Annotated in this window: 114 protein-coding genes and 2 pseudogenes (2 of these 116 cut by a window edge); 24 read left to right on the top strand and 92 right to left on the bottom strand. The window is 68.5% G+C overall.

Features of this window, described 5'->3' with window-relative positions; genetic code table 11:
- Both EHO50_RS23735 and EHO50_RS23730 read right to left on the bottom strand, forming a co-directional pair.
- Window positions 1–734, bottom strand: the 5' portion of a protein-coding gene (locus EHO50_RS23735) for a polysaccharide deacetylase family protein (protein ID WP_246101362.1). It extends 148 nt beyond the left edge of the window; the window shows 734 of its 882 coding nt (coding positions 1–734); the start codon lies at window positions 732–734; its stop codon lies off the left edge, out of view.
- Complete coding sequence (locus tag EHO50_RS23730; RefSeq protein ID WP_128433180.1) at window positions 731–1,801, bottom strand: polysaccharide deacetylase family protein; 1,071 nt, start codon at window positions 1,799–1,801, stop codon at window positions 731–733. Before EHO50_RS23730 ends, EHO50_RS23735 begins: the two co-directional genes overlap by 4 nt.
- Window positions 1,802–1,982: 181 nt before the next feature.
- Between EHO50_RS23730 and EHO50_RS23725 the strand changes: the two genes are divergently transcribed.
- From EHO50_RS23725 to EHO50_RS23685, 8 genes and pseudogenes are all read left to right on the top strand, one after another.
- Window positions 1,983–3,152 carry a THUMP-like domain-containing protein gene (locus tag EHO50_RS23725; protein ID WP_246101414.1) on the top strand — a complete coding sequence of 390 codons (1,170 nt, stop codon included), beginning with the start codon at window positions 1,983–1,985 and terminating at the stop codon, window positions 3,150–3,152.
- A gap of 42 nt (window positions 3,153–3,194) precedes the next feature.
- Window positions 3,195–3,749: an IS5 family transposase gene (locus EHO50_RS23720; RefSeq protein ID WP_164904921.1), complete on the top strand. Its 555-nt coding sequence runs from the start codon at window positions 3,195–3,197 to the stop codon at window positions 3,747–3,749.
- 317 nt (window positions 3,750–4,066) lie between these two features.
- Window positions 4,067–5,494, top strand: a complete 1,428-nt coding sequence (locus tag EHO50_RS23715) for a non-reducing end alpha-L-arabinofuranosidase family hydrolase (RefSeq protein WP_128433177.1) — start codon at window positions 4,067–4,069, stop codon at window positions 5,492–5,494.
- Between the two features lie 777 nt (window positions 5,495–6,271).
- Window positions 6,272–6,823 carry a recombinase family protein gene (locus EHO50_RS23705; protein ID WP_246101360.1) on the top strand — a complete coding sequence of 184 codons (552 nt, stop codon included), beginning with the start codon at window positions 6,272–6,274 and terminating at the stop codon, window positions 6,821–6,823.
- Between the two features lie 440 nt (window positions 6,824–7,263).
- Entirely contained in the window at window positions 7,264–8,982 is a 1,719-nt protein-coding gene (locus tag EHO50_RS23700; protein WP_246101358.1) for a cellulose-binding protein, read from the top strand.
- Between the two features lie 92 nt (window positions 8,983–9,074).
- Window positions 9,075–9,230, top strand: a pseudogene (locus EHO50_RS23695) (YceI family protein); the annotation flags it as partial.
- A 711-nt stretch (window positions 9,231–9,941) separates the two neighbouring features.
- Window positions 9,942–11,384 (top strand): non-reducing end alpha-L-arabinofuranosidase family hydrolase, encoded by a 1,443-nt coding sequence (locus tag EHO50_RS23690; RefSeq protein ID WP_181449680.1) that lies wholly within the window; start codon window positions 9,942–9,944, stop codon window positions 11,382–11,384.
- A 432-nt stretch (window positions 11,385–11,816) separates the two neighbouring features.
- Window positions 11,817–13,448 (top strand): glycoside hydrolase family 43 protein, encoded by a 1,632-nt coding sequence (locus EHO50_RS23685; protein ID WP_128433176.1) that lies wholly within the window; start codon window positions 11,817–11,819, stop codon window positions 13,446–13,448.
- 21 nt (window positions 13,449–13,469) lie between these two features.
- Here the strand turns inward: EHO50_RS23685 and EHO50_RS46105 are convergent, their stop codons facing one another.
- On the bottom strand, window positions 13,470–13,709 hold the full coding sequence (locus EHO50_RS46105; protein WP_425472259.1) for a hypothetical protein: 240 nt from the start codon (window positions 13,707–13,709) through the stop codon (window positions 13,470–13,472).
- Between EHO50_RS46105 and EHO50_RS23680 the strand changes: the two genes are divergently transcribed.
- Window positions 13,648–13,794 carry an IS3 family transposase gene (locus EHO50_RS23680; protein WP_425472250.1) on the top strand — a complete coding sequence of 49 codons (147 nt, stop codon included), beginning with the start codon at window positions 13,648–13,650 and terminating at the stop codon, window positions 13,792–13,794. The genes EHO50_RS46105 and EHO50_RS23680 overlap by 62 nt on opposite strands.
- A 285-nt stretch (window positions 13,795–14,079) precedes the next feature.
- Here the strand turns inward: EHO50_RS23680 and EHO50_RS23675 are convergent, their stop codons facing one another.
- Window positions 14,080–14,982 (bottom strand): LysR family transcriptional regulator, encoded by a 903-nt coding sequence (locus EHO50_RS23675; protein WP_128433175.1) that lies wholly within the window; start codon window positions 14,980–14,982, stop codon window positions 14,080–14,082.
- A gap of 158 nt (window positions 14,983–15,140) precedes the next feature.
- On the opposite strand from EHO50_RS23675, the gene EHO50_RS23670 reads away from it, so the two are divergent.
- Entirely contained in the window at window positions 15,141–15,446 is a 306-nt protein-coding gene (locus EHO50_RS23670) for a DUF1330 domain-containing protein (protein ID WP_128433174.1), read from the top strand.
- Between the two features lie 651 nt (window positions 15,447–16,097).
- Here the strand turns inward: EHO50_RS23670 and EHO50_RS23665 are convergent.
- Genes EHO50_RS23665 through EHO50_RS23655 form a run of 3 tightly spaced genes read right to left on the bottom strand, consistent with a single transcriptional unit; the run spans window position 16,098 to window position 19,299 of the window.
- Window positions 16,098–17,366, bottom strand: a complete 1,269-nt coding sequence (locus EHO50_RS23665) for an RNA polymerase sigma factor (RefSeq protein WP_128433173.1) — start codon at window positions 17,364–17,366, stop codon at window positions 16,098–16,100.
- Window positions 17,367–17,410: 44 nt separating this feature from the next.
- Window positions 17,411–17,767, bottom strand: coding sequence for a YciI family protein (locus EHO50_RS23660; RefSeq protein WP_128433172.1), 357 nt, complete (start codon window positions 17,765–17,767; stop codon window positions 17,411–17,413).
- Window positions 17,768–17,814: 47 nt separating this feature from the next.
- On the bottom strand, window positions 17,815–19,299 hold the full coding sequence (locus EHO50_RS23655) for an MFS transporter (RefSeq protein WP_128433171.1): 1,485 nt from the start codon (window positions 19,297–19,299) through the stop codon (window positions 17,815–17,817).
- Window positions 19,300–19,385: 86 nt separating this feature from the next.
- Here EHO50_RS23655 and EHO50_RS23650 point away from each other — a divergent pair, with 86 nt between their 5' ends.
- Window positions 19,386–20,069, top strand: coding sequence for a TetR/AcrR family transcriptional regulator (locus tag EHO50_RS23650; protein ID WP_128433170.1), 684 nt, complete (start codon window positions 19,386–19,388; stop codon window positions 20,067–20,069).
- 46 nt (window positions 20,070–20,115) lie between these two features.
- On the opposite strand, the gene EHO50_RS23645 is transcribed toward EHO50_RS23650, so the two are convergent.
- The 3 genes from EHO50_RS23645 to EHO50_RS23635 form a co-directional block, all read right to left on the bottom strand.
- A complete protein-coding gene (locus EHO50_RS23645) occupies window positions 20,116–21,171 on the bottom strand; it encodes an LCP family protein (protein WP_128433169.1) in 1,056 nt (351 codons plus the stop codon).
- A gap of 74 nt (window positions 21,172–21,245) precedes the next feature.
- The gene (locus tag EHO50_RS23640; protein WP_181449679.1) at window positions 21,246–22,604 is read right to left on the bottom strand and encodes a glycoside hydrolase family 10 protein; all 1,359 of its coding nucleotides are present in this window, start codon (window positions 22,602–22,604) and stop codon (window positions 21,246–21,248) included.
- A 106-nt stretch (window positions 22,605–22,710) separates the two neighbouring features.
- The gene (locus EHO50_RS23635; protein WP_128433168.1) at window positions 22,711–23,817 is read right to left on the bottom strand and encodes a LacI family DNA-binding transcriptional regulator; all 1,107 of its coding nucleotides are present in this window, start codon (window positions 23,815–23,817) and stop codon (window positions 22,711–22,713) included.
- 155 nt (window positions 23,818–23,972) lie between these two features.
- Between EHO50_RS23635 and EHO50_RS23630 the strand changes: the two genes are divergently transcribed.
- Window positions 23,973–26,303: a beta-xylosidase/alpha-l-arabinosidase gene (locus EHO50_RS23630; protein WP_128433167.1), complete on the top strand. Its 2,331-nt coding sequence runs from the start codon at window positions 23,973–23,975 to the stop codon at window positions 26,301–26,303.
- 21 nt (window positions 26,304–26,324) lie between these two features.
- On the opposite strand, the gene EHO50_RS23625 is transcribed toward EHO50_RS23630, so the two are convergent.
- The 4 genes from EHO50_RS23625 to tsaB are packed head-to-tail and all read right to left on the bottom strand — an operon-like array spanning window position 26,325 to window position 28,909.
- On the bottom strand, window positions 26,325–26,597 hold the full coding sequence (locus EHO50_RS23625; RefSeq protein WP_128433166.1) for a hypothetical protein: 273 nt from the start codon (window positions 26,595–26,597) through the stop codon (window positions 26,325–26,327).
- On the bottom strand, window positions 26,594–27,706 hold the full coding sequence (gene tsaD, locus EHO50_RS23620) for a tRNA (adenosine(37)-N6)-threonylcarbamoyltransferase complex transferase subunit TsaD (RefSeq protein ID WP_128433165.1): 1,113 nt from the start codon (window positions 27,704–27,706) through the stop codon (window positions 26,594–26,596). The genes EHO50_RS23625 and tsaD overlap by 4 nt, the downstream gene beginning before the upstream one ends.
- The gene (gene rimI, locus EHO50_RS23615; protein WP_128433487.1) at window positions 27,699–28,196 is read right to left on the bottom strand and encodes a ribosomal protein S18-alanine N-acetyltransferase; all 498 of its coding nucleotides are present in this window, start codon (window positions 28,194–28,196) and stop codon (window positions 27,699–27,701) included. Before rimI ends, tsaD begins: the two co-directional genes overlap by 8 nt.
- 56 nt (window positions 28,197–28,252) lie before the next feature.
- Window positions 28,253–28,909 carry a tRNA (adenosine(37)-N6)-threonylcarbamoyltransferase complex dimerization subunit type 1 TsaB gene (gene tsaB, locus EHO50_RS23610; protein WP_128433164.1) on the bottom strand — a complete coding sequence of 219 codons (657 nt, stop codon included), beginning with the start codon at window positions 28,907–28,909 and terminating at the stop codon, window positions 28,253–28,255.
- A 115-nt stretch (window positions 28,910–29,024) separates the two neighbouring features.
- Here tsaB and EHO50_RS23605 point away from each other — a divergent pair, with 115 nt between their 5' ends.
- Window positions 29,025–29,579 (top strand): hypothetical protein, encoded by a 555-nt coding sequence (locus tag EHO50_RS23605; RefSeq protein ID WP_128433163.1) that lies wholly within the window; start codon window positions 29,025–29,027, stop codon window positions 29,577–29,579.
- A 204-nt stretch (window positions 29,580–29,783) separates the two neighbouring features.
- On the opposite strand, the gene EHO50_RS44105 is transcribed toward EHO50_RS23605, so the two are convergent.
- From EHO50_RS44105 to EHO50_RS23585, 5 genes are all read right to left on the bottom strand, one after another.
- Window positions 29,784–29,957, bottom strand: a complete 174-nt coding sequence (locus EHO50_RS44105) for a hypothetical protein (RefSeq protein ID WP_164904920.1) — start codon at window positions 29,955–29,957, stop codon at window positions 29,784–29,786.
- 134 nt (window positions 29,958–30,091) lie between these two features.
- Window positions 30,092–30,604, bottom strand: a complete 513-nt coding sequence (tsaE, locus tag EHO50_RS23600; protein ID WP_128433162.1) for a tRNA (adenosine(37)-N6)-threonylcarbamoyltransferase complex ATPase subunit type 1 TsaE — start codon at window positions 30,602–30,604, stop codon at window positions 30,092–30,094.
- Window positions 30,570–31,811: an alpha/beta fold hydrolase gene (locus EHO50_RS23595; protein WP_128433161.1), complete on the bottom strand. Its 1,242-nt coding sequence runs from the start codon at window positions 31,809–31,811 to the stop codon at window positions 30,570–30,572. Before EHO50_RS23595 ends, tsaE begins: the two co-directional genes overlap by 35 nt.
- Before the next feature lie 225 nt (window positions 31,812–32,036).
- Entirely contained in the window at window positions 32,037–33,200 is a 1,164-nt protein-coding gene (gene alr / locus EHO50_RS23590; protein WP_128433160.1) for an alanine racemase, read from the bottom strand.
- A 106-nt stretch (window positions 33,201–33,306) separates the two neighbouring features.
- Window positions 33,307–34,164, bottom strand: coding sequence for a L,D-transpeptidase family protein (locus EHO50_RS23585; protein ID WP_128433159.1), 858 nt, complete (start codon window positions 34,162–34,164; stop codon window positions 33,307–33,309).
- Window positions 34,165–34,298: 134 nt separating this feature from the next.
- On the opposite strand from EHO50_RS23585, the gene EHO50_RS23580 reads away from it, so the two are divergent.
- Window positions 34,299–34,670, top strand: a complete 372-nt coding sequence (locus EHO50_RS23580) for a holo-ACP synthase (protein ID WP_128433158.1) — start codon at window positions 34,299–34,301, stop codon at window positions 34,668–34,670.
- A 25-nt stretch (window positions 34,671–34,695) separates the two neighbouring features.
- On the opposite strand, the gene EHO50_RS23575 is transcribed toward EHO50_RS23580, so the two are convergent.
- Complete coding sequence (locus EHO50_RS23575) at window positions 34,696–35,841, bottom strand: hypothetical protein (RefSeq protein ID WP_128433486.1); 1,146 nt, start codon at window positions 35,839–35,841, stop codon at window positions 34,696–34,698.
- Window positions 35,842–36,132: 291 nt separating this feature from the next.
- Here EHO50_RS23575 and EHO50_RS23570 point away from each other — a divergent pair, with 291 nt between their 5' ends.
- Together EHO50_RS23570 and EHO50_RS23565 are read left to right on the top strand one after the other, a co-directional pair.
- On the top strand, window positions 36,133–37,569 hold the full coding sequence (locus EHO50_RS23570) for an NAD(P)H-hydrate dehydratase (protein ID WP_128433157.1): 1,437 nt from the start codon (window positions 36,133–36,135) through the stop codon (window positions 37,567–37,569).
- A 60-nt stretch (window positions 37,570–37,629) separates the two neighbouring features.
- Window positions 37,630–38,805, top strand: coding sequence for an FAD-dependent monooxygenase (locus tag EHO50_RS23565; RefSeq protein ID WP_128433156.1), 1,176 nt, complete (start codon window positions 37,630–37,632; stop codon window positions 38,803–38,805).
- 103 nt (window positions 38,806–38,908) lie between these two features.
- On the opposite strand, the gene EHO50_RS45190 is transcribed toward EHO50_RS23565, so the two are convergent.
- The 3 genes from EHO50_RS45190 to EHO50_RS23550 all read right to left on the bottom strand — a co-directional run bounded on the left by EHO50_RS45190 (window position 38,909) and on the right by EHO50_RS23550 (window position 40,674).
- The gene (locus EHO50_RS45190; RefSeq protein ID WP_246101354.1) at window positions 38,909–39,259 is read right to left on the bottom strand and encodes a hypothetical protein; all 351 of its coding nucleotides are present in this window, start codon (window positions 39,257–39,259) and stop codon (window positions 38,909–38,911) included.
- Between the two features lie 3 nt (window positions 39,260–39,262).
- Window positions 39,263–40,183 (bottom strand): hypothetical protein, encoded by a 921-nt coding sequence (locus tag EHO50_RS23555; RefSeq protein ID WP_164904919.1) that lies wholly within the window; start codon window positions 40,181–40,183, stop codon window positions 39,263–39,265.
- Between the two features lie 80 nt (window positions 40,184–40,263).
- Window positions 40,264–40,674, bottom strand: a complete 411-nt coding sequence (locus tag EHO50_RS23550; RefSeq protein WP_128433155.1) for an ATP-binding protein — start codon at window positions 40,672–40,674, stop codon at window positions 40,264–40,266.
- A gap of 205 nt (window positions 40,675–40,879) precedes the next feature.
- Between EHO50_RS23550 and EHO50_RS23545 the strand changes: the two genes are divergently transcribed.
- The 3 genes from EHO50_RS23545 to EHO50_RS23535 are packed head-to-tail and all read left to right on the top strand — an operon-like array spanning window position 40,880 to window position 42,174.
- Window positions 40,880–41,719 (top strand): helix-turn-helix domain-containing protein, encoded by an 840-nt coding sequence (locus EHO50_RS23545; RefSeq protein WP_128433154.1) that lies wholly within the window; start codon window positions 40,880–40,882, stop codon window positions 41,717–41,719.
- An 8-nt stretch (window positions 41,720–41,727) separates the two neighbouring features.
- Window positions 41,728–41,931 (top strand): DUF397 domain-containing protein, encoded by a 204-nt coding sequence (locus EHO50_RS23540; protein ID WP_128433153.1) that lies wholly within the window; start codon window positions 41,728–41,730, stop codon window positions 41,929–41,931.
- Window positions 41,932–41,952: 21 nt separating this feature from the next.
- Window positions 41,953–42,174, top strand: a complete 222-nt coding sequence (locus EHO50_RS23535; protein WP_128433152.1) for a DUF397 domain-containing protein — start codon at window positions 41,953–41,955, stop codon at window positions 42,172–42,174.
- Here the strand turns inward: EHO50_RS23535 and glmS are convergent.
- The 3 genes from glmS to EHO50_RS23520 all read right to left on the bottom strand — a co-directional run bounded on the left by glmS (window position 42,135) and on the right by EHO50_RS23520 (window position 46,012).
- Window positions 42,135–43,982, bottom strand: a complete 1,848-nt coding sequence (gene glmS, locus EHO50_RS23530; protein WP_128433151.1) for a glutamine--fructose-6-phosphate transaminase (isomerizing) — start codon at window positions 43,980–43,982, stop codon at window positions 42,135–42,137. The genes EHO50_RS23535 and glmS overlap by 40 nt on opposite strands.
- Before the next feature lie 192 nt (window positions 43,983–44,174).
- A complete protein-coding gene (locus tag EHO50_RS23525) occupies window positions 44,175–44,996 on the bottom strand; it encodes an ABC transporter permease (protein WP_128433150.1) in 822 nt (273 codons plus the stop codon).
- Entirely contained in the window at window positions 44,993–46,012 is a 1,020-nt protein-coding gene (locus tag EHO50_RS23520) for an ATP-binding cassette domain-containing protein (RefSeq protein ID WP_128433149.1), read from the bottom strand. The genes EHO50_RS23525 and EHO50_RS23520 overlap by 4 nt, the downstream gene beginning before the upstream one ends.
- Before the next feature lie 201 nt (window positions 46,013–46,213).
- Between EHO50_RS23520 and coaA the strand changes: the two genes are divergently transcribed.
- A complete protein-coding gene (coaA, locus tag EHO50_RS23515) occupies window positions 46,214–47,182 on the top strand; it encodes a type I pantothenate kinase (protein WP_164904918.1) in 969 nt (322 codons plus the stop codon).
- 47 nt (window positions 47,183–47,229) lie between these two features.
- Window positions 47,230–48,177 (top strand): DUF389 domain-containing protein, encoded by a 948-nt coding sequence (locus EHO50_RS23510; protein ID WP_128433147.1) that lies wholly within the window; start codon window positions 47,230–47,232, stop codon window positions 48,175–48,177.
- On the opposite strand, the gene EHO50_RS23505 is transcribed toward EHO50_RS23510, so the two are convergent.
- The 5 genes and pseudogenes from EHO50_RS23505 to EHO50_RS23485 all read right to left on the bottom strand — a co-directional run.
- Window positions 48,174–48,707, bottom strand: a complete 534-nt coding sequence (locus EHO50_RS23505; RefSeq protein ID WP_128433146.1) for a hypothetical protein — start codon at window positions 48,705–48,707, stop codon at window positions 48,174–48,176. The two genes, EHO50_RS23510 and EHO50_RS23505, sit on opposite strands and share 4 nt — an antisense overlap.
- 198 nt (window positions 48,708–48,905) lie before the next feature.
- Window positions 48,906–50,264: a phosphoglucosamine mutase gene (gene glmM / locus EHO50_RS23500; RefSeq protein WP_128433145.1), complete on the bottom strand. Its 1,359-nt coding sequence runs from the start codon at window positions 50,262–50,264 to the stop codon at window positions 48,906–48,908.
- A 196-nt stretch (window positions 50,265–50,460) separates the two neighbouring features.
- Window positions 50,461–50,973 carry a 30S ribosomal protein S9 gene (rpsI, locus tag EHO50_RS23495; protein WP_128433144.1) on the bottom strand — a complete coding sequence of 171 codons (513 nt, stop codon included), beginning with the start codon at window positions 50,971–50,973 and terminating at the stop codon, window positions 50,461–50,463.
- Between the two features lie 42 nt (window positions 50,974–51,015).
- Window positions 51,016–51,459, bottom strand: coding sequence for a 50S ribosomal protein L13 (gene rplM / locus EHO50_RS23490; protein WP_030046395.1), 444 nt, complete (start codon window positions 51,457–51,459; stop codon window positions 51,016–51,018).
- Window positions 51,460–52,379: 920 nt separating this feature from the next.
- A pseudogene (locus tag EHO50_RS23485) lies at window positions 52,380–53,570 on the bottom strand (glycosyltransferase 87 family protein); the annotation flags it as partial.
- Between the two features lie 109 nt (window positions 53,571–53,679).
- Here EHO50_RS23485 and EHO50_RS23480 point away from each other — a divergent pair.
- Window positions 53,680–54,567, top strand: coding sequence for a hypothetical protein (locus EHO50_RS23480; protein ID WP_128433143.1), 888 nt, complete (start codon window positions 53,680–53,682; stop codon window positions 54,565–54,567).
- Between the two features lie 69 nt (window positions 54,568–54,636).
- On the opposite strand, the gene EHO50_RS23475 is transcribed toward EHO50_RS23480, so the two are convergent.
- The 53 genes from EHO50_RS23475 to EHO50_RS23210 form a co-directional block, all read right to left on the bottom strand.
- Entirely contained in the window at window positions 54,637–55,419 is a 783-nt protein-coding gene (locus EHO50_RS23475; protein ID WP_128433142.1) for a polyprenol monophosphomannose synthase, read from the bottom strand.
- Window positions 55,420–55,448: 29 nt separating this feature from the next.
- A complete protein-coding gene (locus EHO50_RS23470; protein WP_128433141.1) occupies window positions 55,449–56,759 on the bottom strand; it encodes a UDP-glucose dehydrogenase family protein in 1,311 nt (436 codons plus the stop codon).
- A gap of 34 nt (window positions 56,760–56,793) precedes the next feature.
- Window positions 56,794–58,602: an ArnT family glycosyltransferase gene (locus tag EHO50_RS23465; RefSeq protein WP_128433140.1), complete on the bottom strand. Its 1,809-nt coding sequence runs from the start codon at window positions 58,600–58,602 to the stop codon at window positions 56,794–56,796.
- Window positions 58,602–59,624, bottom strand: coding sequence for a glycoside hydrolase family 26 protein (locus EHO50_RS23460; RefSeq protein ID WP_128433139.1), 1,023 nt, complete (start codon window positions 59,622–59,624; stop codon window positions 58,602–58,604). The genes EHO50_RS23465 and EHO50_RS23460 overlap by 1 nt, the downstream gene beginning before the upstream one ends.
- Window positions 59,624–61,042, bottom strand: coding sequence for a glycosyltransferase family 2 protein (locus EHO50_RS23455; RefSeq protein ID WP_128433483.1), 1,419 nt, complete (start codon window positions 61,040–61,042; stop codon window positions 59,624–59,626). Before EHO50_RS23455 ends, EHO50_RS23460 begins: the two co-directional genes overlap by 1 nt.
- A 419-nt stretch (window positions 61,043–61,461) precedes the next feature.
- Entirely contained in the window at window positions 61,462–62,328 is an 867-nt protein-coding gene (truA, locus tag EHO50_RS23450) for a tRNA pseudouridine(38-40) synthase TruA (RefSeq protein WP_128433138.1), read from the bottom strand.
- A 142-nt stretch (window positions 62,329–62,470) separates the two neighbouring features.
- Window positions 62,471–62,980 (bottom strand): 50S ribosomal protein L17, encoded by a 510-nt coding sequence (rplQ, locus tag EHO50_RS23445; protein ID WP_062702560.1) that lies wholly within the window; start codon window positions 62,978–62,980, stop codon window positions 62,471–62,473.
- A gap of 183 nt (window positions 62,981–63,163) precedes the next feature.
- On the bottom strand, window positions 63,164–64,186 hold the full coding sequence (locus EHO50_RS23440) for a DNA-directed RNA polymerase subunit alpha (RefSeq protein ID WP_003966937.1): 1,023 nt from the start codon (window positions 64,184–64,186) through the stop codon (window positions 63,164–63,166).
- 154 nt (window positions 64,187–64,340) lie between these two features.
- Window positions 64,341–64,745 (bottom strand): 30S ribosomal protein S11, encoded by a 405-nt coding sequence (rpsK, locus tag EHO50_RS23435; protein ID WP_003956432.1) that lies wholly within the window; start codon window positions 64,743–64,745, stop codon window positions 64,341–64,343.
- A 70-nt stretch (window positions 64,746–64,815) separates the two neighbouring features.
- Window positions 64,816–65,196, bottom strand: coding sequence for a 30S ribosomal protein S13 (gene rpsM / locus EHO50_RS23430; protein WP_128433137.1), 381 nt, complete (start codon window positions 65,194–65,196; stop codon window positions 64,816–64,818).
- A 232-nt stretch (window positions 65,197–65,428) separates the two neighbouring features.
- The gene (gene rpmJ / locus EHO50_RS23425) at window positions 65,429–65,542 is read right to left on the bottom strand and encodes a 50S ribosomal protein L36 (protein ID WP_003998809.1); all 114 of its coding nucleotides are present in this window, start codon (window positions 65,540–65,542) and stop codon (window positions 65,429–65,431) included.
- A 59-nt stretch (window positions 65,543–65,601) separates the two neighbouring features.
- A complete protein-coding gene (gene infA, locus EHO50_RS23420) occupies window positions 65,602–65,823 on the bottom strand; it encodes a translation initiation factor IF-1 (protein WP_003948620.1) in 222 nt (73 codons plus the stop codon).
- Between the two features lie 194 nt (window positions 65,824–66,017).
- Complete coding sequence (map, locus tag EHO50_RS23415; RefSeq protein WP_128433136.1) at window positions 66,018–66,854, bottom strand: type I methionyl aminopeptidase; 837 nt, start codon at window positions 66,852–66,854, stop codon at window positions 66,018–66,020.
- A gap of 140 nt (window positions 66,855–66,994) precedes the next feature.
- The gene (locus EHO50_RS23410) at window positions 66,995–67,657 is read right to left on the bottom strand and encodes an adenylate kinase (RefSeq protein ID WP_128433135.1); all 663 of its coding nucleotides are present in this window, start codon (window positions 67,655–67,657) and stop codon (window positions 66,995–66,997) included.
- The gene (gene secY / locus EHO50_RS23405; protein WP_128433134.1) at window positions 67,657–68,973 is read right to left on the bottom strand and encodes a preprotein translocase subunit SecY; all 1,317 of its coding nucleotides are present in this window, start codon (window positions 68,971–68,973) and stop codon (window positions 67,657–67,659) included. The genes EHO50_RS23410 and secY overlap by 1 nt, the downstream gene beginning before the upstream one ends.
- A gap of 244 nt (window positions 68,974–69,217) precedes the next feature.
- A complete protein-coding gene (rplO, locus tag EHO50_RS23400; RefSeq protein ID WP_003974249.1) occupies window positions 69,218–69,673 on the bottom strand; it encodes a 50S ribosomal protein L15 in 456 nt (151 codons plus the stop codon).
- Window positions 69,674–69,675: 2 nt separating this feature from the next.
- Window positions 69,676–69,858 (bottom strand): 50S ribosomal protein L30, encoded by a 183-nt coding sequence (gene rpmD, locus EHO50_RS23395; protein WP_003974250.1) that lies wholly within the window; start codon window positions 69,856–69,858, stop codon window positions 69,676–69,678.
- 2 nt (window positions 69,859–69,860) lie between these two features.
- Window positions 69,861–70,466 (bottom strand): 30S ribosomal protein S5, encoded by a 606-nt coding sequence (gene rpsE / locus EHO50_RS23390; protein WP_009190144.1) that lies wholly within the window; start codon window positions 70,464–70,466, stop codon window positions 69,861–69,863.
- Window positions 70,467–70,504: 38 nt separating this feature from the next.
- On the bottom strand, window positions 70,505–70,888 hold the full coding sequence (gene rplR / locus EHO50_RS23385; RefSeq protein ID WP_007494754.1) for a 50S ribosomal protein L18: 384 nt from the start codon (window positions 70,886–70,888) through the stop codon (window positions 70,505–70,507).
- 3 nt (window positions 70,889–70,891) lie between these two features.
- Entirely contained in the window at window positions 70,892–71,431 is a 540-nt protein-coding gene (gene rplF, locus EHO50_RS23380) for a 50S ribosomal protein L6 (RefSeq protein WP_128433133.1), read from the bottom strand.
- Window positions 71,432–71,455: 24 nt separating this feature from the next.
- On the bottom strand, window positions 71,456–71,854 hold the full coding sequence (rpsH, locus tag EHO50_RS23375) for a 30S ribosomal protein S8 (protein ID WP_015658459.1): 399 nt from the start codon (window positions 71,852–71,854) through the stop codon (window positions 71,456–71,458).
- Between the two features lie 211 nt (window positions 71,855–72,065).
- Window positions 72,066–72,251, bottom strand: coding sequence for a type Z 30S ribosomal protein S14 (locus tag EHO50_RS23365; protein ID WP_003948630.1), 186 nt, complete (start codon window positions 72,249–72,251; stop codon window positions 72,066–72,068).
- Between the two features lie 5 nt (window positions 72,252–72,256).
- The gene (gene rplE / locus EHO50_RS23360) at window positions 72,257–72,814 is read right to left on the bottom strand and encodes a 50S ribosomal protein L5 (RefSeq protein WP_020135807.1); all 558 of its coding nucleotides are present in this window, start codon (window positions 72,812–72,814) and stop codon (window positions 72,257–72,259) included.
- A complete protein-coding gene (rplX, locus tag EHO50_RS23355; RefSeq protein WP_030046380.1) occupies window positions 72,814–73,137 on the bottom strand; it encodes a 50S ribosomal protein L24 in 324 nt (107 codons plus the stop codon). Before rplX ends, rplE begins: the two co-directional genes overlap by 1 nt.
- Before the next feature lie 2 nt (window positions 73,138–73,139).
- Entirely contained in the window at window positions 73,140–73,508 is a 369-nt protein-coding gene (gene rplN / locus EHO50_RS23350; RefSeq protein WP_003998823.1) for a 50S ribosomal protein L14, read from the bottom strand.
- A 101-nt stretch (window positions 73,509–73,609) separates the two neighbouring features.
- Window positions 73,610–73,897 carry a 30S ribosomal protein S17 gene (gene rpsQ, locus EHO50_RS23345; protein ID WP_007384073.1) on the bottom strand — a complete coding sequence of 96 codons (288 nt, stop codon included), beginning with the start codon at window positions 73,895–73,897 and terminating at the stop codon, window positions 73,610–73,612.
- Window positions 73,897–74,121, bottom strand: a complete 225-nt coding sequence (rpmC, locus tag EHO50_RS23340) for a 50S ribosomal protein L29 (protein ID WP_003974259.1) — start codon at window positions 74,119–74,121, stop codon at window positions 73,897–73,899. The genes rpsQ and rpmC overlap by 1 nt, the downstream gene beginning before the upstream one ends.
- Window positions 74,121–74,540: a 50S ribosomal protein L16 gene (gene rplP / locus EHO50_RS23335; RefSeq protein WP_030967307.1), complete on the bottom strand. Its 420-nt coding sequence runs from the start codon at window positions 74,538–74,540 to the stop codon at window positions 74,121–74,123. The genes rpmC and rplP overlap by 1 nt, the downstream gene beginning before the upstream one ends.
- Window positions 74,541–74,545: 5 nt before the next feature.
- Window positions 74,546–75,367 carry a 30S ribosomal protein S3 gene (rpsC, locus tag EHO50_RS23330; RefSeq protein WP_003998826.1) on the bottom strand — a complete coding sequence of 274 codons (822 nt, stop codon included), beginning with the start codon at window positions 75,365–75,367 and terminating at the stop codon, window positions 74,546–74,548.
- Window positions 75,367–75,714 (bottom strand): 50S ribosomal protein L22, encoded by a 348-nt coding sequence (gene rplV / locus EHO50_RS23325; protein WP_062706767.1) that lies wholly within the window; start codon window positions 75,712–75,714, stop codon window positions 75,367–75,369. Before rplV ends, rpsC begins: the two co-directional genes overlap by 1 nt.
- A 44-nt stretch (window positions 75,715–75,758) precedes the next feature.
- On the bottom strand, window positions 75,759–76,040 hold the full coding sequence (gene rpsS / locus EHO50_RS23320; RefSeq protein WP_019753092.1) for a 30S ribosomal protein S19: 282 nt from the start codon (window positions 76,038–76,040) through the stop codon (window positions 75,759–75,761).
- A 12-nt stretch (window positions 76,041–76,052) separates the two neighbouring features.
- Entirely contained in the window at window positions 76,053–76,889 is an 837-nt protein-coding gene (gene rplB, locus EHO50_RS23315) for a 50S ribosomal protein L2 (protein WP_037887002.1), read from the bottom strand.
- 40 nt (window positions 76,890–76,929) lie between these two features.
- A complete protein-coding gene (gene rplW / locus EHO50_RS23310; RefSeq protein WP_128433132.1) occupies window positions 76,930–77,349 on the bottom strand; it encodes a 50S ribosomal protein L23 in 420 nt (139 codons plus the stop codon).
- Window positions 77,349–78,005, bottom strand: a complete 657-nt coding sequence (rplD, locus tag EHO50_RS23305; RefSeq protein WP_128433131.1) for a 50S ribosomal protein L4 — start codon at window positions 78,003–78,005, stop codon at window positions 77,349–77,351. Before rplD ends, rplW begins: the two co-directional genes overlap by 1 nt.
- A gap of 8 nt (window positions 78,006–78,013) precedes the next feature.
- Window positions 78,014–78,658, bottom strand: coding sequence for a 50S ribosomal protein L3 (gene rplC, locus EHO50_RS23300; RefSeq protein WP_062706771.1), 645 nt, complete (start codon window positions 78,656–78,658; stop codon window positions 78,014–78,016).
- Window positions 78,659–78,675: 17 nt separating this feature from the next.
- Window positions 78,676–78,984, bottom strand: coding sequence for a 30S ribosomal protein S10 (gene rpsJ, locus EHO50_RS23295; RefSeq protein ID WP_003948644.1), 309 nt, complete (start codon window positions 78,982–78,984; stop codon window positions 78,676–78,678).
- A gap of 405 nt (window positions 78,985–79,389) precedes the next feature.
- Complete coding sequence (gene pqqE, locus EHO50_RS23290) at window positions 79,390–80,508, bottom strand: pyrroloquinoline quinone biosynthesis protein PqqE (protein WP_128433130.1); 1,119 nt, start codon at window positions 80,506–80,508, stop codon at window positions 79,390–79,392.
- Entirely contained in the window at window positions 80,505–80,777 is a 273-nt protein-coding gene (gene pqqD / locus EHO50_RS23285; RefSeq protein WP_128433129.1) for a pyrroloquinoline quinone biosynthesis peptide chaperone PqqD, read from the bottom strand. Before pqqD ends, pqqE begins: the two co-directional genes overlap by 4 nt.
- On the bottom strand, window positions 80,774–81,496 hold the full coding sequence (gene pqqC, locus EHO50_RS23280) for a pyrroloquinoline-quinone synthase PqqC (protein ID WP_128433128.1): 723 nt from the start codon (window positions 81,494–81,496) through the stop codon (window positions 80,774–80,776). The genes pqqD and pqqC overlap by 4 nt, the downstream gene beginning before the upstream one ends.
- A gap of 8 nt (window positions 81,497–81,504) precedes the next feature.
- Window positions 81,505–82,404: a pyrroloquinoline quinone biosynthesis protein PqqB gene (gene pqqB, locus EHO50_RS23275; RefSeq protein WP_128433127.1), complete on the bottom strand. Its 900-nt coding sequence runs from the start codon at window positions 82,402–82,404 to the stop codon at window positions 81,505–81,507.
- Between the two features lie 8 nt (window positions 82,405–82,412).
- Window positions 82,413–82,544, bottom strand: a complete 132-nt coding sequence (locus EHO50_RS23270; RefSeq protein WP_128433126.1) for a pyrroloquinoline quinone precursor peptide PqqA — start codon at window positions 82,542–82,544, stop codon at window positions 82,413–82,415.
- Between the two features lie 28 nt (window positions 82,545–82,572).
- Complete coding sequence (locus tag EHO50_RS23265; protein ID WP_220096459.1) at window positions 82,573–83,700, bottom strand: PQQ-dependent sugar dehydrogenase; 1,128 nt, start codon at window positions 83,698–83,700, stop codon at window positions 82,573–82,575.
- Between the two features lie 180 nt (window positions 83,701–83,880).
- Entirely contained in the window at window positions 83,881–84,369 is a 489-nt protein-coding gene (locus EHO50_RS23260; protein ID WP_128433125.1) for an FAD synthase family protein, read from the bottom strand.
- Entirely contained in the window at window positions 84,366–85,859 is a 1,494-nt protein-coding gene (locus tag EHO50_RS23255; protein ID WP_246101352.1) for a PQQ-binding-like beta-propeller repeat protein, read from the bottom strand. Before EHO50_RS23255 ends, EHO50_RS23260 begins: the two co-directional genes overlap by 4 nt.
- A gap of 122 nt (window positions 85,860–85,981) precedes the next feature.
- Window positions 85,982–87,526 (bottom strand): oligosaccharide flippase family protein, encoded by a 1,545-nt coding sequence (locus EHO50_RS23250; RefSeq protein ID WP_128433123.1) that lies wholly within the window; start codon window positions 87,524–87,526, stop codon window positions 85,982–85,984.
- Window positions 87,523–89,181 (bottom strand): hypothetical protein, encoded by a 1,659-nt coding sequence (locus tag EHO50_RS23245; RefSeq protein ID WP_128433122.1) that lies wholly within the window; start codon window positions 89,179–89,181, stop codon window positions 87,523–87,525. Before EHO50_RS23245 ends, EHO50_RS23250 begins: the two co-directional genes overlap by 4 nt.
- Window positions 89,156–90,607 carry a hypothetical protein gene (locus EHO50_RS23240; RefSeq protein WP_128433121.1) on the bottom strand — a complete coding sequence of 484 codons (1,452 nt, stop codon included), beginning with the start codon at window positions 90,605–90,607 and terminating at the stop codon, window positions 89,156–89,158. Before EHO50_RS23240 ends, EHO50_RS23245 begins: the two co-directional genes overlap by 26 nt.
- A 56-nt stretch (window positions 90,608–90,663) precedes the next feature.
- Complete coding sequence (locus tag EHO50_RS23235) at window positions 90,664–91,395, bottom strand: class I SAM-dependent methyltransferase (RefSeq protein WP_220096458.1); 732 nt, start codon at window positions 91,393–91,395, stop codon at window positions 90,664–90,666.
- Window positions 91,396–91,453: 58 nt separating this feature from the next.
- Window positions 91,454–92,656, bottom strand: a complete 1,203-nt coding sequence (locus EHO50_RS23230; RefSeq protein WP_128433120.1) for a glycosyltransferase family 4 protein — start codon at window positions 92,654–92,656, stop codon at window positions 91,454–91,456.
- A gap of 41 nt (window positions 92,657–92,697) precedes the next feature.
- On the bottom strand, window positions 92,698–93,678 hold the full coding sequence (locus EHO50_RS23225; protein WP_128433119.1) for an NAD-dependent epimerase/dehydratase family protein: 981 nt from the start codon (window positions 93,676–93,678) through the stop codon (window positions 92,698–92,700).
- Between the two features lie 170 nt (window positions 93,679–93,848).
- Complete coding sequence (locus EHO50_RS23220; RefSeq protein ID WP_128433118.1) at window positions 93,849–94,961, bottom strand: glycosyltransferase; 1,113 nt, start codon at window positions 94,959–94,961, stop codon at window positions 93,849–93,851.
- Window positions 94,958–95,506: an LbetaH domain-containing protein gene (locus EHO50_RS23215; RefSeq protein ID WP_128433117.1), complete on the bottom strand. Its 549-nt coding sequence runs from the start codon at window positions 95,504–95,506 to the stop codon at window positions 94,958–94,960. Before EHO50_RS23215 ends, EHO50_RS23220 begins: the two co-directional genes overlap by 4 nt.
- A gap of 35 nt (window positions 95,507–95,541) precedes the next feature.
- Window positions 95,542–96,246, bottom strand: a complete 705-nt coding sequence (locus EHO50_RS23210) for a CDP-alcohol phosphatidyltransferase family protein (RefSeq protein WP_128433116.1) — start codon at window positions 96,244–96,246, stop codon at window positions 95,542–95,544.
- 221 nt (window positions 96,247–96,467) lie between these two features.
- Between EHO50_RS23210 and EHO50_RS23205 the strand changes: the two genes are divergently transcribed.
- Window positions 96,468–98,174 carry a hypothetical protein gene (locus tag EHO50_RS23205; RefSeq protein ID WP_128433115.1) on the top strand — a complete coding sequence of 569 codons (1,707 nt, stop codon included), beginning with the start codon at window positions 96,468–96,470 and terminating at the stop codon, window positions 98,172–98,174.
- 5 nt (window positions 98,175–98,179) lie between these two features.
- Here the strand turns inward: EHO50_RS23205 and EHO50_RS23200 are convergent, their stop codons facing one another.
- On the bottom strand, window positions 98,180–99,526 hold the full coding sequence (locus EHO50_RS23200; protein WP_128433480.1) for a sugar transferase: 1,347 nt from the start codon (window positions 99,524–99,526) through the stop codon (window positions 98,180–98,182).
- Between the two features lie 564 nt (window positions 99,527–100,090).
- On the opposite strand from EHO50_RS23200, the gene EHO50_RS23195 reads away from it, so the two are divergent.
- Window positions 100,091–100,603 carry a hypothetical protein gene (locus EHO50_RS23195; protein WP_128433114.1) on the top strand — a complete coding sequence of 171 codons (513 nt, stop codon included), beginning with the start codon at window positions 100,091–100,093 and terminating at the stop codon, window positions 100,601–100,603.
- A 102-nt stretch (window positions 100,604–100,705) separates the two neighbouring features.
- On the opposite strand, the gene tuf is transcribed toward EHO50_RS23195, so the two are convergent.
- From tuf to rpoB, 7 genes are all read right to left on the bottom strand, one after another.
- Window positions 100,706–101,899 carry an elongation factor Tu gene (tuf, locus tag EHO50_RS23190; RefSeq protein ID WP_030046358.1) on the bottom strand — a complete coding sequence of 398 codons (1,194 nt, stop codon included), beginning with the start codon at window positions 101,897–101,899 and terminating at the stop codon, window positions 100,706–100,708.
- Window positions 101,900–102,067: 168 nt separating this feature from the next.
- Window positions 102,068–104,194 (bottom strand): elongation factor G, encoded by a 2,127-nt coding sequence (gene fusA, locus EHO50_RS23185; RefSeq protein WP_128433113.1) that lies wholly within the window; start codon window positions 104,192–104,194, stop codon window positions 102,068–102,070.
- A 39-nt stretch (window positions 104,195–104,233) separates the two neighbouring features.
- Window positions 104,234–104,704 (bottom strand): 30S ribosomal protein S7, encoded by a 471-nt coding sequence (gene rpsG, locus EHO50_RS23180; protein ID WP_003992340.1) that lies wholly within the window; start codon window positions 104,702–104,704, stop codon window positions 104,234–104,236.
- Window positions 104,705–104,706: 2 nt separating this feature from the next.
- Window positions 104,707–105,078 carry a 30S ribosomal protein S12 gene (rpsL, locus tag EHO50_RS23175; RefSeq protein ID WP_128433112.1) on the bottom strand — a complete coding sequence of 124 codons (372 nt, stop codon included), beginning with the start codon at window positions 105,076–105,078 and terminating at the stop codon, window positions 104,707–104,709.
- Between the two features lie 356 nt (window positions 105,079–105,434).
- Entirely contained in the window at window positions 105,435–106,037 is a 603-nt protein-coding gene (locus tag EHO50_RS23170; protein WP_128433111.1) for a DUF1707 and DUF4190 domain-containing protein, read from the bottom strand.
- Between the two features lie 160 nt (window positions 106,038–106,197).
- A complete protein-coding gene (locus tag EHO50_RS23165; protein ID WP_128433110.1) occupies window positions 106,198–110,121 on the bottom strand; it encodes a DNA-directed RNA polymerase subunit beta' in 3,924 nt (1,307 codons plus the stop codon).
- Between the two features lie 98 nt (window positions 110,122–110,219).
- Window positions 110,220–112,320: the 3' portion of a DNA-directed RNA polymerase subunit beta gene (gene rpoB / locus EHO50_RS23160; protein WP_128433109.1), read on the bottom strand. 1,385 nt of this gene lie beyond the right edge of the window; the window shows 2,101 of its 3,486 coding nt (coding positions 1,386–3,486); its start codon lies beyond the right edge, outside the window; the stop codon is at window positions 110,220–110,222.

Here is a 112,320-nt window from a genome sequence, read left to right as displayed (position 1 = left end):
TTCGCGTACGTCAGTTCGCCGTCGCCCTCCATCGCCACCCGCCACAGCACCACCGCCGTCACGCCGCAGTCGGCCGCCGCGCGGAGCGTGGTGGTGTCGTACGTGCCGTAGGGCGGCCGGAAGAGCTGGGGCCGGATGCCGAAGCGGGCGCGGAGTTTGTTCTGCTGGCCGCAGATCTCGGCGCGCTGGCCGGCGTACGGCAGACCGCGCAGGGCGGCGTGGTCGAGGGTGTGGTTCTGCATCGACGCGCCCACCGACCGCAGGCGCGCGAAGTGGCCGTAGCCCGGGCCGACCACGCTGTCCGTGAGGAACATGCTGACGGGCAACCTCAGCTCACGGACCATGTCGACGAAGCGGGGATCCTTCTCGGCGCCGTCGTCATAGGTGAGGAACACGACCTGGTCGCGGGTGAGGATGCGGTCAACGACAGGCGGCAGATCGCCCCCGGACGGCCGATCACCCCCGGGTGACACCTGCCGCCGGGCGGGTGGGGACGGGGGCGCGGGCAACGGGGTGGTGAGGCCCCATCGGCGGTACGGCTGCGCGGTGGGCGTCGGGCTTTTCGCCGACCGTGCCCCTCGTGCCGCCTGTGCCGTCTGCGCCGCCTGCGCTGTCTGCTCGCCCGGTCGCCCTCCACCGGGGCCGACCGACTCGGTCGACGGGACGCAACCGGCAAGCAGGGCGGATGCCAGGGCCACGGTCGCCAGAGCCCGTAGCCCCGGCGCCGGCCTCACAGGTAGTCCTCCAGCCGGGCCACCGCATACCCTTCGGCCGTCACTTTGTTCAGGAATCGGCGGATCATGTCGGGCATTGTGCCCTTCCAGTCCTCCCTGCCCCGGAAGTGACTGAGGACGATGTCACCCGGGCGGATCTTCCGGTCCCACTCGCGGTAGTCCCAGTGGTCGACGAAGACCTCCTCGTTCCACAGGGGGACGTACTCGATGCCGCAGGACTTCGCGGCGCGCAGGGTGTTCCTGTTGTAGTTCCCGAAGGGTGGGCGGAAGAGCAGCGGGCGCTTGCCGTAGCGCCTCTCGATCACCTCCTGCATGCCGCAGATCTCATACCTCTGGCGGTAGTAGGAGAGGGCCGGGAGGTAGGGGTGGTGGAGGGTGTGGTTGTTCAGGACCACGCCGTCGCGCTGCATCCGCTTGAAGTAGCCGTAGTCCTCCTTGATCAGGTAGTCGCTGAGGAAGGCGGTGTACGGCACCTGCAGCTCGCTCATCATCCGCAGGAACGCCGGGTCCTTCTCGGCGCCGTCGTCGATGGTGAGGAAGACGACCCGCTGCTTGGTGGGGACGGTCGTGAAGACCGGTGGCAGGCCGAGTTCGTCGTGGCCGTCGACCTCGAAGCCGGCGCGGGTGGTGATCCTCGGCTTCCTGACGGGTGGCGGCGGGGGCGTGAGCGGGACTCGCGCCAGGCGCCAGTGCCTCGCGGCGGCGACACGGGCGGCGTGAGCGGCCTGGGCGGACCGGAACTTCTTGACCTGCGGGTCTTTGGCATGCGGCTCTTTGGGGTGGGGCGCCTTGGCGTGCGGGTCCCCGGCGTGGGGGTCTTTGGCATGCCGGTCCCTGGAATGGGGGTCTTTGGCATGCGCGTCCGGGACTTCGCCGGGGGGCGGTGCCTTGAGGGGCTGCCGACTCGGTGTGGGGCGTACGGCCTCATGCCCGGCCCCGCCACGGTGCCCACCTCCGCCACCCTGTGCACACCCCGAGGCGATGGCGGCGGCCGTGAGCGCGGCGATTCCGCCACGGATCCGTACCCCATTGCGGCGACTTTTGTCATTTTGTCGTACTACTCGCATGGGGCCGGATCCTCGCAGGCACCCGCCCCGCGGATCGGCCGACACCGCCGCCGGGAGACGGACCATCCACCGACTGGCCCACATGGAGAGCAGGGTCCGTCGACTGACCCACATGGAGCGCAGGGCCTACCGGCTGGCCGACTTGGAGCGCAGGGTCCACCGGCTGGCCGACAATGACCCGGTGAACGACCTCGCCTCCTTCTCCCGTCTCCTCACCCCCGAGGGCCGCGCCCTCCTCGACGCCGTACGCGACACCGACCCCGCCGACGAACTCGCCGTCGCCACCCGGCTGCGCCGCGAGCACCCCGCCGAGCTGGTGTCGGCCGCGCTCGGACAGGCACGGCTGCGGCAGCGGGCGGTGCCGAAGTTCGGGGCGGTGGACGCGGGGCGGATGTTCTTCACGCCGAACGGGGTCGAGCAGTCGACGCGGGCGAGTGTCGCCACGTATCGGGCCGGGCGGATGAAGGAGCTGGGGATCGGGTCGGTCGCCGACCTGTGCTGCGGGATCGGGGGCGACGCGATCGCGTTGGCGCGGGCCGGGATCCGGGTGCTGGCGGTGGATCGGGATCCGGTGACGGTGGCGGCGGCGCGGGCGAATGTGGAGGGCCTCGGTCTTGCCGACCTCATCGAGGTGCGGGAGGCCGACGTCACCGAGGTGGACACGAACGGGTACGACGCCGTGTTCGTCGACCCGGCGCGACGAGGTGGTCGCGGGAGGATCTTCGATCCGGAGGCCTACTCACCGCCGTTGTCGTGGGCCGTGGAGGCCGCTCGCAAGGCGCCGCGGGCCGCGCTGAAGATCGCGCCGGGCATTCCCCACGAGGCGATTCCCGATGACGCCGAGGCCGAGTGGATCTCGGACGGTGGGGACGTGAAGGAGGCGGTGCTGTGGTTCGGTACTGCGGCCGGGGCAGTGCGGGCCACGCTGTTGCCGGGGCTGCGGACTCTGCTCTCCTCGAAGCTGCCCGACCCTGAAGTCCGGTCCGTGGGACGGTACTTGTACGAACCCGACGGCGCCGTCATCCGGGCGCATCTGGTCGCGGACGTGGCGCATCAGCTGGACGGCGGACTCATCGACGCGACCATCGCGTACGTCACGGCGGACGAGCTGCGGCCGACGCCGTACGCCTCGGCGTACGAGATCACCGACCAACTGCCCTTCAACGTCAAGAAGTTGAAGGCCCTGCTGCGCGAGCGGGAGGTCGGCACGCTCACCGTCAAGAAGCGCGGGTCGGCGGTCGAGCCGGAGGAGCTGAGGAAGAAGGTCAAGCCGCAGGGGCCCAACTCGGCGACCGTGTTTCTGACTCGGGTGGCGGGGGCGCCGACGATGCTGGTGGGGCGGCCGGCCTAGGGCGTTCCGTTCAGATCATCGGATCGTTGGTCCGGTGTGTCGTTGCCTGATGCGCAGTGGGCGCGGATCGAGCCGTTGCTCCCGGGCCGGACGCCGAAGCTGGGTGGCCGCCGGCGGGATCACCGGGAGGTGATCGACGCGATCGCCTTCAAGTTCCAGACCGGAACGCAGTGGGTGCATCTGCCGGAGAAGTACGGCAACTGGCGAGGCGTCTACAACCGGCTGCGGATGTGGGCCGTCGACGGCACCTGGGAGCGGGTGTTCACTGCGCTGATGGCCCAGGCGGACGCGGACGAGGACCTCGACCGGGCGGTCTCGGTGGACTCCACGATCGTGCGAGCCCACCAGCACGCGGCCGGGGCCCGCAAAAGGGGGCCCCGGCCGACGAACCCGACGACCATGCCATCGGACGGTCCCGCGGCGGACCGACAACGAAGATCCACCTGGCTGCCGATGCCCGCTGCCGTCCTCTGGCTTTCGTCCTCACCGCCGGACAGGCAGGCGATGCACCGGTCTCAGCCACCATCTACCTGGCCGGAATCCACATCGCAGGCATCTTCCTCTGGTCCGCCCGATGATCCAAACGAAACCGCCTAGCCGAACCAGAGGCTCAGGTGAGCGACCTGGTCGGGGTCCGTAATGATCACCAAGCCCGCGCCCGCACCGCTACCTGACCCTCAGTCAAAGACCCGTACAACCACGGGACTTGAAGCCCGCTGGTTTCAGCCTGCGAACGTTTCTGCCCGCGAATTGTGCGAGAAGTATTGACGTCATTCATGGGATGTCTAGCATTCTCCCGATCGATACTTCGACCTTTGTTCGACATAACGAACACAGGGCTGCACCACACCGGCAGCCGGACAGCCCCTGACGGGCCAAACCGGAGTCGCTTGCTCAAGGATGACGAGGTCCTTATGCGCAGACGTAGTTTCAGCCTCAGACGCCCGTCCGCGGTGCTCGCCGCCGTGGTCGCGGCCCTGGCCGCGTTGGCGGCGCTGCTCGTCGCCGGCCCGGCTCAGGCGGCCACCACCAGCGACGTGCGCGGTGTTGATTCCGGCCGGTGTCTCGATGTGGAGGGCTTCAGCCAGACCGACGGCGCGAACGTGCACATCTGGGACTGCCACGGCGGAACCAACCAGCAGTGGACGTCGACGGACAGCAACCAGCTGACCGTGTACGGCAACAAGTGCCTGGATGCCCGGGGCGGCGCCACCACCTCCGGGACCCCGGTGCAGATCTGGACGTGCAACGGCAGTGACAACCAGCAGTGGCGGGTGAACCCCGACGGCACGATCGTCGGCGTGCGGTCCGGACTGTGCCTGGAAGTCTCGGGCTGGGGCAAGGCCAACGGCACGGCGGTGCAGCTCTGGTCATGCCACGGCGGCACCAACCAGAAGTGGACCGGCCTGTCCGGGACGAGCGACACGTGTGCTCTTCCGTCGACCTACCGCTGGACCTCGACCGGCCCCCTGGCGCAGCCGGCCAACGGGCAGCTCGCGCTGAAGGACTTCACCACCGTGAAGTACAACGGCAAGAACCTGGTCTACGCGACCACTTCCGACGGAACGAATTGGGGCGGTACGACGTTCAGTCCCTTCACGAACTGGTCGGACATGGGGGCGGCCACCCAGACCCAGATGAACGACGGCGCGGTGGCGCCCGAACTGTTCTACTTCGCGCCCAAGAACGTCTGGGTGATGGTGTCCCAGTGGGGTCAGTGGCCGCTCTACTACCGCACGTCCAGCGACCCCACCAACCCCAACGGCTGGTCCGCCAGGCAGCCGCTGTTCACCGGCAGCCTCCCCGAGGGCCCCGGGGACCAGAGGGACAAGCCGATCGACCCGACCATGATCGCCGACGACCAGAACATGTACCTGTTCTTCGCCGCTGACAACGGCAAGATCTACCGGGCGAGCATGCCGATCGGGAACTTCCCGGGCAACTTCGGCTCCTCGTACACGACGGTCATGAGCGACGCAAGGGACCTTCTGTTCGAGGCGCCGGAGGTCTACAAGGTCAAGGGCCAGAACCAGTACCTCATGATCGTTGAGGCGCAGGGTACGCACCGCTACTTCCGCTCGTTCACCGCCCCCAGCCTGGACGGTCCGTGGACCGTCCAGGCCGGCAGCGAGAGCAGCCCCTTCGCGGGCCAGGCCAACAGCGGTTCCACCTGGGCCCAGGGCGTCAGCCACGGTGACCTGGTCCGCGACAACCCCGACCAGACCATGACCATCGATCCCTGCAACCTGCAGTTCCTCTACCAGGGCCTCCCCAACAACACACAGGAACCCAACTACCTGAAACTGCCGTACCGGCCGGGCCTGCTCACCCTGCAGCGCTGACCCGCCTGGTCCACGGTGATCGCGATGTGGTGCGGTCCGCCGACGCGTGGACGAGCTGTCAACGGCGTGGGCGACTCCACCTGCTGACCGATACTCACCACCTTGAGGAACCCCGGTCGAGGGTCGTCCGGGGTTCCTCCCTCTCGTGGGTTTCCCTCGCGGGCGCATGGCGGCGTAACGGGCAAGCGTGCACTGATCCGTACCTGACATCCGCGCGCAGTCCGGCAGGATTCGACGACGATCCCGCATTCGAGGAAGTCGTGGCCGAACGCCGCTGGTGCCCGGCTGGTCGGCCTGGTGGATCAAGTCGATGACGTCGTCCACCATGCCCTGGCAATTTGGCCCAGAGACGGCCCAGCCCCACCAAAAGGCCCCCGCCCCGCGGGGAAAGCGCGGGGTGGGGGCTTACTGGCGTCCCGTTACTTCTTCTTGCCCTGGTCTGACGGGCCCGCTTTTTAGCCCTCGTCAAGGGGCTGGCTACCCCAACTGACCTGCGGTCGACCGGTCGTTAGTGGTCGTTGCCTGTCGTCGTTGGTCGTCCTCGGAGGTCCCAGAGAGGTTCCGGGACCAGCCCGGCCGACGGCCCTGTTCTCAATCCGTTTGAGCGGCCCGGTATACCTCGTACTGAGTCCAGGCACGTTCGAGCGTCTCGATAGCCGCGTCGATGGCGCCGCGCTCTTCGAGGTAGTCAGGCCGGCCCTGCCTTCCTTTGCGCGAGGGCCAGTCGGGGTCGGCGGAGACGTCCCGCGCGAGATCCCCAATGAGCTCGAGGAGGCGTTGAAGACCGCCCGGGAGATCAAGGCGCACGCCCCGCACTGCCGGGTCATCTTCACCGTGTTCGAGATGAAGAGGCTGGGGCGCGACGCGGCAGAACTCACCGCCCTCGCGGACCATCTGACCGAGCACGGCCTGGTGCTGGAAATGCTCGCCGGCCCGCTGCCCGGCATCTACGATCCCCCCGGCCCCGGCAAGCTGCTGTTCGGCTTCTTCGCCGCGATGGCCGAGACCGAGCGGGAGAACATCCGGGAGTCGACGCTGGAGGGACTCGATACCGCGGCCCGCAAGGGCAAGTACGGTGGCCGGCCCCCGGTCATGACCGACGACATGCTGCACACCGTGCTGCGGCGCAAGGCACTCGGCGAGTCCGTCGAGCAGTTCCAACCCGCCCTGATCAACCCCACCGGCAAGCGCAAGGGACAGAGCCCGTCCGTCGCCAGCGTCTACCGGGCCCTCGCCGAACACGAGAAGACCAAGGGGTACCCCGAGGCCGTCGAGACAGCACACGCCGACTTCGCCGCCCTTCAGCAGCGCGACCGCAGCCCCAAGTAGTTACTCAGCGCTACACACCACCTGGCGGTAGCTGTACGAGAACAGGGCCGTCGCGGTGGCGGCGGCCGCCGTCTGTCTTTTCCTGTGCTTCCTGTGCGGCTTCAGCCGCTCGGCCACCGCGGGGCGGTGTGCGGCCGGAAGCCTGTGATGGTTCGCGCCGTCGAGGTCGAAAGGGAGCCCGGGCGTGTCACCAGGGCACCGGATCACCGTCTCACCGGGTCCGGTGAGACGGTGCGACCGCGTCTCGGCGAAAAAAGTAATTGAGACGGCAACCTTTCCGCTCTGAGTGGCCACCTAGGGGTGTACCGACGAGGGCGAGCCGTGGTCAGCGGCGCTACGCCCTCTGTGTCAACACCCGATCGGAGCCCCACGTGTCACCAGACGACCCGAGATCCGCATGGCAGCCGATGCCTTGGGGTCGCACGCCCCGCCGTAGCCGGATGCGCCGGCGCTTTGTCGCGGGGGCGGTGGCGGTGCTCGCCGCCTCGGCCGGTGTCGGCGCCCTGGCGCCCAGCGCCGGCGCCGCGCCGACCGTCGGCATCCGTGTGGATGCCGGTACCTCCTTGGGCACGGTGCCCAGCAGTGGTGTCGGCCTCAACACGGGCTTCGGCGATGAGCACATGGGGACCGCCAAGGTGACATCGCTGATGAAGGCCGCGGGAGTTCGGCAGCTGCGCTATCCCGGCGGCTCCGGCGCGGACGACTACCACTGGAAGACCCACACCTACGGCGACGGCAGCGGCTGGATCCCCTCCAACACCGACTTCGACCACTTCATGGCCACCGCGAAGAAGGTCGGCGCCCAGCCGATCCTGACCGCGAACTACGGCTCCGGCACCCCCCAGGAGGCCGCCGACTGGGTCAAGTACGCCAACGTCGACAAAGGCTACGGCGTGAAGTACTGGGAGATCGGCAACGAGGTCTACGGCAACGGGCACTACGGCAACGGCAAGGGCTGGGAAACCGACAACCACGCCGACAAGAGCCCGAAGGAGTACGGGAAGAACCTCGTCGCCTACTCGAAGGCGATGAAGGCCGTGGACCCGAAGGTGAAGATCGGAGCGGTGCTCACCACCCCCGGCTTCTGGCCGGATGCGGAGAAGGCTCCCGGTGACACCGCCGACTGGAACAACACGGTGCTCTCCATCGCGGGAGGCTCGATCGACTTCGTCATCGTCCACTGGTATCCGGGCGGCAAAACCACGGCCGACCTGCTGAACACCCCCTCCCGGATCGCCGGTGTCAGGTCCTCGCTGCGCTCGCTGATCGCCAAGTACACGGGCTCGCGCGCCGCTTCGGTGGAGATCGCGGTCACCGAGAACGGCGCCGTCGGCTCGCCCGCCCAGACCAGCCAGGCCGCGGCCCTGTTCGCGCCGGACACCTACATGACCTGGTTCGAGCAAGGCGCCACCCACGTGGACTGGTGGAACCTGCACAACGGCACGGACCAAGCACCCACCACCGTCCACGGCCAGACCGACTACCAGGACGGGGGTGTGCTCTCCGCCGGCACCTGCGCCGGGGGGAAGTGCGAACCGACGCGCGACACGCCCTTCCCCACCTACTGGGGCATCCGCTCGCTGACCGCACTGGCGAAGCCTGGCGACACCATGGTCAAGTCGTCCTCGGGCAACTCGTCGGTCACTGTGCACGCGGTGCGGAACAGCACCGGCGGTCTCAACGTCATGCTGACCAACAAGAGCCCGAAGAACGCGGCGCAGGTGGCGCTCTCGTACGCCGGATTCACCCCGGCCGCAGGGGCGGTCACGACCGTTTCGTACGCCAAGGGAGACACTGCCCTGACGACGGCGAAGCGGGGCACGGCGGCCGCACAGACGCTGCCGCCGTACTCGATCACGACTCTTCAGCTGAAGCCCGCGCCGGGGACCGCCGGCGCTGACAAGCCGACGCCCGCCCCCACGCCGACCGCCGTCACGCCGGTTGCCTCGGCCCCCGGCACGACCGGCACCCGTGCGCAGGGGGAGGTCGGCGCGCCCGTCGGCCAGGCGACCCCGAGCAGCACGTCCGGCGACCTGGCTTCCACCGGGGCGAGCAGCGCTGTTGTCACGTACAGCGCCCTCGGTGGCCTGCTGGTCATCGCCGCCGGCGGCGTGCTGGTGCTTCGCGGACGTCGCCCCAGGGGTTTGCACGGGAAGTGAGACCGCGTGAGTGACTGACGGCCCGGCAGCAACGCCACCCACCCGTGGCGTACGCGCCGGACCGTCGGCCTCCGCGCCGGCGTCGGCGGTCGGCCGCGTTCCGGGCCACCGTGGAACTGCCGCGCGAGGACTTCGCGATGAACTACAACCAGGTCGTCCAGGTCGGCATGGCCGCCATCGGCACCACGCTCCGCGTCGGGATCGACCTCCAGGCCGTCCAGGGCGAACAGCTTCCGCCGCTCGCCTGACGGCGGAGACGGCTCGGCCCCGCCTCACTCGGGAAGGAGGGGGCCGAGTCGTCTGTGGCCTGTGCCTCCTGGTGGCTGAGCAGGATGTCGACACCGTCCTGGCTGCCGTACAGCGTGATATCGGGAGGAGTCCGGCGGCTGCGGCGGGCAGGTCGACGTCAAGCCGCGCGGCATCGCCTCCCGCGGTACCGGCGGCCGCGCCACCATTCGGAACTCCGGGCACGCAAGGCCTGGATGAACCAGTCGAGTACCGGTGCCAGGTTTTCCGGGGGCGACCAGCCGTTGATCACTGCGAGCAGCTGAACGTACTGCTCCCAGTCAGCGTTGTTCGCGGACCTCGCCGCCGGTCTCGCCGACCGGCGGCAAGGGCCACAGCGTCGACCTGCGCGGGCCCACCCGGCGGTTCGCCGGGCCGACAGTCGCGGGGTCTGTGTTCCCGCACGTCACAGCAACCTGACGGAGCCCTACCCGCTCGACTCACGAGCCTGGGCCTGGCCACACTCCCGGCCTGGCCTCTGCCTACCTGACCCTCAGCCAAAGACCCGTACAACCACGGGACTTGAAGCCGCCTGGTTTCAGCCTGCGAACGTTTCTGCCCACGAATCGTGCGAGAAGTATTGACGTCATTCATGGGATGTCTAGCATTCTCTCGATCGATACTTCGACCTTTGTTCGACATAACGAACGTAGGGCAAGGATGACGAGGTCCTTATGCGCAGACGTAGTTCCAGCCTCAGACGCCCGTCCGCGGTGCTCGCCGCCGTGGTCGCGGCCCTGGCCGCGTTGGCGGCGCTGCTCGTCGCCGGTCCGGCTCAGGCGGCCACCACCAGCGATGTGCGCGGTGTTGATTCCGGCCGGTGCCTCGATGTGGAGGGCTTCAGTCAGACCGACGGCGCGAACGTGCACATCTGGGACTGCCACGGCGGAACCAACCAGCAGTGGACGTCGACGGACAGCAACCAGCTGACCGTGTACGGCAACAAGTGCCTGGATGTCCGGGGCGGCGCCACCACGGCCGGGAGCCCGGTGCAGATCTGGACGTGCAACGGCAGTGACAACCAGCAGTGGCGGGTGAACCCCGACGGCACGATCGTCGGCGTGCGGTCCGGACTGTGCCTGGAGGTCGCGGGCTGGGGCAAGGCCAACGGCACGGCGGTGCGGCTCTGGTCGTGCCACGGTGGCGCCAACCAGAAGTGGACCGGCCTGTCCGGGACGAGCAACGCGTGTGCACTTCCGTCGACCTACCGGTGGACCTCGACCGGCCCGCTGGCGCAGCCGAAGGCGGGGTGGGCCTCGCTCAAGGACTTCACCAGCGTCGTCCACAACGGCAAGCACGTCGTCTATGCCACGACGCACGACACCGTCGCCGGTGAGGATGGGCGCTGGGGATTGACGACCTTCAGCCCCTTCACGAACTGGTCCGACATGGCCACCGCCACCCAGAACACGATTCCCTTCGATGGCATCGCGCCGACGCTGTTCTACTTCGCCCCGAAGAACCTCTGGGTGCTCGCCTACAACGGGGGTTGGCCATACAGCTTCTCCTACCGCACCTCGAGCGACCCCACCAACCCCAACGGCTGGTCCGCGCAGCAGGAGCTGTTCACGGGCACCCTCCCGAAGGGGGGCCCCCTCGACGTGACCCTCATCGGCGACGACACGAACATGTACATGTTCTTCGCCAACGACAAGGGCGACATCTACCGGTCCAGCATGCCCATCGGCAACTTCCCGGGCACCTTCGGTTCGGTCACGACGGTCATGAGCGACACCGAGGACAAGCTGTTCGAGGCGCCGGAGGTCTACAAGATCCAGGGTCAGAACCAGTATCTCATGATCGTCGAGGCCCAGAATTACACGGGGTATGGTCGCTACTTCCGCTCGTTCACGGCCACCAGCCTCGACGGCACGTGGACACCGCAGCCGCAGGCCGAGACCGTGACCAGCCCCTTCGCCGGCAGTGCCAACAGCGGCGCGACGGCCTGGACCAGGGACATCAGCCACGGCGATCTGGTTCGCACCAACCCCGACCAGACCAAGACCATTGACCCCTGCAACCTGCAGTTCCTCTACCAGGGGCGCGACCCCCGCACCGACGGCGGGGACTACGGCACCCTGCCGTACCGGCCGGGCGTGCTGACACTGCAGCGCTAGCCGGTGGCGTGACGCAGGTCCTGGTGTTCCTGACGCTCGCGGGCAACGACGTACGCCGAACCGGGTGAGCGTCACAGCGAGCGATCAGGAACGGGTGGAGTGTGAGCGGCGGGCTCGGTGCAAGGCCGAGCCCGCCCGTGCACGCGGAGAACCCGGATGGTGGCGGCCTCGTCCTGGTCAACCACGAGACGCGGAACGTGTCAGGCCTGGTGAGTCGGTCGGTTTCAGGGTTTGTCGAGTGAGCCGGGGTCGCCGGCGTCCGAGGATCACCGAACGATGACTGCTGCTGTGGGCGAGCCGCCAACCACCCGCTGATCGCCCGGTGTTGACACCCCTCCCACCCCCTCCTACATTCCCGTTCGACAGTCAGAACTTTGTCTGATATCTCGAACTTCGCTCTCGGTCCCCCACACGTGAGGAAGCTGATCTCGAATGTCCTGGCTCCAACACCCCCACAGCCGCCGGAAAGTCATGGCGGCCACGGTCGGCCTGGTTGCGGGCGCCACGCTGCCGGCGATGGGCGCGACGCGCGCGGCGGCGGCCACGACGGCCCAGCAGGAGCAGTTCACCAACCCGGTGATCTGGCAGGACTTCGCCGACCTCGAGGTCATCCGCGTCGGCGACACGTACTACTACACCGGCTCGACCATGCACTACTCGCCGGGCGCGCCCGTCCTGCGCTCCTACGACCTGGTCAACTGGGAGTTCATCGGCCACTCGGTGCCGGTCCTGGACTTCGGCGACGCGTACGACCTCAAGGGCGGACGGGCGTACGTCGGGGGCATCTGGGCGTCCTCGATGCGCTACCGCCCCAGCGACGAGACCTTCTACTGGCTGGGCCAGATCGGCTTCCAGCGGTCGTACGTATACAGCGCCACCGACGCGGCGGGCCCCTGGACCCGGCACGCCGAGATCGGCAGCATTTACTACGACGCGGGGCTGCTCTTCGACGACGACGGCACCCCGTACGTGGCGTACGGCGCGAACGAAATCCACGTCGCGCAGCTCTCCCCGGACATGCGCACCGAGGTCAGGTCCGAGCACGTGCTCACCAAGCCCGCCGAGTTCGGCCTGATGGAGGGCTCCCGCTTCTACAAGATCAACGGGAACTACTACATCTTCGTCACCCGCCCGGCCGACGGCACCGCCGGGCAGTACATCTGGAAGTCCACCTCAGGCCCCTTCGGCCCGTACGAGATGCGGGAAGTGCTGTGGGACCTGTCCCGCCCGATCCCCGGCGGCGGCGTGCCGCACCAGGGCGCGCTGGTCGACACCCCGAACGGCGACTGGTACTACATGGGCTTCATCGACGCCTATCCCGGCGGCCGCGTCCCCGCCCTGGCCCCGGTCACCTGGAACGCCGAGGGCTGGCCCGAGCTCCAGCTCGTCGACGGCGCGTGGGGCGAGACATACCCCTACCCGGTCACCCCGCACCCGCTCCCGCCGATGACCGGCGCCGACACCTTCCAGGGGACGGCGCTGGCGCCGTACTGGGAGTGGAACCACAACCCCGACACCGCCGCGTTCACCGTCGACAACGGGCTCACCCTCAGGACCGCCACCGTCACCGACGACCTCTACAACGCCCGTAACACCCTCACCCGCCGCATCCAGGGCCCCGCCTCCACCGCGACCGTCGTGCTCGACTTCTCCGGGATGGCGGACGGCGACCGGGCCGGGCTGGCGATGCTGCGGGACTCCTCCGCCTGGATCGGCGTCACGCGGCAGGACGGCGTCAGCAGGCTGGTGATGTTCGACGGCCTGACCATGGACGCCCGCTGGAACACCACCGGCACCGGCACCGAGCAGGCCCGCGCCGACCTCCCCGCGTCCGGCAGCCGCGTCTGGCTGCGCGCCGCCGCCGACATCAGCCCGGGGCCGGGCCGCCAGGCGACGTTCTCCTACAGCACCGACGGCACCACCTTCACCCCGCTCGGCCCGGCCTTCACCATGACCAACGCGTGGGAGTTCTTCTTGGGCTACCGCTTCGCCGTCTTCAACCACGCCACCCAGGCCCTCGGCGGCGAAGTGCTGGTGGAACGCTTCGAGGTGAGCACACCCTGACCATCCGATGCAGTCCGGCCCTCAGCCGAACAGCGCGATGCGCACGATGCGCTGCACGGCCATCGCGTCGCGCCGGGACTGCGCCTCGCGCAGCTCGTCCAGCGGCAGCCGCGCGGCGCACTCCTCCAGGGCCCGCAGGGTGGCGACGCTCTCGCGGACGGCGGCGGCCGGGTCGTTCTTCGCCACCATCAAACGGGAGTTGCTCGACACGAGCTCCTGGCCCAGTCGGGCTGCGGCCCGCACCGCGATCTTCGACTTCATCGAGGGCTGGTACCACTTGCACCGACTGCACAGCAGCCTCGGCTACCGCAGTCCCGCCGAGTACGAGACCGCACCTGCGGCCTGACCACCACACCGATGGTGTCCGTCAAAGCGGAACAAGCTCAACGGGGGCCCAGGCGCCCCCGCGCTGCGAGCCTCGCGCACCGTGCTCCCGCTCGCGTCAGGACGACCACACGAACGAGCGACAACAACGATCCCAACTCGCCGACACGGACATGTAGTCCATGAATCGTCGAAGTTCAGAGCCGGTATCCAAGACCACCGTCGTCGTCATCACGGCGAAGTCCGCCGGGCGCAGGGTCTTCGGCCTCGCCACCGCAGGCGTCCGTCTCGCTTGACCTCTTGCGCGTCAGTCCGGCAGCCAGTGCAGCTCGTGCGCCAGGGTTTTGGCGACGGCACGGATGCGGCGGTGTAGTGGCGACTGCTCGCGTGGGAGGACCAGGTGGATCGTCAGGCTGGGCGCGCCTCGCAGCGGTCGCCAGGTGAGACCGGCCGGTTGTGCCGTGGCCGCGGCTTCTCCGGCCGGGGCGAGGGTGACCCCGTCGCGCAGGTCGCGCTGAGACATGTCGAAAGAGACTGCGGGCGTGTGGAATCGGGGGTGTGGTCGGGTGTCTCGGAACAGTGCGGACAGCTGATCGTGGATCACGGGGTTGGCCGCACGGTCCGGGAGTCGCAGCGGATACGCGGCCGCGTCGGCGATCTCGATCTCCGGGTGTTCGGCCAGCGGATGGTGCTGCGCCAGCTGGACCCCGATGCGCGCACGCCGCAGCAGGAACCGGCGCACGCCACGGCCCGGCTGTTCACCGCGGGTGATCCCGGCATCGATGCGGCCGTCGGCGACCGCGGGGGAGATCTCCGGTGTCGCCATCGGGACCGCGCCGACCTCGAGTCCGCTGTTGCCGCGAATCAGCCTGTCCACCAGGGCTGGTGCCGTCTCGGCCCCGGTGCTGAGGCTGTATCCGATGCGCAGCGTGCCCAGTTCACCGGCCGCCGCGCTCCGGGCGGTGTCCCACGCCCGGTCCAGCGCCGCCAGCGCGGGCGGCGCGGACTCCGCCAAAGCCGCACCGGCCGTGGTCAATACGACGCTACGTGTGTTGCGGACCAGCAGGGCCGTACCGAGTTCCGCCTCCAATCGGCGCATCCGGGCGCTGAGTGCGGGCTGTGCGATACCGATCCGTGCGGCCGCGCGGGTGAAGTTCAACTCCTGCGCCAGCACCAGGAAGTACCGCAGGCTCACCGTATCCGGCGCCACGTGCCCTCCCTGCCGATTGATAACGATCCGTTCTGAGTCTATCCCGTACCGGTCTTTCCCTGGACCGCACATCAAGCCCTAACCTGCGCATGCCGGGATCGATCGATCTGAGTGTCAATTCGAAGTCGGACGTGTCCGGCCGAACACAGGAGGTTTCCATGGCCAAGGGCTACTGGGTCAGTGTCTACCCCGCCAGTTCCGACCCTGCGAGGCTGACTGCCTACGACAAGCTGGCCGGTCCGGCTGTCCAGGCTGGGGGCGGGCGCACCCTGTCCCGGATCCCGTCCCGTGGCGGGCGAGTCGTCGCCCACGAGGCCGGAATCACGCAACGCGTCGTTCTGATCGAGTTCGACAGCTTTGAACAGGCCGTCGCGGCATACGAGAGCGAGGCATACCAGAAGGCGCTGGTGGCCCTCCCTGACGGCGTCGAGCGCGACTTCCGCATCATCGAAGGCATCGACTGACCGGCGGGCCCAGCCATCGCTGAGCATCCGTCACCTGATACGCACACGGTGCTGAACGACGACTCACGAGACGAGTTCGAAGCCATGCCCCGCGTCCCAGTTCGTCGTCGACGTCCTCGACGGCCTGATCCTTGTCGGGCGGGCCGCGAAGCGGAGTTCGGGGCAGCCGACACATCATTGCCCGACAACCGACCTGCCTGATGAACGCCCGACCGTGTGCAGAAGAGCATCGGCGGGCCGTCCCGCCGCCCCGAGTGCTCTGATGAGCGTGCACAGTCTTGCCGGCGCCCGGGTCACCGACGACGACGATGCGCTGGTAGCGCTGGAGTGCGTCGATCGGGGCGTAGGTGTGGGACGAGGAGGTGGCCGTGTCGGCGGCCAGGGATTCCTTGCGGGTGCCGTCGCCAGCACGGCTGCGGTCCCGCTCGCCGAGTTCCTCCTCGCGCACGAAGCGGAGGGGCCGCGGTCCTCGCGCTCCCACTCGTGCTCCTTCAACCGCCTGCCGGAAGCCTCCTGGAGCTCGAAGCGTGTTGATGATCGGCGTGCCGGAACCCGCTGCGACGACCGCACTCAGCACCGAACCCCCGTGCCCCGTTTCCTGACCGCCAGTCGATTCTGGCAGCGGCCACTGACACAGGCGGCCCTTTCGCCCTACGAGGCCTCTGTCGCCCGGCGCAGCAGCATCTCCCGCTCCCGCTCGTTCCGCGTCAGCCCCGCCGCCCGCTCGAACTCCGCCCGTGCCTGCGCCGTACGGCCGAGGCGCAGCAGCAGGTCGCCGCGCACGCTCGGCAGCAAGTGGTAGTCCCGCAGGGCCGGTTCGGTGGCGATCGCGTCGACGATCTTCAGGGCGGGTTCCGGGCCGTCCGCCATCGACACGGCGACCGCGCGGTTGAGTTCGACGACGGGGGACGGGGCGCGGGCGGCGAGCAGGCCGTAGAGCGTGGCGATGGTCTTCCAGTCCGTCTCCTCGTAGGTGTACGCGTGCGCGTGGCAGGCGGCGATCGCGGCCTGGAGTGCGTACGGGCCGGGGGCGCCCGTGGCCGTCGCGTCCGCGCGGGACAACGCCGTGATGCCGCGGGCGATGAGCATGCGGTTCCAGCGGCGGCGGTTCTGGTCCTTGAGGAGGATCGGTTCGCCGGAGGGGCCGGTGCGGGCTGCCGCGCGGGACGTCTGGAATTCGAGGAGGGCGGTCAGGCCGTGCACCTCCGGCTCCTTCGGCATCAGTCCCGACAGCACGCGTGCCAGGCGCAGCGCGTCCTCGCACAGGGCGGGGCGCAGCCAGTCGTCGCCGGCCGTGGCGGCGTAGCCCTCGTTGAAGATGAGGTAGATGACGTCGAGGACCGAGCCGAGGCGGGCCTCGCGGTCGGGGCCGTACGGGACCTCGAAGGCGACGTTCTTCGTGGCGAGCGTGCGCTTGGCGCGGACGATGCGCTGGGCGATCGTCGGCTCCGGGACCAGGAACGCCCGGGCGATCTCCGGTGTCGTCAGGCCGCCGAGGAGGCGGAGCGTGAGGGCGATGCGGGCCTGTGGCGACAGCAGCGGGTGGCAAGCGGTGAAGACGAGCCTGAGCAGGTCGTCGTCGATGTCGTCAGGGTCATGGAGGGCAGACGGCTCCTCGGGGGGTGCCGTCGTCTCCAGGTCGCGGCCGATGTCCTGGAGTTTGCGGGCGTAGTTCTCGCGGCGGCGGATCAGGTCCACGGCGCGGTGCTTGGCCGTGGCCATCAGCCAGGCGCCGGGGTTGTCGGGCACGCCGTCCCGGGGCCACTGCTCCAGCGCGGCGACCAGCGCGTCCTGCGCGAGTTCCTCGGCGATGCCGACGTCGCGGACGGTGCGGGCCACGGCGGCGATGATGCGTGGGGACTCGATGCGGAAGACGGTTTCGACGGTACCGCGCGGGTCGGCGGTGGGCTGTGGTTCCACAACCCACCATCGAACACCCCACGCGGCCCCGCGCAAAGGAAGGCTCAGCCCTCCGCGATCTCCCGCACCTCGCAGGTGACCGTCCAGAACTCCTCGTGCACCTTCAGGAACCGCTTGGTCCACTCCAGCGCCTCGGCCTTGTCCTTGCACTGCATGATCGCGTAGCCGCCGACGACCTCCTTGGCCTCGGTGAAGGGCCCGTCGGTGACGGAGATACTGCCGCCCTCCCAGCGCACCCGGGTGCCCTGCGCGGAGGGGGTCAGCCCGGCGGTGTCTAGCATGACGCCGGCCTTGGTGACCTCCTCGATCAGCTCGCCCATGCGCTGCATCAGCTCGGGGCTGGGGCCCTCGGCGGGCATGGTGTTCTCGTCGATCTGCACGAGCGACAGGTAACGGGGCATGGTGACTCCTCGGATCGGATCGGATGGGCCGGGTCCTTTCCGGCCTCTCACTCGTGCGTCGAACGGGAGACCTCCGGATCGACACGCTCGCCGGAATTCCTTGGATTTTTTTCTCCGGCGGGCGTTTCCGCAGGCAGGGCCCCTTTCCCATGCAATGCGCCGGCGGCCAGGGCGGCTGCGGCGAGCAACCCCGCCGCCACCCAGTACGCCGCCGCGTACCCGTCGACGAGCCCCTCGGCCCCGTCCCCACCGGCGCCCGCCGCCACCGTCACCAGCACCCCGAGCCCGACAGCCCCGCCCACCTGCCGCGAACTGTTGAGCAGCCCGGCCGCCATCCCCGTCTCCGCCGGCGCGACCCCGTACGTGGCGGCCGTCCCCAACGGTACGAAGCACATGCCGATGCCGACCGAGGCGACCGCCGACGGTCCGAGGACGGAGAGCCAGAACCCGCCGTCCACCGCCACCGCCGCCGCGAACCAAGCGATGCCGGCCGCCCCGAGCAACCCACCCACCAGCAGCAACACCCCGGACCCGACCCGCCCGACCGTGCGCGCGGCGATCACCGATCCGACCACGACCCCGACGCAGAACGGCAGGAAGGCACTCCCGGCGGCGGTGGGACCGTACCCCAGCACCTGCTGCATGTAGAGGGAGGTGAAGTAGAAGGCGGCGAACTGGCCTGCCGACATCAGCAGCGCGAAGACGTTCGCCGCGAGCACCGGCCCCTGGGCCAGGATCCCGAGCCTCAGCAGCGGCTGCCGTACGCGCGTCTCGACCACGGCGAAGACCGCCAGCAGGACGACTCCCGCGCCCAGCACCCCGCCGGTCTGCCACGCCGTCCAGCCGTGGGTCTCGGTCCGCATCAGCCCGAGGACGAGCAGCGAGGTTCCGGCGGTGACGAGGAGCGCGCCGAGGGCGTCGAGCCGCGGCCCGCTCCCGCTCCCCCGCCGGTCATCGGCGGGTACACCGGGCCGTACGACGGCCAGTACGGCGACCACGACGGGCACGTTGACCAACATGACGGCCCGCCAGCCGAGCCAATCGGTGAGCAGCCCGCCGGCGAGCACCCCGACGGCCCCGCCGACCGCACCGGCGGCTCCCCACAGCCCCAGGGCGCGCGAACGTGCTGCTCCCGACGGGAAGTTGACGGTGATCAGGGCGAGCGCGACCGGTGACAGCAGGGCAGCGCCCATCCCCTGCACCGCCCGGGCAGCAATCAACTGCCCCGGCGCCTGGGCGAGTCCACCGACGAGGCTCGCGAGTCCGAAGACGACGAAGCCGGCCACGAGCACCCGCCGCCGTCCGGCGACATCGGCGAGCCGCCCGCCGAACATGAGCAGCCCGCCGAAGGTGAGCGCGTAGGCGTTGACGACCCAGGCCAACGACTCGGCCTCGAACCCGAGTCCGCCGCCGATGTCGGGCAGGGCGACGTTGACGACGGACATGTCGAGCGAGACGAGGAACTGCACGGCGAGCAGCACCGGCAGTAACCAACGGGCGCCCGGCTTCTGAGAGTTGACGGTATCCACCATGCGAAGCAGATTAATATACGCGTACATAAATTAACCAGGGCCGGCCGGCCCGCCGTCTTCCGATCGGCCGACACCGCCGCGAGACAATGCCTCCCGTGGCAACAGAGGCAGCGAACTCCCAGGGCCGTAAACGCGGCCGTCCGCCCCGCATCGCGGCGGAGCAGATAGTCGACGTGGCCCGGCGGATCATCCAGGAGGAGGGCGTCGAGGCGGTCAGCATGCGCCGGGTGGCGAAGGAGGTCGGCGCCACGCCGATGGCGCTCTACAACCACGTACGCGACAAGGACGAGCTGCTCCTGCTCACCCTGCGGGGCATGGCGGCGGCGTTCCCGCGCCCGCCGCTGCCCTCCGACCCCCGCGAACGCATCCTCACGACCGCCGTCCACATGCACGCGATCCTCAGCGAGATGGTCTGGGTCATCGACGTACTGAGCCTCGGCGACCTCACCGACAAGGACGCGCTGTGGATGCCCGAGGAGATCATCGACTCGGCCGTCTCCTGCGGCCTGACCCCCACCCAGGCCCTCCACGCCTACCGCACCATCTGGTACGTCGTCTACGGCGCCCTGGTCTTCCAGCGAGCCGATGCCCGTCGCGCCGCCGACCCCGAACGCCGGCCGTTCTTCCCGACCTTCCTCACGGAGGAGGACGCGGCGGCACTGCCGCGGATGACCGAGTTGGCGGCGAACTGGGAGGAGATCAAGGGGCGTTACGACATCGCCGAGCAGTTGGAGGCGGTAGTGGACGGGCTGCTGCGGAAGAGGCGTTGACCCGCCGCGCAGCCCATGAATCAAGTTGGGCAGTCATCCGGCCCTCCTAACGCAACGACTCCCACAACTCGCTCGCCTCCGGCTCGTCCGCCACCACCCGGTTCGCGTTCGAGGCCGCCGTGACCACCGGCATGGTCACCGTCTTCACCGTGTCGGAGGACAGGCCCCTCAGGCTCTCCCCCAGGCTCATCAGCTCGCTCAGCGAGTCCAGTCCCGTGTCCGTCGTCAGGCTGCCCGTCACCGCGTCGGCGACGCGGTAGAGCTTGGCCGGGTCGGTGAGGAGGTCGGTGGCGGCGATCTGTTCCAGCAGGGCCTTCACCAGCTTCTGCTGCAGGCCTATGCGGCCGAGGTCGCTGCCGCCGCCTATGCCGTGGCGGGTGCGCGCCAGGGCGAGGGCCGTCTTGCCGTCGAGGTGATGGGTGCCCGCCTCCAACGTCAGGTGGCTGTCCTCGTCGTCGATGTCCTCGTCCGTCGTGACCGTGACGCCGCCCAGCGCGTCCACCAGCTTCGCGAAGCCCGAGAAGTCGATCTCGATGAAGTGGTCCATGCGGACGTCGGTGATCGACTCGACCGTCTTGACCGCGCACACGGGGCCGCCGATCGCGTACGCGCTGTTGAACATGGCGTTGTACGCCACCTGCGTCGAACCGCCCGACGACAGTGGGCAGGACGGGCGGGTGACCAGGGTGTCGCGCGGGATGCTGACGACCGTCGCCTTCGTGCGGCCCCCGTCGATGTGCACCACCATCGCCGTGTCCGAGCGGGCTCCGGTGCTACTGCCGCCGCCCAGCTTCTTGTTCTCCTCGCCGCTGCGCGAGTCCGAGCCCAGGACCAGGATGTTCAGGGAGCCGGTGGGCAGCGGGGACGCCGAGGCGGAGGCCGACGGCGACGGTGTCGTGACCGCCTTCGCGGGGCGGTCGTCGCCGAGCGCGTTGTCGATGTCGACGCTCTTGATGTTGGCGTTCAGATGCCAGAAGGCCCAGCCTGCCGTGCCCGCGCCCAACACCAGGGCTCCCGCGAGGATGAGGCCGGCGGTCTTCAGCGCTCTCGACCGCCGGCCCACTCGTCTGCCGTCGTCCCCGTTCTCGTCTCGTCCAGTCATGGAGAGGAACGTAAGTCCGAATTATTACGTGCAGGAACGCCAGACCGGCTTTTCTTCGGAAAATCTCAGACTTCTCAGCCCAGCGTCACCGTCGGCACCGGATTGCTCCCGCTCCACGACCCGTTGAACCCGAAGGTCACCGAACCGCCGTCGGGAACCGTCCCGTTGTACGAGGCGTTGGAACAGGTGACCGTCGCCCCCGACTGAGTGCAGGTCGCGTTCCAGGCCTGCGTGAGCTGCTGCCCCGCCCCGTACGCCCAGCTGACCTTCCAGGACGACAGCGCCGCCCCCGAGCAGGAGATGCGGACCTGCCCGGTGAAGCCGGTGTTCCACTGGCTGGTGACGCTGTAGGTCGCCGTGCACGCGTCCGTGGGAGGCGGTGTCGTCGTGCCGCCGCCCAGCGACTCGGCGATCGCGGCGTAGGCCGGCTTCGGCGCATAGTTCTCGTCGTACGGCGTCGCCGCGCCCTGCCCCGGGAAGGTGCTCGGGATCCAGGAGTCGGAGTCGGTGAAACCCCACACGGTGACGCCGACGCACCGCGACACCGCGAGGCAGGCGTTCATGACCGCCTTGTAGTCGGCGGCCTGCTGCGTCAGCTTGGCGCTGTCCGAGGGCAGTTGCATACGAATGTCCAGCTCGGTGATGGCCACGTCGACGCCGAGGTCGGCGAAGCGCTGGATGTTCTGCTGCATGGTGGACGGGACCTGGCCGAGGATCAGGTGGGCCTGGAGGCCGACCCCGTCGATCGGTACGCCGCGCTCCTTCAGGGACCGCACCAGGTTGTACAGGGCCGTGCTCTTCGCGTTCACGCCCTCGACGTTGTAGTCGTTGATGTACAGCTTGGCGCTCGGGTCGGCGGCGCGGGCGGCGGTCAGGGCCTGGGCGATGTAGTCGGCGCCGAGGCCGTTGTACCAGAGGGTCTGCCGGTAGGCGCCGTCCTCGTTGAACGGCTCGTTCACCACGTCCCACGTCGCCAGCCGGCCCTTGTAGCGGCCGACTTCGGTGGCGATGTGGTCGTTCATCAGCCCGCTCAGCTCGGCCGGCGTCCAGCTGCCGTTCGTCAGCCAGCTCGGGTTCTGGCTGTGCCAGACCAGGGTGTGGCCGCGCACCTGCTGGCCGTGCGCCTCGGCGAAGGCGACGATCTGGTCGGCCTCGGCCCAGTTGAAGTTGCCGCGCGTGGGCTCGACGGAGCCCCACTTCATGGCGTTGCCCGGGGTCAGCGCGTTGAACTCGCGGCCCGCGATGTCGCCGTAGGCGCCGGTGAGCTTGGAGCCGGTGACGGCCGTGCCCATGACCTTGCCCTTGGCGGCGGCGAGGTCGCGCAGCGGCGTGTCAGCGGCCTGGGCCGGGGTGGCACCCAGCGTGAGCAGGAGGGCGGCGGCTGCGGTGAGGAGCGCGGCAAGACGTGCACGTGACGATCTGGAGGGTCTCATTGCGGGTGCCTCCGAAAGTTTCGGTCGTGCAACCGATTGACTTCGGAGGAGTGTGAAGGCGCCCGTCCCACCCGTCAATACGTCAACTTCCGGCCACCGGGGCCACTCAGGCCCCGTCGGGCGCCGCCGTACTGCTGCGCACCACCAGGCTGGTCGCCAGCTCCACCCGCGTCGCCGCCGGTGTCCCCTCCTCCCGCGCGAGGTCGAGGACCAGCTTCGCCGCCGCCTCCGCCATCTCCGTGAGCGGCTGCCGTACGGTCGTCAGCGGCGGCCCCACCCAGCGCGCGATCGGCAGATCGTCGAACCCGACCACGCTGAGGTCCTCCGGAATCCGCAGCCCCAGCTCACGCGCGGCCTCGTACAGCCCGAGCGCCTGGAGGTCGTTCCCGGCGAAGACGGCGGTCGGCCGGTCCGGGCGGCGCAGCAGCTCCAGGCCCTGCCGGTAGCCGGTCTCGTGGTGGAAGTCGCCGGGGCGGATCAGGTCCTGCTCGACCGGGAGGCCGGCCGTCTCCAGGGCGGCCCGGTAGCCGTCGATGCGGGCGCGGCTGCACATCATCCGGGACGGCCCGGTGATCGCGCCGATCCTGCGGTGCCCCAGCTCGACCAGGTGCCGGGTGGCGGCGAGTCCGCCCTGCCAGTTGGTCGCCCCGATGGACGGCACGTCGGCGCCCGGGTCGCCCGCCGGGTCCATCACCACGAACGGGATCGACCGGCTGGTCAGCAGGGCGCGCTGGGACTCGTCGAGGCCGGACAGCACGAGGATCACGCCGTGCGGGCGCCGGGCGGCGACCTGGTCGGCCCAGGTCCGGCCGGGGGTCAGCCGCCCCGCGCTCTCGCTCAGCACGACGCTCAGCCCGGCGTCCCGGGCGACGTTCTCCACGCCCCGGATGACCTCCATCGCCCAGGCGCTCTCCAGCTCGTGGAAGACCAGGTCGATCAGGGGCGACCGGCTGGCCTCGGCGCGGCGGCGCCGGTAGCCGTGGGCGCGCAGGAGTTCCTCGACCCGGGTGCGGGTGGCCGGGGCGACGTCGGCCCGTCCGTTGAGGACCTTCGAAACAGTCGGCGCGGACACACCGGCCTCGCGGGCGATCTCGGCGAGCGTCGCGGTCTGCGAGGACCGCCCGGCCGACGGTGATGTCGTCCGGGTTTCACGTGTTGTCGTCCGGGTTTCACGCGTTGTCGCCCTGGTTTCGGCGGGCTCCGAGGGTGTCATGGCGGCGATCGTATCCCTGCGCGACCTCTTGACGAACCCTTCTTACCGCGCCTAGGTTCCCGGAACATTCGAGGTGAAGAACGAAACATTCGCGAGAGGGCCTTCCCGTCACCGCCCCGACAGGAGTTTCCAGCCATCGCCCGGACAGGAGTTTCATGACCACCGCCCCCTGGCGCGACCCCGCCCTGCCCGCCGCCGACCGCGTCGACGACCTCCTCTCCCGGATGACCCTTCAGGAGAAGACCGCCCAGCTGTACGGCGTGTGGGTGGGCGCCGCCACGGACGGCGACGGGGTCGCCCCGCACCAGCACGACATGACCGCCGAGTCCGCCGACTCCGCCGCCGAATACGACGAGCTGATCACCCTCGGCCTCGGCCAGCTCACCCGCTCCTTCGGCACCGCCCCCGTGGACCCGGCGCTGGGCGCGCAGGCACTGGCCCGCGCCCAGCGCCGTATCACCGCCGCCGGCCGCTTCGGCATCCCCGCGGTGGCCCACGAGGAGTGCCTGGCGGGGTTCACGGCCTGGCAGGCCACGGCCTACCCGGTCCCGCTCGCGTGGGGGGCCACCTTCGACCCCCCGCTCGTCGAGGAGATGGCCCGGCGCATCGGCCGGGACCTGCGCTCGGCCGGCGTCCACCAGGGGCTGGCGCCGGTCCTTGACGTCGTACGCGATCCGCGCTGGGGCCGGGTCGAGGAGACCATCGGCGAGGACCCGTATCTGACCGGCACGATCGGCGCGGCGTACGTGCGGGGCCTGGAGTCGGCCGGGGTCGTCGCGACGCTCAAGCACTTCGCCGGGTACGCGTCCTCGGCGGGCGCCCGCAACCTGGCGCCCGTGCGGGCGGGCATCCGCGAGTTCGCCGATGTCACCCTCCCTCCCTTCGAGATGGCGCTGCGCGAGGGCGGGGCGCGCTCGGTGATGGCGGCGTACAACGAGACGGACGGCGTGCCGGCCTCCGCCGACCCGGCGCTGCTGACCGAACTCCTGCGCGAGCAGTGGGGTTTCACGGGCACGGTGGTCGCCGACTACTTCGGCATCGGATTCCTCGAGACCCTGCATCGCGTGGCGGGTTCACCGGCCGAGGCGGCGCACGCGGCGCTGGCGGCCGGCATCGACGTGGAGCTGCCGACCCTGAAGTGCTACGGGAAGCCACTGGTGGAGGCCGTCCGCGCGGGTGAGGTCCCGGAGGAGCTGGTGGATCGGGCGGCCCGCCGGGTCCTGCTCCAGAAGTGCGAGCTGGGCCTCCTGGACGAGGACTGGACCCCGGAGCCGGCGACGGCACACATCGACCTGGACTCCCCCGCGAACCGGGTGTTGGCCCGCCGGGTGGCCGAGGAGTCGGTGGTCCTGCTGGACAACCCCGACGGCGTCCTCCCCCTCCCCCCGGACGCCCGTGTCGCGGTCGTGGGCCCGCGCGCGGCGGACGCCCTGGCGATGCTGGGCTGCTACTCCTTCCCCTCTCACGTCCTCACGCACCACCCCGAGGTGCCGATGGGCATCGAGATCCCGACGGTCCTGGAGGCGCTGCGCGCCGAACTCCCCGACGCCAAGGTGACGTTCGCGCAGGGCTGCGGGGTGTCCGACCCGAACCTGGCGGGCTTCGAGGAGGCGGTGGCGCGGGCGTCCGAGGCGGATGTGTGCCTGGCGGTGCTGGGCGACCGGGCGGGGCTGTTCGGGCGGGGCACCTCGGGCGAGGGCTGTGATGTGACGGACCTTCAGCTGCCAGGCGTACAGGGCGATCTGCTGGACGCGCTCGTGGCCACGGGCGTCCCGGTGGTCCTGGTCCTGCTCACCGGCCGCCCGTATGCGCTGGGCCGCTGGCACGGGCGGCTGGCGGCGGTGGTCCAGGCGTTCTTCCCGGGCGAGGAGGGCGGCCCGGCGGTGGCGGGAGTGCTGTCGGGCCGGGTCGACCCGTCGGGACGGCTGCCGGTGAGCGTGCCGCGGGTGCCCGGGGGCCAGCCGTGGACGTATCTTCAGCCGCCGCTGGGGCTGGCGGGGGAGGTCAGCAACCTGGATCCGACGCCGCTGTACGCGTTCGGGCACGGACGCTCCTACACGTCGTTCGCGTGGGAGGACTGCACGGGCGGCGACGGGCCGGCGCAGATCGGCACGGACGGCTCGTACGACGTGTCGCTGACCGTCCGCAACACGGGCGACCGCGCGGGCGCGGAGGTGGTCCAGCTGTACCTGCACGACCCGGTGGCGTCGGTGACCCGGCCGGATGTGCGCCTGATCGGCTACCGGCGTGTGGAGCTGGCGCCGGGCGAGGCGAGCCGGGTGACCTTCCGCTTCCACGCGGATCTGTCGTCGTTCACCGACCGTTCGGGTCGAAGGGTGGTCGAACCGGGCACACTGGAACTGCGGCTGGCGGCCTCCAGCGCGGACGTACGACACACGGCCCGCCTGGAACTCACCGGCCCGGTCCGGGAGTTGGGACCGGGCCGGCGACTTCGGTGCGAGACGGAGGCGTCGGCGCCGGAGTGACACGAGGTGCGCGGGGAACCGTCACGCCTCTTGAGGCAACTCCGTCCCCACTGACTCGAACCGCCACCGATGCACCGCCCGAGTCGCCAACTCACCATCCGGTTCCGGCAGTTCGGGCAGCTCGGCGTCGAACTCGGCGTCCCACCAGGTGATGACGAGCACCCGGTCCTGCGGCGCCCGGAAGGTCTCCCGGCGCAGGGGCCGTACGGCCAACTCCTGTGCCCGCGCCCACGCCAGCAGCTCCTCCCCCCGTCCCGGAACCGCCCGCGCCTCCCACATCAACGCGACCGTCACGAGTACAGGTTCTCCTTGCTGACCTCGTGCACGTGGTCGTGGTCGTGGTCGTGGCTGTGCCCCGGCACATGAGGATCCGTCACCGGCAGCGAGGAGTCCGCCGACAGGTCCCAGCTGGACGCGGCCCGGCCCCGCGCAACCATCTCCGCGCCCAGCGCCGCCACCATCGCCCCGTTGTCCGTGCACAGCTTCGGCCGGGGTACCCGCAACCGGATCCCCGCCGCCTCGCAGCGCTCCTGGGCCAGCGCCCGCAGCCTGGAGTTGGCCGCCACACCGCCGCCGATCATCAGGTGGTCGACGCCCTCGTCCTTGCAGGCGCGAACGGCCTTGCGGGTCAGCACGTCCACGACCGCCTCCTGGAAGGAGGCGGAGACGTCCCGCACCGGAACCTCTTCGCCCGCAGCCCGCTTGGCCTCGATCCAGCGGGCGACCGCCGTCTTCAGACCGGAGAAGGAGAAGTCGTACGCCGGATCGCGCGGGCCGGTCAGACCGCGCGGGAAGGCGATCGCCTCCGGGTCGCCCTCGCGCGCGTACCGGTCGATGACCGGACCGCCCGGGAAGCCCAGGTTCAGCACCCGGGCGATCTTGTCGAAGGCCTCGCCCGCCGCGTCGTCGATGGTCGCGCCCATCGGGCGGACGTCGGAAGTGATGTCCGACGACAGCAGCAAAGAGCTGTGTCCGCCGCTCACCAGCAGCGCCATCGTCGGCTCCGGCAGCGGGCCGTGCTCCAGCTGGTCCACACAGATGTGGGAGGCGAGGTGGTTGACGCCGTAGAGCGGCTTGCCCAGCGCATAGGCGTACGCCTTCGCCGCCGATACGCCGACCAGCAGCGCGCCCGCGAGCCCGGGGCCGGCGGTGACGGCGATGCCGTCCAGATCCCTCGCGCTGACCCCCGCTTCCTTCAGCGCGCGGTCGATGGTCGGGACCATCGCCTCCAGGTGCGCCCGGGAGGCGACCTCCGGCACGACGCCGCCGAAGCGGGCGTGTTCGTCGACGCTGGAGGCGATGGCGTCGGCGAGCAGGGTGGTGCCGCGGACGATGCCGACGCCGGTCTCGTCGCAGGAGGTCTCGATGCCGAGTACGAGCGGCTCGTCGCGTGAGTCAGTCATTGATCTCGGTTCCTTGTACGGAAGTTGAACCCGCGGCGGAGCCGCTGTCGGATTTCGTGTCCAGTCGCATCACCAGGGCGTCCACGTTCCCCGGCTGGTAGTAGCCGCGCCGGAAGCCGATCGCCTCGAAGCCGTAGCGCTCGTAGAGCTTTTGCGCGCGGACGTTGTCCACGCGGCACTCCAGCATCACTTCGGCGCACTCGAAGACGGAGGCGGCCCGCAGCAGTTCGGTGAGGAGACGGCCACCGAGCCCCGTCCCCCAGTAGTCGCGGGCGACGGCGATGGTCTGGATGTCGGCCAGGTCCCCGGCGGACGCGAGTCCGGCGTATCCGACGAGCCGCTCGCCCTCCTCGGCGACGACGTAGCGCCGTGTCGCCTCGGGCCCGCGCGAGTGGGCCAGCTCGGACCAGAACATGCCCCGGGACCAGGCGTCCTCGGGGAAGAGCTCCTTCTCCAGGCCCAGCACGGCGTCGATGTCCCACCAGCGCATCTCGCGCAGCACAGGAGTCACGGGCGGCCCGGTCTCCGGTCCGGTCGTCTGTCCTGTCACTTGGGGGTGACCACCTTGTAGTTCTTGGGGACCTGGGCGTCGGGTCGGCGCAGGTACAGCGGCCGGGGCGCGGGAAGTTCCTCGCCCGCCGCCAGTTTCTCCGCGGCCAGCCCGGCGAGGGCCGCCGCCGACACGTGCTCGGGCTCGTGGGCGCCGGGGAAGGTGTCGGGGTACAGCAGCGCGCCCGCGCCGACGGCGGGCAGTCCGGCGACCTGGTCGGCGATGTCGGCGGGCCGGTCGACGGCCGGGTCGGTCAGACGCGTACGGGAGTCGGCGTACCGCGCCCAGTAGACCTCCTTGCGCCGGGCGTCGGTCGCCACGACGAACGGGCCCTTCTCGATGTCGGCGGCGTACGCGAGGCCGTCCAGCGTGCACACGCCGTGCACGGGGACGCCGAGGGCGAGCCCGAAGGTGTCGGCGGTCATCAGACCGACGCGCAGCCCGGTGTAGGGGCCGGGGCCGATGCCTACGACGATGCCGGTGACGGCGTCGAGTTTGAGGCCGGCCTCGGCGAGGACCCGGTCGACGGCCGGCAGCAGCAGCTCGCCGTGCCGGCGCGCGTCCACCTGGCTCGAGGAGGCGATGACGTCCGTACCGTTGTGCAGCGCGACGGTGACGGCGGGGGTGGCGGTATCCAGAGCGAGCAAGAGCACGCAAACAGCCTACGGCGCTCTCGCCCCAGGAAGCGCCGCCCCGGCGGCGCCCTTGACGGCTGCTACGGTCTGGCTTGATCACGACGTACGACGCGGACGACGGAGGTGGGCGACGGTGGCAAGCAGCAGCTCCGGATTCGTGGCGGGGCTCACCGCGGCCGCCCTCGCGACCGTCGGCTTCCTCACCTACCAGGCCCGGGCTAGCGTCCCGGCCGACCTGGGCAATCCCCGTGCGAGCAGCTCACCCGCGGCGAGTGCCGCCAAGGGGGCCCGCGACGGGAGGGACCCCGGCGCGCTGCCCGCCGGGTCCGGTACAGGTGTGCGGGTCGTGTACTCGCTGGACGACGACCGGGTGTGGCTGGTCGGCGAGGGCGACACGGTCAAGCGCACGTTCCGCGTCACCGCCGGATCGGTCGACCCGGCGCCGGGCGTCTACTCGGTCACCTCCCGCTCCAACGCGGTCACCGGCACCGACGGCACCGCCATCGAGCACGTCGTCCGCTTCAGCGAGGTGGAAGGCGTCACCATCGGCTTCAGCGCGGCCGTCGACGGCTCCACGCCCCTGCCCAACCCGCCCGTGAAGACGGGCGGCATCCGTGAATCCCGGGCGGACGGCACCGCGATGTGGGACTTCGCAACAATCGGCCGAACGGTCGCGGTCATCCGCTGAGCAGAGCGGGCAAGGGCGCGGCAGCGCCCTCAAGGGGCGCGAGGAACTGCGCGACCAGCCACCACGGAGCGGCAGACGAACGACGTGGCAAGGGCGCGGCAGCGCCCTCAAGGGGCGCGGGGAACTGCGCGACCAGCCACGACGGCGCGGCAGACGAACCACGAAACGAGCCCGGCACCCCCCACCGCGGCCCAACCAGCGGAGCTACGCCGCTTCGCGATGCCCGTGCCCCGCGGCCGGCCGGGGCGCCTGCGGCTCGGGAGCCCGCGGCGGGGTCGAGATCACGTTCGCGGCGGCGCCGGCCGCCAGCAGATCACGCATGGACACCCCGGCGACCACCCGCGGCCGCTGCTGGACCTTGTTCTCCGAAGCCGACATGAACGCCTCCTGGGGCCGGGAGGGGACGTAGTTAGGTAGACCTAACTACGGACTGGATACCATGTGACCACGCGCAAGACCGCAAATGCAATATCTTGCCGACGTCTTGTCGGAATGTTCACCCCGGGCCGGGCTCAGGCGGACAGCACGCTCAGATCCACCGCCGCCCAGCGCTCCCCGAGCCCGGTCACGGTCACATGCCGTACCTCGTCGGTCGTGTCACCGACGGCCCGGTGGATCACGACCTGCAGCCGCTCCTCGGTCAGTTCCTCGACCTTGCCCTCGCCCCACTCGACGACGATCACCGACTCGGGCAGCGAGACGTCGAGGTCGAGGTCCTCCATCTCGTCGAGGCCGCCGGACAGCCGGTAGGCGTCGACGTGGACGAGTGGCGGACCGTCGCCGAGGGAGGGGTGCACGCGGGCGATCACGAAGGTCGGGGACGTGACTGCTCCCCTGACGCCCATCCCTTCGCCGAGCCCCCGGGTCAGCGTCGTCTTGCCCGCGCCGAGCTCCCCGCTGAGCATCAGGAGGTCGCCCGCGCGCAGCAGCTTGGCGAGGCGGCGGCCCAGTTCCCGCATCTGCTCGGGAGAAGTGACGGTCAGCTCGAGGTCACCCGCGTTGTGCGGTGCTGCTGGTGCTTCCATAGCCACTTACGGTAGCCCCTGCGGGCACGGCACCCGAGCGGGTGAGCAGGTCGGCCAGGCGGTCGGTGACCACTTCCGGGTGCTCCAGCATCACCAGATGCCCGGCGTCCGGCACCAGGACCAGCTCGGCGTCCGGCAGCAGATCGGCGATCGCCTCGCTGTGCTCGCTGGGCGTGACGAGGTCACCCACACCGGCCAGGACGAGTACGGGCATCTCCGTGAAGAGGCCGAGCGCCTCGGTCTTGTCGTGGTCGGTGAAGGCCGGGTAGAACTCCGCGACCACGTCGATCGGCGTTCCCTCGATCATTCGCTCGGCGAACCGGGCGACGGCCGGATCGACGTCCCGCGACGAGAACGAGTACCGCTTGATGATCCCCGCGAACAGGTCCGCGGTGGCCCGGCGCCCCTTCTCCACCAGCTCGGCCCGCTGGCCCAGCGCCTTGAGCACGCCCGGCAACACTCGCCGTACCGCATTCACACCGGCGACGGGCAGCCCGAAGTTGACCTCGCCGAGCCGTCCGGACGACGTACCGACGAAGGCGGTGGCGACGACCCGGTCGCGGATCAGCTCCGGGTACTGGTCGGCCAGCGCCATCACCGTCATCCCGCCCATGGAGTGCCCGACCAGCACGATCGGCCCCTCGGGCACGGCCGCGTCGATGACGGCCTTCAGGTCACGCCCGAGTTGCTCGATGTCGACGTGCCTGCCGTCCTGCGTCTGGGCCACGCCCCGCCCGGAGCGGCCGTGGCTGCGCTGGTCCCAGTGCACGGTGCGCACGACGCCCCTGAGCGCGGCGCGCTGGAAGTGCCAGGAGTCCTGGCTGAGGCAGTAGCCGTGGCTGAAGACGACGGTGACGGGGGCGGGAGCCTTGCGTCCGAAGAGCCGGCGCCGGCGCGGGGTGAGGGCGGGGGCGGCCTCGGGGTCGATGTCGTCGACCTCGTAGTACAGCTCCGTGCCGTCGTCGGCGTACGCCTTGCCGGGCATGCCGCGCAGCGAGCCGTACGGTCCCGCCGAGTCCAGGGCGAGGCGGGCCTTCTGCCGCATGCCGCGGCCCACCGTCATCCGCTCTATGGCGACGCCGGCGGCCGCCCCCGCCGCGATCACACCTATCGCCGCACCGGCGATACCGGTCGCCCTGCGCCAGTTCGCGGCCGCCCCCGTGGCGGAGGCGACGGCCATGACGGCCTCCGCGCTGCTCTCGCTCACGTACCGCTCCTCTTCGCTGGGTCGGGTGGTGCTGGTGTGACGTAGGTGCTGGATGGTGCAGGTGTTGTTCGCAGGGCTGTTCCGCTACGGGTTACCCGTCTTGTTCCTCATTCACCTAGATGCATGCGGATGGACGCATCCCATGGAGGAATCCTTGGGGGAATCCTTGAGGGAATCCTTGAGGGAATCCTTGAGGGAATCCCACGGAGGAATCCCACGGGTGCATCACACCGACGCATTCCTATAGACGCGCGGAACGCGCGTTCCGATCCGGGTGACGATTTCATAGGAGATGGTGCCCGCGGCCTGGGCCCAGTCCATGGCAGTGGACTCGCCCCGGTCGCCGGGCCCGAACAGGACGGCCTCGCTGCCCGCCGGGGGCTCGTCGCCACCCAGGTCCAACACGAACATGTCCATGGCGACCCGGCCGGCGATCGTCCGCAACTTGCCGTCGACCAGCACCAGGCTGCTGCCCGAGGCCGGCCGCGGAATGCCGTCCGCGTAGCCGACCGGCATCAGGCCGAGGGTGGTCTCGCCCGGGGTGATGTAGTGATGGCCGTAGCTGACGCCGTGGCCGCCGGGGACGCGCTTGACGAGGGACAGCGAAGCACTGAGCGTCATCACCGGGCGCAGGCCGAAGTCCGCCGGGGTGCCCAGCTCCGCGCTGGCCGAGACGCCGTACATGGCGATGCCCACGCGGACCATGTCGAAGTGGCTCTCGGGCAGGGTGAGGGTGGCCGCCGAGTTGGCGATGTGCCGCACCTCGGGCCGTACGCCCTGCTGCTCGGCGTAGGCAGTCATCTCCCGGAACAGGGCGAGCTGGGCGGCGATGGACGGGTGCCCCGGCAGGTCGGCACACGCGAGGTGCGAGAACACGCCGACGATCCGGACCAACCCCTCGGCCTCCGCGCGCAGCGCCGCCGCGACGACTTCGGCCCAGTCCTCCCCGGGCTGGCAGCCGTTGCGGCCGAGCCCGGTGTCGGCCTTGAGGTGCACGCGCGCGGGGCGTCCCGCCGCCCGGGCGGCCTCGGCGACCTCCCGCACGTCCCACATGCTGCCGAGCGAGACGTCGATGTCGGCCTCGATCGCCTGCTGCCAGGGCGCGCCCGGCACCCACAGCCAGGCCAGGATGCGACCGGGAAGGCCGGCCGCGCGCAGCTCGAGGGCCTCCTCGACCGTGGTCGTGCCGAGCCAGGTCGCGCCCGCGGCGAGGGCCTCGCGGGCGCACGGCACCGCGCCGTGGCCGTACGCGTCGGACTTGACGACGGCCATCACGGCGGCACCCTGGGCCCGCGCGCGCAGGGCCTGCACATTGGCGCGCAGGGCGCCCAGATCGATCTCGGCGCGTGCGCGCACTGCAGCGGTCGGCACAGCAGCTGTCTCACTCATCGCGTCCCCTAATCTCTCAGAGGTCGCTAGTCTCTCAGAGGCCGCCGACAGCCCCCGGGCACTGCCCCCTCACGGGCCCTCGGCCCCTCGAGGCCCTCGGGCGCGCTCAGGCACCGGGCCGCCGCCCCCACACATAGACCTTGTCGTTGTTCTTCAGCACCCGCCACAGCTTGCGGGCGTCCTCCAGGGGCAGATTGACGCATCCCATCGAGCCGACGGGGGTGTAGATGTTGCCGTAGACGCCGTGGAACGCCTGGCCGCCGCTGAAGAACTGGGAGTAGGGCATGGGGCTCTTGTACAGCGTCGACACGTGGTTCTTGTGCCGCCAGTACACCGCGTGCCACCCGGTCCGCGTCTCGTACCCCTCCCGTCCGCTGCGGATGGACACGGGACCGTAGACGACGTCCTTGCCGTCCTGTACCCAGATCAGCTGCCGGTCGAGGTCGACACAGGCGACCCGGTACGCCCGCACCGGGCACTTCTTGTCGGCGTTCGGGTTCTTCCCGGCGTCGAGGAGCTGCATGGTGGCCCAGGTGACAGGCCCGGCGAACCCGATGGCGGGCTTGATCCCGTGCTTCTTCTGAAAGGCGCGGATGGCCCGGCAGTCGGCGGCCGACTGCTCCCCGTCCACCGGCAGCTTCAGCCACTCCTCGACCTGCCGCTGCCGCGGGCCCGTCTCCTCGCTGCACTTCACGCCCCCGAGGGCGTCGATGGGATCGACGTACTCCACGCGGTCGTCGGCCTCCTCCGGCGCGTCCTGCGGCTCGACGGCGTCCTCCTCGGCGCTGGGCGTGTACACCTCCGGCGCCAGCGCCTGGTCGGGCGTGTCCGTCTGCCAGAGCGGGAGCAAGGTGAGGGGGACTCCGGGCACGAGCTCGGTCTGCGATCCGGAATCGGGATCCGGGGGGACGGGGTCGGCCGAGGCGCTGCCCACGGGCAGCAGGGTGGCCGCGGCGAGCACCATTGCGATGCTCCGACATGCGATACGTCCGCTGATCATGCGCTCAGAGAAGCGTGAGGGCCTGCCGTGCGGGAGGTGCCGCGCGGCTGGGTCACTCTTTTGAGGAGCCGACTTGCGGGCCCCATAGGGTTCTCGGCATGAGCATCATCGGGGTCGGTATCGACGTGGCCGAGATCGACAGGTTCGAGGCGGCGCTGCAACGCACGCCCGCGCTGGCCGAACGGCTGTTCCTGCAGAGCGAGTTGCTGCTGCCCAGCGGCGAACGCCGGGGCATCGCCTCGCTCGCCGCCCGCTTCGCCGCGAAGGAGGCCCTCGCGAAGTCACTGGGCGCGCCCTCGGGCCTGCTCTGGACGGACGCCGAGGTCTTCGTCGAGGACAGCGGCCGGCCACGGCTGCGGGTGACGGGGACGGTGGCGGCACGGGCGGCCGAACTGGGCGTACGGTCCTGGCACGTGTCGCTGAGCCATGACGCCGGAGTGGCGTCGGCGGTGGTGGTGGCGGAGGGCTGAGCCTCCGCCACCGCGCACCGGGCGGTCAGCAGATCGACTGACTGGTGTTCACGCGGGTGATGTTCCGGAAGGTCGTGTTCTCACCGCAGGGGCTCTCCCTGATCGCCGAGTTGGTCACGGTCAGGTTCTGGACGGTGATGTCCCGGTTGTTCGGGAACTCGGACCGCGCCGCCAGCCGAAGCTCGCCGCCGCCCGTGATCGTGCCGCTCTGGGCGGCGAGGCTGACGTTGTAGCAGTTCTCGATCAGGACCGAGTTGTTGCCGGTGTTGGAGAGGGTCACCCGGTCGATGACGGCCCCGCCGCTCTCGGACACACAGAACACCCCGCGCCCGCCGCCGCGCGCGACGACCTCGCCCACCCGGATGTTGGTCGGGTACGAACTGCCCACCCGTCCGTTCCGGTTGGCCATGCGGAAGGCGGCGTACCCGGTGCCCGTCCCCGCGTTCTCGGCGTCGACCTTGGTGACGGTGGCGTTGATGGTCTGGTTGAGCAACAGACCCGACTCGCCCACGTTCCGCGCGGTCACCGTGCCGATGGTGATGCCGTCGACGCCGTATGTCTCCACGGCGTGGCTGGAGGCCCCGGAGACGTACACGTTGTCGATCCGGACGTTGCGCGTCCACTGGCTGGTGTCCCCGCGGTTGTCGATCCGCACGCCCAGCCCCGCGGACAGCCGCATGTCGATCTGCCCGAGCACAACATTCTGAACATTCCGCATGAAGACGCCGTACAGCGGGCTGCCGGTGAGGTTCAGGTGCTGGACCTCGACGTCCCGGGTGCCGCGCGAGTAGACGGGCGCCTGGTCGCCGGAACCGCTGCCGGTGACGTTGATGGTGCCGCAGACGTCGAGCACGGTGTAGCTCGGCAGGGAGATCCGGGACCCGGCGGACATGGCTCCCGAACCCCGCACCACCACCCGCTCCTTGGCGGTGCGCCCGGAGGTGAGGCTGTTGACGGCGGCCTGCACGGCGGCCCGCATGTCACCGCCCGTATAGACGGTGCTGCTGCCGCGCCGCGCGGTCCAGGTGCTGCCACTGAGCACGGCTTCGGCCTGGTAGGAGCCTTCACCGCAGGCGGCGGCCGCGGCGGGGGTGGGGGCGGTGAGGGTGCCGAGGGTGGTGAGGAGGGCGGTGGCACCGGCGGAGGCGAGGAGGGCGGCTCTGCGTCCCATGAATGCGGCTCTGCGTCCCATGAGGGGCTTCCTCTCGTCGAACCGATCGCATCGAACGGATCTCGTCGCACGGATCTCGTCGCAGGGATCTCGTCGCACGGATCTCGTCGCACGGATCTCGTCGCACGGATCTCGTCGCACGGATCTCGTCGCAGGGATCTCGTCGCAGGGATCTCGTCGAATCCATTCGACTGAATCGATTCATCCTGTGGGGGCCGGTGAGTTTGGCAAAGGCACGGCAAAGCGTCAATGGATGCGACGAGTTCCGCCGGGTACGGGAGACTCGGTCGCATGCGGACTGCGTACGGCGTGGAGACGGTAAGGGCGGCCGAACGGGAGCTGATGGCACGGCTGCCGGACGGGGCACTGATGCAACGGGCGGCGGCCGGACTCGCCGCCGCCTGCGCGGATCTGCTGGGCCGGGTGTACGGCAGCCGGATCGTCCTGCTGGTCGGCAGCGGCGACAACGGCGGCGACGCCCTGTACGCCGGCGCGCGACTGGCCAGGCGCGGGGCGGGAGTTACGGCGATCCTGCTGAACCCCGAGCGGGCGCATGCCGCAGGGCTGACGGCGCTGCGCCGGGCGGGCGGCCGGGCGGCCGGGGTCGATACGGCCGAGGAGTTGATCGAGCGCGCGCATCTGGTCGTCGACGGGATTGTCGGGATCGGCGGCAAGGGCGGGCTCCGCCCGGAGGCGGCACCGCTGGCCGCCGCGGCCGAGCGGTCGCGGGCCGCCGTGGTCGCCGTGGACCTGCCGAGCGGCGTGGACGTGGAGACGGGCGAGGTACGCGGGGCTGCGCTGCGGGCCGACCTCACCGTCACCTTCGGCACGCACAAGCCGGGGCTGCTGATCGATCCGGCGCGGGAGTACGCCGGGGTGGTGCGCCTGGTGGACATCGGTCTGGCGCTGCCGAACGGCGCGGTGGAGCTGGAGGCGCTGCAACACGCGGACGTGGCACTGCTGTTGCCGTTGCCGGCGGCGGAGTCGGACAAGTACCGCCGGGGGGTCGTCGGCATCGCGGCAGGCTCGGCTCGCTATCCGGGCGCGGCCGTGCTCGCGGTGGCGGGGGCGTTGCGGGGCGGGGCGGGGGCCGTTCGGTACGTCGGTCCGGCCGGGGACGCGGTGATCGCGCGGTTCCCCGAGACGCTGGTGTCGGACCGGGGACCGAAGAAGGCGGGGCGCGTGCAGGCGTGGGTCGTCGGCCCCGGCGCGGGGGACGACGCGGCGACGGTGGCGGAGGTGCTGGCGGCGGACGTCCCGGTACTGATCGACGCGGACGGGCTGCGGCTGGCGGACCCGGAGGCGGTACGCGGCCGTACGGCACCGACCCTGATGACCCCGCACGCCGGGGAGGCGGCGGCACTGCTCGGGGTGGCACGGGAGGAGGTCGAGGGGGCTCGGCTGGCTTCGGTAAGGGAGTTGGCGGCGCGGTATTCGGCGACCGTGCTGTTGAAGGGGTCGACGACGCTGGTGGCGGAGGCGGGCGGCACCGGGCCGGTCCGGGTGAACCCGACGGGAACCGGCTGGCTGGCCACGGCAGGCAGCGGTGACGTGCTGTCCGGTTTGGCGGGATCGTTGCTGGCGGCGGGGCTCACGACGGTGGACGCTGCGAGCGTGGCCGCGTATCTCCATGGCCTCTCGGCGAGGTTCGCGGCGGACGGGGCGCCGGTGGGGGCGCATGACGTGGCCGAGGGGATTCCGGGGGCTTGGCGGGATGTACGGGGCTGACGAGAGGGAGTTACGGCGGCGGTCTGCCTCACGGGGCCGGTGTCCCGTCGGGGGCGTCGCATGAGGGCGATCGTGGTCGGAGCCGGCATCGGAGGACTGGCCGCGACACTGAGCCTGCGCCGCGCCGGCGTCGACGTGACGCTGGTCGAGCAGACGGCGCGCTTCACGGAGGTGGGCGCCGGAATCCAGCTCGCCCCCAACGCCACGCGGGAGTTACGCCGACTCGACGTGCTGGACGCGGTCGCCGCCCGGGCCGCCCGCCCTGCCCACGTCAGCTTCCACACCTGGTCGGACGGGGCGGAGATCTGCCGCTACGCGCTGGGCCGCGAGGCGGAGGAGGAGTTCGGGGCGCCGTATCTGGTGGTGCACCGGGCGGACCTGCACGGCGCCTTGGCCGCCGCGGTGCCACGGGAGGCGGTACGCCTGAACACGACGGTCGTCGCGATCGGCCAGGACGACGACTACGCCCAGGTGATGACGGCGACGGGCGAGCGCCTGACCGCGGACCTCGTGGTGGCGGCGGACGGCATCCGATCCGCCGCTCGCCAGTGGCTCTTCGGCAAGGACGAGGCCGTCTTCTCGGGAACGGCGGCATACCGGGCCCTGTTGCCGGCCGAGGAAGTGGCCGACCTGGGCCTCCCTCCACTCGCCGTCTGGCTCGGCCCGGACCGCCACTTCGTCCACTACTGGGTGCGGCGCGGCGAACTGCTCAACGTCGTGGCCGTGTTCAGCACGGGGGAGTTGACCCAGGAGTCATGGACCGCTCGGGCTGAACCCGGCGAGCAACTGCGCGAGTTCGCCGGCTGGGACCCCCGAGTACTGAGCGTCCTCGAACGCGCGGGCCAGGTGTACCGCTACGGCATCCACACCCGCACCCCGCTCCCCCGCTGGAACGTCGGCCGGGTGACCCTCCTCGGCGACAGTGCCCACGCGATGGTGCCGTTCCAGGCGCAGGGGGCAGCGCAGGCGATCCTGGATGCGGCGGTGCTGGGCGATGTCCTGGCGGGAGTGACGCCGGCCGGGGTACCCGACGCGCTGGACCGCTATGTCCGCCGACGGCTGGCGGGGGCCACGGGCATGCAGGCCCGCTCCGCGCGGGCGGGCGGGGAGTTCCATTTGCCGGACGGGCCGGAGGCAGAGGAGCGCAACGCCCGCATGGCGGCGTACGCGGCCGAGCACAGGTTCATGCCTCAGGCGAGGGCGTGGAGGGTAGACCTACTGGCTCCCCCGCCGTGACGGAACCGGCACCCGGAAGGTTCGGGTCCTCGGCGTACAGGTCCTCGGCCCGCTCGACCGTACGGGAACGCTCCAGCCAGGCATCTATGCGATCGAGGTCGGTTCAGCTCGTGATGCGCTCACGCACACTGTCCGGTACGGGGATGCCACGCACCTTCAGCACGAGCAGGATTCCCTTGGCCTTGCCTTCGGCCAGGCCTTTGGCGTACCCGGAGGCCCACTCCTCGGCGTATCCCGGCGGCCACTTCTCGATCTTGCCGCGCAGGTACGCGATCTCCCAAGGAGACAAGGTCTCCCGTTTGAGGATCTCCTTGTACCTTCCGTGGAGTTCGGCCACGCTCTTCTCGGGTGCGAGCCCCAAGGCCATGGCCGCCACGAGCGACGTGGCAATGCCTGAGATTTCCTCTTGCAGCTCCGGGTTCAGGCTCTGCTGATTGTCTTGCAGGTCTGTCAACGCTCACGCCTCTTCAGGACTGGCGCCCGGAACCTGCGGGTCCTCGGCGAACAGGTCCTCGGCCACTGTGGCAGTCAGAGAACGGTCGAACCAGAGAGTGAGCGTGTCGAGGTCAGTGCACGAGGTGATGCGCTCCCGGGTGTCCTCGGGTACCGCGATGCCGCGCTTCTCCAGCGCGCGCAGGATCATCAGGGCGCGGTCTTCGACCTTGCCCTCCAGGTAGGCCGTCTCACGAACCGTCCCCCGACCGGGGAAGTAGCTGACGAACGTCGACATGATTGCCTTCCATTTCTCTCCGGCTGGAGTCTTACCCAGGGCGACTTCGAGGAAGTCGAAGAAGTACTTGGCGGTGGCGGGATCGGTATCCAGGAGTTCCTGAAGGGCTGTGCTGATGGCCTCCAGTCTGGCGTCGCAGTCGCGGCCACGGGCGTGTGCCAAGGCGGAGAGCACTGCCAGTGGGAGGTTCTTCGCCGCGGTCCGCGCGTCGGTGATCACCGGCAGGTTGTCCGGCCCGGCGACCAGCGGATACGTCCGCAGAGCCGTCCACCCGCGCGTGCCGCAGTCGAAGGGACCGGCCGCCCACTTGGCCGTGGCTCTGTCCTGGCAGACGACGAGAAGCAGTACGGGTAGCCCGTACTTCGCCTGGAGGTAGCCGATGTAGTACGCCCAACTCCACTCCTTGCCCGCAACCTTGCCCGACTGCGCCTCGACGGCGAGCAGAAAGTCCTCTCCATCGGATGGCCCGATGCGCAGCACGGTGTCCACGCGACGTTCCAGCGGCCGCGCCTCCGTCACGTCCGTGGTGACGGCGTCCACGGTCGCCTTCGCGGATAAGGGGACGCCCAGCACCCCGAACACGGGAGCCAGGATCTCGGGCCGCTCCTGAAAGATGCGGTGCATGCCCTCGTGAGCTGATGTGACCATGTGTGCAACCTTGATGGCGTGATGGGTTGAAGATCCAGACGATCGGGATACGTCCACTCTTTCGAGTGGCGAGCAAACGTTCACGCCGCCGAAGTCAGCTCGCACCACACGTACTTGCCGCGATTCCCGTCCCTGGTCAGCGGCTGCCACCCCCACAGATCCGAACCGGCCCGGACCAGAGCCAACCCTCGCCCCTCCTCGGCCTCCCCGAGCTTCTCCAACTCCCGCGGCGGCTCAGGCGGTTCGGGATCCGCGTCCCACGCCCCGATCCGCAGCACACCGGCCGACCAGCGCACGCGCAGGGCGGCGGGCCCTTTGGTATGGCGTACGGCGTTGGCGACCAGCTCGGTGGCGAGGAGTTCGGCGGTGTCGGCGAGGTTGATGAGGCCGTGCATGGTGAGGATCAGCCGGAGGGTGCGGCGGGAGACGGTGACGGCTCGGACGTCGTTCGGGATGTAGAGCGTGTACTCCCAGGGTTCGGTTTCGGGCATGCGTGAACTCCGTTCGGGTGGCAGGGGGGTAGTTCAGGTTGCGGTGACAGTGCCGCAGCCGTCACGGCAGGACGGAGCGGTGCGCTTCCGCTACGTATGCGCTACGTCACTGACGGTAGGGGATAATCTTTCGGTCGAGCAAGCCAATCGCGTAATCTGACCCCCGAACGAGTCGCTTCAAGCGTGTTGCACCGAGGAGCAGTTCATGACGACCAGGCGCGAACCAACAGCGCGTCAGATGCGCCTGGCGATCGAGTTGCGCAGACTTCGCGACGCGGCAGACCTCAGCGCCCGCCAAGCGGCGGCACTGCTCGGTGTGAACGCCGTACAGATCAGCCACATCGAGTCCGGCCTGTCGGGCGTGAGTGAGGAACGACTGCGCCGACTCACCTCTCACTACGCCTGCACGGACGAGGAGTTCATCGACGCCTTGGTCGCGATGGCCACCGATCGGACACGTGGCTGGTGGGAGGAGTACCGGGGCCTGCTGCCCACATCGTTCCTGGACCTGTCCGAACTGGATCACCATGCTCGATCTCTGCGCAACGTAGCCACCCTCTACGTGCCGGGCTTGTTGCAGACAGAGGACTACGCCCGTGCCGTCTTCTCCGACAGAATTCCCGAACTCACCGAAGGTGAGATCGAGTTGCGTGTCCGCCACCGAATGAAACGCCAGCAGATCGCCACCTTCCCCTACGAGGCGGTGATCCACGAAGCGGCCCTGCGCATCAGGGTCAGCGACCGTGCGACGTCACGCGCCCAGCTCACCCGCATCCTGGAACGCTCCGATGCGGATCGGATCACGGTGCGCGTGATCCCCTTCGACCTGGATGGCTTCGGCCTGGCCGCGAGCACGATGACCTACGTGAGCGGCCCCGTCCCCAAGCTGGACACAGTGGTCCGTGATGCTCCCCATGGCACAGTCTTTGTCGATTCCGAAGCCCAACTCAGCTCCTTTCGAAGGCTCTTCCATAGAGTGAAGGCAATGTCACTCGAACCCGAGCGCTCGCGTGACTTCATCTACAGACTGGCGAAGGAGCTGTGAGGTTTCCCATGATCACCCCCGAGAACTGGCGGAAGTCGTCCTACTCCGGCGGTGGCGACGGCAACGACTGTGTGGAGATCGCGAACTCCCCCACTCATGTCGCCGTACGCGACACGAAAGCCCCGGCCAGGGCAACCCTCACCTTCCCGGCCGGAGCCTTCTCAGCCTTCCTCGACGCCCTCAAGTCTGCTCGCACCCGAACGGTCGCCTGACGAAGGAGCTGTGAGGCGCCCATGACCATCTCCGACAACTGGCGGAAGTCGTCCTACTCGGGCGAGGGCGACGGCAACGAGTGCGTGGAGATCGCAACCTCCCCCACCCACACCGCCGTCCGCGACTCAAAGACCCCGGCCAGGGCAACCCTCACCTTCCCAGCCGGAGTCTTCACCGCCTTCCTCGAAGACCTAAAGTCGGCTCACTCCACCGTCACCGACTTCGCCAAGTTCCGAGGCTGATCCACCTCGTTCCCCCGAGCCGTAGCCAACTCACACGCGAACACCTGCAACGGCACCGTCGCCACAAGCGGCTGAAGCAAGGTCGGCGTAGCCGGAATCCGGATCAGGTGATCCGCATACGGCACCACCGCCTCGTCCCCCTCCTCCGCGATCACGATCGTCCGCGCACCCCGAGCCCGAATCTCCTGGATGTTGGAGACGATCTTGTCGTGCAGGACGGACCGCCCCCGAGGCGAGGGCACCACCACGACCACCGGCAGGTCGTCCTCGATCAAGGCGATCGGCCCGTGCTTCAACTCCCCCGCCGCAAACCCCTCGGCGTGCATATAGGCGAGTTCCTTCAGCTTGAGCGCGCCCTCCAGCGCCACCGGATACCCCACGTGCCGTCCCAGGAACAGCACCGTGTTCTTGTGGGCGAGCGACCGCGCCAGCTCCCGCACCGGCTCCATGGTCTCCAGCACCCGCTCGACCTCACCACCGATCTTCGCCAGGTCCCGCACCACCGCGTGGATCTCGTCCCCCCACTTGGTGCCCCGCACCTGCCCCAGATACAGCGCGACGAGATAGCAGGCCACCAACTGCGTCAGGAACGCCTTGGTGGACGCAACCGCGACCTCAGGCCCGGCATGCGTGTACAGCACCGCATCCGACTCGCGCGGAATGGTCGACCCGTTGGTGTTGCAGATCGCCAGTACCCGCGCCCCCTGCTCACGGGCGTGCCGGAGCGCCATGAGCGTGTCCATGGTCTCGCCGGACTGGGAGATGGCGACGACGAGCGTCTGCTGATCGAGGATCGGATCCCGGTACCGGAACTCACTCGCCAGCTCCACCTCACACGGAATCCGCGTCCAGTGCTCGATGGCGTACTTGGCGATCAACCCGGCGTGAAAGGCCGTGCCGCAGGCGACGATGACGACCTTGTCGACTTCCCGCAGCTCGGAGGCGCTGATCCGGACCTCGTCCAGTGTCAGTGAGCCGACGGCGTCGATGCGCCCCAGCAACGTATCGGCGACCGCCTTGGGCTGCTCGGCGATCTCCTTGAGCATGAAGTAGTCATAGCCCCCCTTTTCCGCGGCGGCGGCATCCCAGTCGATGCGATACGACCGCACATCCGCCGGCCGCCCGTCGAACCCGGTGACGGTCACCCCGTCCCGCCGCAGCTCCACCACCTGATCCTGCCCCAGCTCGATCGCCGACCGCGTGTGGGCGATGAACGCGGCGACGTCCGAGGCGAGAAAGGCCTCACCCTCCCCAACGCCCACCACCAGCGGCGAGTTCCGCCGCGCCCCCACCACCACATCGGGCTCGTCCGCATGCACGGCGACCAGCGTGAACGCCCCCTCCAGCCGCCGGCACACCAGCCGCATGGCCTCGGCGAGGTCGGCACAGGCCGAGAACTCCTCGGCGAGCAGATGAGCCACGACCTCGGTGTCCGTCTCGGACCCCAGCTCGTGCCCCCGCTCCTCCAACTCGGCGCGCAGACATGCGAAGTTCTCGATGATCCCGTTGTGCACGACGGCCACGCGCCCGGCGTTGTCGAGGTGCGGATGCGCGTTGGCATCCGTCGGTCCACCGTGCGTGGCCCACCGCGTGTGCCCGATGCCCGTAGTCCCGGTCGGCAGCGGCCGCTCCGTCAGCTCCTTCTCCAGATTGACGAACTTGCCCGCCTTCTTCGCGGCCGCCAGCCCCCCGTCCGCCAGCACGGCGACGCCCGCCGAGTCGTATCCCCGGTACTCCAGCCGCTTCAGCCCGGCCATCACGATCTCGAGCGCCGACTGCGACCCCACGTATCCCACGATTCCGCACATGCGCGGCAGCCTACGACCGAACTCCGCTCAGAAACGGCCGCAGCGTGCCCGATTTCGGAAATTATCACCTCACTCGGGTACGACGGATGCCGCATACGCCGCGAAGTCCGCGGCGAGATCGCACAGGTCCCCGTCGTCGGCGGCGCCGGCCCCCGGCGGCCGACGACGCGCCGTCCTCGTTGCCCAGCCTCCTCACGTCTTGGCCCGATAAGCCCTCATGGCCAACGGGCAGAACACCAGCGCGATCCCCGCAGCCCACACCAGCGACCACAACACCGGCTCCGCCACCGCCCCGCCCAGCAGCAGCCCCCGGAAGGCGTCGGACAGATGGGTCACCGGATTGACGTCGCTCCACGCCTGCAGCCACCCCGGCATGGTGTCCACCATGACGAACGCGCTGCTGGTGAAGGTGATCGGGAAGATGATCGTGAAGGCGAACGCCTGCACCTTCTCCGCATCCCCCGCCAGCATCCCGATCAGCACCGCACTCCAGGACACGGCCGCGGCGAACACCACCACCAGCAGGGTGCCGAGCAGGAACCCGCCGAGCCCGCCGGTGATCCGGAAGCCGAGCAGCAGACCGAGGCCGATCATCAACAGCAGCGCCCACACATGCTTGGCGAGATCCGCGGTGATCCGGCCGATGAGCGGGGCGGAGCGGGCTATCGGCAGGCTGCGCAGCCGGTCGAAGACGCCCTTCGTGAGGTCGGTGTTGAGCGCCATCGCCGTGTACATCGTCATGAACAGGGTGTTCTGCACGATGATCCCGGGCAGCGCGTACTTCAGATACGCCTCGGGCGATCCGGCCATCTGCCCGCCCAGCACATACGTGAAGAGAAACACGAACATGATGGGCGTAATGCTGTAGTCGACCAGCTCCAGCGGGTTGTGCTTGACCGCGACCAGGCTCCGCCAGGCCATGGTGAAGGTCTGCCGCAGCCCGTCGAGCGGCCGCACCCGCCCCGACTTCGTGACCGGGGCGGTGATGGTCGTGCTCGCGGTGGTGGCGGTCATGGCCGACTCACCGCCTTCTGAAGCTGGGCGTGCTCGGCGCCCTCGCCCCGGACCGCCGCGCCGCCGTTGCCCTCGGGCGCACCCGGCTCGGCGCGGTGGCCGGTCAGGGCGAGGAAGACCTCGTCGAGGGAGGAACGCCGCAGGGCGAGCTCACCGACCGCGATCCCCTCGCGGTCGAGCGTGCGCACGACGGCCGGCATCAGCTCGGGGTCCTTCACCGGGGCGGTGATCGTCTCGCCCTCGATCCGCGCCTCAGGTCCGGCGGCCCCGGCCACCAGCACATGCGCCCGCGCGAGGTCCTGCCCCAGCACCGGCCGCAGCTCCAGCACCTGCCCCCCGACCTGGGACTTCAACTGATCCGGGGTGCCCTCGGCGATCACCCGGCCCTTGTCGATCACCACGATGTCGTCGGCGAGCACATCGGCCTCGTTCAGATACTGCGTGGTCAGCAGGGCGGTCGCACCGTCCGCGACCAGGCCCCTCAGCAGGTCCCACAGCTCACCCCGGCTGTGCGGGTCCAGGCCGGTGGTCGGCTCGTCGAGGAAGAGGATGCTGGGCCGGCCCACCAGGCTGGCCGCGAGGTCCAGGCGCCTGCGCATACCCCCCGAGAAGGTCTTCACGGCCCGCCCGGCCGCGTCCGTGAGCTGAAAACGCTCCAGCAGCTCACCCGCCCGCGCCCTGGCCTGCCGCCTCGGCAGACCGAGCAGCCGGCCGATGAGCAGCAGGTTCTCCGTGCCGGTCAGGTTCTCGTCCACCGCCGCGTACTGCCCGGTGAGCCCCACCATGGCGCGTACGATCCCGGCCTCCCGGACCACGTCGTGCCCGGCCACCTGTGCCCTGCCCCCATCGGGCCGCAGCAGCGTGGCGAAGATCCGCACCGCCGTCGTCTTCCCCGCCCCGTTGGGACCCAGCAGCCCGAGCACCGAGCCCTTGCGGGCCCCGAGATCGACACCGGCCAGCGCCTCGGTCTCCTTGAACCTCTTGACCAGACCTTCCGCCTCTATCGCATACGTCATGGGTCACCCCTCGGGGGTTCGGTTCAGCGGGCCCCGGCCCGGACCCACCTCTCCCACAACCGTGACGCACGCCACTGACATTCCCCTCTTTGTCCCATTTCCCCCCGAAAATGACCGAGACAAGGACCCGCGTGACGGATCCCACCTCACCGCCTGTTCGTACTCCCGTAACAATGGACTGTGATCTCTCCGGTCTCCTCGATGCCCCGGAGCGCCCACCGGCAGCGGCCGGAGGCGACTCCCTACGTCGACCTCACCCGCGCCGAGTGGAGCGCGCTGCGCGACAAGACCCCGCTGCCGCTGACGGCCGAGGAGGTCGAGAAGCTGCGCGGCCTCGGCGACGTCATCGACCTCGACGAGGTCCGTGACATCTACCTCCCGCTCTCCCGCCTCCTCAACCTCTACGTGGGCGCCACCGACGGCCTGCGCGGCGCGCTGAACACCTTCCTCGGTGAACAGGGCTCCCAGTCCGGCACCCCGTTCGTCATAGGAGTCGCCGGCTCGGTCGCCGTAGGAAAGTCCACGGTGGCCCGCCTCCTGCAGGCCCTGCTCTCCCGCTGGCCCGAGCACCCGCGCGTCGAGCTGGTGACGACGGACGGCTTCCTGCTTCCCACCAAGGAGCTCCAGGCCCGCGGCCTGATGTCGCGGAAGGGTTTCCCCGAGTCCTTCGACCGCCGCGCGCTCACCCGTTTCGTCGCCGACATCAAGGCGGGCAAGGACGAGGTCACCGCCCCCGTCTACTCCCACCTGATCTACGACATCGTCCCGGACAAGAAGCTCACGGTCCGCCGCCCCGACATCCTGATCGTCGAGGGCCTGAACGTCCTCCAGCCCGCCCTCCCCGGCAAGGACGGCCGCACCCGGGTCGGCCTCGCGGACTACTTCGACTTCAGCGTGTACGTCGACGCCCGCACCGAGGACATCGAGCACTGGTACCTCAACCGCTTCAAGCGGCTGCGCGAGACCGCCTTCCAGAACCCCTCCTCGTACTTCCGCAAGTACACCCAGGTGTCCGAGGAGGAGGCCCTGGACTACGCCCGCACGATGTGGCGCACCATCAACAAGCCCAACCTGGTGGAGAACATCGCCCCCACCCGAGGCCGCGCCACCCTCGTCGTCCGCAAGGGCCCGGACCACAAGGTCCAGCGCCTGAGCCTGCGCAAGCTGTAGGACCATCGGGGCGTGAGCCCGTAACGCGGGCCTGTTAAAAAGGCGTCATGCTGCATCTGCGCCTGATCACCCCGGCCGACAAGACCGACGCCGCGGTCCGCCTCATCGAGAAGACGGTCGGGACGACCCACCTCGCCGTCCTGCCGGGCGCCGCCCGCAACCCCGTCGGGGACCTGATCCTGTGCGACGTCGCCCGCGAGGCGGGTGACGAACTCCTCTACGGGCTGCAGGAGTTGGGCATCGAGGAGCACGGCTCCATCGCCGTCGAGAACATCGATCTGTCGCTGTCCAAGCGCGCCGACAAGGCCGAGGCGGAGGCCCCCGGCGAGGGCGCGGACGCGGTGCTGTGGGAGCACCTGACCGACGCGACGCACGAGGAGTCGACGCTCTCCATCACCTACCTCGCCTTCATCACGCTCGCCACGATGATCGCGGCCTGCGGTGTGGTCCTCGACAACGCGATCCTGATCGTGGGCGCGATGGCGGTCGGCCCGGAGTTCGGACCACTGGCGGGCTTCAGCACCGCGGTCGTCCAGCGGCACCCGCGCCTGGCGCTGCGCTCGCTGATCGCGCTGATCGTGGGCTTCGCGGTGGCGATGGCGGTGACGGTCGGATTCAGCCTCTTCATGGACGCGATCGACCTGTTCCACGAGTCCGACCTGGCCGGCGAGCGTCCCAACACCGCCTTCGTCTACGCCCCGGACGCCTTCTCCTTCGTGGTGGCGGTCCTGGCGGGCATCGCGGGCACCCTCTCGCTGACCTCGTCCAAGTCCGGCGCCCTGGTGGGCGTGGCCATCTCGGTGACGACGGTCCCGGCGGCGGCCAACGCGGCGGTGGCCCTGAGCTACGGAGACACGAGCCAGACGATCGGCTCCACCAACCAGCTCCTGCTGAACCTGCTGGGCATCGTCCTCGCCGGAACGCTCACGTTGCTGGCCCAGAAGTGGCTGTGGTCCACCCAGCGCGAGCGTCCGGCGAAGACGGGCAGCGTCTAGAAGCGCGATTCGCAGTTGGCGGCGATGATGTCACCGACGTCACGTTGGACGATGTCGGAGCCGGCGCCACAGGACACCACCGTGTCGTTGCCGGCCACCCCGTCCTTCACGCCGATCGTGTCGTTGCCCCTACCGGTCTCCACGGTGTCCTTTCCCGCCCCGGCATCGACGACGGTGCGGACCGCAAATGTCTCAGGGCTCTCCGGCTTGAAGCTGTCGTCCAGATCACCCAGCCCGATCGAGAGCCGGACGACATTGGCGAGGGAGCCGCACTGGACCTCGGTGGGGGACACCTGAATGCAACCCGGCCCCGCCGTGACACCTGAGGTGTCCGTAAGCCTGAGACGGCCGTCGACGATCCTGGCCGTCACGTTGTTCACCGCACCGGCACGCGCGCTGAGGATGACGTTTCCGAAAATATGGAACGCAGTGGAGCCGGGAGTCTGCGCCGCGGCCGGGGTGGCGAACGCGCTCACGACGAGACCGGCGGCCAAGGCCGGAACGGCCGCGCGTTTCAGGGTGCTGCTCACTGTCTTCATGCTGCGTTTCTCACTTCCGTCGAGGGGCACGCCACGCAAGGGCGGCCTCGACGCCAGTGAAACAATCAGTGATCAACCCGGCACTCTTTGTTACGGCCATGGGGTGACGCACGTCGCGTCGCAGCAGTGGTAGCGGCATGGGCCGTCCGGGACAGAGAGGGGACCTGCCCCGGACGACGTTCCGCGGAACTAACCCAGCGCCGACTTCACCGCATCGGCCAGCCGCCCGGCGACCGACCGTGCCTGGTCGATGTCGGCGGCCTCGACCATCACGCGCACCAACGGCTCGGTCCCCGAAGGCCGAAGCAGCACCCGCCCGGTCTCCCCCAGCTCCCGCTCCGCCTCGGCGACAGCGGCGGCAAGGTCGGCCGACGTCTTCACCCGCGCCTTGTCCACATCCGGCACATTGATCAGCACCTGCGGCAGCCGCTCCATCACCGACGCGAGATCCCGCAGCGTACGCCCGGTCTCCGCGACCCGCGCGGCCAGCATCAGCCCGGTCAGTGTGCCGTCTCCGGTGGTGGCGTGATCCAGCACGATCACATGCCCGGACTGCTCGCCACCCAGCGCGAAGTCCTTCTGCTTCATCTCCTCCAGCACATACCGGTCACCGACCGCGGTCTGCACGAGCTGGATCCCCTCGCGCTCCATCGCCAGCTTGAAGCCGAGGTTGGACATGACGGTCGCCACCACGGTGTCGGACCGCAGCGCGGACCGCTCCCGCATCGCCAGCGCGAGTACGGCAAGGATCTGGTCGCCGTCGACCTCCTCGCCCGTGTGGTCCACGGCGAGGCAACGGTCGGCGTCACCGTCGTGCGCGATACCGAGCGCGGCACCCTGCTCGACGACGGCGGCCTTCAGCTTGTCCAGATGCGTGGACCCGCAACCGTCGTTGATGTTGAGCCCGTCCGGCTCGGCACCGATGGTGACGACCTCGGCCCCGGCCCGCGTGAACACCTCCGGCGAGACGTGCGCCGCGGCGCCGTGCGCCTCGTCGAGGACGACCTTCAGCCCGTCCAGCCGGTTGGGCAGGACGCCGAGGAGGTGGGCGACGTACTCCTCGAACCCCTCGTCGTACGACCGCACGCGTCCGACCGCCGCACCCGTCGGCCGCTCCCACGGCTCACCGTGCCGGTGCTCGTCGTAGACGGTCTCGATACGGTCCTCCAGCTCATCGGCGAGCTTGTGGCCACCGCGCGCGAAGAACTTGATGCCGTTGTCGGGCATGGCGTTGTGGCTGGCGGAGAGCATGACACCGAGGTCGGCGCCGAGGGATCCCGTCAGAAAGGCCACCGCCGGCGTCGGCAGCACACCGACCCGCAGCACATCGACACCCGCACTCGCCAGACCGGCCACCACGGCGGCCTCCAGGAACTCCCCGGACGCACGCGGGTCCCGTCCGACCACCGCCTTCGGCCGGTGGCCCTCGAAGGTGCCCGCCTCGGCCAGTACGTGCGCCGCCGCCACGGACAGACCGAGCGCCATCTCGGCCGTCAGATCCGCGTTGGCGACGCCGCGCACGCCGTCCGTGCCGAAGAGTCGTCCCACTTGTCCTCCTGAGGAAGCATCAGTTTCCGGAGATCGTCCGATCATCCCATCGCCCGATCACACGAGCCCACAGGCACACGAGCACATCAGCCTTTGAACACCTTGTGCCGTTATACGCCCAAGCCTGTGAGAAAACGAACGCCCCGACGGCACTGTGGCGTGCCGCCGGGGCGTTCGGACGTACAGGCAGCGAGGCTTAGCGCTTGCTGTACTGCGGAGCCTTGCGGGCCTTCTTCAGACCGGCCTTCTTGCGCTCGACCGCACGGTCGTCGCGCTTGAGGAAGCCGGCCTTCTTCAGCGGGCCGCGGTTGTTGTCGACGTCGGCCTCGTTCAGCGCACGGGCGACACCGAGACGCAGCGCACCGGCCTGGCCGGAGACACCGCCACCGGCGATGCGGGCGACGACGTCGTAGCGACCCTCGAGCTCAAGAACCTTGAACGGCTCGTTGACCTCCTGCTGGTGCACCTTGTTCGGGAAGTAGTCCTCGAGCGTACGCCCGTTGATCTTCCACTTGCCGCTACCCGGCACAATGCGCACCCGGGCAATGGCGTTCTTACGACGACCCAGGCCGGCGGCGGGCTGGGGCTCACCGAAGCGCGAGGCGAGGGACTCGGAGGTGTACTCACCCTCCACCGGAACCTCGGACTCGGTGGTGTAGCTGTCGATGTCAAGCTCTTCGAGCGGCTGCTCGGCAGTGGTCTCGGCCACGATTCTCCTCAGATTCTCTTCAGTCTTAGGGGGTGGCCGGACTTACTGCGCGACCTGGGTGATCTCGTACGGCTGCGGCTGCTGCGCGCCGTGCGGGTGCTGGTCACCCTTGTAGACCTTCAGCTTCGAGAGCATCTGACGGCCCAGCGTGTTCTTGGGGAGCATGCCCTTGACGGCCTTCTCGATGGCCTTCTCGGGGTTCTTGTCGAGGAGCTCGTCGTAACGGACGGAGCGCAGACCACCCGGGTAGCCGGAGTGGCGGTACGCCATCTTCTGGGTCCGCTTGTTGCCGGAGAGGTGCACCTTGTCGGCGTTGATGATGATGACGAAGTCACCGGTGTCGACGTGGGGCGCGTAGATCGGCTTGTGCTTGCCCCGCAGAATGGAGGCGGCGGTGCTGGCGAGACGACCCAGGACGACGTCCTGAGCGTCAATGACGTGCCACTGGCGCGTCACATCGCCGGGCTTGGGGCTGTACGTACGCACGGTTCGTAGCCTTCGCTTCGAGTGAATGGTCCTGAACAGGTCACCGAAACGATCACGACAGCCTGGACCGCACTGCGGCGACGCATACCGCGTACGTGGGGTCGCTGGTCATCGGCCCGGTGGACCGGTGTAAGGGCCCGTCCCGTGAGAATGAGCAAGCCAATACACAACGAACATGCAGGATACCTGCGGCGCCCGGGCCGGGTCAAAATGGCTCGGCTAAGGCAGTCCTCGCTGTCCGACACCCAGAATAGCCGCCCCCCATGGGTACCCCACCGGCCGAACTGGTCCACACGGACCGACACCCAGCCCCGGACCCCCTGACCTGGCCCCCGGCAAGCACCGCCCAGCGAACCGGCGAAGCCCTGGGCCCAAGACGTCCGCGAGCAGGCAACACGACCGCTCCCGACGCCGGAGAGCGACCGCCATCGCCGGGAAGTGACGACTAACACCCCGAACCGGCGAAGGCCTGCCCACCCCGGGGCACGGCACCCGTGCGAGAAGCGGCCCACGAGCACCACGAGGCGCCCCCACCCCAAGCACCAGAGGCCCCCGCCGCTCAGTTCCCTGCCCAGGCACTCCGACCGCCGCTCAGTTCCCTGCCCAGGCAACCCGACACCACCGCCGCTCGCTCATCACCCCCTTCCCGAGGCTGAAGATCCCGCAGCAAGCGCCCCACACCAGTCACCCCCGGATGCTCAATGCACCCGATGCCCCGCACCCCCACTCCGGGCACCCCGACAACCCGCCTCCACCCCAGGCACCTCGCCCCCCGTCCCTCACTCCCCCACCCCGGCCGCCCCCGACGCCCCCGACCCCCGCCTCTTGGCCGAGCGAGTCGGGTGGGTGGGTGGGCAACCCCCCGGGGGTCTGGGGGCGGAGCCCCCAGCGGGGTCCAGGGGCGGAGCCCCTGGCGGGGACGAAGGGGCAGCGCCCCTGGAGGACGGGACGGGTAGGGGCGGCGGGGGCGAGAAAACCCGACCGCCCCCAAGACACCGACCAGCCACCGTCACCGCCAAACCACACAACGTCACCGCATCCCGGAACGCCCGCCGCTGCACCGCCTCCAGATAAGGCCAGGTCACACCAGGAACCTGCGGCACCAACGCGACCCAGAACCAGACCCCCCGGGCAACAGCCCCCTCACACGGCAGCCCCGCCAACAGCACAGGCACAACAACGAGCAGATAGTGGTCGTACGACGGCCTGGACACCAGAAACGCCGAGAGCATCAACATCGCCGCGGTCTCCGCAAGACACACCGCACCGTTCGAACCACTCAGACCACTCCGACCACTCCCCCCACCTCCCCGACACCACCGCCGATACGCACCCCAAATCCCCACCCCCGCCGCCCCCATCCCGATCCCCCCGGCCACCACCCCCGGCACCCCCACCCTCGGCAACACCGCACCCGGCGAAGCCTCATACAGCCGTACAAAACCGTCGTCCCCCCGCAACAGAAACGGCAACGTACGAGTGAGGAACCCCGCAGGATCCGGCAACAGCAGCGCCGCTCCCACGGACGCCACCACCGGCACCCCGACCAACACCACCAGCCCCCGCCACCGCCCCGCGAACACGAACAACAACCCCACCGGCGCCAGCAACGGCTTCAACGCGACCGCACCACCGATCACCACCCCCGCGGCCACCCACCGCCCCCGCCCCGCGAGCAACAACCCCAACGGAAGGGCAAGCACCGCCGTAGCCGTCCAGTTCCCCAGCAGCACAAGGTGCCCGAACGGCGCGAACCCGACCGCGAGCCCGATCAGCCCGAGCACGGCGAATCGGCTGCGCAAGCCGACGCCGTACAGCCGCAGCGCGCACCCCCACCCACCCACCAGGCACCCGGTCACCACCACCGGCACCACCACGGACAGCACACTCCGCGGAACCAGCGCCTGAGGAGCCGCCGCCAACACCGCGCTCGGCAAATAGAGGAAGTGGGGGTCGTCATACGGCGAACCCCCGCCCAGCCAGACCCGAGCCGCCCGCACGACGATGGCGTTGTCCATCCCTCCGTCCGAGGTCACACGCGCCGTACGCACCACAAGCGCACCCAGCACGGCCCCGAGCACCACCCACAGATGCCAGGTCGCCCGCCGCACCAACCACCCAGAGATGTCGCTTTTGTACTCGCTCACCGTGTGAACGCTAGGTGCGCATGGGCCCCTTGAGGCAGACCGGCACGCCCTCGGCCCGTCTAAGATGCGCCCCATGAGCTTTGGGCAGCAGGGGGGACCCCAGTCCCAGTGGGATCCCTGGACACCGCATTCCCAGCAGCCGTGGAACAGCGGCGCCGACGAGACCCCGGACTGGGCCGCACTCGCCGAGGCGTCCGAGACCCGCAACAAGCGGCGCCGGCTGCTGTTCATCGGCGGCGGCGCACTCGCCACCGTGGCGATCGGTGCCGCCGTCGCCGTGGCCGTGGTGTCGGCGAACGACAGCAACTCGGCCTCGAACGACCCGGCTTCCGGGATCCCCGCATCCGGGAACGTGCCGGGCCAAACCACTGGCCCGGCCCCGTCGTTCGAGTCGACCAGCGCTCCACCGCCGCTGGATCCGAAGGACTTCATCTCCAGCAAGAGCAAGGACACCGCCCCGCTCGGTGCTCAGATCCTCTTCCCGGGCACGCAGCTGACCGTGGGCGAGACGGTGTACAAGAAAGGCGCGACGGACGACACGAAGAGCTGCTCCGCGGCCACCAAGGGCGGGCTCCCGAAGATTCTCACGGCCAACGACTGCACCCGCTTCCTGCGCGTCGCGTACGTCAAGGACGGCATCGCGGCGACGATCGGCGTGGCCGTTTTCGACACCGAGGCGCAGGCCATCAAGGTGGCGGGCACGGTCAACACCAAGACGGACATCATCAGGTCGCTGTCCGGCCAGGGCGTCAAGGATCACTGCACCGCCGCCGTCTGCCTCTCGACCGTCAACGCCTACGGCCGTTACGCCTACTTCACCATCAACGGCTTCACCAACGGCAAGGACGTGACGAAGAAGGACACGAACGTCTTCCAGGTCAGCGAGAACCTGAAGTCCTTCACACGGGATCAGATCTACAAGCGAGGCGCGGTGCAGGCGTCCGCGGCGGCCAACGAGTAGCCCCGCACGACGAACAGCTGCGCCCGACGAACAGCGGCGGCCGACGATCAGCCGGCCGCCGCCGCAGGCTCACCTGTGCTTCAGGCGCAGCCGGATCGGTACGACCGCCGACTCCAGCTGCGTCCTCAGCGTCATCTTCGACACACCTTCCGTCCGCTCCTCGAAGCGGATCGGGATCTCCACGGCGCTGTGCCCGGCCCGCACGGCCTTGTACTTCAGCTCGACCTGGAAGCTGTAGCCCGCGCTGTCCAGGGTGGCCAGGTCGATGTCCCGCAGGGTCGCCGCCGACCACAGGTTGAAGCCGGCCGTGATGTCCCGGATCTTCGTGCCGAGCACGGCTCGGGCGTAGCGGTTGGCGAACCGGGACAGCAGGACGCGGTGCATGCCCCAGTCCTCGTCGAGCGAACCGCCCTCGACATACCGGCTGCCGACGACCAGCCCCACGCCCGAGGCCACCGCGGTCCCCAGCATCCGCGGCACCGCCTCCGCCGGGTGGCTGCCGTCGGCGTCCATCTGGACGACGTAGGCGGCACCCTCCTCCAGCGCGGCGCTCATGCCCGCGACGTACGCCCGCCCCAGACCGTCCTTCTCGGTGCGGTGCAGCACGCTCATCCGGCGCCGCCCGACCGGCTGGTCGGCGTTGTACTTCTCGGCGAGCTCCTCGGCGATCCGCCCGGTCCCGTCCGGGCTGGAGTCGTCGACGATCTTCAGGTGCAGCCCGTCGACCGGCAGCCCGAGCACCAGCTCGGCCATCCGCGGCAGGTTCGCGGCCTCGTTGTACGTCGGCATCACCACGGTGACCGGTACGCCCGGGTATCTGTCGTGGCCGTCACGTCCGTCACGTCCCGTCATGGCTTTCTCTTTCCCTCCCCTAGGAGCCTCTACCGAGGCCCCTCCCCAACGGGCGCGGGCCTTCCCAGCGCCCGGAACCGCCAGCCCGCCGCGGTCCAGCGGTCCGCGTCGAGCACCCCCCGCCCGTCCACGATCCGCGGACGGGAGACCAGTGACCGGGCCCGCGCCGGGTCGATCTCCCGGAACTGCTGCCACTCGGTCAGATGCAGTACGAGATCGGCACGTTGCAGCGCCTCCTCGGCCGACAGCGCGTAGCCGAGGAGCGGGAACGCCTTGCGGGCGTTGTCCATCGCCTCGGGGTCATAGACCGTGACATCGGCACCGTCGAGGCGCAGCCGCGCGGCGACATTGAGCGCCGGCGAGTCACGGATGTCGTCGGAGTCGGGCTTGAAGGCGGCGCCGAGTACGGCGACACGGGCGCCCAGCACCGTCCCGCCGCACAGCTCTCTCGCCAGCTCGACAACCTTGTCGCGGCGCCGCATGTTGATCACGTCGACCTCGCGCAGGAAGGCCAGCGAGACGCCGAGTTCGTCGGCACGGTGCGCGAAGGCGCGGATGTCCTTGGGCAGACAGCCCCCGCCGAAGCCGACGCCGGCCCGCAGGAACTTGCGGCCGATCCGGTCGTCGTACCCGATCGCCTCGGCGAGCACGCCGACGTCGCCGCCGGAGGTCTCGCACAGCTCCGCCATCGCGTTGATGAAGGAGATCTTGGTGGCGAGGAAGGCGTTGGCGGCCGTCTTGACCAGTTCGGCGGTCGGGAAGTCGGCGGTGACGAGGGGGGTCCCGGCGGCGAGGACGGGGGCGTACACATTCCGCAGAATCGTTTCGGCCCGCTCCGACCGCACCCCGAACACCAACCGGTCCGGCCGCAGCGTGTCCTCGACGGCGAAGCCCTCGCGCAGGAACTCCGGGTTCCACGCCACCTCGACCCCGGCATGCGTGTCCGCGAGCCGCCCCGCCGTCCCCACCGGCACCGTCGACTTGCCGACCAGCAGCGCGTCCGGCGCGGCGTGCCCGGCGATCGCCGCGAAGGCCGAGTCGACGTACGTCAGATCGGCGCCCTCGGACCCCTTGAGCTGAGGCGTCCCGACACACACGAAGTGCACGTCGCCGAAGGCGCCGGCCTCCGCGTAGTCGCTCGTGAACCTCAGCCGCCCGCTCGCCGTGTGCTTCGCGATCAGCTCGGGCAGCCCGGGCTCGTGGAACGGCACCCGCCCGGCCTGCAGCGCGGCGACCTTCTCGGGGTCCACGTCGACACCGAGCACCTCGTGGCCGAGCTCCGCCATGCAGGCGGCGTGGGTGGCACCGAGGTAGCCGGTGCCGATGACGGTGAGCCGCATGGGTACGGCCTTTCTTGCTTCAGCGCGGATGCGCTCAGGAGGTCTTGATCCAGATGCGGTACTCGCTCGTGCCGTTCGCGTTGCGGAACGGGATCTCGGCCAGCAGCCGGTAGTGCGAGTTGCCCTTGGTCGCGGCGGCGACGATGTCGTCCACCCTCGGGTTGGTGAGCCCGTCGAGGACGATCAGGTCGAACTTGCCGGCCTTCACCGCCGCCTTGTACGCCTCGTCGCCGCCGTAGTACTTGCCCTTCGCGTCCTTGTACTCCATGCCGAAGAGGCTGTGCCACTGACGGTGGCTGGACTTGTCGTACAGGTAGTAGACGGGCACCTCGGGCGTCGAGGCGAGGTATTCGCCCTTGGAGTCCACATGGGGCTCGATGGCATTGATCATCTTCGTGGAGTTCGGCCAGATGTCGAAGCGCCAGTCCGCCTGCTGAATGCCCAGGCACAGCACGGCGGTCCAGAGCATGACGCCGAGCTGCGGATAGCGGAAGTGCGCACCCACCAGGCGGGTCACTCCCACGCCGGCCATCGGCGCGGCGAAGAGCAGACCGAAGCCGACGTGCTTGAACAGCGAGACCACGGTCCCCAGATGGATCTGGTACGCCGGTGCCAGTACGGCCGTGCCGCACAGCACCAGCCCGAGCAGGGCCCGCCAGCGCCACCCGGGGCCGCTGAGCCGCAGGGCCAGCGGCGACTCGTTCATACGGCTGCGCCGGACGTACGAGACGGCGCCGCCGACTGCGGCGAGGAACATCAGCCCGCCCCACTTGGCGGTCTGCTCCAGCAGGAACTCGACGGAGTCGGTGCCATGGGGACGGTCGGTGGTGGTCTGCCGCACACCGGCCATGAGGTCGGTGGTGTACATCCCCGCCGCCATCAGGCCGCCGATGCCGAGGGCGAGCACCACCATCCGCACGAAGGCCTTGCCGCCCTTGTGCGGCCACGCGGTGAGCAGCGCGAGCACGACGATGGTCGGCAGGTACAGCGCGGACGCGTACTTCACCCCGACCGCCAGCACCCCGACGGGCGCGGCCAGCAGCACGGCGATCACGGGCGCCCGGTCGGTGCGTACGACGATCCAGGTGGTCAGGGCCAGCAGGAACACCGCGGCCGCGTCATAGGTGGCGAAGTAGCCCATGACGACGGTCGACTGGAGCACCGCGAACAGGGCGGCGGCGGCCAGCGCGGCCCGCTCGTTGAACAGGCGCCGGGTGAACGAATACAGCAGCCCGGTCGTGCAGAGCATGAAGAACAGGCTCAGCGTCCGCGCCCCGGCGAGTCCGAACTTCGCGTCCACGAGCGCGGCGAGCAGCGGGTAGAGCTGCGGTGAGCCGGAGAAGTACGCGGCGTAGTCCCGAGGCAGCTCGGTGCCGTTGAGCATGTGGTCCAGCTGGGCATGGCCGGCCGCCAGGTACAGCGCCTCGTCCTGGAACGCCGTGTTCGACAGACGCAGCGACAGTGCCGCCTGGATGGCCATGATGCACAGCAGCACGGCCCGGCTGACCCAGGCCCGCCGCCTGCTCGCCGCCATCTCCCAGCCGGCTTCCGGCGTTTCGGGGATGTGGTACTCGGGCTCGTCGTCCGGCACCTGCTGGTACTGGACCGTGCGCAGCGCGTACGTCGGCTGGTCCTCGTGCTGCCCCTGCGGTTGTTGCGGGACGGCGCCGGCGTACTGCTCGTACTGCTCGTACTGCTGGTAGCCGTAGTTCTGGTCGTCGTACCCGTACCGGTACCCCTGCCGCGCCTGCGGTGCCTGGCCGTCGGAGTTGAACCAGGTCGAGTCGTCCTCGGCATACGGATCGTAGGGCTGAGGCGTGTAGTGATCGCGTCGGGAGGTCATCACGGCTTCCGTACGTCGAAGCCGAAGCTGTCGTCGGCGGCCAGGCGCTTGAACTCCTTCAGCGCCAGCGGGCTCGCCTCCAGTCGCCAGTCGGCACGCTTTTTGTGGTTGAACCAGACGAAGCCGAGCATGTCGTCGTCCGCCGCGACGCCCGCGAACAGATTGCGGATGTCGGCACGGCGCCGCTCACCCGCCATCGCGGCGGTCTCCAGCAGGATCATCGGCTTCTTGGTGAAGGTGCGGACCTGGTCCCGGGTCGGCCCGAAGACGCTGTCGAAGGCGTTGTCCTCGGCGATCGTCCAGTAACCGATCAGCCCGACCCAGTCGACATAGGCGTCGCCCGGGTAGTACGGCTTGAGCTTCACGCTCTTGACCGGGTTGACGATGTTGGGCGACCAGGACCAGATGACGTTCGAGGCGCCGACGTCGATGAAGGTCTCGTGGATGTGCCGCCAGGCGGCCACGTAGTCCTTGGGGGTCACGTTCTTCGTGCCCCACTTCTCCCAGTGGCCGTTGAACTCGTCGGCGAAGGAAATCACGACGGGCAGGTTCAGCTTGCGGACCGCCGTCGCGTACTCCTTGATGTACGCGTCCGACTTGCCCGCCGCGATGTCCGCGATCGGGGTGTCGAAGGGCTCCCACGACATCAGCGTCATGGCACCCTCACCCCAGGCGTTGCGCACACCGGTGGCGTCGAAGCCGTCGCCCCAGGCGGCGTAGTACTCGATGAGGTTCGGCTGCTTGCCGACCATCTTCGTGTACGTGTCGACGCCCTTCATGGAGATCGGCGCACCGTCGACAGCGGCGCCGAAGTACTTCTTGCCCGGCTTCAGAAGCGGTACGACGTCGTAGGGCACGTCGGCCTCGGAGCCGGCCCCGGCATCGGCGCCGGTCTCGTCCCGCTGCCCGGTCTGCGAGGGACCGTCCGACTCCTCGCCGAGGATCGAGCAACCGGTGAGGGCGAGCGCGCCGGCGAGCAGACAGGCCGCCAAAGCCGTACGGATACGAGTGAACGACCGCATCAGGCAGTCACCGCCTTCTCGCGGGGCTGGACCAGGACACGGCCCACGACGAGGGCGTAGAAGAGTCCGGAGGACAGGATCAGGGCGAAGTCCGGGGCGTCCATGGTGAACGTCCGGTAGACCGCTCCCACGACCCAGATCAGCGCGGTACCGCCGCTCCACACCCACATGCCGATCCAGAAGCGCCGGGTCTTGTTCTTCTTGGCGCCGGAGGAGCCGGTGGGCTGCCAGCCCATGCGGTTCTTGCGGAGGATGTCCCAGATGGCGAAGACGTGCGCCCAGCCGTACATCATGCGGGCCGCCCAGGCCTCCAGGCGGTAGGGCGCCTTGTGCCACATCGGGAAGATGATCGTGGTGTAGAGGATGCTGGGCAGCACCAGGATCAGATGCTCGACCTGGAGCTTCTCCGGCATCATCAGCAGCAGCACGATCGGGATGACCGGGGCGGCGAAGGTGAACAGCGCCGTGTGGATGTAGTAGAAGAACCCGGACATGTAGCACAGGCGGCTGGAGAGCTTGATCTTGCGCTGCCAGAACTTCCTGCTGCCGAGCAGGCTCATCGAGCCGGAGCACCAGCGGTACTGCTGGTTGAAGAAGGCGCCCGCGGTGTCCGGGCACACCCCGGTCGACACCGCGACCGGCACGTACCGCAGATCCCAGCCGAGCCCGCGCAGGTCGAAGCCGGTGTGCACGTCCTCGGAGTGCTCGATCAGCGTCGTACCGCCGTTGGTCTCCAGAGCCGCCCGCCGGTACACCGCGCAACTGCCCACACAGATCGCACCGTCGCTGCCCTGCCGCGACACCTGCACGGACCGGTAGAACAGCTCCTGCACCGCACCCGCGCCGCGCTCGATCCAGTTCTGCGAGTCCAGCACCCGGAAGTACTGCGGCGACTGGACGATCCCGATGCGCGGGTCCGCCTCCATGTACGGCAGCAGCTCCTGGAGCAGGTCGGCGCGCGGGGTGAAGTCGGCGTCCAGGATCAGGATGTACTGGCCGTCGGACTGCCCGAACCCGAAGTGCAGGTTGCCGGCCTTCTTGAACCAGCCACGGTTCTCCCGGGTGCCGTAGCGGAACCCGAAGTCCCGGGCCATGGCGGCGAGTTCAGGACTGGCACCGTCGTCGAGCACGAACGGAACACACACCCCCGGATACCGGTCGGCCATCTCCCGCACATGCCGCCAGGTGTTGTGCAGCACCTCGATGGGCTCACCGCACACCGGAAGAAAGACATCGACCGTCGGATAGACCTCCGGCCGCCAGTTGTGCACCAGCCGCTTGTGATGCGCGATGTCGAAGTCCCGGGTGAAGCCGTTCACCCGCAGCGACACCAGGTAGTACAGCACCGTGAAGACCAGCAGCGGCGTGTAGATCCACAGCACCGGCGTCGACTGGGCCAGCTTGAACTGGCTCACCACCAGGCAGCAGAAGCTGATCAGCGAACTGATCGTCAGGATCCACAGATGCCGACGCGCATAGGAGTACTTCTCCTTGTCCGTCGGCGGTAGCGGCAGCAGCCCCAACGGGGCACCCACACCCCGCCCCGCCTTGCGCCGTCCACCGGCACTGTTCTGACGCGCGGTTCGGCGCCCCCCAGTCCGCGCAGGACCAACTGAACTCATGCAAAACCCACCCCCGGGCCCGGATACGGCCCGCTGACCCCCACCCCTACTCGGCCCTCCCCATGTCGATTTCTCGAACAACGGCCGAGCGGCCCGAACTAACGATCGAGCCTCGAAAGGCTATACGAGAGGTATGAAGGTCGTAAGGGGGAACAAGGGGACTTACGCCCAGTAAGTCCCGACATGAGCGCTATCCGACCCCAAATGTCGGGTAACTAACAGGTTTCGCATCCGGACGTCCCGGGCAGAGACCGCCGGTTCCGCGCTTCCTTGCTCCGCGCCGCGAGCAACTCGTCGGCGGGATACCCGACCTCTTCGAGGGTCAGCCCATGGGGCCGTACGACATGCACGGCGGAGTCCCGTACGCCGGCGGCGAGCACCTTGCCGGGCCAGTCGGCGGGCCGGTGCCCGTCCCCCACGAACAGCAGCGCCCCGATGAGCGACCGCACCATGTTGTGGCAGAAGGCATCGGCCCGAACCGTCGCGGTGATGATCCCGTCGTCCCCCCGCACCAGGCTCAGCTCCTGCAACGTGCGGATCGTGGTGGCCCCCTCCCGCTTCTTGCAGTAGGCAGCGAAGTCATGCTCCCCGAGCAGCCGCCGCGCCGCCTCGTTCATGGCGTCGACGTCGAGGGGCCAGTCGTGCCAGAGGACGTGACTGCGCAGCAGCGGATCGACACCGCCGGGATTGTCGGTGACGCGATACGCGTACCGCCGCCAGACCGCCGAGAACCGCGCATTGAACCCACTGGGCGCCTCCCTCAGGGCCCACACCCGCACATCCTTGGGCAACCGCCCGGCGAGCCGCTTGAGCAGCTTCTCGTGGTGCTCACGCCAGACCGACTCCGGCAGATCGACATGTGCCACCTGCCCCCGCGCATGCACCCCGGCATCGGTACGCCCCGCCACGGTCAGCTCATACGTCGTGCCCCCCGACCGCGTGACGGTCCGCAGCGCATCCTCGATCTCCCCCTGCACAGTCCGCCGCCCACCGGCCTGCTTGGCCCACCCGTGAAACTCGGCGCCGTCATAGGACAGATCAAGACGGAGACGGACGTAACCGGCTGCTACTTCATCACTCACACACAGATCCTCTCAGGTACACAAAAGCGGGCCCGCTCCTCGAAAGGAACGGGCCCGCAGTCGCCCCTTCAGGGGCGCGGGGAACTGCGCGAACAACCACGACGAAGCCGCAGCCGCAATATGGCAGCCACCCGGCAGACGCTTAGGCGTCCTTCGACTCCTCGGCGGGAGCCTCAGCAGCCTCGTCGGCCTTGGTCGTGTCGACCTTGGCCTCGGCAACCTCGGCAACCTCGGCGTCCTTGGCGGCACGCTTGGTCGCCGCCTCGGCCTCGCCCGTGGCCTCCTGCGCAACCGTCAGCGCCTCGACCAGCTCGATGACAGCCATGGGCGCGTTGTCGCCACGGCGGTTACCGATCTTGGTGATACGGGTGTAGCCACCCGGACGGTTCTCGTACCGCGGGCCGATCTCGGTGAAGAGCGTGTGGACGACGCTCTTGTCCGTGATGACCTGGAGCACCTGACGGCGGTTGTGAAGGTCGCCCTTCTTCGCCTTGGTGACCAGACGCTCGGCGTACGGCCGCAGACGGCGGGCCTTCGCCTCGGTGGTGGTGATACGGCCGTGCTCGAACAGCGCCTTCGCGAGGTTCGCGAGAAGCAGCTTCTCGTGCGCGGCACTGCCGCCCAGACGGGCACCCTTGGCGGGCTTCGGCATGGTGTTTCTCCTCAGTGTCTGCCCCGGCCGTATCAGGTACCGGGGTCAGTATCCGAGCGGGCGGTCGCCCGTCGGAGATCCGGACGACAGCCCCGAAGGGGCGCCGTCCGGAAGGGGCGCGGGGAACTGCGCGACAAGCCACAGCGCGCCCGCACCCAAGAACCGGCAGTCGGTCCCGAGCTCTTAGTACTGCTCGGTCTCGACGAACCCGGCGTCTGCATCGTCGTCCGCGCCGAAGGCATCCGCCGCGGCGGTCGGGTCGAATCCGGGCGGGCTGTCCTTCAGGGCCAGGCCCATGCCGGCCAGCTTCGCCTTGACCTCGTCGATCGACTTCGCACCGAAGTTACGGATGTCGAGCAGGTCGGCCTCAGAACGAGCGACGAGCTCACCCACGGAGTGGATGCCCTCACGCTTGAGGCAGTTGTACGACCGAACCGTGAGCTCGAGCTCCTCGATCGGCAGCGCCAGGTCGGCGGCGAGGGCAGCGTCCGTGGGGGACGGGCCCATGTCGATGCCCTCGGCGTCGATGTTCAGCTCACGGGCCAGACCGAACAGCTCGACCAGCGTCTTACCGGCCGACGCCATGGCGTCACGCGGACGCATCGCCTGCTTGGTCTCGACATCGACGATCAGCTTGTCGAAGTCGGTGCGCTGCTCGACACGCGTGGCCTCGACCTTGTACGTGACCTTCAGCACCGGGCTGTAGATGGAGTCGACCGGGATACGGCCGATCTCCTGGCCCACCTGCTTGTTCTGCACGGCGGAGACGTAACCGCGGCCACGCTCGACCGTGAGCTCCATCTCCAGCTTGCCCTTGCCGTTGAGCGTGGCGAGGACGAGGTCGGGGTTGTGCACCTCGACACCGGCCGGCGGCGCGATGTCGGCGGCGGTGACCAGACCCGGGCCCTGCTTGCGCAGGTACATCACCACAGGCTCGTCGTGCTCCGAGGAGACGACCAGCTGCTTGATGTTGAGGATCAGGTCGGTGACGTCCTCCTTGACGCCCGGCACGGTGGTGAACTCGTGCAGCACGCCGTCGATACGGATGGACGTGACCGCCGCACCCGGGATCGAGGACAGGAGGGTCCGGCGCAGGGAGTTGCCGAGGGTGTAGCCGAAGCCCGGCTCCAGCGGCTCGATCACGAACCGTGAGCGGAACTCGTCGACGACCTCTTCGGTCAACGAGGGACGCTGAGCGATCAGCATGTGTGGATCAGATCCTTCTTTCGTGGACGCCCGCTATTTGACGCCCGACGGAACCGTCCCCGGCAAAAGGGACGGGTACTGCAAGGGTACGGGCGATACGCCCCCTACAGAGCCGTACCGCCCGAAACCAAGCCTGCTGCGAAGCAGCCGTACGTCAGACGCGACGACGCTTCGGCGGACGGCAGCCGTTGTGCGGGGTCGGGGTGACGTCCTGGATGGAGCCGACCTCGAGACCGGTCGCCTGAAGCGAACGGATCGCGGTCTCACGACCCGAACCCGGACCCTTCACGAACACGTCGACCTTGCGCATGCCGTGCTCCTGAGCGCGGCGGGCAGCCGACTCGGCAGCCATCTGCGCGGCGAACGGCGTGGACTTCCGGGAGCCCTTGAAGCCGACGTGGCCGGCGGAGGCCCAGGAGATCACGTTGCCGGACGGGTCCGTGATGGAGACGATCGTGTTGTTGAACGTGCTCTTGATGTGCGCGTGGCCGTGAGCGACGTTCTTCTTTTCCTTGCGGCGCACCTTCTTGGCAGCGCCCTGACGACCCTTGGGGGGCATCTAGTAACTCCTACGGGGAGGTGGTCGGTCCTACAGCGAAGACCGCTGATGAAGCGTTGTCCGCTGAGGACTACTTCTTGCCCGGCTTCTTCTTGCCGGCGATGGCGCGACGCGGGCCCTTGCGGGTACGAGCGTTCGTGCTGGTGCGCTGACCGCGGACGGGCAGACCGCGACGGTGACGGAGACCCTGGTAGCAGCCGATCTCGACCTTGCGGCGGATGTCGGCCTGGATCTCGCGACGGAGGTCACCCTCGGTCTTGATGTTGTTGTCCACGTACTCGCGAATCGCGACGAGCTGCTCCTCGGAGAGGTCGCGAACGCGGGTGTTCGGGTTGACGCCGGTCGCTGCCAGCGTCTCCTGCGAGAGGGTCCGGCCGATGCCGAACACGTAGGTGAGGGCGACCTCCACGCGCTTGTCGCGCGGGATGTCAACACCGGAAACGCGTGCCATTCAATGGCTCCTGGTGATCTTCGGAGGTCTTCCGCAGAACCGACTCCCAGCCGCCGGCCTCTTCACGCTGTTCAAAAGATGCAGCCAAAGATTAGGTACGAACTGGGTCCCCGGCCTCCGAACCGGGGGTGTCAGGCACGATCGCTCGGCCTGGATTCTGCGTATGAACATATTCAGCTCGCGTCGCGCGAATCTCTGCGATATCGATGCAGAGGGAGTGGACGATCGTGCGTCAGCCCTGGCGCTGCTTGTGGCGCGGGTTCTCGCAGATGACCATGACCCGGCCGTGACGGCGGATCACCCTGCACTTGTCGCAGATCTTCTTGACGCTCGGCTTGACCTTCATTGGGTGAGGTTCTCCGGGTCAGTGCCATCGCCTCGGGAGGCCCGGGGCGGGGGCAAGATCTACTTGTACCGGTAGACGATCCGGCCACGCGTCAGGTCGTACGGAGACAGCTCCACCACGACCCGGTCGTCAGGGAGGATGCGGATGTAGTGCATACGCATCTTGCCGCTGATGTGTGCCAGGACCTGGTGGCCGTTCTGGAGCTCGACCTTGAACATGGCGTTCGGCAGAGACTCGACGACAGTGCCCTCGATCTCGATGGCACCTTGCTTCTTGGCCACGCTTTGCCCTTCGGAATCGACTACCTTGATCGACTCCCCTGCGTCCCTTACGGGCGCATGCAGACATGCGGGTGCACGAGAGCCGACGAGTCAGTCTACGTCAGCGCTCCCGGAAACACGAATCGAGAGATCCTGCCCCAGAGGACAGATCGTTAAGCGCCCCGAAGGGGCGCGGGGAACTGCGCAAGGCGTACTCAGACCAAGGGATCCGGCGCAGCGACAATCCCGTGCTCCGCCAGCTTCGCCTTGCCCCCGTCGGGAGCGGTCAGCACCAGCGGCCCCTCCTCGGTCAGCGCAACCGAGTGCTCCCAGTGGGACGACCACGTACCGTCGGTCGTGATGACGGTCCAGTCGTCCGAGAGGACCTTCGTCTTCGGGGTGCCCAGGGAGACCATCGGCTCGATGGCGAGGCAGAAGCCAGGGACCAGCTTCGGCCCCTTCCCCCGCCGCTTCTCGACATAGTTCAGCAGGTGCGGGTCCATGTGCATCTCGGTGCCGATGCCGTGACCGCCGTAGTCCTCGATGATCCCGTACTTGCCGCCACCGGGCTTCGGCTGCCGGCGGATGTACGTCTCGATGGCACGGGAGACGTCGACGAGGCGGTTGCCCTGCTTCATAGCCGCGATGCCGGCCCACATCGACTCCTCGGTCACCCGGGAGAGCTCGATCAGCTCCGGGGCGTGACCGGACCCGACGAACGCCGTGTACGCGGCGTCGCCGTGCCAGCCGTCGATGATCGCGCCGCAGTCGATGGAGATGATGTCGCCGTCCTTGAGGACGACGTCCTCGGACGGGATACCGTGGACGACGACGTCGTTCACGGAGGTGCAGATCGTCGCGGGGAAGCCGCCGTAGCCGAGGAAGTTCGACTTGGCCCCGTGCTCCGCGAGCACCTTGCGGGCCACCTCGTCCAGATCCTTGGTGCTGGCCCCGGGCACCGCGGCCTCACGCGTGGCCGCGTGAATGGCGGCGACGACCAGCCCCGCCTCACGCATCTTGGCGATCTGCTCGGGGCTCTTGATCTGCACCATGGGGACGGGGGCCTTTCTTGGGCTGGATAGAGGGGACTGCTTCAACCATAAGGGCGGAGCCGGAGCGCCCCACCCCACGCAGCAGCCGCGGCCCCCGAGAGGGAACCGCGGCCTGAGCTACGTACGAGCCAAGAGCGCTCTTACTTGCCGTCCTCGTCGCGCTGAAGCGCCTCCATCGCGCGGGCCGTGACCTCTTCGACCTTGCCCAGCGCGGAGATGGTGACGACCAGCCCCTGCGCCTTGTAGTAGTCGATGATCGGCTCGGTCTGCGTGTGGTAGACCTCCAGCCGCGTGCGGACGGTCTCCTCGGAGTCGTCGTCCCGCTGGTACAGCTCGCCGCCGCAGGCGTCGCAGACGCCTTCCTTCTTCGGCTGGCTGTACGTGACGTGGAAGACGTGGCTGGAGTCCTTGCGGCAGATCCGCCGCCCGGCGATCCGCTTGACGACCTCTTCCTCGGGGACCTCGAGGTCCAGCACCGCGTCCAGCTTCATGCTCTCGGACTGGAGCATCTCGTCGAGCGCCTCAGCCTGGGAGACATTGCGCGGGAAGCCGTCCAGCAGGAAGCCACCCTCGGCGTCCGGCTGCTCCATGCGGTCCTTGGCCATCCCGATGGTGACCTCGTCCGGCACCAGGTTGCCCGCGTCCATGTAGGACTTCGCGAGCTTCCCGAGCTCCGTCTGCTGGCTGATGTTGGCGCGGAACAGGTCGCCCGTGGAGATGTGCGGGATCGACAGGTTCTTGGCGAGGAACGCGGCCTGCGTTCCCTTACCGGCACCCGGCGGCCCGACGAGGACGATACGCATCAGCGGAGGAACCCTTCGTAATTGCGCTGCTGGAGCTGGCTCTCGATCTGCTTCACCGTTTCGAGACCGACACCCACAATGATCAGGATGCTGGTACCACCGAACGGGAAGTTCTGGTTTGCCCCGAAACCAGCCAACGCCATCGTCGGCACGAGAGCGATCAGACCCAAGTACAGCGAGCCCGGCCAGGTGATCCGGTTGAGCACATACGAAAGGTACTCAGCGGTCGGTCGGCCAGCCCGGATGCCCGGGATGAAGCCACCATACTTCTTCATGTTGTCCGCGACTTCCTCGGGGTTGAACGAGATGGCCACGTAGAAGAACGCGAAGAACACAATCAGGAAGAAGTACAAAGTGACGTGCACGGGCGCCGCCGTGTTGGCGAGGTTCGCTGTGATCCAGCTCGCCCATCCCGATGATTGGGAGCCGGCGAACTGCACGATCAGCGCCGGGATGTAGAGCAGCGACGACGCGAAGATGACCGGAATCACACCCGCCTGGTTCACCTTGAGCGGGATGTAGGTGGAAGTACCGCCATAGGAACGGCGGCCGATCATGCGCTTCGCGTACTGCACCGGAATTCGGCGCTGAGCCTGCTCGACGAAGACCACCAGGCCGACCATGAACAGACCGACGGCGATGACCGTGCCGAATTCGATCCAGCCGCCCGCCAGGTCGCCCTGCTGCTTGATGGACCACAGCGCGGCCGGGAAGGTCGCGGCGATCGAGATGAACATCAGGATAGACATGCCGTTGCCGATGCCGCGGTCGGTGATGAGTTCACCGAGCCACATGACGGTGGCCGTACCGGCGGTCATGGTGATGACCATCACGATGGTGGTGAAGATCGAGCGGTCCGGCACGATCTGGCCGGCCACCTGGCAGTTCGGGAACAGCGAACCGCTGCGGGCGGTGGCCACCAGGCCGGTGCCCTGCAGGATGGCGAGCGCCACGGTCAGATAGCGGGTGTACTGCGTGATCTTGGCCGTGCCTGCCTGGCCCTCTTTCTTGAGGGCTTCCAGGCGCGGGATCACGACGGTCAGCAGCTGCAGGATGATGCTCGCCGTGATGTACGGCATGATGCCGAGCGCGAAGATCGTGATCTGCAGCAGCGCGCCACCACTGAACATGTTGACCAGACCGAACAGGCCCTGGTTGGTGCTCGCCTGGTCGATGCAGACCTGAACGGCCCTGTAGTCGACGCCGGGGATCGGAATGTGTGTTCCGATCCGGTAGATCACGATGATGCCGAGCGTGAAGAGCAGCTTCTTGCGCAGGTCGGGCGTCTTGAACGCCCGGGCGAACGCGGTGAGCACGGTGCCTCCTGCGACCCCCGCGCTACTGCGTCAAGGGTGACGGTCTTGAGGTTCGACTAATAGGACGACTTAGCTAACGGTCAACTGCCGCTCAGAGTGCCCCACAAGAAGCACTCCGTAAAAGTGGGCAGTGCAGGCCACCTTACCGGCGAGACCGCCCCCCTTGGAACGACCAACCGGGGATACCCCATTTGTGGGGTATCCCCGGTCGGGATCGCTCAAGTCATCGAGACGCCTGATGGATTCAGACGAGCTCGGTGACGGTACCGCCGGCGGCGGTGATCTTCTCCTTGGCGGAGCCGGAGACGGCGTCGACCGTCACCTGCAGCGCCACGGAGATCTCGCCCTGGCCGAGGACCTTGACGAGGCTGTTCTTGCGAACGGCACCCTTGGCCACGAGGCCCTCGACGGTGACTTCGCCACCCTCGGGGTACAGCGCGGCCAGCTTGTCGAGGTTCACGACCTGGAACTCGGTCTTGAACGGGTTCTTGAAGCCCTTCAGCTTCGGAAGACGCATGTGGAGGGGCATCTGGCCACCCTCGAAGCGCTCCGGAACCTGGTAACGGGCCTTCGTACCCTTCGTACCACGACCGGCCGTCTTACCCTTCGACGCCTCACCACGACCAACACGGGTCTTGGCGGTCTTGGCGCCCGGGGCGGGACGGAGGTTGTGGATCTTGAGCGGGTTGTTCTCCGCCATGATCAGTCGACCTCCTCGACCGTCACGAGGTGGCGGACGGTGTGCACCATGCCGCGGAACTCGGGGCGGTCCTCCTTGACGACCTGCGTGTTGATGCCCTTGAGACCAAGGGAGCGCAGGGTGTCACGGTGGTTCTGCTTGCTACCGATGTAGGACTTGACCTGCGTAATCTTGAGCTGCGCCATGATTACGCACCCGCCCCGGCACGCGCACGGAGAAGAGCCGCGGGAGCGACGTCCTCGAGCGGCAGACCACGGCGAGCCGCGATCTCCTCGGGACGCTGCAGACCCTTCAGGGCCTCCACGGTCGCGTGCACGATGTTGATCGCGTTGTCGGAGCCGAGCGACTTCGACAGCACGTCGTGGATACCGGCGCACTCGAGCACGGCACGCACCGGGCCACCGGCGATAACACCGGTACCGGGGGACGCGGGCTTGAGCAGGACGACGCCGGCAGCCTTCTCACCCTGGATGGGGTGCGGGATGGTGCCCTGGATACGGGGGACCTTGAAGAAGTGCTTCTTGGCCTCCTCAACGCCCTTGGCGATGGCGGCCGGCACCTCCTTGGCCTTGCCGTAACCGACACCCACGGTGCCGTCACCGTCGCCCACCACGACCAGCGCGGTGAAGCTGAAGCGACGACCACCCTTCACAACCTTGGCGACGCGGTTGATCGCGACAACGCGCTCAACGTACGCGGTCTTCTCGGCGGCAGCTGCGCCGCCGTCACGGCCCTTCCGGTCCCGCCGCTCGCCGCCACCGGCACCGCCACCGCGGCGCTGGGGTCCAGCCATTGGATTTACCTCTCTCTTTTCCGCTAGCTACGAACGGCTCAGAACTTCAAGCCGGCTTCGCGGGCGGCGTCCGCCAGGGCGGCAATGCGCCCGGCGTACTGGTTGCCACCACGGTCGAATACGACGGCCTCGACACCGGCAGCCTTGGCACGCTCGGCGACCAGGGCGCCGACCTGCTTGGCCTGCGCGGACTTGTCGCCCTCGCCACCGCGGATCGAGGTGTCCAGGGTGGACGCCGACGCAAGGGTGTGACCCTTGATGTCGTCGATCACCTGGGCCACGATGTGGCGGTTCGAGCGGGTAACGACCAGACGCGGACGCTCCGCCGTACCGTTGATGTGCTTACGGATCCGGATGTGGCGGCGCTTGATCGCGGCGCGCTTGTAGGCGTCGCCCTTAAGGATCTTCTGTCCGTATGCCATGGCTTACTTACCCGCCTTTCCGACCTTGCGGCGGATGACTTCGCCCTCGTACTTGACGCCCTTGGCCTTGTACGGGTCGGGCTTGCGCAGCTTGCGGATGTTGGCCGCGACCTCGCCGACCTTCTGCTTGTCGATGCCCTCGACCGAGAAACGCGTGGGCGCCTCGACCTTGAAGGTGATGCCCTCGGGGGCCTCGACCAGAATCGGGTGGCTGTAGCCGAGCGCGAACTCGAGGTTCGAGCCCTTGGCGGTCACGCGGTAACCGACACCGCTGATCTCGAGCTTCTTCACGTAACCCTGGGTCACGCCGGTGATCATGTTCGCCACCAGCGTGCGGGACAGGCCGTGCAGGGCCTTGTTCTGACGCTCGTCGTTCGGGCGGGTGACGTTCAGAACGCCGTCCTCAGCCCTGACGATCTCGATCGGCGCGGCAACGGTGTGGGTCAGTTCGCCCTTGGGGCCCTTGACCGAGACCGTACGGCCGTCGATGGTGACGTCCACGCCGGCGGGAACCGTGATGGGGAGCTTGCCAATACGCGACATAGCTGTTTCCTCCGTTCCCTTCCGCTACCAGACGTAGGCGAGGACTTCCCCACCCACGCCCTTCTTGCCGGCCTGCTTGTCGGTGAGGAGCCCGTGGGACGTGGAGATGATCGCCACGCCGAGGCCGCCGAGCACCTTCGGCAGGTTGGTGGACTTCGCGTAAACCCGGAGACCGGGCTTGGAGATCCGCTTGATGCCCGCGATGGAGCGCTCACGGTTGGGGCCGAACTTCAGCTCCAGGACGAGGTTCTTGCCGACCTCGGCGTCCTCGACCTTCCAGCCCGTGATGAAGCCCTCCTGCTGGAGGATCTCCGCGATGTGCGACTTGATCTTCGAGTGCGGCATCGCCACGGTGTCGTGGTACGCCGAGTTCGCGTTCCGCAGACGCGTAAGCATGTCTGCGATCGGATCAGTCATGGTCATGAATTGGCCTTCGGCCTCTCTCGCCGGGGTTTCCTGGTGCGCCATCCCTCTCCCCGATCCGAGACGGGACGGGTGCGGCGCGGTGGACCTACGGCGTAGTAAGTCGTACGGGCGTGACAGGCGCCCAACCCCACAAGCCTAAGCCATGCGGGGGCGGGCCCCTGTCCACCCAGATGCTTACCGAGAGCCTCTGGAATCCCTAAATAGGGGATTACCAGGAGCTCTTGGTCACGCCCGGCAGCTCGCCACGGTGAGCCATCTCACGAAGGCACACGCGGCACAGGCCGAACTTGCGGTACACGGAGTGCGGACGACCGCAGCGCTGGCAGCGGGTGTAGCCACGCACACCGAACTTGGGCTTGCGAGCAGCCTTGGCAATCAGAGCCTTCTTCGCCATCTCGCTCACGCCTCCTTGAACGGGAAGCCGAGGTGACGAAGGAGCGCGCGGCCCTCAGCGTCGTTGGTCGCCGTGGTGACCACGGTGATGTCCATACCCCGGGTACGGTCGATCTTGTCCTGGTCGATCTCGTGGAACATGACCTGCTCCGTGAGACCGAAGGTGTAGTTGCCACGGCCGTCGAACTGCTTGGGGGACAGACCACGGAAGTCGCGGATGCGCGGCAGCGCGAGCGACAGGGTGCGGTCCAGGAACTCCCACATGCGGTCGCCACGGAGCGTGACGTGGGCACCGATCGGCTGGCCCTCACGCAGCTTGAACTGCGCGATGGACTTGCGGGCCTTGGTGACGGCCGGCTTCTGACCGGTGATCGTGGTGAGGTCGCGGATGGCGCCCTCGATCAGCTTGGAGTCGCGGGCGGCGTCGCCCACACCCATGTTGACCACGATCTTGACGAGGCCGGGGATCTGCATGACGTTCTCGTACTTGAACTCGTCACGCAGCTTGCCCGCGATCTCCTCGCGGTACTTCGTCTTCAGACGCGGAGTGGTGGTGGTAGCCATCAGATGTCCTCACCCGTCCGCTTGGCAACGCGGATCTTGTTGCCTTCGTCGTCGAAGCGGTAGCCGACACGCGTGACGACCTTGTTGCCGTCCTTCTCAACGACCAGCTGGACGTTGGAGACGTGGATCGGCGCCTCGGTCGTGACGATGCCACCGGCCTGCGAACCCTTGGCGGTCGGGCCGGCCTTGGTGTGCTTCTTGACCCGGTTGACACCCTCGACCAGGACACGCTCGTCGCGCGGGTAAGCGGCAATGACCTTGCCCTGCTTGCCCTTGTCCTTGCCGGTGATGACCTGGACCAGGTCGCCCTTCTTGATCTTCATGCTTACAGCACCTCCGGAGCCAGCGAGATGATCTTCATGAACTTCTTCTCGCGCAGCTCACGCCCGACCGGGCCGAAGATGCGGGTGCCGCGAGGGTCGCCGTCGTTCTTCAGAATGACGGCGGCGTTCTCGTCGAAGCGGATGTACGAGCCGTCCGGACGGCGGCGCTCCTTGACGGTGCGAACGATGACCGCCTTGACGACGTCACCCTTCTTCACGTTGCCACCGGGGATCGCGTCCTTGACGGTGGCGACGATGACGTCACCGATGCCCGCGTAGCGGCGACCGGAGCCACCGAGCACACGGATGCAAAGGATTTCCTTCGCACCAGTGTTGTCGGCGACACGCAGTCGCGACTCCTGCTGGATCACGTCTATCTCCTGTTTGTCTGCCGGTTCCCCGGGCGGGTGTGCAAGTTACACACCCACCCGGAGCCTGGCGGAACTGACCTGCGGATTTGCCCCGCAGGAAATTACTTGGCCTTCTCGAGGATCTCGACGACGCGCCAGCGCTTCGTCGCGGACAGCGGCCGGGTCTCCGCGAGGAGGACACGGTCGCCGACGCCCGCAGCGTTCTGCTCGTCGTGCGCCTTGAGCTTGTTGGTACGGCGGATGACCTTGCCGTACAGCGCGTGCTTGACGCGGTCCTCGACGGCGACGACGACGGTCTTGTCCATCTTGTCGCTGACGACGAGACCCTCACGGGTCTTGCGGAAGCCGCGGGCCTCTGCAGTCTGCTCAGTCACGTTGCTCTCACTCATCAGGCGCTCTCCACCGTCTCGATGCCCAGCTCGCGCTCACGCATCAGGGTGTAGATCCGCGCGATGTCCTTACGGACGGCCTTGAGCCGACCGTGGTTCTCGAGCTGACCGGTCGCCGCCTGGAAGCGGAGGTTGAACAGCTCTTCCTTGGCCTCGCGGAGCTTCGCCAGAAGCTCCTCGTTGCCCAGCTCGCGCAGCTCGGACGCCTTGGTACCGGCCGACATCACGCTTCACCTGCCTCGCGCTTGACGATCCGGCACTTCATCGGCAGCTTGTGGGCCGCACGGGTCAGCGCCTCACGGGCGATCTTCTCGTTGGGGTACGACAGCTCGAACATCACGCGTCCGGGCTTGACGTTGGCGATCCACCACTCCGGCGAACCCTTACCGGAACCCATGCGGGTCTCGGCAGGCTTCTTGGTGAGGGGACGGTCCGGGTAGATGTTGATCCAGACCTTGCCACCACGCTTGATGTGACGCGTCATGGCGATACGAGCGGCCTCGATCTGACGGTTCGTCACGTACGCCGGGGTGAGCGCCTGGATGCCGTACTCGCCGAACGCAACCGTCGTGCCACCCTTGGCAGCGCCGGAGCGCTTCGGGTGGTGCTGCTTGCGGTGCTTGACCCTACGGGGGATCAGCATTTCGGTCAGGCCTCCGTTCCGGTGCTCTCAGCCGGAGCGGACGCGGGAGCCTCGGCCTTGGGGGCCTCGGCGCCGGCAGCCTGCTGCGGCTTGCGACCGCGCCGCTCGCCACCGCGGCCACCACGGGCCGGGCGGTCGGCACCACCACGGGCCGGGCGGTTACCCGCACGGGCCGCAGCGTTCTCGGCGCGGACCTCGGCGATGTTCTTGACGTCGCCCTTGTAGATCCAGACCTTCACACCGATGCGGCCGAAGGTCGTCTTGGCCTCGAAGAAGCCGTAGTCCACGTTCGCGCGGAGCGTGTGCAGGGGCACACGGCCCTCGCGGTAGAACTCCGAGCGGGACATCTCGGCGCCACCGAGGCGGCCACCGCACTGGATCTTGATGCCCTTGGCGCCGGCCTTCATGGCGGACTGCATGCTCTTGCGCATGGCCCGACGGAAGGAGACGCGGGAGGAGAGCTGCTCGGCAACGGCCTGAGCAACCAGCTGAGCGTCGGTCTCGGGGTTCTTGACCTCGAGGATGTTCAGCTGGACCTGCTTGCCCGTGAGCTTCTCGAGGTCACCGCGGATGCGGTCGGCCTCGGCGCCACGGCGGCCGATGACGATGCCCGGACGAGCGGTGTGGATGTCCACCCGCACACGGTCACGGGTGCGCTCGATCTCAACCTTCGAGATACCGGCGCGCTCCATGCCGGACGTCATCATCCGACGGATGGCGACGTCTTCCTTGACGTAGTCCTTGTACAGCTTGTCGGCGTACCACCGGGACTTGAAGTCCGTGGTGACACCGAGCCGGAACCCATGCGGGTTAACCTTCTGGCCCATTACCGGGTTCCTTCCTTGCTGGCGACGACCACGGTGATGTGGCTGGTCCGCTTGCGGATCCGGTAGGCACGGCCCTGGGCACGCGGACGGAACCGCTTCAGGGTCGGGCCCTCGTCGACGTACGCCTCGCTGATGAACAGCGAGGTGGCGTCCGGGTGGTCGTAGTTGTGCGCGGCGTTGGCGATGGCGCTGTCGAGCACCTTGCCGACGGGCACGGAGGCTGCCTGCGGAGCGAATCGCAGAACAGCCTGAGCCTCCGTGGCATCCATGCCACGGATAAGGTCCACCACGCGGCGGGCCTTCATGGGCGTAACGCGGATGTACCGCGCCTGGGCCCTGGCTTCCATGGTTGTCCCTCTCAGTTACTTACGTGTCTGAATGCGATCCGCTACTAGCGGCGCTTCGACTTCCGGTCGTCCTTGACGTGGCCCCGGAAGGTGCGCGTCGGCGAGAACTCGCCGAGCTTGTGGCCGACCATCGACTCGGTGACGAACACCGGGATGTGGGTCTTGCCGTTGTGCACCGCGAGCGTGTGGCCGAGCATGGCCGGCACGATCATGGAGCGACGGGACCAGGTCTTGATGACGTTCTTGGTGCCGGCTTCGTTCTGGGCTTCCACCTTCTTGATCAGGTGGTCGTCGACGAAGGGCCCCTTCTTGAGACTGCGCGGCATCTAAACCCGCTCCTAGCGCTTCTTGTTCGTCTTGCGGCGGCGGACGATGTACTTGTTGCTCGCCTTCTTGGGAGCACGAGTACGACCCTCCTTCTGACCCCACGGGGAGACCGGGTGGCGACCACCGGAGGTCTTGCCCTCACCACCACCGTGCGGGTGGTCAACCGGGTTCATCGCCACACCGCGAACGGTCGGGCGAACGCCCAGCCAGCGCTTACGGCCGGCCTTACCCCAGTTGATGTTGCTCTGCTCGGCGTTGCCGACCTCGCCGACGGTGGCGCGGCAGCGCACGTCGACCAGGCGGATCTCACCGGAGGGCATGCGCAGGTGGGCCATCTGGCCCTCCTTCGCGAGCAGCTGCACGGAGGCACCGGCGGAGCGGGCGAACTTGGCGCCGCCACCGGGACGGAGCTCGATCGCGTGGATCGTGGTACCGACCGGGATGTTGCGCAGCGCCAGGTTGTTGCCCGGCTTGATGTCGGCCCCGGGACCGTTCTCGACGCGGTCACCCTGCTGCAGGTTGCGCGGGGCGAGGATGTAGCGCTTCTCGCCGTCGGCGTAGTGCAGCAGCGCGATGCGCGCGGTGCGGTTGGGGTCGTACTCGATGTGCGCGACCTTCGCCGGCACGCCGTCCTTGTCGTGACGACGGAAGTCGATCACGCGGTAGGCGCGCTTGTGGCCACCGCCCTGGTGGCGGACGGTCACACGACCGGAGTTGTTACGGCCACCCTTGCTGTGCAGGGGGCGGACCAACGACTTCTCCGGCGTGGACCGCGTGACCTCGACGAAGTCGGCGACGCTGGAGCCACGACGGCCCGGCGTAGTCGGCTTGTACTTGCGGATTCCCATTTCTCAGTCCTCGTCCGATATCGGACGATCCGGACCGCCCTTAGGCGGTCGGACCGCCGAAGATGTCGATACGGTCGCCCTCAGCGAGGGTCACGATCGCGCGCTTGGTGGACGCGCGCTGGCCGAAGCCCGTGCGGGTCCGCTTGCGCTTGCCCTGGCGGTTGATCGTGTTGACCCCGGTGACCTTGACCTCGAAGACCGTCTCGACGGCCTGCTTGATCTGGGTCTTGTTGCTGCCCGGGGCGACGACGAACGTGTACTTGTTCTCGTCGAGGAGCGCGTAGCTCTTCTCGGACACGACCGGCTTGATCAGGATGTCACGGAGGTCCGTGAACGCCTTGCTCGCCGGCGTGACGACGGTGTTCTTGCCCTCGGCGGCGTGGCGACGCGCCTTGGCGACGCGAGCGGCCTTGGCCTTCTTCGCGGCCTTCGAGGCAATGGCGGGGTGACGGATAGCCATCAGGCCTCGCTCCCTTCGGTGTCATTGGCCTTCGGGCCCGACACGAAGGACTCGAGCGCGGCCTGGGTGAAGACCACGTCGTCCGAGACGAGAACGTCGTACGTGTTCAGCTGGCCCGGCTCCAGGATGTGGACCTGGGGCAGGTTGCGGGCGGACAGCCACGCGGCCTCATCGGCGCGCTCGACGACCAGGAGCAGGTTCTTGCGCTCCGAGATCTTGCCGAACAGGCTCTTGGCGGCCTTCGTGGACGGGTTCTCGCCCTCGATCACGCCGGAGACGACGTGGATGCGGTTGTTGCGGGCCCGGTCGGTGAGGGCGTGGCGCAGGGCCGCGGCCTTCATCTTCTTCGGGGTCCGCTGCGAGTAGTCACGCGGCACGGGACCGTGCACGACGCCACCACCGGCGAACTGCGGCGCGCGGGTCGAACCCTGACGGGCGCGACCGGTGCCCTTCTGGCGGTAAGGCTTCTTGCCACCACCACGGACCTCGCCACGCGTCTTGGTCTTGTGCGTGCCCTGGCGGGCAGCGGCCAGCTGCGCGACGACGACCTGGTGAAGCAGCGGGACGCTGATCTTCTCTACGTCGAAGATCTCCGCGGGGAGCTCGACGGTACCGGCCTTGTCGCCCGCCGGCGAAAGGATGTCAACAGTGCTCATCGGTTACCTCAGGCCCCCTTGGCCGCGGTGCGGACCAGGACGAGGCCGCCGTTCGGACCGGGAACCGCGCCCTTGATGAGCAGCAGACCCTTCTCCGCGTCAACGGCGTGGACGGTCAGGTTCTGGGTGGTGACCCGCTCGTTGCCCATGCGACCCGCCATGCGGAGGCCCTTGAACACACGGCCCGGGGTGGCGCAGCCACCGATGGAACCGGGAGAGCGGTGCTTGCGCTGGGTGCCGTGACCGGCGCCGAGGCCCTTGAAGTTGTGACGCTTCATGACACCGGCGAAGCCCTTGCCCTTGCTCTTGCCGGTGACGTCGACCTTCACGCCGGCCTCGAAGACCTCGGCCGTGACTTCCTGGCCGAGCGTGTACTCGGAGGCGTCAGCGGTGCGGATCTCGACGAGGTGGCGACGGGGGGTGACGTCGGCCTTGGCGAAGTGGCCCTTGAGGGGCTTGTTCACCTTGCGCGGGTCGATCTCGCCGAAGGCGATCTGGACCGACTCGTAGCCGTCGACGTCGTTGGTACGAACCTGGGTCACGACGTTGGGGCCGGCCTTGACGACGGTGACCGGAACAACACGGTTGTTCTCGTCCCACACCTGCGTCATGCCGAGCTTCTCGCCCAGGATGCCCTTGATCTGCTTAGCCATTCTCAGATCACCAGCCCTCAGAGCTTGATCTCGATGTCGACACCGGCCGGGAGGTCGAGTCGCATCAGAGAGTCAACGGTCTTGGGGGTCGGGTCGAGGATGTCGATCAGGCGCTTGTGCGTGCGCATCTCGAAGTGCTCGCGCGAGTCCTTGTACTTGTGCGGCGACTTGATGACGCAGTACACGTTCTTCTCAGTGGGCAGCGGCACCGGGCCCGCGACCGACGCACCAGTGCGCGTCACCGTCTCGACGATCTTCTTCGCCGAGGAGTCGATGACCTCGTGGTCGTAGGCCTTGAGCCGGATGCGGATCTTCTGTCCCGCCATGGCTACTCAGTAGTCCTGTCTCTCTAACGCTCTGGAACCCGGTGTTCCCGTCCCTCTTCTCCGACCCACGCGGTCGGGCGTGTCGCGCTCTCGCTGACACAGATGTCCCTTGTTCGAACATCCCTTGCCGGGGAGCACGGCCCTTCCGGAACCGCAAGCCGGGGGCGAGGAGGCCCACCGGATGCCTGGCCGGCGCCGCACTGACACTTCCCGAAAGATTCCCGTACGTCCGCCCCAGCGCTGCCTTACGGCAGTTAGGGCGACGAGTACTGTGGGACTCGCTTCCGGTCCTCCCGGCGGGAGGCGCGCAGCATCAACACTCGACCGAGCAACTCGGACAGTCTGCCATATGGGGCAGGGGGCTGGCCAATCGAGCCGGAGAGAATACCCCGAGGGTGACGAAGGTCAAACCCGGGCGGCCGCGCCCTCGGACCGACCGGGTACGCGCCGCCTGACCGGAGCGGTTGCGTCCGCGCCCTCGTCCGCCAGCGCCCGGATCACCCCGTGCTCCGGGGACAACCGGCACGCGGGGTCGGTACGGCCGGCATCGCCGGTGAGCGCGTACGCCTGGCAGCGGCAGCCACCGAAGTCCTCGTCCCGTCGGGAACAGCTGCGGCAGGGGTCGGCCATCCAGTCGGTTCCGCGGTAGCGGGTGAACGCCTTGGAGTGGTCCCAGATCCAGTGCAGGGGATGGTCCCGGATGTTCGGGGGGTCCAGGTCGGGCAGCGCGGCGGCGGCCGGGCAGGGCAGGACGGTGCCGTCCGGGGTGACGGTGAGCGAGACCGCTCCCCAGCCGCCCATGCAGGGCTTGGCCACACCGTCGAAGTAGTCGGGGACGACCCAGACCAGCTCGGGACCCGTGGCGAGCCTGTCCCGCCACCGCTCGACGGCGTCCCGCGCACCGGCGATCTGGGCGCGCGTGGGCAGCAGCGCGGCGCGGTTGAGCAGGCCCCAGCCGTAGAACTGGACGTTGGCCAGTTCGATGCGGTCCGCGCCCCAGGAGATGCCCAGCTCGATCAGGTCGTCGACGGCGTCGAGGTTCTCGCGGTGCAGGACGACGTTGAGGCCGAGGGGGAGGCCGGCGGCCCGTACGAGCTGGGCGGCCCGTTCCTTCTCGGCGAACGACCGGTGTCCGCCGATCCGGTCCGAGGCGCGCGGGTCGGCGTGCTGGACGGACAACTGGACGCTGCGCAGCCCGGCGGAGGCGAGCGCGTCCAGGCGGGCCTGGTCCAGGCCCACGCCGCTGGTGACCAGCTGGGTGTAGATGCCGGCGGCCTCGGCGGCGGTGACGATCCGTTCCAGGTCCCGGCGCAGCAGCGGCTCGCCGCCCGAGAGGTGTGTGTGGACGACGCCGAGCTCGCCCGCCTGGCGCATCACGTCCGTCCACTGTTCGGTGGTCAGCTCCCGCGAACGGCGCGTCAGTTCAAGGGGGTTGGAGCAGTAGCCGCAGTGCAGCGGGCAGGCGTGGGTGAGCTCGGCCAGCAGGGCCCAGGGGCGGGCGGGCGAGGGGGTGGCAGAGGTCATCGGAGCCAGCCCTCCTTGCGCAGGCGTTCGAGGAACGGGGGGACGTCGGTGGCCACCGGGGCGCCGGGGAAGCGTTCGGCCAGGTCGTCGACGATGTCGTCCACTCCGCGGGTGCCGTCGCACAGACCGACGACCGCTGCGGCGGAGCCCGTCAGGACGCCGACGCGCTCCGGGAGGAGCAGCAGGTCGGCGTCGCGTACGGGGTCGTGCCGCCGCACGACGGCGGGGGCGAGCGCGGGCCGCCAGTCGGTCCCGGGTGCCGCCGTCACTCCTGCTCCCGGGGGCCCGCCCGGTCCACGGCGTCCAGCAGCGACCACAGGACGTCGCACTTGAAGCGCAGCCCGGCCACGGCCCGCTCCTGGTCGTCCCGGCTGCGGGCCCAGGTCAGCACCAGGTCGAGTGCCTCCCGGCTGTCGCGCCGCCCCTGGGCGACACGGCTGCGGAAGTAGGCGAGGCCCTCGGCTTCGATCCAGGGGTAGTGGCGTTCGAAGGCGTCTATGCGGGTGCGCATGAGCTCCGGGGCGGACAGTTCGGTGAGTGAGGCGGCGACGGCTTCGAGGGGGGAGCGCAGCCGGCAGAAGTTGATGTATCCGTCGACCGCCAGCCGTACGCCCGGCAGCACGGAGTCGGAGCGCAGCAGCTTCTCGCGGTCCACGCCGGCTGCCTCGCCGAGCCGCAGCCAGCGCTCTATGCCGCCCTCCCCGTCCTGCGGCCCGTCGTGGTCCTGGATGCGGCGCAGCCACATCCGGCGCAGCTCGGGGCTGTCCAGTTTGGCGGTGATCAGGGCGTCCTTGACGGGGATGTGGCGCTGGTAGTGGAAGCGGTTGACGATCCAGCGGCGGAGTTCGTCAGGGCTGAGGTCGCCGCTGTGCATCCGGAGGTTGAAGGGGTGGCGGTGGTGGTAGCGCTCCTCCCCCACCGCGCGCAGGCGTGCCTCGAACTCCGCGTGGCTCCAAGGCTCCGGAAGCGGGGCAGGTCTCGTGTTCACGGCTGTGCTCAAAGCTCGATCACCATCCCGTCGTACGCCACCTCGATGCCGAGCCGGGCGAGCCGCTTGTGCTGGGGAGCCGCCGGGTCGACGAGGGGGTTGGTGTTGTTGAGGTGCGTGTAGAGGCATCGGGCGGGGAGGGCGGCGAGGCGGTCGGCCGTGCCGCCCGGTCCGTCGATGGGCAGGTGGCCCATGCCGGTGGCGGTGCGGGAGGAGATGCCGGTACGGCGGGGCTCCTCGTCGTCCCAGAAGGTGCCGTCGACGATCACGCAGTCGGCCTCGGCGGCGGCCTGCTGGAGGCGGTCGGGCCAGGCGGCCAGTGCGGGGGCGTAGAGGGCGCAAGCGCCGGAGACGGGGTCGTACAGGCGTAGCGCGACGACCCAGGCGTCGTCGTCCGGGGCGTCTGCGGCGTAGCGCGGGCGCTTTCCGGACACCGGGATGCCGCTGATCTGCAGGCCGGACGAGCTGCCCTCGAGCGACTCGGCGCCGTGTCCGGGCAGCTCCCGCCAGGTCACGTCGGTGTAGGGCGCGAGCACTTCGCCGAGGCGCAGGCGCTCCAGCAGGGCCTGGCGGACGGGGGCCGTGGCCGTCACCTGGAGGCCGATCGCCTCACGCAGGCGTGCGATGCCCAGGGTGTGGTCGAGTTCGGCGTCGGTGAGGATCACGCCGGCGATCGGGGTCTGGCGGGGGCCGGGCCCCGGGTGGAGCTCGGGGCGGTCCTCGATCTGGTCGCCGATGTCGGGGGTCGCGTTGACGACGTACCAGCGCCCCTCGCCCGTCCGTACGGCGAGCGAGGCGTGCCGGCGGCGGCGGTGCGGGTGGGCGCGGGCCCCGGAGCATCCAGGGCACGCGCAGTTCCACTGGGGTATGCCGCCGCCGGCGGCGGTGCCGAGTACCAGCAGCAGCACGGCGGCGGCTAGCGGGAGTTGAGGGAGTAGGCGGTGACCTCCAGCGCGGTGTCGATGACCTCGTGGGCGGGGGCCTGCCAGGTGGACTGTTCCGTCTCCTTCGAGGGGGCCTGCTCGACGGGCTCGTCGGTTTCGTTCATCGGTCCTGCGCCCTTTCTGCCGGGAGGGTTACTCGACGCTCACGCGGATGATCATGTCGCCGTCCGCGCTTCTCGACGTGCCCAGCCACAGCTCGTTCCGGCCGGGGACCTTGGCGAGGGCGCGGAGGGCGTGGCCGCCGAAGATGAAGGTCTTCACGGCGTCGCCCGTGCCCCCGGCTGCCGCGTCGGCCGGGATGCGCCACAGCTGGTAGCCGCGCAGGGTCGACACGTAGAGGTTGTCCCCCACGACCGCGATCTGGGCGGGGGCGGTGGTGTGATCCCAGGTGACCTTCGGGTTGGTCATGCCCTTGTCGGTGCAGTGGCCCTCGCAGCTCGGCCAGCCGTAGTTGCGGCCCGGCTCGATCAGGTTGAGTTCGTCCGTCGTTTCCTGGCCGATCTCCACCGACCACAGCCGGCCCTTGCTGTCCCAGGCCAGGCCCTGCGGATTGCGGTGGCCGTAGCTGTAGATGTGGTTGCCGAACGGGTTGCCGGGAGCCGGGGCGCCGGACTTGGTGATCCGCAGGATCTTGCCGTTGATCGAGTTCTTGTCCTGCGCGAGCTGCGCCTGCGTGGCCTCACCGGTCGTGACGTAGAGATAGCCGTCGGGCCCGAAGGCGATCTTGCCGCCGTGGTGGTTCGAGCCCCGCCTGAGCCCTCCGAGCACCACGGTGTAGCCGCTGAGCGCCTTGCCGTCGTAGTGCATCCGCACGACCCGGGTCTCGGTCGCGGTGGTGTGCATGAAGAACACACGCTTGTCCTTGGCGCCGTCCCACGTCGGAGACAGCGCGGCCCCTAGCAGCCCGCCCTTGGCCGAGTCTCCGGGCTGGAAGAGGACCATGTGCGGCACCTTGCCGACCAGGGTTCTGGAGCCGTCGTCGCGGAGGCGGAAGACCCGGGAGGTCTCGTTCTCGGTCACCAGTGCCGAGCGTCCGTCCGGCAGGAATGCGATGGCCCACGGGTTGGACCAGCCCGTGGACAACGTGGCTACGCCGACGGCGGCGCGGGGGGCGGGATCCGTGGCCGCGGCGGTGGCGGACGGTGCGGCGCCCGCCGATGCCGGCTGCGCCAGACAGGCCGCCAGCAGGGCGGCCGCGGCAGTGAGCGAAGGTATGCGGAACCGGGATGAATACCGCACCCAGGAGCCTGAATATGCCATGCACAGCAATCTTTACGAGGCGTGAGCGTGCCGCCACCCGTGGTGAGCCACGAGGGTGAAGTTCTCGCGGCACGTGGCGGGACGGGGCGATACGCCGGACAGGCCGACGGGTCCGCCTCAGCAGACCCGTCGGCCACAGCCGCGCGAGGCCAGGAGCCCCGTGTCAGCACTCCGTTGCTGTCAGCCCTCCGTTGCTCTCGGACCCGGTCCCGCGAGCTGTCCCGCGGCAGGCTCGGAAGGGCTCCGCTGGGCGAGGAGGTGGAGTGCGTCCCGTAGCAGCGTGCTCGAGGTGTGCACGGTGTACGGGAAGTAGACGACCTTCACCCCCACCCGCGCGAATTCGGTCTCGAGAGCCGTCCAGACCTCCGTGCCCAGCCAGTCGTCGCCTTTGAAGATGACGTCGAATCCGACTTCCTTCCAGATCCCGATCTTGTCGTCCACGGTCGCGACGAACGTCTCGTCCACATAGCGCACGCTCTGAACGATCTGCAGTCGCTCGGAGAGCGGGACCACGGGCGGCCTGCCTTTGAGGCGCACCACGAGGTCGTCCGAGCAGACGCCGGCGATGAGCCGGTCGCAGTGCCCGCGCGCCCGGCGCAGGATGTTCAGATGGCCCACATGGAAGAGGTCGAAGACCCCTGGCGCGTAGCCGAGACGTTCTCCCATCAACGCTGTTCCTTCGGAGGCCCATCGGCGGCCGCGGTGACTTCGAGCGTTTTCGACCGGGGCGAGGTGTTCTCGCCGTCGCTGACGGCGATCCGGTAGTGATGGCGGGAGCCGGGGGTGACGGAGTCGGTGTGCGTCATCGTGGGGCGGTTCCACTCCGCGGAGCGCTGGGTCGGTGAGGCCACGAGCTTGCCGTCCCGGTAGACCAGGTACTTCAGCTCCGCGTCGTCCCGGTCCCATGCGGCGCGCCAGCTGAGCGTGATCTTCCCGGCGGCCGACGTCGAGGCCTCGAGCTGGGGCGGCTCCTCCGGGATTCCGCGGTCGCGCCCGGCCGAGAAGCGGACCAGACTCTGCTGCCGTCTGCCGTTGACCTCGGTGAACTCGCCGCCCGCCCAGAGGGCTTCACCGGCCATCTTCAGCGCCCGGGGGCCGTTGCCCTCGCCGGTCCCACCGTCCGTGTCGGGGAACCAGTGCAGGATGTGCCGGTCACGGACCGACTGGGCCAGGAAGTGCTGGCGGTTGTTGAACTCGGGGAAACCGCCCGGTGTGTCCCTGCAGTTGTGGGCGTGGGAGCCGCTGTAGAGCACACCGTTGTGCACGGCGAGGGCCTGGGTGGCGCCCAGGCAGGTGTCCCGCCAGATCATCTCGCCGTTGCCCAGGCGGCCGGCGATGCGGCCGTCGAAGATGCCCGTCCCCTTGCCCTCGGCTGCCACATAGAAGTTGGTCGCGTCGCGCACCAGCGCCTTCACCTTCGATCTCGCCGGCAGCCAGCTCGGGTACGAGGTCACCGTCGTGCCCGTGGCGGGGCGCAGGGCGACGAGCTTGAACTCGAACTCGTCGTTGACCTCGAGGAAGTCGCCGCCGACGATGAGCTTGCCGAATTCGGGCGCGGCGAGGATGGCCCGTACGGGAGCGTCGATCTGCGCCTTGAACGGCAGCAGCGAACCGCTGGGGGTGAGCGCCACGATGCGCTGCCTCTTCTGACCGTTGACGATCGTGAAGTCGCCGCCCAGGTAGACCGCGGCGTCCGTCACCTCGATCGCCCGCACGAACGACGAGATGTGCGGGCGGAAGTCCTTGCGCAGCGAGCAGTCGGCCGTGTTGAGCGCGACCGCGCTGGACGCAGCGGCCTTGCCGACCTTGCCGAACGAGCCACCGACGTACAGCACCTCGCCGTCCGACGACGCCTTCAGCGCCCGTACGGTGTCACCGCCGCCGGAGAAGGAGTGGGCGCACGGCAGCAGCTTGCCGGTGGCGGCGTCGAACGCGGCGAAGTTCTTGCGTGCGACCTCCCTCTGTCCGGGCTTCGCGCCCGGCGGACGGACCTTGTCGAAGGTCCCGCCGACGTACACGACACCGCCTGCGTACTCGATCGACCAGACGATGCCGTCGGTCTGCCAGGTCGCCAAACGGTCGGCGGTCAGGGTCTTTTCGTCGCCGTCGGCTGCCGAGCTCGAAGCGGTGATGAGCGAGGCAGCCGCGAGGAGGGCCACAAGCGAAGCCGTTGTGGCCCCCCGCTTCGTGCTTTTTCTCAGGCGCATGGAACATCCCTGGTTGCAGCAAGTACGGGTGGGAGAAGGGGAGCAGGAGTGGCGGTCTCGGTTCTGAGGCGGCCTCAAGTAGTGCGTTCGCGCAGCACACCGACGAGTTCACGCACTCCCAGGGGTGCACTAAATCGCCACAAACTTATACCGAATACGCAAAATCCCATGGTGATTGCGACGGCAAGTCCGATGGCCGTGTCACCTGCCAGCAGCCGGGCGGGAAGGACCAGCGGCACCGTGAGACACAGGCCGGCGGCGGTCGCCAGGAGATATCCGTGGTCGATGATCGTGAAGCCCGGATGCCGCCGCACCAACGCGGCGGAGACCAGGTTCTCGACGATGGTCGCCGCAGCCCAGGACAGGGCGGCTCCGAGGACGCCCAGGCGGGGTACGGCGAGGAAGCCGACCGTCAGCTGCACCGCGAACGCGACGCCGGTGACCGCCAGATGCCAAGAGCTCTTGCCTGCCATGAGGAGCACCGTCTGGGCGTTTCCCACCCCCACGTTGACTGCCGAGGCGACGCAGAGCACCACCAGCGCGGCCGCCCCCTGCTCGAACTCCGGCCCGAACAACGACAGGACGGTGCCCGGGAAGCTGGTGAGCAGGACGAGCAGCGGCCAGGAGAACAGCACGATCCAGCGCGTCGAGACCCGGTACAGATGGCGGGCCTGTGGGATGTCGCCCACGGCGAGGAGACGGCTGATCTCCGGAGCGACGGCCAGCCGGATGGCGAGCTGCAGCAGCGTCGCCGCGATGACTACCCGGCCGACGGCGGTGTAGATGCCCGCCTCTTCGCTCGTCGCCAGGCAGGACAGCAGGACGACGCCCACCCAGACCGCGCTGATGTCGAAGACGGAGGAGATCGCCCGAGGTACGGAGAATGCCCAGAATCCGTGCCTGGTGGTGGCCGTGTCGGGGCCGGGGGGACGCCTGACGCCGGTACGGCGGCACCGGCGCAGCGCGTGCCAGGCGACGAGGACGCCGGCCAGGGAGGGAACGAGCCAGGCGGCGGCCAGGCTCAGCACACCGGGGGCCAGCAGCGCGACCGGCACGGCGATCAGCACGCGCAGTACCGGTTTGCCGATCTGCTCGACCCCGACCAGCGGAAGCACGGTGCCGTAGCCCTGGGTCGCGCCGAGCAGGATCAGGGTGACCGTGGCCAGCGGGAGAAACAGGGCGAAGAGCCGGACCAGAGTGACTGCGTCCTGTGGTGCCAGGTTCGGCAGCAGTGAGGTGGCCGTGGAGGGGGACAGGAACAGCAGCGCGGCAGCCCCGGTGCTGACCGCGGCTCCCGGTACGACCGCGGTGCGCACAAGTGCGCCCACCTGGCGGCCGCCGCCTGTGGCCACGTCACGGGAGACGAAGCGCACCAGCCCGGTGTCGGCACCGAGCTTGCAGGTGTTGCTGAGGATGGTGAAGACGGCTACGCCGGTGAACACCGCGCCCGACCCGTGCGCCCCGAGGGCACGAGTGACCAGGGTGACGAGGACGTAGCCGAAGACGGCGCTGACCGCTGCACCCAGGAAGCCCCACCACCCGCCCCTCGCGGTGGCGGCGACCCCGCTCCGGGCGGCCTTCCCATCGGCTGTGGGAAGGGCCGTTCCGGAGGCGCTCATCCTTTGGAGGCGGTGAGCGTGTCGTCCTGGGCGGACGAGCTCTGCTGCGGCTGGGAGATCAGCTCTTCCTGCGTGCGGCCGTCGACCTGATGCGCAGCGACGGACAGAGCCTCGGCGCGGGCGGCCGGCATCGCGGACGAGCCCCGCTCCCCCTGCCCGCGGCCACTGTCCAGGGCACCTCGGAGCAGGCTCCGCCGGGTGCCCGGGCAGAGGACCGCGCCCACGATGTGCCCACCCGAGCAACTGATCAGCTCGCGGACCTGCCTGAGGTCGTCGCGTGTGGTGTGCTCCAGGCCGCCCACGATGAGGACGCCGTCCGCACGTTGGGCGACCGCGAGACCGTCGGCGTGTTCGAGCAGAGCCCGCGTGACGACCACCGAGGACCTTCCGGCGGCGCACGACAGCACACGCGCCACCATGGGGGACATCGGGATGTCGCCGGTGGAGGCGCCCCGCCTGTCCGGGCAGAGCATGATGCGCCCCGCCGTGCCCGCGTCGACGACGACCCGGCCGTCCAGAGGCCGCGGCCCTTCGGTCTCGTCGCCCGAATCCTCGGTCAGCAGCGGCAGCCTTGCCGCGAGGCCCGGTGTGCTCGCGGTGGCGTCCACCAGCAGTACGTCCTCACCGGACTCGGCGAACACGGCGGCGAGGTTGATGGCGGCCGCCTCGGCCTCGCGGTCCTGCTTCGGGGCCACGACCAGCAGCGTGCCGCCGGCCGTACGGGCGTCGCCGCTGCGCAGGTGGAAGGCGAGCGTGCGGTACACCTCCGCGCGGCTGCTGGCGACCCGCCCGACCTCCAGCAGCTCGCTGTCCGTCCCGGCACCCGGGAGGATGGCCAGCACCGGGGCCCCTAGCGCGCCTTGGACCTCGGCGACCGAGCGGACCCGTGGTTCGAAGGCGGACCGCAGCCAGGCGAGCACGATGGCCAGCACGAGTCCGCCCATCAGGCCAAGACCGATGAGCGCCACCGGCCCCGGCCCCGCGGGGTGCTTCGGCGGCTTGGGCTTGCGTACGACGTCGCCTCCGCTGGTGTCGCGGGACTCGAAGTCGGAGATCCGCTTCTGCAGCACGTTGATCTGGTCCCGCAGAGCCGCGCTCCCGGGCTTGCCGACTTCGGCGTTGCTCTTTCTGATCAGCGGCGCGACCTGCCGCTTCAGCGCGTTCGCCATCCGCCGTACCGTGGCGTCGGTCCGCTCCTTGCGGTCGGCGAGATAGGCGTCGATGAACGCGTTGTTGACCCGGGCCGCCCGCTTCGCCGTGCCGGCGGTGTACTCGAACCGGAGAATCTGGGTGTGCGGCGCATTGCTGACCCGCAGCTCCTTCAGCAGCGCCTCGGCACGGGACGGTTCGCGCAACGCCTTCGCCGCACGGGCCGCGACGGAGGCGCTGAGCGCGATCTGCTGCTCGGTGCCCATGCTCACCTGGTTGTCGACGGACACGCCGAAGGTGCTGAACGGGTCCACCGTCGAACGGACGAGAACCTCACCGGTGGAGGTGTAGCTGCCTGCGCGGAGCAGTACCAGCAGCAGTCCCCCGAGCAGCCCGAGGACGATACCCAGCGCGATGGTCACGCGGTACTTCAGCAGCTGGCGCAGCTGGTCGCGGAGCTGGTCCGGTTCGCCGTACCGGTCATCGAAGCTGGTGGAGCTGGTCACGGATGCCTCCTGTTCCGGGGATGGATGCGTGGCTGGCGGGCGCGGGTGGCAGCGCCGGTGAAGGGAACCGGGATGGCCGGGCGGCGCGGCGGGTGATGAACAGCGGGACGACCAGGAGCAGCAGCATCGGCCCCACGATGGCCAGGAGGCTGCCGCGCAGGAAGATCATCTGGTAGAAGGCGAAGGCCGGGACCAGGAGAAACGCCAGCGTGGTGCGGCTGTCCCGGAGCCGTTCCCGGATGTCGTCCATACGGCGTCCGGCCGCACCCAGCAGGCAGAAGACGGCGATCACAGAAGGAAAACCGGCCCACATGTAGCTCTCGATCCACAGCGGTGCCGAGAGATTCCAGAAGTCGTAGCCCGCATGCTGGGCGAGCGTGATGCCGATGGCCTGCGGCTTTTCCGGCCACACGGAGCGCGGCACCATGAACACCACAGGGCCGAGCGCGTCCGACGGCGAGAAGCCATTCTCCTTCACATGGTCGACGCCCGTCTGCATCTGCTGGAAGGAGTCGTAGTCCATGTTGGAGGTGAGCTGCTCCGTCAGGCTCACCACTTGGACGGCTTCACGTTCGCTGTAGCGGAAGTAGTCGCTGTACGGGAAGACGAGGAGCACCACCGCCGTGATCGCCGCGGCGATGAGGCGAAAGGCCCGTGGGCGGTTGAGCCGGCTCCATGAGAACAGCAGGACCAGCAGGACGGTGCCGGCCCAGAAGCGCGGCCTGCTGATCGGGTTGTTGACGACCACGTTGAGGCCGAGCAGCAGCGGGAGCAGCAGCAGGCGGGCGCCGCGCAACCACCGGTCGCCCTTCGTCCGGCGGGGCAGGTGAATCAGGCCCACCAACGCCCAGAAGGCGGGGACGGCGAGGATCCAGGTGCGCAGCGTCCGCTCCGAGTCCGTCGCGGCCTTCGACTGCCACAGCGCCTGCCTGCTGGTGAAGAAGGCGCCCCACCCTCCCAGCTCGGGGACGAGTACGACCGCGAGAACGAGCGACAGAACGCTCAGGGCGAGCACGGGCAACGGGGTGAGCCTGCGGGCGAGCACCGGTCCGAGAAGGACCGAGCGATGCCCGGCACGCCTGGCGGCCAGCAGCGCTCCGACGCTGTAGGCGAGGAGCCCGACCTCGATCAGGACGGTGACGAAGAAGGCGTTGGCCTCGTCGGTCCGGTATCCGAGGGGGTAGGTGTCGGTGGCGAGCATGGCGAGCGGCGCCAACCCGAGCCATACATAGGAGAAGAGCCAGAAACCGAACGCGACCAGCCGTACCGACGTAGCGGTGAGCACCCATGTGAGGGCGCCACCGGTGTGCGCCACGACGACACACTGCACGACGAGTGCGGCGCCGACGTGCGCGTCGCGCGTCTGCAGGACCAGCCCCGGCAGCAAGCCGACGAATACAGCGGCCCAGGCGCATACCGCGGCCATGCAACGTTCTTGACTGCCCTGCACCTGCACCCCTCTCACATCGACCCAGTGGTATCTCACATTCGATACATATCGGGTGAATCCAGGAGCGTTTTGCTTGAGGGATGCCGCTTCGGCCGACAAATCATGAAGTACTGCGAGCTCAACCACCAGGGCAGGTTCGGCACCGGGCTCATATGCACGGCATCGATGGAGAACCGCTCCCGCACGACCTCCCGCAGTTCACGGAAATCAAAACCCTTGTGTGTCGTGCGCGGGTTCTGCGGCCGGCTCACATGCATTCCGACCATTGCTTTCAGCACTTCCGCGGGTGTGTACTCCGACTTGAGTGAGCGGCTGCGAATCATCCAGTTCGACACCTTCGGCACGATGGCCAGGCCACACATGATCGGCACGGAAATCACGAGCGCGCCGTTCGGCTTGAGAATGCGCAACGTGTCTTCGAGCAGCGTGTCGAGCTCGTTGGCGTAAAGATGCTCGCAGACCTCGAACGCGGTCAGCACATCCACGCTTTGCTCAGCGATGCTTTCCATCGATTCCGCGTACTTCACTTCGGGATACGCCGGCTCCATGTACGCGTCGTATCCGACGAGCGTGACGTCGGGGCGCGCCTCGCCAAGCGCGTGCAGGAAAAGTCCCGGTCCTGCGCCGAAATCGACGACGGTGCCGTGCTTCGCGCACACTCCGGTGACAAGGTCGATCGCCATCGTCATGCGAGTGCGATGAGCGAAACGCGCCAGCGGATTGCCCGACCTGACCGTTTGTTCTTCGTAGGAAATTTCGCGCATCGACAGCTCCCGACGCTGGTCTGTGAGAAGGCTTGCCATGAACGTTCAGCGAAAAGGTTCAGCCGGTGTCGGAGCGCCTCACGGTCCGCAGAATGTCCTCGAATTGCGAGGCGCAGCCCTCCAGGGCGAACTCCCGCTCGGCCAGCGCCCGGCTCTCCTTGCCCAGCGCCTCCGCGCGCACCGGGTCGTTCAGGACCTTGCGGACCCATGTGGCCGCACCGGCCAGCGAGGACTCCTCCGGGGCGAACACCACCGAGCCGGCCTTCCGCAGCAGCTGCGCCGCCAGATTGTCGGCCGGCATCAGGCCCAGCACCGGGCGTCCGGCGCACAGATAGGACAGCGTCTTGGAGGGGACCGAGAACTCCCCGGCATCCGCCGCCAGCAGCACGACCAGCACATCGCCCGTGCCCAGCACCTCGGGAAGGCGGTCGTACGGCTGGAAGGGCAGCAGGGTCAGATCGACGCCTCGGGCGGCCGCGGCCTCCTTGATGACCGGGACGGCCGGGCCGTCGTTGACGACGACGAGGCGGACCCGTTCGCCCAGCTCGCGCAGCGTCTCGGCCAGCCGCACCAGCAGGGCGGGGTTGTGCTTGAGGCCGATCGTGCCCGAGTACAGCACGGTCCTGACGCCGGTGAGGCCGTGCTCCTGCGACCACGCGTTGGCGCGGGCCACGGGGAGGATCTCGTCCAGCGGCGCCCAGTTGGGGATGACGGTGACCTTGTCGGCGGTGCCCCACTCCCGGTGGACCCGCACGAAGGAGTCGGCGATCACCACAATCGCCGAGGCGCGTCGCGCCGACCACTTCTCGCCCCGCTCGAAGACACCGGCGGCGATGCCCATCAGCCTCGACACCCCGGCGGCGGCGAAGCTGCGAAGGGCGATGGCGGTGATGTCCTGGTGCCACAGCACCCAGGGGATGCGCAGCATCTTCAGCGCCGCCGCGGCCACCACCAGGGTCGGGATCGGCAGATTCCCCAGCATCGCCACGTCCGGCTTCTCGCGCCGTACCTGTCGGGCCAGTTCCAGGCCGAGGCGGGTCTCCTGGAACAGGCGCCGGACGTAGGCGCCCTTGTCCAGCACGATGCCGTCGCCGATGGTGACGAAACGCAGGCCGGCGACCGCGTTCTCGGCGAGGTTGCCCTTCCCGGAGACGTAGGCCGGGCAGGTCGAGTGAACGACGTCATGACCGCGGCGCGCCAGCTCACGGCTGAGCTGCGCCTGGAACGGGTGCCCGCTGTAGTCGTGGACGAGGATCCTCATCGGCTGCTGCTCTCCCTGCCGATCCGAGCGATCACGAGCGATCACGAGCGGGCGAGCTTGACCTGGTCGTAGACCCAGGCATACGTCTTCTCGAGGCCCTCGGCGAGGGGGATCGAGGGCTCCCAGCCGTGGAGTTCGCGGATCAGGGTGTTGTCGGAGTTGCGGCCGCGTACGCCCTGCGGCGCGTCCAGCTGGTACTTGCGCTCGCAGCGGATGCCCGCGATCTCCTCGACGATGTCGACCAGTTGGTTGATGGAGACCAGCTCGGAAGAGCCGATGTTGACGGGAACGCTGCTGCTCCCGTGCATGAGCATCTGCGTGCCGTGCAGACAGTCGTCGATGTACATGAAGGAACGGGTCTGCCGGCCGTCGCCCCAGATGTCGATCCGGTGCGACCCTGATACGGCCGCCTCGGCGATCTTGCGACACACGGCCGCCGGGGCCTTCTCGCGGCCGCCGGTCCAAGTGCCCGCGGGGCCGTACACGTTGTGGTAGCGCGCGACACGACAGGTGAACCCGTAGTCCTCCTCGAAGTGGCGGCACATGCGCTCGGAGAAGAGCTTCTCCCAGCCGTAGCCGTCTTCGGGCTGCGCCGGATACGCGTCCTCCTCCTTCAGCGCGGTGACGTTCGAGGCGGTCTGCTTGTCGGCGGCGTACACGCAGGCGGACGAGGAGTAGAAGTAGCGCTCCACATCGGCCTCGTGCGCGGCCTTGAGCATGTGCGTGCTGATCAGCACCGACATCATGCAGGCGGCCTTGTGGTTCTCGATGAAGCCCATGCCGCCCATGTCGGCGGCCAGCATGTACACCTGACCGGCGCCCCGGACGGCGTCGCGGGCGTGCTCGAGGAGCGACAGATCGGCGACGACGTTCTCGGCGTCGCGGTGCAGTTGGTGCCACTCGTGCTGCGGCTTGATGTCGACGCAGCGGACCGACAGCCCCTGCGCCAGGAGGTCGGCAGCCAGATGCCCGCCGATGAATCCCCCGCCTCCGGCAACGACGACGTCCACCTGCTTGGTCATGGCAGCTCCTCCAGAAACCCGGAATCGGTGATCACTGAGACCCGCCTGGTAGGTTATGCACTAATTATCGGAATTAGGACGATCTGCCACGCCCTTCCGCGCCCCGAGTCATCCGATGCCTCCGTCTGGGCCTGTCATCAACAGACCTCGGGCGTCACATCGATGAGCCTTCAGAGATTTCGGTAGAGCTCTTCCAGTCGGTCGGTCACCGCGTGGATGGAGAAGGCTTCTTCCACTGCGCGCCTGCCCGCTTCCACCAGCCCACGTCGCCTGTTCTCGTCGGCGAGCAGCTCACCGACCGCGTCGGCCATGGCCTGCGGGCTTCCGTCCGTGACGATCGCCGCTCCGCGACGCCCGAGTTCGTCCGCCATGCCGCAGGTCTCCGTGCACACCACAGGGGTTCCTGCGGACAGGGCTTCGATCACGGTCATGGGGAACGGCTCGTCCACGCTCGGCAGCACGTACACCGCCGCCTTCGCATAGGCACGCAGGGCCTCGGCGTACGACAGCGCCCCGCCGTAGGAGACGACATCCCCCAGCCGATGGGTGGCGATGAGCTGACGCACCGTCGCCAGCGAGCCCTCCTCCGGCCCGTGCAGGGTGAACCGCACATCGGGCAGCTTCCGGTGCACCAGGGCGGCCATCTCGACGAACGCCTCCGGGCGCTTGCGCGGATGCAGCCGCGCCATGAAGAGCACCTCCGGCGCCTGCAGCCGACGCCGCACCGCCGCGTTGCGCTCCGGCCGCACGCCATTGGGCAGCGTCAGCAGCGGCGGCCCCTCCGGTCCGATGACCTCGGACACGGCCCGCCGCTCCCGCTCCGTGAGCACCAGACAACCGCGCGCCCGGCGCAGCAGAGGTACATACAGGCGGTCGAAGAGCTTGGCGACAAGCCTGTGGCGTGGCTCCACCATTCCATGCGTCTGCGTGAAGAACCTCTTTCCCCGCAACGTCGCTACGGCCAGCGCGGTGAGGGAGACGAGGTCGCGCCCCGCGTGGATGTGCACCACATCGGCCCTGCCCATGGCACGCCACATGTCCCCGACGAGGAGCGGGTGCATGATCCCGGTGAAGCGGCCCGGAAGCAGGGAACGCGCCGGGCGCGTTCGCAGCGGAACCGAGCCGATGCGCGCCGGTGCCCGGGATCTGCCTCGCCACAAGGACAGCAGCGTGACCTCATGGCCGCGCGCGGCGCACTCCTCGAGCTGCCCCGTCGCCACGCTCGTGGGACCGCCGTACGCCCCGTCCTCGCTGACGAGCGTCACCACATGAACGAGCCTCATCCCATGCCCCTCGCCGTGACGACCTCAGCGGGTGCGATGTCGCGGTGGGCGATCGCCGCGGCACCCACCACAGCGCCACGACCGACCGTGACCCCGCGCAGCACGACGGCCCGCGCCGCTACCCACGCTCCCGGCTCCAGCCGGATGGGCCCGTTGTCGAACTCGAAGGTAGGGCTGAGGCGCTGATGGCTTCCGGTGCACAGCAACGCCCCCTGGGAGACACAGGCATTGCTGCCGATGCTGATCCGCTCGAGGTTCAGCAGCCAGGCGTCCTCGCCGATCCATACGTCGTCGCCGACGTCCAGCCGCCACGGCCAGTGCACGCGCACACGCTGACGGATCAACACCCGTTGCCCGATCCGCGCGCCGAAGGCCCGCAGCAGAGCGGGCCGCCAGCGGGCCGGGAACCACCACTTGACGAAGACGAGGTTGAGAACCGCGAACCAGGCTGCCTGCACGAGCAGCGGGCGCCCCTTGTCGTAACCGGCTCCGGTGAAGCCACGCAGGGAGCGTTCCACGGCGGTCGGCGCGGCGGTGTGTGCCATGGGTCGACCCTTCTTTGTGAGCGGAGTGAATCGAGTCAGGAGAGTTCCCGGAACCACTTGGCGAAGAATGCGGGCACAAGCACCAGGTGGGCCAAGAACAGGGCGACATACAGCGCGAAGAAAAGCCTCTGGCTTCCCAGGAACAGGAAGATCAGGCACAGCAGGCCGAAGTCCACGGGCAGCAGCGCCATACCCCGCACAGCCGAGGCCGGGCGCATCGGGCCGACGTGCCCGTCGGTCCTTCGCCGGCTCAGCTGTTCCGTCAGGATCCCTCCGAAGAACAGCAGGACAGCGGCGATCTGGAAGGTGATCGGGGTGAGCAGCAGGATGGGACGCGGCAGGTCGAAGAAGCGATAGAACGAAATCAGCACCGCCGCATGGACGCTCAGGATCTTCGCGCAGTCCACCACGTGATCCATCCACGCCCCGGCGGTACTGGCCGACCCGTGCAGCCGGGCCAGTTGACCGTCCGCGGAATCAAGCGCGAAACCGACGAGCAAGCCGAGCGCGACCCATCGTCCGAGCGCGTGCGAGGGAGGACAAAGGGCTACCGCGACAATGGCCGGAAAGGTGACCAGGCCGCTTGCGGCAGTCACATGGTTGGGTGAAGCCCCCATACGGTGAGCCGCGGCCGCGAGCAGCCTTCCGGCCGGCCGATTGACGAATCGTGAGTAGCCGGGAACCCCACGGGCGGGCTTCTGCGCCTTCGAGAGCTGCTTCAGTGTGCTGGGGAAGTCCACTCTCTCAACCTCATGCCCGTGATCGTCAGATCACGAACGTAAACGCTCGGGCCTACCGCACCCGATGAGACAAGCGGACTTATCGTGAGATCCACCCGATCGGCCTCGCCCCTGAGCGTGCCCGCGACCGTGGCCCGCACCATTGATGGACCATGCCAACGCTGAGCCGAAATGAATTCCTGTAGCGAAAAGAGCAGGATTCCGACGCAAGGGCAGACGGCATGCACGCTGGGCAGACGGCAGGCGATCTCGGCATCATCCGCACGACGGAAGACCCCGCACCAGCGCGCCGGCCGGCCGACGAAAAGAGACACCAGTCCCTTTCCTACGGACTGTTCGGCGCGGTCCTTCTCCTGCACTCAGCGCTCGCTCTGTTCATCGGGGCGAACGGCTGGGACGACGGATCCATCACTCTGGCTTTTGCGCGCACCTTTGCCGAGTCCGGCCAGATCGCGCTGACACCGCCATCAGAAACGGTCGAGGGATTTTCGAGTCCCCTGTGGTTCTTGCTGATGGCGGGCACCTACCGGGTACTGCCATTGGACTTCGGCGGCATGATCCTGGCCGGCCAGCTGTGGTCCGGGCTCTTCGCAGCCATCGGTGCCGTACTCGTCCACACCATGCTGCGACCGTACGGTCGCGTCCAGGCCTGGATGGTCAGCCTGGTGCTCTTCGGATATGGGCCGTTCCTCAACGAAACCATCAATGGAATGGAGATGACGTCACTGTCCGCGGTGGCGCTCGCGATCGTGTGGCTGTTTCGGAGCGGCCACCGCCATGCATGGATCGGGCTGATGCTGCTGGCTGCCACAGCCCCGTGGATCCGGGCGGAAGCCGTAGGCTACGTCATCGCCGGCGCTGTGGTGCTGGCGCTCTGTTCGAGGGAGTACCGCTGGGCGTGGGTCCTGGCCGCGGGGTCCGTTCTCTCCTTCGCGGTACTCACAGCACTTCGCCTGGCGATTTTCGGCTCGCTGCTGCCGAACACGATGATCGCGAAGCAGTCCGGCCCGTACAGCGCGAACTCGGCGTTCAAGCACATCCTGCAGGTGTGCGTGGCCGCGGTGGAGGTCCTCTACGTCCTGCTGCCGGCAGCGGTCATCGCCATCACCGTGTTGGCAGGCATGCGCAGCGGGTTGCGGCCGGTGGGAACCGAGGCGTTGAGGCGAATTCGCTCACGCAGCGTCCATCCCGTCGCGAGCTTCAGCCTCGGGTACATCGTGGCGATCGCGGCATTCAACGTGGGGATCGGCCGGAACTGGGGCTACATCGGACGGATGGAGCAGTCCGCGATCGCGCTGGGCGTGGTGGCGGTCGCGCTGTCAAAGCCTCATGCCTTGCGGTTTCTGAAATCCACGCCCCGCCTCTTCGCCGTGATCGCCGCGATGCTTCTGCTCACGGCCTGCGGCATCGAGAAGCAGTTCATCGCCGCACGGCTCCACCCCGAGGCCGCGGTTGCCGTCACTCCGGCTGCGTATCGAATGACCGGCGAGGCGATGGATGAGGTGCGGATGAAGCTGGGGCAGCCGGAACTGACCGTGTTGACCCCGGACGTCGGCGGCTCGAGTCTGTGCTGTACGAAGTTGAGGATTCTCGACCTCGCCCTGCTGGCCAATGCTGCACTCGCTCGCGACGGATACGCAGCGATGCCCTCGTACCTGAAAGCCACCAAACCCGAGTTGGTGGAGACACACGGCATGTGGTCGGAGGCCTCGAAGCTGTACGACATCGCCTATTTCCGGGACGACTACACGCCAGTCGTCGTCCGCGGAATGTGGATGTACCTGCGAAACGACCTCCATTCGAAGCTCGGTTCACAGTGCACACCGATCACCCCTGAGGAAACGCGCTCGCTTCGCTACCGCGGCACCGAGGTCGACGAGCAGTATGTGCGCTCCCTGAACCTCGATTCGGTGTGCCGGCTCTCCTGACTGGTTCAGTAGGCCCCGCGTCCGTCCAGCACAGCGCGGACCGTGCGGGCCATGACCGTCATGTCCCAGGTCCACGACCAGTTGTCGACGTACCGCAGATCGAGCGAGACGGTCTCGTGCCAGGACAGATCGGATCTGCCGCTCACCTGCCACAGTCCCGTGAGGCCGGGTTTGACACTCAGTCGGCGCATCTCCACCTGGTCGTAGCGGGCGACTTCCTCGGGCAGCGGCGGGCGGGGCCCCACCAGCGACATATGGCCGAGGAGGACATTGGCCAACTGGGGCAGCTCGTCCAGCGAGTAGCGGCGCAGAAAGCGCCCGGCGGACGTGACCCGCGGATCCCGCCGCAGCTTGAACATATGGCCGTCGTGTTCGTTCGCCGCCGCGAGGTCACCCTTCATCCGGTCCGCGTCCACGACCATGGTCCGGAACTTCCACATGGGGAAAGGTGTCCCGTCCCGGCCGACGCGGACCTGGCGGTAGATGACCGGCCCGGGCGAACTCAAGCGCACGGCGAGCGCCAGCAGGGCGAACAGTGGAGCCAGCACCATGAGCAGGACGAGCGAGCCGGCCCGGTCCGTGGCGGCCTTCAGCAGCGTCGGCAGGCCACGGCGTGTCGGCGGTGAGACGTCCAGCAGGGTGAGCCCGGCCGCCGAGGCGATACGGACCCTGCGCCGGGCCACTTCGACGATGCCGGGCAGCACCATCAGCCGGCGGCCCCGGTCGTGCAGGGCCCAGGACAACCGCCGAAGCCGGTCCCCGCACATGTGCCTGCCCGTGCTGACGAAGACCAGGTCGGCGCCGAGCGCCTCAGCCGCTTCCGCCACCGGCGCGGCATCCTCGTCCGGAGCGGCCCGCTCGCCGACCTGCAGCCGGTCTGACACGGGCACGCCGGACAACAGCTCTCCCTCGCCCAGCACACAGGCCCCGACCACCACATACCCGTGGTCCGTACGCTCGGCGAGCTGTCCGACCACGGCGTCCACCGCCCCGGCCTCACCGACGACGAGGACACGTCGAAGCCCTCGGGCGCGCCGGCGTACGGCCAGGATGCGGCGGTGGATCGCCTTGCGGCAGACCACGGTGACCGCCAACGCCGGACACAGCGCGGCGAGAACCGCCGCGGGTGGCTCGCCGAGCCCGAACACGGTCCGCAGCACGGCCAAGGTGCCGAGCAGCACCAGCCAGTCCCGCACAACCGGCCCGACCGGGGCGCCTTCGTCCCATGTCCAGGGTGCGTAGCGCGTGGCGGCGAGGCCCACAAGCACCCAGATGACCGTGATCACCACCGCCTGGTGCACGGGCCGGGCCGCACCGATCGCGAAGAACGTCACCGCAGTCGGCAGGGCCATCCCCAAGGAGTCGGCACCGACCGCGACCGGTGCGTACCACCTCTCCGCAGGGCGTCTGGGCGTGCTGGACCGGTGCGGTGTGAGGGGAATCGCCTGCCCTGACACCGCGCTGGTGGACTGCCGCATGGTTCTCCCTATGACCCCGGCCCTCGGTGAACACGTGGGGCGCGGCTGCCTCGGAGGAGCAGCTCACGCCCTATGTGAGGGTTATATCAACATTTTTTGAATGTATGTCCTACTTGCATGACTTACTGCCGGGCGTTTCCTGCACCCGGACGACGTGCTCCCAGGCCCGGAAAACCGGCCGCTCCTGGGGCGCGAGGGCCTCGTCGACCGCCCGCGACGACACGCCGACGCTCGGCCTTTCCGGTGCTCTGCAACCCGGACGGCCTAGGCAGAGGAATCGCCGGGAGTGGCGTTGATCAGATTGTGTAAATGATCAGATGCCCGGCAGCGGATGCGAATCAGCGCTCGAATCGCCGAAGGAACAGGCGCCACAGTCCGCGAAGGCCGGTACGCCCAGAACAAGAAGGAGTACTCGTCGTGCGAGTAGCTACTCGAGCAATGACCCCCTCACGACGCCCGAGATGGGGAGCACACTTCGCCGCCCTCGGCCTGTCGACGGCGCTGGCCATGACCTTCGCCACCCCCGCTTCGGCACAGGCGGGAGACCAACTGGACGCCGCCGTACCGCCCGTTGAGTACACGGCGGAGGTGAACCCGGACTGCGAGGACATCAACGGGTTCACCCTGGAGGTCGACACGGACAACGCGCCCGTAGACGGGGAAGTGCTCAACTTCTCTTCAGGGGGCCAGAACGGAACGATCACCCTCGGCGTCACGGAGGGCGAGCAAGGGCAGCTTCTCTCGTTCGACTTCGGCGACGACAGCGCCTTCGCCGCCGGTGCGGTCATCGTCAAGGGCAGCAACAACGCGAACATCTACGACTACCGGCCCACGATGGCCGGCCAGATCGAGGCCGACGAAACGCTGCACGCCCCGATCAACCCCAGCGGTGGCTTCGCCGACCTCAGCCACGTCGCCTTCTGCATCGTCCCGGACGGCTCCAACACCTGACGCGTCCCCCCGCGCCGGAAAAAGCAAAGGGGCCCGCACGACCGAAGTCGTGCGGGCCCCTTCAGGAGCTCGCGCTGGAGCTACCAGGTCAAATCAACAAGCTCACTTGTTGATCTTGGTGACCTGGCCGGCGCCCACGGTCCGGCCACCCTCACGGATGGCGAACTTCAGGCCCTCTTCCATGGCGACGGGCTGGATGAGCTCCACCTTCATCTCGGTGTTGTCACCCGGCATGACCATCTCGGTGCCCTCGGGGAGGGTCACCACGCCGGTCACGTCCGTCGTACGGAAGTAGAACTGCGGACGGTAGTTGTTGAAGAACGGCGTGTGGCGGCCACCCTCGTCCTTGGACAGGATGTAGGCCTGCGCCTCGAACTCGGTGTGCGGGGTGACCGAGCCCGGCTTGATGATGACCTGGCCGCGCTCGACGTCCTCGCGCTTGATGCCACGAAGCAGCAGACCGACGTTCTCACCGGCCTGGCCCTCGTCGAGCAGCTTGCGGAACATCTCGATGCCGGTGACCGTGGTGGTGGTCTTCTCCTGCTTGATGCCCACGATGTCGACGGTCTCGTTGACCTTCAGGACACCACGCTCGATACGGCCGGTGACGACCGTACCGCGACCGGTGATCGTGAAGACGTCCTCGATCGGCATGAGGAACGGCTTGTCGACGTCACGCTCGGGCTGCGGGATGTTCTCGTCCACGGCCTTCATGAGCTCGAGGACGGTGTTGCCCCACTCCTTGTCGCCCTCAAGGGCCTTGAGCGCCGAGACCTTGACGACCGGCAGGTCGTCGCCCGGGAACTCGTACTCGGAGAGCAGCTCACGAACCTCGAGCTCGACGAGCTCCAGGATCTCCTCGTCGTCCACCATGTCGGCCTTGTTCAGGGCGACGACGATGTACGGAACGCCGACCTGGCGGGCCAGGAGCACGTGCTCCTTGGTCTGCGGCATCGGGCCGTCGGTGGCGGCGACAACGAGGATGGCGCCGTCCATCTGCGCCGCACCCGTGATCATGTTCTTGATGTAGTCCGCGTGACCGGGGCAGTCGACGTGGGCGTAGTGACGCGTCTCGGTCTGGTACTCGACGTGCGCGATGGAGATGGTGATACCGCGCTGGCGCTCCTCGGGAGCCTTGTCGATCTGGTCGAAGGCCGAGGCCTCGTTCAGGTCCGGGTACGCGTCGTGCAGCACCTTGGTAATGGCGGCCGTGAGGGTCGTCTTACCGTGGTCGATGTGACCGATGGTGCCGATGTTGACGTGGGGCTTAGTCCGCTCGAACTTCGCCTTCGCCACGGGGTCCTCCTGTGGAGTGGTTCTGAACGCCTTGCTTCATCGGCGCCAGGTGATCTTTGCTGGAAAGCCCGGGCCCGAGGGCATTCCCCCACGAATGCGGGTGAATGCCCCTGCAGGCTCCGGAGTCAAGCCTAAAGCGTGTGAACGCAGCGCGTTGAACGCGGTGTGTTACTCGCCCTTGGCCTTCGCGATGATCTCCTCGGCGACGTTCCGCGGAACCTCGGCGTAGGAGTCGAACTGCATGGAGTAGCTGGCACGGCCGGACGTCTTGCTGCGCAGGTCGCCGACGTAACCGAACATCTCCGAGAGGGGCACGAGGCCCTTCACGACGCGAGCACCCGCCCGCTCCTCCATGGCCTGGATCTGGCCACGGCGGGAGTTGATGTCGCCGATGACCTCACCCATGTAGTCCTCGGGCGTGGTGACCTCGACGGCCATCATCGGCTCAAGGAGCACAGGGCTGGCCTTGCGCGCGGCCTCCTTGAAGGCCTGCGAACCGGCGATCTTGAACGCGAGCTCGGAGGAGTCGACCTCGTGGTAGCCACCGTCGATCAGGGTGACGCGCACGCCGGTCATCTCGTAACCGGCGAGGATGCCGAACTGCATGGCCTCCTGCGCACCGGCGTCGACCGAAGGGATGTACTCCTTCGGGATACGACCACCGGTCACCTTGTTCACGAACTCGTACGAGGCGTCGCCGCCCTCGATCGGCTCGATCGCGATCTGCACCTTCGCGAACTGACCGGTACCACCGGTCTGCTTCTTGTGGGTGTAGTCCACGCGCTCGACGGCCTTGCGGATCGTCTCACGGTAGGCGACCTGCGGCTTGCCGACGTTGGCCTCGACCTTGAACTCACGGCGCATACGGTCGACCAGCACCTCGAGGTGCAGCTCGCCCATACCACCGATGATGGTCTGGCCGGTCTCCTCGTCCGAGTGGACCTGGAAGGAGGGGTCCTCCTCCGCGAGACGCTGGATGGCGACACCCAGCTTCTCCTGGTCACCCTTGGACTTGGGCTCGATGGCGACCTGGATGACCGGCGCCGGGAAGTCCATGGACTCCAGGATCACCGGGGCCTTGTCGTCACACAGCGTCTCACCGGTCGTGGTCTGCTTCAGACCCATGACGGCGATGATGTCGCCGGCGCCCACCGCGTCGATCTCCTCACGCTTGTTCGCGTGCATGCGGTAGATCTTGCCGATGCGCTCCTTCTTGCCCTTGACGGAGTTCAGCACCGAGGTGCCGGACTCCAGGCGGCCCGAGTAGACCCGGACGAAGGTGAGCTTACCGAGGTGCGGGTCGCTCATGATCTTGAACGCCAGCGCGGACAGCGGCTCGTCCTCGGACGGCTTGCGCTTGACGACCTCCTCCGGGTCGTTGACGGCGTGGCCCTCGATGGCCTCGACGTCAAGCGGGGTGGGGAGGTAGCGCACGACCGCGTCGAGCAGGGGCTGGACGCCCTTGTTCTTGAACGCGGTGCCACAGAACACCGGGGTGACCGTGGTGTCGCTGGACTTGCCGGACGCGATGGTGATGCGACGGATCGCGGCGTACAGCTGCTCCTCGGTGGGCTCCTGGCCCTCCAGGTACAGCTCCATGATCTCTTCGTCGTTCTCGGCGACACCCTCGATCAGCTTGCCGCGGTACTCCTCGGCAGCCTCGGTGTGCGTGGCCGGGATGTCGACGACGTCGTACATCTCGCCCTTGGCGGCCTCGGCGGACCACACGAGCGCCTTCATGCGGACCAGGTCCACGACGCCCTTGAAGTCGGCCTCGGCACCGATCGGAAGCTGCATGACCAGCGGCTGCGCACCAAGGCGGTCCGAGATCATGTCGACGCAGCGGTGGAACTCGGCGCCGGTGCGGTCCAGCTTGTTCACGAAGCAGATGCGCGGCACGCCGTAACGGTCGGCCTGACGCCACACCGTCTCGGACTGCGGCTCGACACCGGCGACACCGTCGAACACCGTGACGGCACCGTCGAGGACGCGCAGCGAGCGCTCCACCTCGACCGTGAAGTCGACGTGCCCGGGGGTGTCGATGATGTTGATCGTGTAGTCGTTGTCCTCGAGCGGCCAGTGACAGGTGGTGGCAGCAGAGGTGATCGTGATGCCACGCTCCTGCTCCTGCTCCATCCAGTCCATGGTGGCAGCGCCGTCGTGGACCTCACCGATCTTGTAGCTGACGCCGGTGTAGAAGAGGATCCGCTCGGTGGTGGTCGTCTTGCCCGCGTCGATGTGGGCCATGATCCCGATGTTGCGGACCTTGGCCAGGTCAAGTGAAGTGGTAGCCATAAGGCTTCAGTCTTCTCTCGGTCTCGATGTGGGTAGCGACTACCAGCGGTAGTGCGCGAAGGCCTTGTTGGACTCGGCCATCTTGTGCGTGTCCTCGCGCTTCTTCACAGCGGCACCGAGGCCGTTGGAGGCGTCGAGGAGCTCGTTGAGCAGACGCTCGGTCATGGTCTTCTCGCGACGGGCGCGGGAGTAGCCGACGAGCCAGCGCAGCGCGAGCGTGTTGGCACGACCGGGCTTGACCTCGATCGGAACCTGGTACGTCGCACCACCGACACGGCGGGACTTGACCTCGAGGGTCGGCTTGATGTTCTCAAGCGCGCGCTTCAGCGTGATGATCGGGTCGTTGCCCGTCTTCTCACGCAGACCCTCCATGGCGCCGTAGACGATGCGCTCGGCGGTGGAGCGCTTGCCGTTCAGCAGCACCTTGTTGATGAGCGACGTGACCAGAGGAGAACCGTAGACCGGGTCGATGATGACCGGGCGCTTCGGGGCGGGGCCCTTACGAGGCATTCTTACTTCTCCTTCTTGGCGCCGTAGCGGCTGCGGGCCTGCTTGCGGTTCTTGACACCCTGGGTGTCGAGCGAACCACGGATGATCTTGTAGCGAACACCCGGCAGGTCCTTCACACGGCCGCCGCGCACGAGCACGATGGAGTGCTCCTGCAGGTTGTGTCCCTCACCCGGAATGTAAGCGGTGACCTCGATCCCGCTGGTCAGACGCACACGCGCGACCTTACGCAGGGCCGAGTTCGGCTTCCTCGGGGTGGTCGTGAACACACGCGTGCAGACGCCACGACGCTGAGGGGAACCCTCGAGTGCGGGCGTCTTGTTCTTCTCGACCTTGTCCTGCCGGCCCTTACGGACCAGCTGCTGGATCGTAGGCACTACTTCTCCGGTTTCTGTGTGCCGAATGGTGAAGCTAACCTGGAACGTCGCCGACCCACGCGGTCGGGTGTGTCGAATCCGGCGGATTCCCGCCGCGAGGCGAAAAGAGCACAGATTGCGGTGGCCGCTCACAGCTCGCTATGCGGTTGAAGGCACGCACGAGAGCCAGGGCACACCCCAGGCACAAGGTCTGAGCGTACCTACCTCATTCGCTGCGGTCAAAACAAATGGGCCTCGCCCACCTCGCCGCACGGCCCATGTCAAGACCGCAAGGCATGTTCGATCTTCGAATCGGCGGTCCCGGCACGTCGGAGCCGCAGCGCACAACCCCCGAACCGGCCACTCCCAGCACGTCCTCATGCGGACACCGCGGCGGCCACGAGCATCAGCGTCAGCAGGAGCGCCCAGGTCGCTGTCGACAGCCAGCCGAGCACGAGTCCGGTCAGGGCGAGCGCGTCACCGCTCTCCCCGGTGCGGCGGATCTCGGAGCGGGCCGCGTGCCCCAGGACCACCGCCGGGACGCCGGTCAGCCCGAAGGTCATCAGACACAGCACGCCACAGAGCGCCGAACCGACGGCCTTGCCGTTGGTCTGTGGCCGTGCCGGCAGGAAGGTGCGTGGCACGGCCGTGACGGGCGCAGGATGCGGTACGGGGCCCTGGGGCAGGTCGGCCACCAGCAGGGCCAGCTCGCCGACGGTACGGGCCGCGTAGGCCCGCTCGATCCGCTGGTCGAACTCGCCCTTGTCCAGGCGGCCCTCACCGAATCCCGCCCTGAGCACATCCACGGCACGCTCACGGTCGGCGTGCGAGGCGAGCATCGCCGGACTGCTCTGGGCTGGCCATGGCGGCTGCGGGGCGGCGCCGCCCTGCCACCTGAGCGGGGCATGGCTCCCGCGCCACGGCTGCGGAGCGCCGCTCCCCTGCCACGGCTGCCATGGCTGCCACGACGGATGGGTCATGGAGCACCTCCCCCGTACTGGTCGGAGTCCCTCCATCATGCGCCGAACCGGCATTCCCGGCATCGGGGTCCCCCCGGAGGAAACCCGGAGACGCCCCTGGGAACGCCGAAGGGCGGCCACCCCGAGAGGTGACCGCCCTTCAGTGCTTCAGACGCACGCCTTACTGGTTGTACGGACCGTAGTCGTAGTCCTCCAGCGGAACGGCCTGGCCGGAGCCCGTGCCGAACGGCGAGTAGTCGATGTCGTCGTAGCCGACGGCCGAGTACATCGCGGCCTTGGCCTCCTCGGTCGGCTCGACCCGGATGTTGCGGTAGCGGGACAGACCCGTACCGGCCGGGATGAGCTTACCGATGATGACGTTCTCCTTGAGGCCGATCAGGGAGTCGGACTTGGCGTTGATCGCCGCGTCCGTGAGGACCCTGGTCGTCTCCTGGAAGGACGCCGCCGACAGCCACGACTCGGTCGCCAGCGAGGCCTTGGTGATACCCATCAGCTGCGGACGGCCGGAGGCCGGGTGGCCGCCTTCCTGGACCACACGACGGTTCTCGGTCTCGAACTTCGAGCGCTCGACCAGCTCGCCGGGCAGCAGCTCGGCGTCGCCGGACTCGATGATCGTCACGCGGCGGAGCATCTGCCGGATGATGATCTCGATGTGCTTGTCGTGGATCGACACACCCTGCGAGTTGTAGACCTTCTGGACCTCGCCGACCAGGTGGACCTGGACGGCACGCTGGCCCAGGATGCGCAGCACGTCGTGCGGGTTGGTGGCACCCACGGTGAGCTTCTGGCCCACCTCGACGTGCTCGCCCTCGCTGACCAGGAGTCGGGCACGCTTCGAGATCGGGAACGCCGTCTCGTCGCTGCCGTCGTCCGGGGTGACGACGATCTTCTTGGTCTTCTCGGTCTCCTCGATCCGCACGCGGCCCTGGGCCTCGGAGATCGGGGCGACACCCTTCGGGGTACGGGCCTCGAAGAGCTCGACGACACGCGGCAGACCCTGGGTGATGTCGTCACCGGCCACACCACCGGTGTGGAAGGTACGCATCGTCAGCTGGGTACCGGGCTCACCGATGGACTGGGCGGCGATGATGCCGACCGCCTCACCGATGTCGACCAGCTTGCCGGTGGCCAGCGAGCGGCCGTAGCACATTGCGCAGGTGCCGACGGCGGACTCACAGGTCAGGACCGAGCGGGTCTTGACCTCCTCGACGCCCGCGTTGACGAGCACGTCGATGAGGACGTCACCGAGGTCGACGCCCGCCGGGGCGAGCACCTTGCCGTCGACGACGATGTCCTCGGCGAGGCAGCGCGCGTACACACTGGTCTCGGCGTTGTCCGCCTTGCGCAGGACGCCGTCGGCGCCGCGCTCGGCGATGGCCAGCTTGAGGCCGCGCTCGGTGCCGCAGTCCTCCTCGCGAATGATGACGTCCTGCGAGACGTCCACCAGACGACGGGTGAGGTAACCCGAGTCGGCGGTACGCAGGGCGGTGTCGGCGAGACCCTTACGGGCACCGTGCGTGGAGATGAAGTACTCCAGCACGGACAGGCCCTCACGGAAGGACGCCTTGATCGGACGCGGGATCGTCTCGTTCTTGGCGTTCGACACCAGACCACGCATACCGGCGATCTGCCGCATCTGCATCATGTTTCCTCGGGCACCCGAGTCAACCATCATGAAGATGGGGTTCGTCTTGGGGAAGTTCTCGTTCATCGCCTCGGCGACCTCGTTGGTCGCCTTGGTCCAGATCGCGATGAGCTCCTGAGTGCGCTCTTCCTTGGTGATCAGACCGCGCTCGTACTGCTTCTGGACCTTCTCGTCCTGCGCCTCGTACCCGCGGACGATCTCCTTCTTCGCCTCGGGAACGACGACGTCGGAGATGGCCACGGTGACACCGGAACGGGTCGCCCAGTAGAAGCCGGCCGCCTTCAGGTTGTCGAGCGTCGCCGCCACGATGACCTTGGGGTAGCGCTCGGCCAGGTCGTTGACGATCTCGGAGAGCTGCTTCTTGCCCACCGAGTAGTCGACGAACGGGTAGTCCTCGGGCAGCAGCTCGTTGAAGAGCGCGCGGCCCAGGGTGGTGCGCAGGCGGAAGGTGTCCCCCTGCTGCCACTCGCCCGCGGCGTAGCCGCTGTCGGATGCAGCGCCCTCCTCCTGCACCGGCGGGGTCCAGCCGCGCGGCGGGATGGTGCCCACCGGGAAGCGGATGTCGATCGGCGACTGGAGCGCGAGCTCACCGGCGTCGAACGCCATGATCGCCTCGGCCGTGGAACCGAAGGACCGGCCCTCGCCCTTGGTGTCGCGCAGCTCGCCGTCGGTGGTGAGGAAGAACAGACCGAGGACCATGTCCTGGGTCGGCATCGTCACCGGACGACCGTCAGCGGGCTTGAGGATGTTGTTCGAGGACAGCATCAGGATGCGGGCCTCGGCCTGCGCCTCCGCGGACAGCGGCAGGTGCACGGCCATCTGGTCACCGTCGAAGTCCGCGTTGAACGCGGTGCAGACGAGCGGGTGGATCTGGATGGCCTTGCCCTCGACCAGCTGCGGCTCGAAGGCCTGGATGCCGAGGCGGTGCAGGGTGGGCGCACGGTTCAGCAGAACCGGGTGCTCGGCGATGACCTCTTCGAGGACGTCGTACACGACCGTGCGGCCGCGCTCCACCATGCGCTTGGCGCTCTTGATGTTCTGCGCGTGGTTCAGGTCGACCAGGCGCTTCATCACGAACGGCTTGAAGAGCTCCAGCGCCATCGCCTTGGGCAGACCGCACTGGTGCAGCTTCAGCTGCGGACCGACGACGATCACGGAACGCGCGGAGTAGTCCACACGCTTACCGAGCAGGTTCTGACGGAATCGACCCTGCTTACCCTTCAGCATGTCGCTGAGGGACTTCAGCGGGCGGTTACCGGGACCGGTGACCGGGCGACCACGACGACCGTTGTCGAACAGCGCGTCGACGGCCTCCTGGAGCATGCGCTTCTCGTTGTTCACGATGATCTCGGGCGCACCGAGGTCGAGAAGGCGCTTCAGTCGGTTGTTCCGGTTGATCACACGGCGGTACAGGTCGTTCAGGTCGGAGGTCGCGAAGCGGCCACCGTCCAGCTGCACCATCGGGCGAAGGTCCGGCGGGATGACCGGCACGCAGTCGAGCACCATGCCCTTGGGGCTGTTGCTGGTCTGCAGGAACGCGGAGACGACCTTCAGGCGCTTGAGCGCACGGGTCTTCTTCTGGCCCTTGCCGGTACGGATGATCTCGCGGAGCTTCTCGGCCTCTTCGTCGAGGTCGAAGGACTCCAGGCGCTTCTGCAGCGCCGCGGCACCCATCGAGCCGTCGAAGTACGTGCCGAAGCGGTCACGCAGCTCGCGGTAGAGGAGCTCGTCGCCCTCGAGGTCCTGGACCTTGAGGTTCTTGAACCGGGTCCACACCTCGTCGAGGCGGTCGATCTCGCGCTGCGCACGGTCACGCAGCTGCTTCATCTCGCGCTCGGCACCCTCGCGCACCTTGCGGCGCACGTCGGCCTTGGCACCCTCGGCCTCGAGCTCGGCCAGGTCGGTCTCGAGCTTCTTGGCGCGGGCCTCCAGGTCGGCGTCCCGGCGGTTCTCGATCTGCTGCCGCTCGACGGAGACGTGCGCCTCCAGGGAGGGCAGGTCGCGGGTACGACGCTCCTCGTCGACGTACGTGATCATGTACGCCGCGAAGTAGATGACCTTCTCGAGGTCCTTGGGAGCCAGGTCGAGCAGGTAGCCCAGCCGGCTCGGGACACCCTTGAAGTACCAGATGTGCGTGACAGGCGCGGCCAGCTCGATGTGGCCCATCCGCTCACGACGCACCTTGGCGCGAGTCACCTCGACGCCGCAGCGCTCACAGATGATGCCCTTGAACCGGACACGCTTGTACTTGCCGCAGTAGCACTCCCAGTCCCGGGTCGGACCGAAGATCTTCTCGCAGAAGAGTCCGTCCTTTTCGGGCTTGAGGGTGCGGTAGTTGATGGTCTCGGGCTTCTTGACCTCGCCGTGGCTCCACTGACGGATGTCGTCAGCGGTGGCCAGACCGATCCGGAGCTCATCGAAGAAGTTGACGTCGAGCACTATGCGTCAATCCCTCTCAGGGTTGTAAGTCTTGGGGTCTGAAACGGGGGCCTGGGGGTCGGCGGGGCCCTGTGGGTGAGGGCCCCGCCGGACTCCCGTCAGACCTCTTCGACGCTGCTCGGCTCGCGCCGGGACAGGTCGATGCCGAGCTCCTCCGCAGCGCGGAAGACGTCCTCGTCGGTGTCACGCATCTCGATGGACATACCGTCGCTGGACAGCACCTCCACGTTCAGGCAGAGCGACTGCATCTCCTTGATGAGCACCTTGAAGGACTCGGGGATGCCGGGCTCGGGGATGTTCTCGCCCTTGACGATGGCCTCGTAGACCTTCACGCGGCCGGTGACGTCGTCGGACTTGATGGTCAGCAGCTCCTGGAGGGCGTACGCGGCGCCGTAAGCCTCCAGCGCCCACACCTCCATCTCACCGAAGCGCTGGCCACCGAACTGGGCCTTACCACCCAGCGGCTGCTGGGTGATCATGCTGTACGGGCCGGTCGAACGGGCGTGCAGCTTGTCGTCGACCAGGTGGTGCAGCTTCAGGATGTACATGTAGCCGACCGAGATCGGGTCCGGGAACGGCTCACCGCTACGGCCGTCGAACAGCCGCGCCTTACCGGTCGGGAGCACCATGCGCTCGCCGTCGCGGTTCGGGATGGTGTGCTGCAGCAGACCCGCGAGCTCGTCCTCGCGCGCACCGTCGAAGACGGGGGTCGCGACGTTCGTGCCCGGGTCGACCTGGTCGGCGCCGATCGCCTGGAGGCGCTGCGCCCACTCGTCCGCGAGGCCGGAGACGTCCCAACCGCGGCTGGCGAGCCAGCCGAGGTGGATCTCCAGGACCTGTCCCGGGTTCATTCGGGACGGCACACCCAGCGGGTTCAGGATGATGTCGACCGGAGTTCCGTCCTCGAGGAACGGCATGTCCTCGATGGGAAGGATCTTCGAGATGACACCCTTGTTGCCGTGCCGGCCGGCGAGCTTGTCACCGTCGGTGATCTTGCGCTTCTGCGCCACGTACACGCGCACCAGCTGGTTCACACCGGGGGGAAGCTCGTCGCCCTCCTCGCGGTCGAAGACGCGGACGCCGATGACCTTGCCGGTCTCGCCGTGCGGCACCTTCAGCGAGGTGTCACGGACCTCACGGGCCTTCTCACCGAAGATCGCGCGCAGCAGGCGCTCCTCCGGCGTCAGCTCGGTCTCACCCTTCGGGGTCACCTTGCCGACGAGGATGTCGCCGGCGATGACCTCGGCACCGATGCGGATGATGCCGCGCTCGTCGAGGTCGGCGAGGACCTCCTCGGAGACGTTCGGGATGTCCCGGGTGATCTCCTCGGGGCCGAGCTTGGTGTCACGGGCGTCGACCTCGTGCTCCTCGATGTGGATCGAGGAGAGGACGTCGTCCTGCACGAGGCGCTGCGACAGGATGATCGCGTCCTCGTAGTTGTGACCCTCCCACGGCATGAACGCCACGAGCAGGTTCTTGCCCAGCGCCATCTCACCCTGCTGGGTGGCCGGACCGTCGGCGAGGACCTGGCCCTCGATGATCCGGTCGCCCTCGTGGACGATGACCTTCTGGTTGACCGAGGTGCCCTGGTTGGAGCGGGCGAACTTGGCCAGGCGGTACGTGATGTACGTGCCGTCGTCGTTGGCGGTGGTGATGTAGTCCGCGGAGACCTCCTGGACCACACCCGCCTTCTCGGCCTTGACCACGTCGCCGGCGTCGACCGCGGAGCGGTACTCCATGCCGGTGCCGACGAGCGGAGCCTCGGACTTAATCAGCGGCACGGCCTGACGCATCATGTTCGCGCCCATGAGGGCACGGTTGGCGTCGTCGTGCTCGAGGAACGGGATCATGGCGGTCGCGACCGACACCATCTGGCGCGGCGAGACGTCCATGTAGTCCACGTCGTCACCGGCGACGTAGTCGACCTCGCCACCACGGCGGCGGACGAGCACGCGGTTCTCGGCGAAGCGCATGTCGTCGTTGAGCGTGGCGTTGGCCTGCGCGATGACGAAGCGGTCCTCTTCGTCGGCCGTCAGGTAGTCGACCTCGTCGGTGACGACACCGCCGGTGACCTTGCGGTACGGCGTCTCCACGAAACCGAACGCGTTGACGCGGCCGTAGGAGGCGAGCGAACCGATCAGACCGATGTTCGGGCCTTCGGGAGTCTCGATCGGGCACATACGGCCGTAGTGAGACGGG

This window comes from Streptomyces cyaneus, assembly GCF_004028635.1.
Taxonomy (GTDB): domain Bacteria; phylum Actinomycetota; class Actinomycetes; order Streptomycetales; family Streptomycetaceae; genus Streptomyces; species Streptomyces cyaneus.
This window is presented reverse-complemented; position numbering and strand designations above follow the sequence as displayed.

What these genes read in the sequence shown, in the direction of transcription:
- EHO50_RS23730 (WP_128433180.1), bottom strand. Translation starts at nt 1,801, where the DNA reads ATGCGAGTAGTACGACAAAATGACAAAAGTCGCCGCAATGGGGTACGG.
- EHO50_RS23715 (WP_128433177.1), top strand. Translation starts at nt 4,067, where the DNA reads ATGCGCAGACGTAGTTTCAGCCTCAGACGCCCGTCCGCGGTGCTCGCC.
- EHO50_RS23700 (WP_246101358.1), top strand. Translation starts at nt 7,264, where the DNA reads ATGCGCCGGCGCTTTGTCGCGGGGGCGGTGGCGGTGCTCGCCGCCTCG.
- EHO50_RS23690 (WP_181449680.1), top strand. Translation starts at nt 9,942, where the DNA reads ATGCGCAGACGTAGTTCCAGCCTCAGACGCCCGTCCGCGGTGCTCGCC.
- EHO50_RS23685 (WP_128433176.1), top strand. Translation starts at nt 11,817, where the DNA reads ATGTCCTGGCTCCAACACCCCCACAGCCGCCGGAAAGTCATGGCGGCC.
- EHO50_RS46105 (WP_425472259.1), bottom strand. Translation starts at nt 13,709, where the DNA reads ATGAAGTCGAAGATCGCGGTGCGGGCCGCAGCCCGACTGGGCCAGGAG.
- EHO50_RS23670 (WP_128433174.1), top strand. Translation starts at nt 15,141, where the DNA reads ATGGCCAAGGGCTACTGGGTCAGTGTCTACCCCGCCAGTTCCGACCCT.
- EHO50_RS23660 (WP_128433172.1), bottom strand. Translation starts at nt 17,767, where the DNA reads ATGCCCCGTTACCTGTCGCTCGTGCAGATCGACGAGAACACCATGCCC.
- EHO50_RS23655 (WP_128433171.1), bottom strand. Translation starts at nt 19,299, where the DNA reads ATGGTGGATACCGTCAACTCTCAGAAGCCGGGCGCCCGTTGGTTACTG.
- EHO50_RS23650 (WP_128433170.1), top strand. Translation starts at nt 19,386, where the DNA reads ATGCCTCCCGTGGCAACAGAGGCAGCGAACTCCCAGGGCCGTAAACGC.
- EHO50_RS23645 (WP_128433169.1), bottom strand. Translation starts at nt 21,171, where the DNA reads ATGACTGGACGAGACGAGAACGGGGACGACGGCAGACGAGTGGGCCGG.
- EHO50_RS23640 (WP_181449679.1), bottom strand. Translation starts at nt 22,604, where the DNA reads ATGAGACCCTCCAGATCGTCACGTGCACGTCTTGCCGCGCTCCTCACC.
- EHO50_RS23635 (WP_128433168.1), bottom strand. Translation starts at nt 23,817, where the DNA reads ATGACACCCTCGGAGCCCGCCGAAACCAGGGCGACAACGCGTGAAACC.
- EHO50_RS23630 (WP_128433167.1), top strand. Translation starts at nt 23,973, where the DNA reads ATGACCACCGCCCCCTGGCGCGACCCCGCCCTGCCCGCCGCCGACCGC.
- tsaD (WP_128433165.1), bottom strand. Translation starts at nt 27,706, where the DNA reads ATGACTGACTCACGCGACGAGCCGCTCGTACTCGGCATCGAGACCTCC.
- rimI (WP_128433487.1), bottom strand. Translation starts at nt 28,196, where the DNA reads ATGCGCTGGTGGGACATCGACGCCGTGCTGGGCCTGGAGAAGGAGCTC.
- EHO50_RS44105 (WP_164904920.1), bottom strand. Translation starts at nt 29,957, where the DNA reads ATGTCGGCTTCGGAGAACAAGGTCCAGCAGCGGCCGCGGGTGGTCGCC.
- tsaE (WP_128433162.1), bottom strand. Translation starts at nt 30,604, where the DNA reads ATGGAAGCACCAGCAGCACCGCACAACGCGGGTGACCTCGAGCTGACC.
- alr (WP_128433160.1), bottom strand. Translation starts at nt 33,200, where the DNA reads ATGAGTGAGACAGCTGCTGTGCCGACCGCTGCAGTGCGCGCACGCGCC.
- EHO50_RS23585 (WP_128433159.1), bottom strand. Translation starts at nt 34,164, where the DNA reads ATGGTGCTCGCCGCGGCCACCCTGCTGCCCGTGGGCAGCGCCTCGGCC.
- EHO50_RS23580 (WP_128433158.1), top strand. Translation starts at nt 34,299, where the DNA reads ATGAGCATCATCGGGGTCGGTATCGACGTGGCCGAGATCGACAGGTTC.
- EHO50_RS23575 (WP_128433486.1), bottom strand. Translation starts at nt 35,841, where the DNA reads ATGGGACGCAGAGCCGCCCTCCTCGCCTCCGCCGGTGCCACCGCCCTC.
- EHO50_RS23570 (WP_128433157.1), top strand. Translation starts at nt 36,133, where the DNA reads ATGCGGACTGCGTACGGCGTGGAGACGGTAAGGGCGGCCGAACGGGAG.
- EHO50_RS23565 (WP_128433156.1), top strand. Translation starts at nt 37,630, where the DNA reads ATGAGGGCGATCGTGGTCGGAGCCGGCATCGGAGGACTGGCCGCGACA.
- EHO50_RS23555 (WP_164904919.1), bottom strand. Translation starts at nt 40,183, where the DNA reads ATGGTCACATCAGCTCACGAGGGCATGCACCGCATCTTTCAGGAGCGG.
- EHO50_RS23550 (WP_128433155.1), bottom strand. Translation starts at nt 40,674, where the DNA reads ATGCCCGAAACCGAACCCTGGGAGTACACGCTCTACATCCCGAACGAC.
- EHO50_RS23545 (WP_128433154.1), top strand. Translation starts at nt 40,880, where the DNA reads ATGACGACCAGGCGCGAACCAACAGCGCGTCAGATGCGCCTGGCGATC.
- EHO50_RS23540 (WP_128433153.1), top strand. Translation starts at nt 41,728, where the DNA reads ATGATCACCCCCGAGAACTGGCGGAAGTCGTCCTACTCCGGCGGTGGC.
- EHO50_RS23535 (WP_128433152.1), top strand. Translation starts at nt 41,953, where the DNA reads ATGACCATCTCCGACAACTGGCGGAAGTCGTCCTACTCGGGCGAGGGC.
- glmS (WP_128433151.1), bottom strand. Translation starts at nt 43,982, where the DNA reads ATGTGCGGAATCGTGGGATACGTGGGGTCGCAGTCGGCGCTCGAGATC.
- EHO50_RS23525 (WP_128433150.1), bottom strand. Translation starts at nt 44,996, where the DNA reads ATGACCGCCACCACCGCGAGCACGACCATCACCGCCCCGGTCACGAAG.
- EHO50_RS23520 (WP_128433149.1), bottom strand. Translation starts at nt 46,012, where the DNA reads ATGACGTATGCGATAGAGGCGGAAGGTCTGGTCAAGAGGTTCAAGGAG.
- coaA (WP_164904918.1), top strand. Translation starts at nt 46,214, where the DNA reads ATGCCCCGGAGCGCCCACCGGCAGCGGCCGGAGGCGACTCCCTACGTC.
- EHO50_RS23510 (WP_128433147.1), top strand. Translation starts at nt 47,230, where the DNA reads ATGCTGCATCTGCGCCTGATCACCCCGGCCGACAAGACCGACGCCGCG.
- EHO50_RS23480 (WP_128433143.1), top strand. Translation starts at nt 53,680, where the DNA reads ATGAGCTTTGGGCAGCAGGGGGGACCCCAGTCCCAGTGGGATCCCTGG.
- EHO50_RS23475 (WP_128433142.1), bottom strand. Translation starts at nt 55,419, where the DNA reads ATGACGGGACGTGACGGACGTGACGGCCACGACAGATACCCGGGCGTA.
- EHO50_RS23470 (WP_128433141.1), bottom strand. Translation starts at nt 56,759, where the DNA reads ATGCGGCTCACCGTCATCGGCACCGGCTACCTCGGTGCCACCCACGCC.
- EHO50_RS23465 (WP_128433140.1), bottom strand. Translation starts at nt 58,602, where the DNA reads ATGACCTCCCGACGCGATCACTACACGCCTCAGCCCTACGATCCGTAT.
- EHO50_RS23460 (WP_128433139.1), bottom strand. Translation starts at nt 59,624, where the DNA reads ATGCGGTCGTTCACTCGTATCCGTACGGCTTTGGCGGCCTGTCTGCTC.
- rplQ (WP_062702560.1), bottom strand. Translation starts at nt 62,980, where the DNA reads ATGCCGAAGCCCGCCAAGGGTGCCCGTCTGGGCGGCAGTGCCGCGCAC.
- EHO50_RS23440 (WP_003966937.1), bottom strand. Translation starts at nt 64,186, where the DNA reads ATGCTGATCGCTCAGCGTCCCTCGTTGACCGAAGAGGTCGTCGACGAG.
- rpsK (WP_003956432.1), bottom strand. Translation starts at nt 64,745, where the DNA reads ATGCCCCCCAAGGGTCGTCAGGGCGCTGCCAAGAAGGTGCGCCGCAAG.
- rpsM (WP_128433137.1), bottom strand. Translation starts at nt 65,196, where the DNA reads ATGGCACGCGTTTCCGGTGTTGACATCCCGCGCGACAAGCGCGTGGAG.
- rpmJ (WP_003998809.1), bottom strand. Translation starts at nt 65,542, where the DNA reads ATGAAGGTCAAGCCGAGCGTCAAGAAGATCTGCGACAAGTGCAGGGTG.
- map (WP_128433136.1), bottom strand. Translation starts at nt 66,854, where the DNA reads ATGGTGCAGATCAAGAGCCCCGAGCAGATCGCCAAGATGCGTGAGGCG.
- EHO50_RS23410 (WP_128433135.1), bottom strand. Translation starts at nt 67,657, where the DNA reads ATGCGTATCGTCCTCGTCGGGCCGCCGGGTGCCGGTAAGGGAACGCAG.
- rplO (WP_003974249.1), bottom strand. Translation starts at nt 69,673, where the DNA reads ATGGCGGAGAACAACCCGCTCAAGATCCACAACCTCCGTCCCGCCCCG.
- rpmD (WP_003974250.1), bottom strand. Translation starts at nt 69,858, where the DNA reads ATGGCGCAGCTCAAGATTACGCAGGTCAAGTCCTACATCGGTAGCAAG.
- rpsE (WP_009190144.1), bottom strand. Translation starts at nt 70,466, where the DNA reads ATGGCTGGACCCCAGCGCCGCGGTGGCGGTGCCGGTGGCGGCGAGCGG.
- rplR (WP_007494754.1), bottom strand. Translation starts at nt 70,888, where the DNA reads ATGGCATACGGACAGAAGATCCTTAAGGGCGACGCCTACAAGCGCGCC.
- rplF (WP_128433133.1), bottom strand. Translation starts at nt 71,431, where the DNA reads ATGTCGCGTATTGGCAAGCTCCCCATCACGGTTCCCGCCGGCGTGGAC.
- rpsH (WP_015658459.1), bottom strand. Translation starts at nt 71,854, where the DNA reads ATGACCATGACTGATCCGATCGCAGACATGCTTACGCGTCTGCGGAAC.
- EHO50_RS23365 (WP_003948630.1), bottom strand. Translation starts at nt 72,251, where the DNA reads ATGGCGAAGAAGGCTCTGATTGCCAAGGCTGCTCGCAAGCCCAAGTTC.
- rplE (WP_020135807.1), bottom strand. Translation starts at nt 72,814, where the DNA reads ATGGCTACCACCACCACTCCGCGTCTGAAGACGAAGTACCGCGAGGAG.
- rplX (WP_030046380.1), bottom strand. Translation starts at nt 73,137, where the DNA reads ATGAAGATCAAGAAGGGCGACCTGGTCCAGGTCATCACCGGCAAGGAC.
- rpsQ (WP_007384073.1), bottom strand. Translation starts at nt 73,897, where the DNA reads ATGAGTGAGAGCAACGTGACTGAGCAGACTGCAGAGGCCCGCGGCTTC.
- rpmC (WP_003974259.1), bottom strand. Translation starts at nt 74,121, where the DNA reads ATGTCGGCCGGTACCAAGGCGTCCGAGCTGCGCGAGCTGGGCAACGAG.
- rplP (WP_030967307.1), bottom strand. Translation starts at nt 74,540, where the DNA reads ATGCTGATCCCCCGTAGGGTCAAGCACCGCAAGCAGCACCACCCGAAG.
- rpsC (WP_003998826.1), bottom strand. Translation starts at nt 75,367, where the DNA reads ATGGGCCAGAAGGTTAACCCGCATGGGTTCCGGCTCGGTGTCACCACG.
- rplV (WP_062706767.1), bottom strand. Translation starts at nt 75,714, where the DNA reads ATGGAAGCCAGGGCCCAGGCGCGGTACATCCGCGTTACGCCCATGAAG.
- rpsS (WP_019753092.1), bottom strand. Translation starts at nt 76,040, where the DNA reads ATGCCGCGCAGTCTCAAGAAGGGGCCCTTCGTCGACGACCACCTGATC.
- rplB (WP_037887002.1), bottom strand. Translation starts at nt 76,889, where the DNA reads ATGGGAATCCGCAAGTACAAGCCGACTACGCCGGGCCGTCGTGGCTCC.
- rplW (WP_128433132.1), bottom strand. Translation starts at nt 77,349, where the DNA reads ATGGCTATCCGTCACCCCGCCATTGCCTCGAAGGCCGCGAAGAAGGCC.
- rplD (WP_128433131.1), bottom strand. Translation starts at nt 78,005, where the DNA reads ATGAGCACTGTTGACATCCTTTCGCCGGCGGGCGACAAGGCCGGTACC.
- rplC (WP_062706771.1), bottom strand. Translation starts at nt 78,658, where the DNA reads ATGGCTAAGCAGATCAAGGGCATCCTGGGCGAGAAGCTCGGCATGACG.
- rpsJ (WP_003948644.1), bottom strand. Translation starts at nt 78,984, where the DNA reads ATGGCGGGACAGAAGATCCGCATCCGGCTCAAGGCCTACGACCACGAG.
- pqqE (WP_128433130.1), bottom strand. Translation starts at nt 80,508, where the DNA reads ATGACCTCTGCCACCCCCTCGCCCGCCCGCCCCTGGGCCCTGCTGGCC.
- EHO50_RS23270 (WP_128433126.1), bottom strand. Translation starts at nt 82,544, where the DNA reads ATGAACGAAACCGACGAGCCCGTCGAGCAGGCCCCCTCGAAGGAGACG.
- EHO50_RS23265 (WP_220096459.1), bottom strand. Translation starts at nt 83,700, where the DNA reads ATGGCATATTCAGGCTCCTGGGTGCGGTATTCATCCCGGTTCCGCATA.
- EHO50_RS23250 (WP_128433123.1), bottom strand. Translation starts at nt 87,526, where the DNA reads ATGAGCGCCTCCGGAACGGCCCTTCCCACAGCCGATGGGAAGGCCGCC.
- EHO50_RS23240 (WP_128433121.1), bottom strand. Translation starts at nt 90,607, where the DNA reads ATGGCCGCGGTATGCGCCTGGGCCGCTGTATTCGTCGGCTTGCTGCCG.
- EHO50_RS23235 (WP_220096458.1), bottom strand. Translation starts at nt 91,395, where the DNA reads ATGCGCGAAATTTCCTACGAAGAACAAACGGTCAGGTCGGGCAATCCG.
- EHO50_RS23230 (WP_128433120.1), bottom strand. Translation starts at nt 92,656, where the DNA reads ATGAGGATCCTCGTCCACGACTACAGCGGGCACCCGTTCCAGGCGCAG.
- EHO50_RS23225 (WP_128433119.1), bottom strand. Translation starts at nt 93,678, where the DNA reads ATGACCAAGCAGGTGGACGTCGTCGTTGCCGGAGGCGGGGGATTCATC.
- EHO50_RS23220 (WP_128433118.1), bottom strand. Translation starts at nt 94,961, where the DNA reads ATGAGGCTCGTTCATGTGGTGACGCTCGTCAGCGAGGACGGGGCGTAC.
- EHO50_RS23215 (WP_128433117.1), bottom strand. Translation starts at nt 95,506, where the DNA reads ATGGCACACACCGCCGCGCCGACCGCCGTGGAACGCTCCCTGCGTGGC.
- EHO50_RS23205 (WP_128433115.1), top strand. Translation starts at nt 96,468, where the DNA reads ATGCACGCTGGGCAGACGGCAGGCGATCTCGGCATCATCCGCACGACG.
- EHO50_RS23200 (WP_128433480.1), bottom strand. Translation starts at nt 99,526, where the DNA reads ATGGCCCTGCCGACTGCGGTGACGTTCTTCGCGATCGGTGCGGCCCGG.
- EHO50_RS23195 (WP_128433114.1), top strand. Translation starts at nt 100,091, where the DNA reads ATGACCCCCTCACGACGCCCGAGATGGGGAGCACACTTCGCCGCCCTC.
- fusA (WP_128433113.1), bottom strand. Translation starts at nt 104,194, where the DNA reads ATGGCTACCACTTCACTTGACCTGGCCAAGGTCCGCAACATCGGGATC.
- rpsG (WP_003992340.1), bottom strand. Translation starts at nt 104,704, where the DNA reads ATGCCTCGTAAGGGCCCCGCCCCGAAGCGCCCGGTCATCATCGACCCG.
- EHO50_RS23170 (WP_128433111.1), bottom strand. Translation starts at nt 106,037, where the DNA reads ATGACCCATCCGTCGTGGCAGCCATGGCAGCCGTGGCAGGGGAGCGGC.